This window comes from Mesorhizobium sp. WSM4983 (genome assembly GCF_029625765.1).
Taxonomy (GTDB): domain Bacteria; phylum Pseudomonadota; class Alphaproteobacteria; order Rhizobiales; family Rhizobiaceae; genus Mesorhizobium.
Genome location: NZ_JARTVM010000001.1, coordinates 420,816 through 532,900, shown reverse-complemented (window position 1 = coordinate 532,900; position 112,085 = coordinate 420,816). Strand labels below are relative to the sequence as shown.

Here is a 112,085-nt window from a genome sequence, read left to right as displayed (position 1 = left end):
GGTGCATGAGTTCGTCTCGGAAAAGACCCGTCAGGAGCGGATGGCGATCAACACCGCCGAGCTCGACGCGCTGGTGGACGACATCGTCGACGAGATGGTGGGTCTCGGCCCGCTGGAGCCGCTGCTCAAGGATCCGGAGATCAACGATATCCTGATCAACGGTCATCAGAACTGCTTCGTCGAAAAGCGAGGCAAGCTGCAGCAGGTCCATATCCCGTTCAAGGACGAGGCGCATCTGCTTCGGATCATTAATAAAATCGTCGCGGCCGTCGGCCGTCGCGTCGATGAATCGCAGCCGATGGTCGACGCCCGCATGCTCGACGGCTCGCGTTTCAACGCCGCGATCAGGCCGGTCGGCGTCGACGGGCCGCTGGTGTCGATCCGCAAATTCTCCAAGAACAAGCTCGGCCTGCACAAACTGGTAGAGTTCGGCGCAATCACCCAGAACATGGCCGAGGTGCTGGCGGCGGCCGTGCATGCGCGCAAGACGACGATCATCTCCGGCGGCACCGGAACCGGCAAGACGACGATGCTCAATGCCTTGTCGGCCTTCATTCCCGAGGACGAGCGCCTGATCACCATCGAGGACGCCGCCGAGTTGCAGCTGCAGCAGCCGCATGTCGCGCGCATGGAGACGCGCCCGGCAAACATCGAGGGTCATGGCGAGCTGAAGCAGCGCGATCTGGTCAAGAACGCGCTGCGCATGCGGCCCGACCGCGTCATCCTTGGCGAGTGCCGCGGCGAGGAGGCCTTCGACATGCTGCAGGCGATGAACACCGGCCATGAAGGGTCGATGGCGACCATCCACGCCAACACGCCGCGCGACGCCATATCGCGCCTCGAACAAATGCTCGGCATGACCGGAATGCCGATGACGGTGCAGTCGATCCGCAGCCAGATCGCGAGCGCCATCGACATCATCGTGCAGCTGACGCGCCTGTCCGACGGCAAGCGCAAGGTGACCAGCGTCGCCGAGGTGACGGGCATGGAAGGCGACGTCATCCAGATGCAGGAGATATTCCGCTTCGTGCGCACCGGCATGGAGGCGGACGGCAAGATCGTCGGCCATTTCGAGGCGACGGGCATCCGACCGCGCTTCCTCGAGGACCTGCGCAACATGGGCATCGAATTTCCGGGCAAGTATTTCGAACCCGGCCGGCCGCAGGAGTAGCCGGTGCTCGAGGGATTCAGCCCGATCTATGCCGTCTACGCGGCGGCGGCGCTCACCGGCATCATGATCGCCGAAGGCTGCTACCTGCTCTATGCCGGCCGCAGCGACAAGCGCACGGCGATCAATCGCCGCATGAAGCTGGCGGAGAACAAGATCAGCCAGGAGCAGGTGCTGATCCAGCTGCGCAAGGAGCGCGGCATGGAAGAGGGCACGCCCCTCCTTTCTTTCGATCGCTTTCGCGCCTTGCGCACGCAGTCCGGCATGATCATGCCGATGCCCAAATTCCTCACGATCACGTCGGGGACAGCGTTCACTCTGGCGCTTTCCGCCGTCTGGTACGGCCTGCCTTTGCTGTTCGGGCTGGTCCTGCTTCCTGTGCTGGTGCCGGTCTTGCCGGTTATGGCGATGCGTTTTCTGCGCAAGCGCCGGCTTAAGCGCTTCGGCATGCAATTGCCGGAAGCGCTGGAGCTGATCACGCGCGGCCTCAAGGCCGGCCACCCGGTGCCGGTGGCGATCGCGATGGTGGCGCGCGAGATGGCCGATCCGATCGGCACCGAGTTCGGCGTCGTGGCCGACGAAGTGACTTATGGCTCGGACCTGGTTTCAGCGCTCAACAACCTGTTCGATCGCGTCGGCCATGAGGACCTGCCGCTGTTCGTCACCGCAGTCTCGATCCAGAGCAGCTCCGGCGGCAATCTGCGCGAGATCCTCGACGGCCTGTCGTCGACCATCCGCGAGCGCGGCAAGCTGCGGCGCAAGGTGCGCGCCATTTCGACCGAAGGCCGCATGTCGGCCTATATCCTGACCGCCGTGCCGGTGCTTCTGTTCACCGCCATCATGGTGCTGATGCCGCAATTCTATCGCGAGGTGTGGGGGATACCGAAGACCTGGTACATGCTGGGCGGCTCGATCCTGTGGCTCCTGCTCGGCAATACCATCATGTTCAAGATGTCGAATTTCAGGTTCTGAAATGGACGAGGTCATCCGCTTCCTTGCCTCGCTAGCGCCGACATCGCTGATGCCGGTGGCTGTGCTGCTGCTGGTGATGGGCGGCGGCGCGGTGGCCTGGCCGCTGGTCGTCGCGCAGGGCGACCGCAACGAGGTCAAGCGCCGGCTGAAGGTCGAGGCGGCGCAGCCGATCGAGCAGCCCGAGCCGGCACCCAGGAAGAACGCGAACGCCGTGCGCGAGAAGGCGGTGAGGCGGGCGCAGGAATTCTATGCCAAGAGCGATCCGGAGAATGTCGCGCGACTGCGCATGAAGCTCATCCAGGCCGGTTACATGGAGCCGCGCGCCGTCGGTACGTTCTTCCTGATCCGTTTTGCCGCGCTGGTCGGAATGGCGCTTGGGGCGTTCCTGGTCAACCATTGGGCGGCCAGCGCCGAATCGACCGTGACCAGCCGCTGGACCTTCATCATCCTGTCGGGAGCGGCCGGCTATTTCCTGCCCGGCCTGGTGCTGACGCAGAAGGTGCGGGAAAAGATGCGCGAATACCGCAATGGCTTTCCCGACTTCATGGATTTGATGATCGTCTGCTCCGACGCGGGCATGAGCATGGAGGCCGGCATCGAGCGGGTCTCGAAGGAACTCGCCAGGACCTATCCGTCGCTCAGCCAAAACCTGCAGCTTGTGTCGCTGGAGCTGAGGGCCGGCCGCAGCCTCGACGATGCGCTGAAAGCGCTCGCCGATCGCCTCAGCCTCGACGAGGTGCGCTCCTTCGCGACGCTCCTGCAGCAGTCCAAGGAGCTCGGCACCAGCCTGTCGGGAGCGCTGCGTGTCTTTTCCGACGAAATGCGCCACAAGCGCATGTCGCTGGCCGAGGAAAAGGCACATGCCTTGCCGGCCAAGATGTCGGTGCCGGTGACGGTGTGCATCCTGCCGGTGGTGCTGATGGTCGCCATCATCCCGATCGTGGTAAGGCTGACGTCGCACTGAGGCCGGCGGTGCTGGTTAACGCATCCTTTGCAAGCAACTGAAATTTAGGCGCATTTCGGCACCGAAGCTTAATCGCTCTCCTGTATGGTCCTTGCTGAAGAACGACCCGGCAAATCGGGCGACGGGGCAGGGCATGCGTCACAGACTTTCCACGGCAGCGGCGGTATTGGCGGCCGTCTTGATGATCACCGGCTGTACTACGAACAGCAGCGTCGACACGACCAAGACCACCGCAATCCAGGCGACGGCCAAGGATATCAGCGCCGCCGACCTGACGGAGGGCAAGGCGCAATTCCGGGAGGCGAATTTCGGTCTTGCAGAACAGCATTTCCGCAAAGCGGTGGAGCTCAAGGCAGACAATGCCGAAGCCTGGATGGGGCTTGCCGCCTCCTATGACGAGCTCGGCCGCTTCGACTTCGCCGACCGCGCCTATACGCAATTGCTGAGGGTCGCCGGGCGCAAGCCGCAGATCGTCAACAATATGGGCTATTCGCAGCTCCTGCGCGGCAACAAGAAGAAGGCAAGGGCGCTGCTGCTCGAAGCCAAGGCCGGTCTCGCCGACCAGACCGTGGTCAACGCCAACCTAGCGCTGCTCGACAAGAGCTGATCCGCTTCCGGCTCGTCCCGCAGCGGAACCGGGCCGTAGTTTCAGCGGACATGTCGACGCTTTGTAAACCCTTTGTCGAGCGAGCAGCGGACACCGGCCGAAAAGGGTTTGCGCCACGCCTCTACAACCTACATTGAGGAAGCAACGAGTCTCCCCAACGGCAGATCTTCAGAGATGTTGGATTTCAGCTCGCTCCTGCTCGCGGCGGCGCTGTCGGGCACATGCCTCAGCGTCACGATGCTCGCGATCTGGCTCACCGCGCCGCAGGCGCGTTTCGTGCTTACGGTCGCCTGCGGCATACTCGTGCTCGTTGCCCATGTCGTCCTGTTCTGGCGCTATACCAAGGACGCCAACCCGTGGCTCTGCCAGATGGTGCTTGCCCTGCTCAGCCTGGGGTTCCTCGTCATCTGTTTGTCGGCGATGCAGTATCTCGGCATCCGCAGTTATCGCCGCGCCATCGTGCCGGCGCTGGCAGCGATGGCGGCCTGCGCCCTCGTCACCTATTTCGGCTTCGATGGCGTCGGCTTTCTGATCACCTATTCGACGGTGACGGCGCTGCTCGGCGCGATCGGAACGATGTTCTGGATGAAGGGCGATCACGACCGCCGGATACTGCTCGTCGTTTCGTTTCTCAGCGGCGCCTGCGGGATATCCTTCGCGCTGTGCGGCCTGGTGCTGCTGGTGCAAGGGCAATGGATCCTAGGCGCCGCGCCCGACAACTGGGCGGAGCGGTTGAACTCCGTCGTCGCGGTCGCCTGCATGACCGGCTTCGGCGCGCTGACGCTTTCGCTGCACCATCTGCAGGCGCAGATCGAGCTCAAGGCCGCGACGATGACCGATCCGCTGACCGGCCTGATGAACCGCAGGGCGCTCAACGAGCTTTACGGCGGTCGCAGCTTCGGTCCGTTCATGGCGATCGCGATGTTCGACCTCGACCATTTCAAGACCACAAACGATGTATTCGGCCATCCCGTCGGCGATCAGGTGCTTTGCCGCTTCGCGGCGGTGATCAAGAAATATGGCAGGGCCGGGGTCGATGCCTTCCGGCTAGGCGGTGAGGAGTTCGCGCTCGTCCTATCGCGCATGACGCAGGAAAAGGCGCACGATATGGCAAGCAGGATCGGGGTCGCTTTCGGCACCGAAATCGTTCCGACCCAACGTGGTCCGTTGCGCAGCAGCGTCAGCGGCGGCATGGGATTTGGCGCCGCCGATGGCCGGACCCTGGACGAGGTGCTGGCTGAGGCGGACGCCGCGCTCTACGCCGCAAAGCGCGCCGGGCGAAACCGCGTGATCGCCCAACGCCAGGAGGACCAGCCCGATAGCGGGCCAGCCCTGCGCTCGGCCTAACTTGCCCTGACCGTCTACTCTGCGGCGCCGAGATATTCCGACAGCGGCGGGCAGGAGCAGACCAGGTTGCGGTCGCCGGCGACATTGTCGATGCGCGAAACCGGCGGCCAGTATTTTGCTGCCAGATCGACGTCACCCGCTGGGTAGGCTGCTTCCATCCGCGAGTATGGATGCGGCCATGCGCCTGCCAATGCCTCGGCGGCAGTGTGCGGGGCGTTGAGCAGCGGGTTGTCGTCGAGCGGCCATTCGCCCTTCGCCACCTTCGCCGCCTCGCCGGCGATCGCAATCATCGCCTCGCAGAATCGGTCGAGTTCGCGCTTGGGTTCGGATTCCGTCGGCTCGACCATCAGCGTGCCGGCAACCGGGAACGACATGGTCGGGGCGTGGAAGCCGTAGTCAATGAGGCGCTTGGCGATATCGTCGACGCTGATGCCGGCGCTCTCCTTGAGCACGCGCGTGTCGAGAATGCACTCATGGGCGATGCGATCGCTCCTGCCCTTGTAGAGGAGGGGGAAATGCGGCGCGAGCCGCGTCGCCACATAGTTGGCCGAAACGATCGCCGTCTCGGTGGCCTGCTTCAGCCCGGAGCCGCCCATCATGCGGATATACATCCAGGTGATCGGCAGGATCGAAGCGCTGCCGAAGGGCGCGGCGGCGACGGCATGCGCCGAACCTTCCGTGACATGGCCCGGCAGATAGGGTTTCAGATGCGCCCTGACGCCGATCGGGCCGACGCCCGGGCCACCGCCGCCATGCGGGATGCAGAAGGTCTTGTGCAGGTTCATGTGGCAGACGTCGGCGCCGATATCGCCGGGGCGGGCGAGACCGACCAGGGCGTTGAGGTTGGCGCCGTCGAAATAGACCTGGCCGCCATGCTCGTGGATGAGGGCGCAGAGATGGCGCGCGCCTTCCTCGTAGACGCCATGCGTCGAGGGATAGGTGAACATCAGCGCCGCGAGGTTCTTGGAATGCTCGTTGGCCTTGGCCCGCATGTCATCCATGTCGATGCTGCCGTCCTCGGCGCAGCGCACGACGACGACGCTCATTCCCGCCATCGCCGCGCTCGCCGGATTGGTGCCATGCGCGGAGGACGGGATAAGGCACACGGTGCGGTGGCCTTCGCCGCGCGCGCGGTGATACGCGCGGATGGCGAGCAGGCCGGCATATTCGCCCTGGCTGCCGGCATTGGGCTGCAGGCTGACCGCGTCGAAACCAGTGATCTCCGACAGCCAGGCCTCCAGGTCGCCGACCATGGCCCGATAGCCGGCCGAATGGCTGGCCGGCGCGAAGGGATGCAGGTTGGCGACATTCACCCAACTCACGGGCATCATCTCGGCGGCGGCGTTGAGCTTCATGGTGCAGGATCCGAGCGGGATCATGGCGCGGTCCAGCGCGAGGTCCTTGTCGGCCAGCCGCCGCAGGAAGCGCATCATCTCGGTCTCGGAGTGGTTCTCGTGGAAAACCGGCTGGGTGAGGAACTCCTTGCCGCGCCGCTGACCGGGCATCGAGCCGGCTGCCACCGTGCCGGGCTTGGCGCCGAATAGCGCCGCGATCGCTTCGAGGTCGGCTTCGGTCGAGGTCTCGTCGAAGGCGATGCCGACGTGGTCGGCATCGATGACGCGCAGCAGCCGGCCAGTCTTCTCGGCGGCGGCGGCTATTGCCGCTGCCTTGCCCTTCACTTCCGCCGTCACAGTGTCGAAGCGATGTGCTCCGAGAACGGCCACGCCCGCTGTCTTCAGCCCCGCCGCAAGGCGGTTGGCGAGAGTGTGGACGCGCTCCGCGATCGCTTGCAAACCGGCGGGACCGTGCCAGATCGCATAGGCCGTCGCCATGTTGGCGAGCAGCGCCTGCGCGGTGCAGATATTGGAGGTCGCCTTGTCGCGGCGGATGTGCTGCTCGCGCGTCTGCAGCGCCAGGCGATAGCCTGGGCGGCCCTTGCTGTCGGTCGACTGGCCGACGAGGCGGCCGGGCATCAGACGGGTGAGCTTGTCGGAGACGGCGCAATAGGCTGCGTGCGGGCCGCCAAAGCCCATCGGCACGCCGAAGCGCTGCATCGGACCGACGGCGATGTCGGCACCGAGCTTGGCCGGCGCATCCGTCAACGTAAGCGCGAGCGGGTCGGCGATGAAGACGACCAGAGCGCCAGCGGCGCGGGCCTTCTCGATCGCCGCCTTGTGGTCGCCATAGACGCCGAAAGTGTCCGGCCAGGAGACGAGCAGGGCGGCGGTGTTGTCGTCGATGGTCTCGCCGTCGACCTCGGTGCCGAGCGGTTCGGCGCGGGTGCGCACGACATCGAGCGTCTGCGGATGCGGCGTGCCGGCAAGCGCCACCTTGGTGCGCTTGTCGCGGTGATGGCGCAGTGCGATGCCGACCGCTTCGGCAACGGCGGTGGCCTCGTCGAGCAGCGATGCCGACGCCACCGGCAGGCCGGTCAGCTCGGCAACCAGGGTCTGGAAATTGAACAGCATCTCCAGCCGGCCCTGACTGATCTCGGCTTGGTAAGGCGTGTAGGCCGTGTACCAGGCCGGGTTCTCGAACATGTTGCGCTGGATGACCGGCGGCACATGGACGCCGTGATAACCGGCGCCGATGAAGCTCTTCAGCACCGTGTTCTTCACCATCATCGCCGACAATTCGGCCAGTGCTTCGGCCTCGCTGGCCGGAGTGGGCAGGTTGAGCGGCAGGTCGAGGCGGATCGATCTCGGCACGGCCTGGCTGATCAGCGTTTCGACGGACGGAACGCCGATGGTGGCGAGCATGGCCCTGACATCGTTGACACTGGGGCCGATGTGACGGGCCGAGAAAGGAATGGGTGCTGCGGTCATTTCCAAGATCCTGGTATCAGCCGATATGGGCTTTGTAGGCGGCCTCGTCCATGAGGCTGTCGAGTTGGCTTGCGTTGGAAAGCTTCATCTTCCAGAGCCAGCCATCGCCGGTCGCCGCCGAATTGACCAATGAAGGGTCCGACGAGAGTGCTGTGTTGGCTTCGGTGATCTCGCCGTCGACCGGCGCATAGACGTCAGAGGCCGCCTTGACGGATTCGACGACTACGGCAGTGTCGCCCTTGGCGAGCTTGCGGCCGATTTCCGGCAGTTCGACGAAGACGAGATCGCCGAGCTGCTCCTGCGCATAGTCGGTGATGCCGACGGTGGCGACGCCGCCTTCGACGCGCAGCCATTCATGATCCTCAGTAAAATAGGTATTTGCCATCGGAATATCATCCTTTGCGGTAGCGATGTGGCGTGAAGGGCAGCGAAGTGACATCGATCGGGATCCTGGTCCCGCGGACGTCGGCGAACAGTCTGATGCCGGGCTTGGCCAGCGCATTGTCGACATAGCCCATGGCGACCGGGTGGCCCGTCGACGGGCCGAAGCCGCCCGAGGTCACGTGGCCGGCCGCATTGCCGTCGGCATCGACAAGCGCGGCGCCGGCGCGCACCGGCTGACGACCATCGGGCTTCAGGCCAACCCGCTTCTGAGACGGCCCGCGCTCGAGGATCGAGCGCAGCGCGTCGGCGCCGATGAAGTGACCGGAAGCGCGGAGCTCCTTAGGGATCGCCCACATCAAACCGCCGCTCGCCGGATCGATCTCGGGTGTCAGATCCTGGCCATGCAGGCAGAGCCCGGCCTCGAGCCGCAGGCTATCGCGGGCGGCAAGGCCGATCCATTGCACGCGCTCATCCTGCAGCAGCTTGCCGACGAGATCGCGGGCATCCGCTTCCGGCAGCCCGATCTCGAATCCATCCTCGCCGGTGTAGCCGGAGCGGCTCATGAACCAGTTTTGCCGGGGCTCGACACCATGCATGAACAGCAGCGAGCCCGTTTCGATACCGGCTCGCGAAAGGGCCGCCCAGGCATCCGGGCCCTGGATCGCCAGGAAGACGCGGTCGAGCGGCTCGACCTTGGCATCGAAATCCGCGGCCAACGCACGCAGATGCCTTTCATCCTCGGCCGCATTGCCGGCGTTGGCCACCACCATGAATCGGCCATCGTCAAGACGCGTGACGATCAAGTCGTCGATGACGCCGGCGGCCTCGTTCAGGAAGAAGGTATATTTGGATTGGGCAATTTCCATCGCGCCGGCGTCGAGCGGGCAGGCGCGGTTGAGTAGGGCGGCGGCGCCCGGGCCGCCGACCTCGAACAGCTTCATATGCGAGATGTCGAACAGGCCGGCATGCTCGCGCGTGTGGAGGTGCTCCTTCATCACGCCGGCCGGATAGGTCAGCGGCATCGACCAGCCGGCAAAAGCGCCGAAACGCGCGCCCGCGGCGCTATGCAAATCCTCGAGGGGTAGATGTTTGGTGTCTTCGCCGGTCATGTCTTCTCCAGAGTCGCACGCAATCGACCGCCATTAGCGGTCCAGTCCGTGCCCCTCTGTCTGAAGCCTGAGAGACTCGCGCCCCGTAACTCTGTCGGCAGCGCTTACACCTTCGGCGCGGGAAGATTCCCGACTTTCCAGAGTTGTCTTTCCCGTCCACGGTTCTTTTGCCTGAGAGATTTCGGGCGATTTCCCCTTCGGCGACAGCTTGCGCTGTTCTCTCCCGCAAACAGGTAGGACTCAGTCACCTGAGCCCTCGACGCGCCATCCATAGCCCGTCGGCGACACCTTGTCACCTCCCAGCGACATATCTCTCGGCAGCCGACGCCGATGACAACACCCGATCTGGTCTGAACGGCGGCCCAGCAAGGCGGCCTAGTCGCCGAGGCCATCGTCTTGCAAAGGATGATGTTGGAATGGCCGATTGTCGCCGTGAGGCTTTTCTCGATCGCGTTGAACTCGGCTGACGCAAGATCGTGCTCGGCCTGCAGGCGAAGCGCCATCAAATACCGGCATACCAGTCGTAGCCATTGTCTTCCCAATAGCCGCCGCGACCGCCGCCGACCTTGGCGAAGCCGTCGACCAGCTCGATCTTGTAGAGATATTTCGGCATCTTGTAGCCGAGCTGGCGCTCGACCCGCACCCGCAGCGGCGCGCCGTTCTCGACCGGCAGCGGCTTGCCGTTCAAGCCGTAGGCCAGGATCGTCTGTGGGTGGCGGGCATCTATCAGGTCGATGCTGCCGTAATATTTGATGTCGCCGGACAGGCTTTGCTCGATCGTGTCGAGGCAATGGAACATGACGTAGCGCGCCTGCGGCTTGACGATGGCCTGATCGAGCACCAGCGACAAAGGTGTGCCGGTCCATTTGGCGATGCAGCTCCAGCCTTCAACGCAGTCGTGGCGGGTGATCTGGGTGCGGCTCGGCATGTTCTGCAACTGCTCGCGGGTGAGCGACAGCGGTTTTTCGACGAGGCCGGTCACCTCCAGGCGCCAGTCGGCGAAATTATTGGCGAGAAGACCCTTATAGGTGTCGTCGTCAGGCGCGGTGACGCCGTTCGGCCGCTGCGGCTGGCGGATGTCGGCCTCGCTGAATTCCGGTGCCAGCGCGTCCCGGCCGGCGAGCAGGCGCTGTGCGCGGTATGTCAGCCCGTTGGCGTTTTCGAGGAAGCTGCGCAGCCCGCTGCCGACGCCCAGACCGCTGTCGAAGGCATCGCAGCCGGACAGCGCGATGCCTGACAGACCGAGGCTGGCGGAGGTCAAGAACTTCCGGCGGCTAATCTGGAATTTTGCCATGTCAGGCGCTCCTCTCGGTTGCCTGGTCGTGTTTTGCGGGCGGGTCGGTGCGGTACCAGCCGGTGATGATCGAGCGCAGCTCGTTGATCGGGCCGGCAGCCACGATCATCAGCATATGGACGACGAAGAAGAGCACGAGCAGCACCATGACAATGAAATGGATGGTGCGAGCCGTCTGCCGACCGCCCAGGATTTCATTGAGCCAGGGAAGTACCGAATTCATGCTCGGCGACATCGCAAGCCCGGTGATGATCATCAGCGGGAACAGCACGAAGAGCACGCCGCCATAGGCCATTTTCTGCAGCGTGTTGTATTCGCGCGCGTGGTGGAATTTCAGCCTCGCATGGTCGAGGATGTCGCGCGGCAGCTTGCGCAAGTCATCCAGGCGAGGGGCAAGATCGCGGCGGATATGGCCGTTGATCAGGCTCGCGACCAGCCAAATGAGCAGGGTTGCGCTCAGCACCCAGGCGAAGAAGAAATGCACGACGCGGGCCGTGCCGAGGTCGTAGTAGGACGGGATCGTCGCCCAGGACGGAAAGGCGCGCGGCGTTTCCTGTCCGGGAGGGCCGGACCAGCCGAGCACGCCGGTGGTGTCGAAGCGATGCCCGAAGATTTTGGTAAAGCCGCGCGGTCCGCCGTCTGTGTTTTCGGCGCCGATCTCGAGGATCGTATTGTTGTATTGGAAGCCCGATTCCTTGCCGATGTAGAGTTGCGGGCGCGCGTTGAAGATCTGCAGGCCCGAAAGCAGCATGAAGAACAGCGAGAACGCCCAGAGCCAATGGGTCAGGCGCGTCCAGCGCGATTGCCGGTAAATCAGCGTCGGGTCCTTCGGCGCGGATGCTTCCACCTCGGCGGAGGGTTCGCTTCTGGCGACGGTCTCCATATCTTGGTGTCCTCCCGGCTCGCTCGTCTGCGGCCTCTCAGAGCCTTGTTCTCCTCCCAATACGTCTCCGGCCCAAGCGTTGTTTCATCCGATCACGGATTTATTATGGACTGCCCAGGCTGACCGCGAGATTGACCGCGGCGGCGACGATCACCGTGTTGAAGAAAAAGCTCAGGATCGAATGGACGAGCACGACCTGGCGCATGCGCGAGGTCGTGATCCCAGTGTCGGCGGTTTGCGCAGTCATGCCGATGACGGTCGCGAAATACAGGAAATCCCAGCCTTCCGGGCGTTTGCCGCCGGGAAAATCGAGGCCGCCGACCGGATTCTTCTTCCTGGTTTTCTCGTCGATCTCGTCGCCGTCCATCCAGTAGACATGCGCATAATGCAGCGCCGCCATGGCATGGATTGTGAACCAGCCAAGCGGGATCGACAGCATCGCGAACAGAACCTCCAGCGGATGCGCGGCAGCCTTTTGGTTGATGAGTTGAAACAGCGAGCCGATGGCGAGGCCGACGACCAGGAGCGTGACCGCAAAAATCAGCAGCACCGGCAGGTCCGTGGCACGCGCGTTCTTGCTCAGGTAACGGACGGTGAGCCTCGGCATCGCGACCAGCACCAGAAGAGTGTAAGCGGCGAAGAAGAGGTTGGCGCCGATGGAGTAGGGCAGCGGCGCCCCCAGCATCAGGGCGAGAAGCAGCGCGACAATGCCGATGGCCGCAGCCAAAGCGAACTGCACGTGCCGGTGGATCGGCGTGTTGAGGGATATGTCGTCGCCCATGGCCGGTTCTCAAAGGGCTTCGGGTCAGCCGGGTGTGGCGGATTTGAGCGCCCGCCGCAAGATGCGGTCGAGCTCGCCGAGAAAGTTTGACCTGTCCTTCGCCGTGAAGGCGGCGTTCAAGCCGCGGCTTTCGCCGGTCTCGCGCAGATGCTGCTTCAAATCCCGCATCGCCACCGCCATGCCGATGGTCTCGGGCGTGAGGGGACGGCCCGTGGGTCCCAGCACATGCGCGCCGAGCGCCACCGTGCGCGCGGCAAGCGGGATATCGGCCGTCACCACGACATCGTTGGGTTTGGCGTTCTCGACGATCCAGTCGTCCGCGGCATCCGCGCCCTTGGAGACGACGACATTGCGGATCATCGGATCGCGCGACGGGCGCAGGCCGCCATTAGAAACATAGGTAACGGCAATGCCGTGACGTTCCGCGACCTTCTCGACCTCGGCTTTCACCGGGCAGGCATCGGCGTCGACGTAGATGATGGGTGCGGGCATCGTCTCTCCAAACGTGCAAAGGGCCGGCGTTGGCCGGCCCTTTACCAGAAATCCCGCAATCGTCAGGCCGCCAAGGCTCCCGACTTCTTCGCCGTCCAGGTGGCGATGTAGTCCATCAGGGCGGGGTTGAGGCAGTCATAGGGTTCGAGCCCGATCGACTTCAGCTGGCCGCGGATGCCGTCCATGCGGCTCGGGTCGACGCCGGCTTCGATGATGGAGGAGACAAAGGCGGCAAAGCCGGGCGGCGACCAGCCGTCCTCCTCGAAACGCTCGGGATGGATGAAGGACAGACCCTTGAAGGGATGGTCGCGCTCGACCGGGCCGTACATGTGCACGCCGCAGCTGGTGCAGGCATGGCGCTGGATCAGCGCTGCCGGGTCGACCACCTTCAGCTTGTCGCCATTCTCGGCCACAGTGACGTCGCCGGTGCCGGCAACGGCCACGACCGAGAACACCGCGCCTTCCGGCTTCCAGCATTTGGTGCAGCCGCAGGCATGGTTGTGGGCGATCTGGCCCTTGACCTTCACCTTCACCGGGTTGCTGGTGCAGAGACAGACCAGCGTGCCGCCGGAAAAGGCAGCACTTTCCTTCGGCAGCCCGTTGTCGATCTTCGGATGCAATTTTTCCGCCATTCGTCCTTCCTCCCATGTTGAGCCGCAAAGGTTGCGGGCTCCAGCCCACGACCGATGCGGCATTGCTTCAGTAAACCACGACGCTGCGGATCGACTTGCCCTCATGCATGAGGTCAAAACCCTTGTTGATGTCGTCGAGCGTCAGCGTATGGGTGATCATCGGATCGATCTGGATCTTTTTCTCCATGTACCAGTCGACGATCTTCGGCACGTCGGTGCGGCCGCGCGCGCCGCCGAAGGCGGTGCCCATCCAGGTCCGGCCGGTGACCAGTTGGAAGGGCCGCGTCGCAATCTCCTGGCCGGCGCCGGCAACGCCGATGATGACCGACTTGCCCCAGCCGCGATGCGAGGCTTCCAGCGCCTGGCGCATCACCTTGGTGTTGCCGGTGCAGTCGAAAGTGTAGTCGGCGCCGCCGATCTGGTCGGCGCCGCGCTTGGTCAGGTTGACCAGGTAAGGCACGATGTCGCCGTCGATCTCCTGCGGATTGACGAAATGCGTCATGCCGAACTTCTCGCCCCAGGCCTTCTTGTCGTTGTTCAAGTCGACGCCGATGATCATGTCGGCGCCGGCCAGGCGAAGGCCCTGGATGACGTTGAGGCCAATGCCGCCGAGGCCGAAGACGACGGCCGTAGCGCCCTGCTCGACCTTGGCGGTGTTGATGACAGCGCCGATGCCGGTGGTCACGCCGCAGCCGATATAGCAGATCTTGTCGAAGGGGGCGTCGGGATTGACCTTGGCGACCGCGATCTCCGGCAGCACGGTGAAGTTGGAGAAGGTCGAGCAGCCCATATAGTGGAACAGCTTCTCGCCGCCGACCGAAAAGCGCGAGGTGCCGTCGGGCATCAGGCCCTGTCCCTGCGTGGCGCGGATGGCGGTGCAGAGATTGGTCTTGCGCGACAGGCAGGACGGGCACTGCCGGCATTCGGGCGTGTAGAGCGGGATGACATGGTCGCCCTTCCTGACCGAGGTCACGCCCTTGCCGACATCGACGACGATGCCGGCGCCCTCATGGCCGAGGATCGCCGGAAAGATGCCTTCCGGATCGGCGCCCGAGAGCGTGAACTCGTCGGTGTGGCAGATGCCGGTCGCCTTGACCTCGACCAGCACCTCGCCCTCGCGCGGCCCCTCAAGATCCACCTCCATGATCTCCAGCGGCTTTCCGGCACCAACGGCAACTGCGGCACGCGTTTTCATGAGGCATTCCTCCCAAGGCAATCTTAAAAGTCTCAGCTTTATGGCAGGCCGTCGAGCCTGCCCGGCGAGGCGAATACCGCCTGCCATTTTCTTGCGCTCGCCACCACCTTACCGGGTTCGAAGGTGGCGGCCAACGTCTGTTGCGACGTTTTTCGACGCCGCTTCTGCAAAAGCATCGAGCGCCGAAGGGCAGGGGCTGCAGACACTTGAGGCGCGTCGGGATTGTCCATAGAACTAGACGGCTTCGCCGGAGGAACGACATCCGAATGTTCAAGAAGATCCTGATCGCCAATCGCGGCGAGATCGCCTGCCGCGTGATCAAGACGGCGCGCAAGATGGGGATCGCCACGGTCGCGGTTTATTCGGATGCCGACCGCGACGCCGTGCATGTCGAAATGGCCGACGAGGCCGTGCATATCGGCCCGTCGCCGGCGGCGCAGAGCTATCTAGTGCCTGAGAAGATCATCGCCGCCTGCAAGGAAACCGGCGCCAAAGCGGTGCACCCGGGTTATGGTTTCCTGTCTGAACGCGCCTCTTTCTGCGAAGCGCTGGAAAAGGAAGGCATCATCTTCATCGGACCGAAGCCCAAGGCGATCCGCGCAATGGGCGACAAGATCGAATCGAAGAAGTTCGCCAGCCAGGCCAAGGTTTCGACCGTGCCCGGCTGGCTGGGCGTCATCGAAAATGCCGACCACGCCGAAAGGATTGCCGGCGAGATCGGCTATCCGGTGATGATCAAGGCCTCGGCCGGCGGCGGCGGCAAGGGCATGCGCATCGCCCGGAGCAGTGCGGAAGTGCGCGACGGCTTCGAGCGCGCGCGTTCGGAAGCGAAAAGCTCCTTCGGCGATGACCGCGTCTTCATCGAGAAATTCGTCGTTGACCCGCGCCATATCGAGATCCAGGTGCTGGCCGACGCGCATGGCAATGCGCTCTATCTGGGTGAGCGCGAATGCTCGATCCAGCGCCGCAACCAGAAGGTGGTCGAGGAAGCGCCGTCGCCGTTCCTCGACGCCAAGACGCGCAAGGCCATGGGCGAGCAGGCTGTGGCGTTGGCGAAAGCCGTCGATTACCAGAGCGCCGGCACGGTCGAGTTCATCGTCGACAAGGACAGGAACTTCTATTTCCTTGAAATGAACACGCGATTACAGGTCGAGCATCCGGTGACGGAGCTCGTCACCGGCATCGATCTGGTCGAGCAGATGATCCGCATCGCCGCCGGCGAAAAGCTCGGCATCAGGCAAAACGAGGTGAAGCTGAACGGCTGGGCGGTGGAAAGCCGTCTCTATGCCGAGGACCCGTTCCGCAATTTCCTGCCCTCGATCGGCCGGCTGACGCGCTACCGGCCGCCGCAAGAGGGCATGTTCGGCGATGTGGTGATCCGCAACGACACCGGCGTTGCCGAAGGCGCCGAGATCTCGATGTTCTACGACCCGATGGTGGCAAAGCTCTGCACCTGGGCGCCGACGCGGCTCGAGGCTATCGATGCCATGTCCGAAGCACTGGACGGTTTTGTCGTCGACGGCATAGAGCACAACATTCCGTTCCTCGCTGCGTTGATGCAGCATCCGCGCTGGCGCGAGGGGCGGCTTTCCACCGGCTTCATCGCCGAGGAGTATCCGGACGGTTTCGCGCCGGTCGAACCGGACGGTGAGGAGAGGGCGGTATTCGCCGCGATCGCCACCGCGATTGAGCTGCTGCGGCGGGACCGGCTCGACCGGCTCAGCGGCCGGTTGGCACCGCATTCGGGCCATCTCAAGCGCGACTGGGTGGTGAAGATCGGCGCGGACTATCTTTGCGCCGGCATCCTCGACGGCATGGTCTCGATCCCGATGGAGATCGATCTCTCGATCAATGGCAGCGAGCCGCTGACGGTCGCTTCCGACTGGCGGCCGGGCGACCCGATTTGGCGCGGCAGGGTCGGCGGCAACCGGATCGCGGCGCAGGTCCGGCCGGTGCTGAACGGCCTTTGTATCGCCTGGAAGGGCATGTCGGTGACGGCTCAAGCCATGCTGCCGCGGACGGCGGAGCTGGAAAGGCTGATGCCGGAAAAGCTGCCGCCGGATACCTCGAAAATGCTGCTTTGCCCGATGCCAGGACTGGTGGTGTCGATCGCCGTCGCCGAGGGCCAAGACGTCAAGGCCGGCGAGACGCTGGCCGTGGTCGAGGCGATGAAGATGGAGAACGTGCTGCGCGCGGAGCGCGACCTCACCGTGGCGAAGCTTAACGCCAAACCGGGCGACAGCCTCGCGGTCGACGCTGTGATCATGGAGTTCGCCTGACCCAGGGCGACATAGGCCGCAAGCTTGTGGTTCGCGGTCGATTGTACTGGACTGGCATCGCGGCGTCCGGGACAATACATCTGCACGGATGAGTCCTTGAGATAGCGCGAAAAAACATGGCGGATGAACGACTTCCACGCGACCCTTTGCAGCGCGAAGCTGTCGTGAAGGCTACGCAGCCGGAGACGCCTGCGCGGAGGTTCATCCATCTGCGCGTGCATTCAGCCTATTCGCTGCTCGAGGGCGCCCTGCAGCTCGGCGCCATCGTCGGCCACGCGGTCAAGGATGAAGCGCCGGCGATCGCAGTGACCGACACCAACAATCTGTTCGGCGCGCTCGAATTCGCCCAGAAAGCGGTCAAGGACGGTATCCAGCCGATCATCGGCTGCCAGGTCGATCTGGTCTTTTCCGGCGAAACGAGCGACGCCCAACGCGACCGCCGCCGGCACGGTCCCGAGATGTCGCCGATCGTGCTGATCGCCGCCAGCGAGGCCGGCTATGCCAATCTGGTCCGGCTGATCAGCAAGGTTTATCTGGAAACGCCGCCCGGCGAGCCGGTGCACATGACCAGCGCCATGCTGGAGAGCCATCGCGATGGCCTGCTATGCCTGACCGGCGGCCCGCGCGGCCCCATCGGCAGCGCGCTGAAGGCGGACCGCCGCGACCTGGCCGAACAGCGGCTGCTGGTCCTCAAAGAGCTTTTCGGCGACCGTCTCTATGTCGAGCTGGAACGGGTCGCCGGCTATGACCGTATGGTCGAAAAGTCGACGCTCGACCTTGCCTATATTCACGAACTGCCGCTGGTCGCCACCAACGAGGCCTTCTTCTCCAAGCGTGAAGACTATGAGGCGCATGACGCGCTGATTGCGATCGCCGAAGGCTCGGTGGTGGCCGCCGACAATCGCCGGCGGCTTTCGCCCGACAATTTCCTGCGCGGCCAGGCCGAGATGGCACGGCTGTTCTCCGACCTGCCGGAAGCGATCGACAACACGGTCGAGATCGCCATGCGCTGCTCCTACTATCCGAAGAACCGCAGCCCGATCCTGCCGCGTTTCACCGGCGCCGACTCCGCCGACAAGGACGCCGCCGAGATGGCGGAAGCCGCCGAGCTCGCGCGCCAGGCGCGCGAGGGCCTGGAGGCGCGGCTTGCCGCGCACGGACCGACGCCCGGCTACACGGTCGAGCAATATCGCGAGCGGCTCGAATTCGAGCTCGGCATCATCGAGAAGATGAAGTTTCCCGGCTACTTCCTGATCGTTGCCGACTTCATCAAATGGGCGAAGGCGCAAGGCATCCCGGTCGGACCGGGGCGCGGTTCGGGCGCCGGCTCGCTTGTAGCCTATTCGACCACCATCACCGACATCGACCCACTGCGCTTCTCGCTGCTGTTCGAGCGCTTCCTCAACCCGGACCGCGTCTCGATGCCGGACTTCGACATCGACTTCTGCCAGGACCGGCGCGAGGAGGTCATCCGCTACGTCCAGCAGAAATACGGCCGCGACCAGGTCGGGCAGATCATCACCTTCGGAACGCTGCAGGCGCGTGCGGTGCTGCGCGACGTCGGCCGCGTCCTGCAGATGCCGTATGGCCAGGTCGACAAGCTCTCCAAGATGGTGCCGCAGAACCCGGCCAACCCGGTCAAGCTGGCGGACGCTATCGCCAACGAGCCGCGCTTCGCCGAGGAGGCGGAAAAGGAGCCGATCGTGCAGACGCTGCTCGACACCGCGCAGAAGCTCGAGGGCCTCTACCGCCATGCCTCGACGCATGCCGCCGGCATCGTCATCGGCGACCGGCCGTTGTCGGAATTGGTGCCGATGTACCGCGATCCGCGCTCGGACATGCCGGTCACCCAGTTCAACATGAAATATGTCGAGCAGGCCGGGCTGGTGAAATTCGACTTCCTCGGCCTGAAGACGCTGACGGTGCTGGAAACGGCGGTGAAGCTGATCCGGCGGCGCGGTGTGGATATCGATCTTGCCCGCATCCCGCTCGACGACCCCGAGACTTACGCCATGCTGTCGCGCGGCGAGGTGGTCGGCGTGTTCCAGGTTGAAAGCGCGGGCATGCGCAAGGCGCTGATCGGCATGCGGCCGGACTGCATCGAGGACATCATCGCGCTGGTCGCGCTCTATCGCCCAGGCCCGATGGAGAACATCCCGACCTACAATGCCAGAAAGCATGGCGAGGAGGAGATGGCCTCGATCCACCCCAAGATCGACCACCTTGTGAAGGAAACTCAAGGTGTCATCGTTTACCAGGAACAGGTGATGCAGATCGCGCAGGAGCTTGCCGGCTATTCGCTCGGCGAAGCCGATCTTCTACGCCGCGCCATGGGCAAGAAGATCCGCGCCGAGATGGACAAGCAGCGCGAGCGCTTCGTCACCGGCGCCGTCGAGCGCGGCGTCGGCAAGGCGCAGGCCGATTTCATCTTCGATCTGCTGGCGAAATTCGCCGACTACGGCTTCAACAAGTCGCACGCCGCGGCTTATGCGGTCGTTTCCTACCAGACCGCCTATCTCAAGGCGCACTACCCCGTCGAGTTCCTGGCGGCGTCGATGACGCTCGACATGAGCAACACCGACAAACTGGCCGATTTCCGCCAGGACGCGCTGCGCCTCGGCATCGAGGTGGTGGCGCCGTCGGTGATGACCAGCTTCCGACCCTTCGAGGTCGGCGAGAACAAGATCTTCTACTCGCTGGCTGCGCTCAAAGGCGTCGGCGACGCGGCGGTCGAGCACATTGTCGAGAAGCGTGGTGAGAGGCCGTTCAAGAGCCTTGCCGATTTCTGCGGGCGCGTGGATCCGAAGATCGTCGGCAAGCGCGTCTTCGAAAGCCTGATCATGGCGGGGGCCTTGGACTGCTTCGGGCACGACCGCGCCGTGATGATGGCCGGCGTGGAGCGGATGATGGGGCTCGCGTCGCTGGCGCAGCAGAATGCCATCTCGGGCCAGACGGATATTTTCGGCGCCTCGCTCGGCGCGCAATCGCAGGCGCTCAACCTGCCGGCGGCCGAGCCATGGCTTGCCGCCGACCGGCTGCACCGCGAGTTCCAGGTGGTCGGCTTCTATCTCTCTGCGCATCCGCTCGACGAATACAAGGCGGCGCTGCAGAAGATGCGGGTGCAGAACTGGGCGGAATTCTCCGCCGCGGTCAAACGCGGCGCTGCGGCCGGCCGGCTCGCCGGCACCGTCACCACGAAGCAGGAGCGCAAGACCCGCACCGGCAAAAAGATGGGCGTCGTGCAGTTTTCCGACACCACCGGCCAGTACGAGGCGGTGCTGTTCTCCGAAGGCCTGGCGCAGTATCGCGACATGCTGGAGCCTGGCCGTTCGGTGGTGATCACCGTCTCGGCCGAAGACCGGCCGGAGGGGATCAATCTGCGCATCCAGACGGTGCAGTCGCTGGAGGACGAAGCAAGCCGCATCCAAAAGGCGCTACGCATCTTCGTGCGTGATGCTCAGCCCATCAACATCCTTGCCAACCAGCTTGCCGTGAAGGGCGAGGGGCAGGTGAGCTTCGTGCTGATCAAGGAAGCCGGCCAGGGCGAGGTGGAGATCGAACTGCCCAACCGCTATCGCATCTCGCCGCAGGTCGCGTCGGCCATGCGCGCGGTGCCGGGTGTCGTCGAAGTGGAACTGGTGTAGCGTTCCAACTACTTGTTCTCGCGCAACTCCGAACAGAAACCGGGTAACGCTTTTCCTGGAATGCTTTGGCGCGAGGCGTGGCCACCAATTCAAGCCCCGCCGCCATCACCCGTACTGGCCAAACCACGTCATTCGCTCAACGACGTATGGTTCTGTATATCTTTGCCTAACTTGTTCTTGCTAATCTTGCAGCTGGGCTGCGGAAATGTTGGGGCCCAAGCTGTAAGCAAGGCTGACGATTGGGCAGGAGCGGGCACGATGGTCGACAAGTCGAATCTCGCGATCGTCGCAACTGATCTCGATGGGCAGCACGCCGATGACGCAGGGGCCCCTCTCGTGTCGGCCATTATCCCTTGCCTGAACGAAGAGCGCACGCTCGGCATCTGCATTCGCAAGGCGCTTGACGTTTTTTCGAAGCGGGGCATTAAGGGCGAGGTCGTCGTCGGGGACAATGGGTCGACCGATCGGTCGGTGGAGATTGCCGAGTCCCTCGGCGCGCGTGTCGTGCACCAGCGGGTCAAGGGATACGGCGCGGCGATCAGCGCGGCGGCTGAAGCTGCACGAGGCAAGTATCTCGTCATGGCGGATGCGGACGATTCCTACGACTGGAGCAGCCTAGGCGACTTCATCGACGCGCTGGAGGGTGGTGCCGAACTGGTCATGGGCGATCGCTTCGCCGGCGGTATCGAGCCCGGCGCCATGCCCGCTCTGCATCGGTATCTCGGCAATCCTGCGCTTTCAACGATTGCCCGCTGGCTTCACCATTCTCCGATACACGATTTTCATTGCGGCATGCGAGGATTCACCCGCGATGCGTTTCGCCGAATGGGCGCGCGCTCGGCTGGCATGGAGTTCGCCTCGGAGATGGTCATCAACGCGCATCGCGCAGGCCTGGTGATCCGCGAGGTGCCAATCAAGCTCTATCCGGACAAGCGCGGCCGCCCACCTCACCTGCGTTCGTTCCGCGACGGTTGGCGACATCTGCGGCTGATCGTGGCGCATGCACCCAACACCATGTATCTCATACCGGGAGCGACCTTGCTGGTGTCCGGTATTGCTGGTCTTGCGGTCCTCGCGGCGGGACCTGTCCGGATCGGAGGGTGGTATTTCGGAATTCACTTCGTCGCGCTCTCCGCGATGGCGACGCTGATTGGCCTTTCGGCCATCCTTTTCGGTATGCTGGCCAAGGTGGCGATCGCTATCTATCACCCGGGCCACGGCGGCCGGGTCGTGCCTTGGCTGATGCGCGGCCGCCCGCTGGAATGGCTGGTCTTTTCCGGCGGCATGCTCGCGGTGGCGGGCTTTGTCGCGGACGTATTGCTGGCACTGCATTGGATCTTCATAGGCGGCCCGATGGAGCAATCGGTGCACCTGACCTTCGTGATCACCACCGCCTGCGTGGCCGGGATGTCCATGGTGCTGTCCGGCTTCGTTCTCAAGTTGCTGCTTGATAATCTGGACGATAGGCGTGCGTTCTGAGCGCTTCGACATCGAGCGCCTGGCGCGACGGAAAAAAGATAGAATCGGCGCCAGCAGGTCGGTGGTGCATTGAAAGCTGGTGGGATGAGGGGAAGCAGGGCGGTTCCGCGGATTTGGGATACGGACTGGCTGGTCTTGCGCGGGCTAGCTCGGCTGTTGCGAAAAGAGGCGAGGGCGCATGTTAGGCCGGGCACACTAATGGTCGATCTCGGCTGTGGTGACATGCCCTATGCTGACATGATGTTCGAAATGAAGATCGACTATCGCGGCGCGGATATCGGCGAGGGCAGCTTCCTGAAAATTGACGAGCAGGGCCGCGTGCCACTAGCAGATGGCATCGCTGGAGCAGTGCTTTCAGTACAGGTCCTGGAGCACGTGCGCGACCTTGACTCGTACTGCGCCGAGATTCGGAGATTGCTGCGCGATGACGGTGTGCTGTTGTTGTCTACTCACGGCAGCTGGCTCTACCACCCTCACCCTGAGGACCATCGTCGTTGGACACGCACCGGACTTGTCGTAGATCTTGCCGATCGCGGCCTCGAAGTCGAAGAGGTGCATGCGATTGCCGGGCCCTTGGCAACCACGACGCTAATCCGCCTTACGGGCTTTGCTTTCTTCCTTCGCCGCCTACCGATCATAGGCGCAATTTTGGCGTCGCTCCTTGCCCTGTTGATGAACCTGCGCGCTCAATTGGAAGATCGTCTAACGCCCGCCCAGATACGCGACGACAATGCCTGCGTTTTCTTGGTCCGCGCTCGGAAGGCAGCGATATGAGCGTGCGCACGCCCTTCGCCTATATGGTGATCGCCGGCATCTGCATCGCGCTGCACAACGTGGTCATCATCTTGTCTGACAGGGTCGGGATACGTTTGTGGCTGGCCGTACTGTTGTCCTTCTGCGTCGTGGCGGGCACTGGCTATGTGCTTCATAGCGTATTCACCTTTCGGCGACCATTGGCTCCCATAACCTTCGCACGGTACGTCATTGCAATGATCGCCAACATACCATTGGCATTTGTCACCATATGGTTTTGGCATCAGCAGGCCGGCCTGCCGATGGTGTTCGCCTCGCCACTTGCCTCGGTCTGCATGCTGGCGCTGAACTTCCTGCTTGGTCGATGGGCTATCGCCACGCCAAACCGCTGGATGACGGGGGGACCATGACCTTGGCCACGGCAATGGGCCCGATCGATCCGAAGCTTCTGCAGGACATCCTGTCGCGTCACCTCGCCTTTTATCGAAACAAGGCGCCGACTTATCAGGCGGTTATGCTCGATAGTCTACGCGAGCTGTGGGACAAGCAGCATTGCAAATTGCTCGACGTCGGTGGTGGCACTGGGGTGATCGCTCAAGCCATAGCCGAACTCTTTCCGGTGGATGAGGTGCAGACAGTGGACATGGTTGACCGTTTCTGCCCTTCGCTGAGCGTGCTGACCAAGCAGTATGACGGCAAAACCCTGCCTTTCGCGGACCGTAGTTTTGATGCGGCGACACTCAACAATGTAGTACATCACGTTCCAGTCACAGCACGTACGGACTTGCTGCGTGAAATTCGGCGCGTGGTTGATGGTCCGCTTTACATAAAGGATCACGAAAGCTGCGGAAGGCTGGACGACCTGCGCCTCACCGCAATGGATGCGATAGGCAATATCCCATTTGGCGGAATGATCTGGGCGCGCTACTTGAAGCGGGCAGAATGGGGGAAGTTAGCAACCGAAAGTGGCTACCGCATTGCTCGTCGCGCTGCGCCGAAGCAATATCGAAAAAGCATCCATCAACTGCTGTTTCCCAATCGTCTCGAAGTGACAATGCGCTTCGAGCCCGCTTGATGGGTCGGTTCGATGCGCATTTTGACCGTCAGCCATTTCTATGAAGGTCACGGCGGCGGCATAGAGCGTGTGGCCGGGCATTTGTGCCGACAATTCACGCAACTGGGCGTTCAGGCTGTTTGGGCCGCCAGCGATGCCGATCAGCCGCCGGAAAGCGACGTTGAAGCGGTCCCTCTTGCCTGCGTCGACCCAATCGAGAAGGTCATTGGGCTGCCAATGCCGCTGGCGCGCGTCCGTGCGATTCGCGCGCTGGCCCGCGAAATGCACCGTAGCAATGCGGTCGTAGTGCACGATGCGCTGTACATGACATCGATCCTGGCATTGCTGATGTCGAAGGCTTTCCGCAAGCGCGTGGTGCTGATCCAGCATATCGCCGGCATCCCCTTTTCTTCGCGCATTCTCCGCTCCGTGATGGCACTAGCCAACATCGTCATCACGCGCCCGATGCTCCGAGCCGCTGACGCAGTTGTGTTCATCAGCGACACCGTGCGCCATGATCTTGTGGGCACGCCAGCGCGCATTCCCTTCCAACTGCTGTTCAACGGTGTTGACGGTGCGATTTTTCATCCCGCTTCAGGCCCGCTGCCTGTGCCGGAGGCCCCTGCGGCGATCTCGATCCCCCTGGGTACGCGTCGCATTCTTTTCGTTGGTCGCTACGTCGAGAAGAAAGGACTGTCGGTGCTGCGGGCTTTGGCTGCGTTCCGCCAGGATCTCGCATTTTTGATGGTCGGCAGCGGCCCGATCCACCCCGGCAAATGGGGACTTGCCAATGTTCACGACCTTGGTGTCCAGAGCCCTCAGGCCCTGGCGGACCTTTATCGGGGGGCTGACTTCCTGCTGTTGCCGAGCGTCGGAGAGGGCTTTCCGCTCGTTATTCAAGAGGCAATGGCCTGCGGGCTGCCTGTCGTCTGCGGCGAACCGAGCAACCGTGCCGACCCAGGCGCGGCCAAATGGCTGCGTGGCGTTGCCATCGACCTCACCGATCCCGACGGGTCGGCCAGGCGTTGCGCCGATGCCATCGACAGCCTTGCCCTCACCTCCGAGGAGCGAGCCGCCATGGCTCGTTACGCGTTGGCGCAGTACGACTGGCGCGCAACGGCGCTCGGCGTGCTGACCTTGGCAGGCGGAGGAGTGGCCAAACCTTGACCTACTTCGCCATGGTCGATGCGGTTTCGCGTCCGCATCTGGCCGAAGTTCAGGCGCTTTCGGCCCTGGCCTGTGCTTGAGGCCTTCCAGCAACGAACACCGAACAGGGTTCCAAACGTCTGGGCCGTGTGGCCTAGCCAATTTTCTTAATTAACGTCGCTTAAATCTGAGGTTCATTCCAGGGCGGGATTGAATGCGATCAGAAGCAGGTCTGACTGATTTATTCGGTGCAGGATCGCGCCGCTTAACGATCTTTCTACGCGCTTTGATCGTACTGAAGATCGCGTTGTTGTTCGCCTTGGCTTGGAATTGCCGATTCGTCATGGACGAATTTGGTCAGCTTGGATACGCGAAGCATTTGTTTAATGGGCTGTTCGCCACCGTGCAGCCAAGCAAGGCGGTCGGTTCCACCGCCTTTTACAAGCTGGCTCACCTGATCGGTTGGGATGCCACGTCCATTCTGCTTGTCGGTCGTATGCAGACCGCGTTGCTGGCATGCGCGACCATTGCTTTGGTCTACGCCTGCGCTCGCGCGCTTGGGGAGGATCGGGTTCGTGCCTTGGCCATTGTCCTCGTCCTCTTGTGCTTCTCGAATTTCATGGAGCGCATCTTTCGCACTATCGCCGAACCGCTGGCGGTGTTCTTCGCCGTAGGGGCGCTGCTGGTCGTGCTACGGGCCCGTGAATTGAGGGGATGGCAGCTTGTCGCTGCCGGCGCCTTGAGCGGCCTGTCGTTTCTCGCAACGCAGAAGTCAATCTACTTCAACCTTGCGCTAGGCCTTGGCCTGGTCGCCGACGCGGCTTTGATGAGACGCTACCTGGCAGGCATGGTCCGCGGGGCATGGCTCGTGCTGGGATGGACTCTGCCTATAATCGCATATTGCTTCATCTTCGGCGGCGCCGACCCTGTTCCCATCGCCAAGAGCTTGGTGTTCGGCCCTCTTGAGGTCGCAACGCGCGGCGGCGGTGACTACGGGGGGCTGAGGCGCTTCGTGGTTCAGACGCTCGCGCGCAATTATGTTCTTTACGTCTTCTGTTTCGCCGGCATGGCTCTGTCTCTGATACAGATCATGAAGCTCGACGAGCGGAGGCGAATTGCGCTGATCTTCTCTGTCGTCATCACGGTGCTGGTCTTCGCGCACGACCAGCCGTGGCCCTACGTGTTCATCATGGCGTTGCCGTTCATGTCGCTATGGTCGTTGACGATGCTCGACGGCCTCGCAGCCCGCGCGCGTTATCTGCGCCTGGCGTGGATAGCCTTGGTCACGGCGATGGCCATAAGCTTCGTTGCCAATATGCTTTACTTTCGCTTCGACAATACGGCCCAACTTGAGCTGGTGGCGCGTGCGGAGTCATTGCTTGCACCCGACGAGCGGTACTTCGACGGCATAGGAATGTTGCCCAATCGAATGGAGCCAACAACTTTGTGGCTCGACAAACACTACGTGCTCGCGACCTTGCGGGAAAGCGGGCGTTCCGAGGCTTACAATGTGCTTAGCAAGTCTCGCCCGAAGCTGATCCTGTGGTCCTACCGGATGGACTATATCTATCCGGTAGTCGCGCCCCTGATTTTGAACAGCTATGTCCGTGTGGCGCCAAACCTCAGGATCGCTGGTTTCCGCCTGCAACCCGGTGAGCGGAAGATCTTTGATGTTCCTATTGCTGGAACTTATGCGCTCTACAGCGCCGATGGAACGCCTTTGCGGGGCCGGGTCGAAATCGACGGCACCGTGCTTGATCCGCCATTTCACCTTGCGATCGGGCCAAAGACCGTAACATTACGCAACGGTGCGGGCGAAGCCCTGCTGCTGCCAGCGGGCTCTTACGCCGGACATTTCAAGGCCGGCGGCGACAATGATCTTCTATTTGATGGCGTCTACGATTGAGCGATGAGGCGAGTGATGACGGTCCCGCCGACGCCAGTTCGCAGGCAACCCAACCGGGCGTCTGACCTGGCAGCTAGGAGGTCGCGACTTCGGCAGGCTGAGGCGCCTTGCGCTGCAGGTTGAGCAGATTGCCGGTCAGGATCAGCAAGGCGCCCCCGGCGGTGAAGACATCGATCTGCTCGTTGTAAAGCAGCCATCCGATCAGCGCAGACAGCGGCACGCGCAGGAAGTCCATCGGCGAAATGACGGTCGCATCGGCGTGGCTGAGCGCGCGGGCCATGCAGAAATGGGAGGACATGCCGGTGAAGGCGACCACCAATATCGACGGCCACAGTTCGACTGCCGGGTTGCGCCAGACATAGAGCGCCGGGACGAGGCCGACCACGGACTGAATGATCAGCATCCAGAAGATGATGCGTACGACGCTGTCGGTTCGCGTCAGCGACTTGACCATGACCACCGAGACGCCGAAGCACATTGCGGCTCCCAGCACGACGAGATGCCCGGGATCGACCGAGCCGACGCCGGGACGCACGATTATCACCACGCCGATCAGCCCCAGCACGATTGCCGTCAGCCTGGCCCGCGACAGCCTTTCGCCGAGAAAGCTCACCGCCAGGATCGCCGTCCAGATCGGGGTCGTGAACTCGATCGAGATCAGCACGGCCAGCGGAATCAAGGTCAGCGCATAGAGCCAGGCGGCCTGGCCGGCATAATGGACCACGTTGCGGGCAATGTGGGCGAGCGGGCGCTGGGTGCGCATCGCCCTAAAGCCGCCGCCCATCAGCACCAGCGGCAGCAGGATGAAGAAGCCGATCACCGAGCGCAGCTCCAGCACCTGGAAGACATTGAGCGCGGCCGTCGCGGTACGGCCAGCGACCGACATCGCCAGGAACGAGGCGATCGACAGCGCCATCCAGAGCGCGGCCTTGGTGATCGAGGGAGCGGGTGCCATTGGCGCTATGTCGCAAGACCGTCGTTGTGCCGCAACCGGTAGTCGCGGCATTCGACTGGGCCAGACGGCCGCATTCCGGCTCAGCTTCCGGCGAGCGACAGTGCGCGGGCGCGCTCGCGCAGCAGCTCAAGCAACTGGTTGCGACGCGGCTCCGGCGTATCGACCGGCAGCACAAAGCAAAGCGTCGTGTTGATGGCGCCGTGGCTGTCGCGGATGGGAGCCGCCATGCACCAGGTGAAACGGTCGGCGAGCGCCGAGGTCTCGCTGAAGCCCTGCCGGCGAGCCAGGTCGACGTCGGCGAAGAATTCGTCGGGAGCAATGACCCGACCGTCGGGGAGTTCGTAGTCGGCGGCAGGAATGAAATCCTTGAGTTCCCTCTCCTGCATATGGCCGACCAGCAGCCGCCCCGACGCCGTCCAGGGGATCGGCACCTCGACGCCGACAGCGCTCGAGATGCGGAAAGGGCCAGGAGAATCCCGGCAATCGAGAACGACATATTTGTTGCCGCGCAGACCACAGAGCTGAACGGTCTCGCCGGTCTCGGCCGCCATCCTGTCCAGCGTTTCAAGGATGCGGCGATAGTGTGCGTTGTGATGCGAGTACGCCCATCCGAACAAGTGCATCGCCCGCCCGAAATAGACGTAGCCCTCGGACCCGACATTTTCGAGCATCTCGGCTCCGAGCAGGCTGTTGACGATCTCATAGGTCGTCGAACGGGGTGCGTTGATCATCTTTGCGATGTCGCCGATGCGCATCGGCGCGCGATGCTTCAGCAGGGCCTCGAGCAGCATGATGACGCGGTCGATGCCGCGGCGGCGCTCACCGGCCTGCGGTTGCACCCCGGCGCCTGCCTCGATCAAACCAGTTGCGCCTTCGCTCATGCCAGCCGCCCAAAAATCATTTTCGGCTCTCGTCTCAAGACGCTTGAAAGATGTCAAGGCTCAGTCTAGCATCCAGTTTGTCCGATATACAGACACGTTGTCTGGAATATCGGACAAACTAACGAGCCGGGCAGAAGAAGTCCAGACGACGAACAAGCGGTTTCCGCGACGCGGCGACCGCGGTGTTTCGCCGTCCCGACTCCGCGCGTCCGGACAAGAGCTACAGAAGGGGAACCGTCATGAAGAAGTCATCGTTTTTCGTATCCGCCAGCGCCTTTTGCCTCGGTCTCGTCCTGGCCGTGGGTGTCGGCTCGCAGGCCGATGCGGCCGCGAAGTGCATCAAGGGCGACCGCAAGGCGCCGTATACGATCGGCTGGGCCAACATCTATTCCGTGCCGACCTGGATGAAGCAGACCCAGGGCACGATCGAAGCCGAGGTCGAGGCGCTCAAGAAGCAGGGGCTGGTCGACAAGCTGGTCGTGACCGACGCCCAGGGCGACGCCAATGTGCAGATCCAGCAGATCCAGTCGATGATCGATTCCAATGTCGACGCCATCATCCTGATCGCCGGTTCCTCGACCGCTCCGGCGCGCGTGATCGCGGATGCCTGCGCCAAGGGTATCGCGATCATCAACTTCGACAGCCTGGTCGATACCGACCAGGTGACGGCCAAGGTCAACACGGATTCCTCGCAGTGGGGCGACCAGGCCGCGAAGTTCCTGATCGACGCCATCGGCGGCAAGGGCAAGATCCTTATCCTCAACGGCCCGGCCGGCGTTTCAGTCAGCGACGATCGCCGCAAGGGCGCCGATGCCGAGCTCAAGGCCCACCCCGACGTGAAAATCCTCGCCGAGACCAACACGCCGTACAATGTCGCGCCGGCCCAGGAAGCCGTCACCAGCTTGCTGTTCGCCAATCCCGAGATCGACGGCATCCTGTCGCTCGGCGGCGCGCTCTCGGCCGGTGCGGTGCTCGCGCTCGACAAGCAGGGCCGCGACCAGGTGCCGATCACCGGCGAGAATGCGCGCCAGTTCCTCGAGCTGTGGAAGGAAAAGGGCCTGAAGAGCTGGGCGACCATGCAGCCGAACTGGCTCGGCGCCTTTGCCACCTACACCGCGGTCCAGGCGCTGGAGGGTAAGGACGTGCCGGCCTTCGTCAAGATTCCGCTGCCGGTCATCGACAATTCCAACATCGATCAATACCTCGCCCGGGCGAAAGATTTCCCGGCTGACGGTTACATCTATTCGCCCTACGATGAGGAGCTGTTCAAGAAGCTGCTGGCGCAGAAGTAGGCCGGAAAGGTCGCAGCATTGACCATGGCTCCGCTCCTTGCCGCGCGGGGGGTGTCGAAGGCGTTCTTCGGCAACCCCGTCCTGCGCGACGTCTCCATCGCTCTCCAGCCGGGCCGCGTGCATGCGCTGCTCGGCGAGAACGGCGCCGGAAAGTCGACCTTGATCAACCTCCTGTCGGGCGCCTTGCGCCCGGACAGCGGGACCATCGAGCTCGATGGGCGTGCCGTGGCACGCATGACGCCAGCGCTCGCGCGGCGGGCCGGCATCGCCGTCGTGCAGCAAGAGCTCAGCCTGACGGCCAGCCTTTCTATAGCCGAGAACATCGGCATCGGCGCCTATCCCAAGCGCTTCGGGCTAGTCGATTACAAGGAGCTTGCCGCGCGGGCGAAGGCGGCATGCAAACTTGTCGGCCTCGACGAGCCGCTGTCGACACCAGTTGGGAATCTATCCCTCGGGCGACGGCAGATGGTGGAGATCGCCAAGGCTCTCTATCGCCGGCCGCGCGTGCTCATCCTCGACGAGCCGACCTCGTCGCTCTCGGCGACGGAAACGAAAATCCTCACCGCCCTGTTGGGACGGTTGCGTGGAGAAGGCGTCGCCATTCTCTACATCTCGCACCGGCTCAACGAGGTGATGGCGCTCTGCCAGCATGTGACCGTGCTGAAGGACGGCACCTGCACGGCCGACCGGTCGCTGGAGGGAACCGACGCGACTGGATTGGTGCGCCTGATGGTCGGCCGCGACCCCGGCGATCTCTTTCCGAAATGGCAGCCGTCGGTATCGCCCGGCGCCGCCATCTCGGTCCGCGGCTTCTCGGCCGGCCTGATGCAAGACGTCGACCTCGACATCGGGACCGGCGAGGTGCTGGGCATAGGCGGCCTGGTCGGTCAGGGGCAGGAGGATCTGCTGCTCGGTCTTTATGGGGCCATCCCGGCGAGGACGGTTTCGGCGACGGTAAACGGCGTGTCGGGCCTGCCGGGCAATGTGCCGAAAGCCAACGCGCTGGGGCTCGCCTATGTGCCAGCCGACCGTAAGCGCGAGGGCCTCCACCTTATTCATCCGATCATCACCAACATGATGTTGCCTTCCCTCGCGAGGCTTCCGTCGTTGAAGCTGCGCAGCCGCAAGGCTGAACGCCAGAAGGGAAGGGATCTCGCCGCCCAGCTTTCCATCAAGGGCGACCTGCAGCGTCCGGCGCAGGCCTTGTCGGGCGGCAATCAGCAGAAGGTCGCGCTGGCGAAGTGGATGCCGCACGATCCGCTGGTGCTGCTGCTCAACGATCCGACGCGTGGCGTCGACGTCGGGACCAAGCGCGAAATCTATCTGATGCTTCGCGCCTTCGCCGCCGCTGGCAAGGCGGTCGTGCTGCTCAGTTCCGATACGCCGGAACTGGTGCATCTATGCGACCGCGTCGCGGTGGTTCGTGAAGGCCGGGTCGCCAGGATGCTCGAGCGTGCCGCGCTGAGCGAGGAAGCCATCGTGTCGGCGGCGATGGGTGCAGAGAGGCGGAAGGTGGCGGCATGAGCATCATTCCATCCGCGAGAGCCGACGGCGCGCTCTACTGGCAGGTGCAGGCGCGCCGCAACATCGGCGTTCGCAGCCTCTTCCTGGTCGTGCTGGCGTTTCTCATCGCTTATGCCGTGCTTTTTCCGGGCCTGTTCACGGTCTCCGGCTTTGCCAAGTTCACCCAGAGCTGGTTCCCGCTGGCGCTGGTGGCGATGGCGCAGGCGATCCTCATGCTCACCGGCGGCATCAGCCTTGCGATCGGCGCGACCGTCAGCCTCGGCGCGGTCATTGCCGCGACCACCATGGGCGGACCGCTGGGCGTCGCCGGCGGCGCGGCCGCCGTGGCGCTTGCCGGGCTCGGCATCGGCGCCGCGACCGGCTTCATCGTGGTCAGGCTGCGCCTGCCGGCGATCGTGGTGACGCTCGCCGGCTCGTTCATCATCGGTGGCGCCGCACTGCTGATCCTGCCGAGGCCTGGCGGCTCCATCCCGGCTTGGCTGTCCGACCTGCTTGCCGGCGACACGCCAGCGGTGTTCGTGCTGCTGGTGGTGGTCGTCCTGCTGTGGAAGCTCTATCTCGCCACGCCGCTTGGATTGAGCCTCTATGCCGCCGGCGAGAATCCGGTCGGGGCTTACCGTTCCGGTGTGCCGGTCGACGCGGCGCGTGTGGCCGCCTATGCGATCAGCGGCCTCTTGTCGACCGGCGCCGGGCTGTTCGTCGCCGCGCAAACGGGCTCTGGCGATCCGGTCATCGGCACCGCCTTCACGCTCAATTCCATTGCCGCTGCCGTGCTTGGCGGCATTGGCTTTCTCGGCGGGCAGGGCACCATGCGAGGCGCGCTCGCCGGCAGCCTGCTGCTCAGCCTGATGATTAGCGTGATGTTCTTCCTCGGCTTCACCCCGGTAGCGCAGTATGTCGCGCAAGGGCTGATCATCATCGGCGCGGTCGCCATCCCGCAATTCCGCAAGGTGCAGCAATGACAGCCTGGACCGATAGCCCCGGCGGCAGACGCGCCAGGGCGATCCTCACCAGCCGACCGTCCCTTACCCTTGCCATCGTCGTCGCAGTCTGGATCGCGGCGAGCTTCGCATCGCGCGGCTTCGGCGCCTACGGACATCTGCGCTACCTGGTAGAACTTGGCGCGGTGATCGGCCTCGTGGCGGCCGGGCAGACCTTCGTGGTGATCGCCGGCGGCATCGATCTCTCGGTGGCAGCGATCGTCACCGTCAGCGCCATCAGCCTGCCGCTGCTGTCATGGCAGGCCGATCCGACCGGCCTTGCCTCCGTGCTCGCGGTGCTTGCGCTGACCACAGCTATCGGCGTGGTCAACGGGTTAGGCGTGGCGCTGCTGCGAGTCCATCCGATGATCATGACGCTTGCCATGGCGACATTCCTGCAGGGTCTGCTGATCATCATTGCCGGCGGCAGTGCCGTCACCGCCGAGAACCCGCTGGTTCATTGGCTTGGCAATGCGCGGCCGGCCGGCATCCCGGCTGGCATCCTGCTGTGGATCGCGGTTTCCGTGCTCGTGCTGACGCTGATGCATGCAACGCCTTTCGGCGCCCGCATCTTCGCCATGGGCGCCAATCCGCTTGCGGCTTCGCTATCGGGCGTGCCGATCATTTCCACGACATTGGCCGTCTACGGCATCAGCGGATTCACGGCGGGGCTCGCGGGCGTGCTGGTGCTCGGCATGAACGGGCAGGGCTATGTCGGGATCGGCGATCCTTATCTGCTCGCCTCGATCGCCGCAGTGGTGCTTGGCGGCACCTCGATCCTCGGCGGGCTCGGCACCTATGCCGGCACCATCCCGGGAGCCATCCTGCTGGTGACGATCACTGCGCTGATCACCGTGGTCAATGCATCGCCCGGCTGGCGCAGCATCCTGTTCGGTTCGCTCATCCTCGGGCTCCTGCTGCTCTCAGGCAGGGAGCAAGCCCGGCGATGACCCGGCGTCCAGGCGATAGATGCGAGCGGCGTTGCCAAAGAACAGCGCCGCCTGCTCGTCCCGGGAAAGATCGGCGGTGATCACCTTGAAGCTGTCATATACCTCATTGAACGAGGCGTGCAGGCCGGCGACCGGGAAGTCGGAGCCGAACATGGCGCGCTTCATGCCGAAGCAGTCGATGCAATGCAGAACGATCGGCCGCAGACTTTCGAGCGTCCAGTCATGATCGTAAGCGACCAGGTCGGATATCTTGATGGCGACGTTGTCGCGCTCGGCCAGCCGCCGCAGCCCGTCTCGCCATCTCTGCAAGCCTTCGGGATCACGGTCGATCGGGCTGCCGCAATGGTTGAGGACGAATTGCTGGTCGGGAAAGGCCGCGGCGAGGTGCGCTGCCTCGGCCAGTTGGCGTGGAAACACCATCAGGTCGAAGGAGAGCCCGTACCGGGCGAGCGAGCCAAGGCCGGCGCGCCAGGCGGGATCGTCCATTATGCCGTCGCGAGCGGCGAAGCGCCGGGCGGGATCAGGGTCCCAGCTCAGAATGTCGCGTATGCCGATGACGCGGTCGAACGCGGCCTGCGCCTCGATCAACTCCGCCGCGTTGTGGCTCGCCAACGGCACATGGACGACGTAGCGCGCCGCTACGCCGCACGACTTGTCGAGCGTCTCGAGCCAGCGGGTCTCGCCGACGCTGTCGTCGCTCGCCCAGCCGGCTTCGACATGGACGCTGGCGACGACATTGTGCCGGGCGGCGTCGCGCAGATAATCCTCAGGCAGATAGTTGCGGCGCAAGGCATCAAGCTCGCCGAGCCCGCCGCGTTCGCCGGCAGAGGCGGTCAGCCAGGGATGGCGGCCGAGGCTGAGATCCCAGAGATGGTGATGGGCGTCGATGATGGGTCCGGAGTAGGGATTTGGCACGCGGTTCCCTCAGGCCTTGGCCGGCAATCGGTTGAGCCATTGTTCGGCGACGGAAGGGTTAGCATCGGATGAGCGAGAACACACCGGCCCAATCGCTTGTCGTGCATGAAAATTTCATGCTCGACGATCGTATCCGTGGCGTGCCCCCCGGCACGTCCGGATTGGATTCCAGCCTGGCCGGACAGCAAGGCTGGCATCCGGCCGATGGCCGCATGTCGCTGCCGCTGCTCACCCTTGACGAAGCGGCCTTCGCCTCAAATCGCGACTTGTTCCTGCGTTATGCGCGCGAGCAGGGCGCTGCGGTCGCGCCGCATGCCAAGACGCCGATGGCGCCGGATCTCGCCCATTCGCTGGTCAAGGCCGGTGCCTGGGGCACGACGGTCGCCGATATAAGGCAGGCAACGGTGATGCTGAAGGCGGGTCTCTCGAGACTGATCATTGCCAACGAGGTCGGCGGCGCCGGTGGTGCAGGCCGGCTCGCGAAACTGACTGGCGCGTGGCCGGATGCCGAGCTCTATGTCTTCGCCGACTCGGTCGCGGCCGTGCGGGCACTGGCGGATGCGTGGCGGGCAGCTGCCGATCTCCCGCCGTTGCGTGTCCTGGTCGAGCTCGGCGCGGCGAGGGCCGGCGCACGAACCACGGCCGAGGCCGAAGCAATCGCCGATGCCGTCGCTGCGACCGGCGGACGGCTGCGCATTGCCGGCGTCGGCACCTATGAAGGTGCTGCCGCTCAGCCTGATTCGCTGCGCACCGATGAAGCGGTCTCTGCGCTGCTGGCATCGGTGGGCGACATGTTCCTCAGGCTCCGCGCTCGCCTCGGCGGCGAGGCTCCCCTGGTCGTGACGGCCGGCGGGTCGGTCTTCTTCGACAGGGTGGTGGCGGCGCTTTCGCCGCTGGTCGAACAGGACGGCAAGGCGACGCTGGTGCTGCGCAGCGGTGCCATCTTCTTTCACGACCACGGCGTCTATGACCGATCGCTTAGCGCGGTCGACAGCCGCAGCGGTTTCGAGCTCGGCGGCGCCACCGCCTCGGCGCGCAATTCTTTCCGTCCGGTCCTGCGTGTCTGGGCCGAAGTGCTTTCGCGGCCGGAACCTGATCTCGTCATTTGCGGCATGGGCATGCGCGACGTCTCCTTCGACCAGGGTTTTCCCAAGCCGCTCAGGGTGTATCGTTCGGGCGAGCCGCTGCCGGCTTCACCTGAGAAATCGCAGGTAGTCAAGCTCAACGATCAGCATGCCTTCCTGGCTCTCCAGCCTGGCGACGACATCGCGGTCGGCGACGTCATCGAATTCGGCATTTCGCATCCCTGCACCTGCTTCGACCGCTATCGCGTTATTTTCGGTGTGGATGAGACCGGTCGTGTGGCCCATGCCATTCCGACTTATTTCGGCTGACCAGGCCTCCAAAAAGAACTCGAAAGGATCCGAGATGATCAAATACTTCCAGTCCGGCTCTCGCATGTCGCAGGCGGTGGTGTATGGCGGCATGGTGCATATAGCCGGCCAGGTCGCCAACGACCGCAAGGGGGGCATCGAAGCGCAGACCAGCGATGTTCTGGCCAAAGTCGAGGCGCTGCTGCATGAGGCCGGCAGCAGCAAGTCGAAGCTCGTGGCGGTCAACATCTTCTTGCCGCAGATCGGCGATTTCGACGCGATGAACAAGATCTACGATGCCTGGGTGGATCCCGAGCGCCTGCCGGCACGCGCCTGCGTCGAAGCGCGTCTGGCCGACCCGGACCTGCGCATCGAAGTCACCGCCGTCGCGGCCGTCTGAGAGGACAGCATGCATACCGGCCTTGTCCACACGCTCGATTTCGACCGCGAAGGCAAAACGCACGGCTATCTCAGCATTCCGTTCTCGGTCGACCGCTCACCCTATTTCCAGGTCAAGGTACCGATCTGCACCATTCGCAACGGGAAGGGTCCCTCACTGCTGCTGATGGCTGGCAACCACGGCGACGAGTATGAGGGCGAGCTGTCGCTGGCCAAGCTGATCCGCCGGCTCGATCCGGCCGCAATCAGCGGTCGCATCACAATCCTGCCGATGGCGAATACGCAGGCGGTTATGGCCGCCAAGCGCTGCTCGCCGCTGGACGGCGGCAACCTCAACCGCGCGTTCCCGGGCGATCCGACGGGCACGCCGACCAGTCGGCTCGCCCATTTCCTGGAAACGGAACTGTTTCCCCGTCACGATGTCGTCTTCGACATCCATTCGGGCGGCACCTCGATGGAGCATCTGCCGACGGCGCTGGTCGAGCGCAATGCCGATGCCGCGCGCCATCGGCGGGGTGTCGAGCTAATGCGCGCGCTCGGGATGCCGTTCGGCTTCGTCGCAGACAACGGCCAGGCCTCGCCGACCTCGATGGGTGCCGCGCGCCGGGCTGGCGCCATCGGCGTCAGCGGCGAATTCGGCGGCGGCGGAACCGCTACCGTCGATTCGATGACGCTTACCGCTCGCGCGCTCGATCGCCTGATGGTCGAGCTGGGCGTGGTCGCGGCGCCGGTGCTCACATCGGACGCAGAGCCGGCGAAGCCGACGCGGTTGCTTTCGCTGTCGAGGCACAGCCAGGGCATCTACTCGACGCGGCGCGGCTGGTTCGAGCCTGCGGTCCGCCTCGGCGACAGCGTCAGTGCTGGCCAGCTGGCGGGATGGTATCACGATCTCGAACGGCTGGAGCTTGCCGAGGAGGCGATGCGTTTCTCCGAAAGCGGCATCGTGCTGTCGCGCCGGCTGCACACCATGTGCGAGGCGGGCGACTGCCTGATGCAAGTGGCCGAGCCGGTCGAAGGCTGACGCCGGCCCGGAAGGGACGAAGAACCGAGGATGAGCATGCAGCTTTCGATGTGGACCTATCCCTGGGACATTCAGGATCTCGGCCTGGAGACGGTCGAGCGCGATATTGTCCAGCGCGCCGGCCTCAACATGATCAGCCTGGCCACCTCCTATCATGCCGGTCGCTTCCTGCAGCCGCGTAGCCCGCGGCGAAAAGCCTATTTTCCAGAGGATGGCACCATCTATTTCAAGCCGTCAGCGGCGCGATGGGCCGACCTCGCCATCCAGCCCAAGGTCGCGGATGTGATCAGCGAAGGCGGCGACGTGCTTGGCCAACTCGTCCGCCGGCGGGAACAGGGCGGCCCCGGGGTCTCTTGCTGGACGGTGTGCCTGCACAACACCCGCCTCGGCATGCTTCATCCCGAGGCGGTCACTCGCAACGCCTTCGGCGATCCCAACTATTACAATCTCTGTCCCTCGCATCCCGACGCGCGCGCCTATGTCCGGGCGCTGGTTGCGGACATCTCGCACGGCTACAAACCGGACAGGATCGAACTCGAAAGCCCTTCCTTCATGGGATTTGCCCATGAGTACCATCACGAAAAGGACGGCGTCGGCCTGACGCCCGAGGAGGATTTCCTGCTGTCGCTGTGCTTCTGTCCCTCCTGTGTCGATCGCGCAGCCAAAGCCGGGGTCAACGCCGAACCGGCGCGAGCGCTCGTCCGGCAATGGATTGTCGAGACCTGCGAGCGCGCAGTGCCGGAGCGGCGCTTCCCCGGTTTTCCAGCGAGCGGACTCGAGGTTTTCGGGCCATGGCCGGAGCTACACGCCTATCTGGTCTGGCGCTTCGAGCCGGTGACCAGTCTGATCGCCGAGCTGCGCGAGGTGGCGCATCCGGTCACCAAGGTCCTCATCATCGACCTCAAGGAAGGCTGGCTGGGTGGCTGCGATCTGGCGGCTGTCGGCAAGGTCTGCGACGGGGCGATCTTCTGCGCCTATGACATGCAGGCCGAGGATGTCGCAAGCCTGGTGACGGACGGCCGCGCGCTCGGCGCCGGCAAATTTCTCGGCACCGGCTACCGGCTTTTTTACCCGGAAATGGCGGGTCCGCAGTTGCTAGCGGCGAAGGTCAGCCCGGCGCGGACAGCTGATGTCGATGGTCTCAACTTCTATAATTACGGGCTGGTGCCGGCAGCGCGGCTGGATTGGGTGAAGGCCGCGCTCTCGGCCTGAGCGCTGCCGGTCTTAAAATACCCTCACGCCAACCGGGTGATATCGGCAGGGGAACCTGCCAAGATCGCTTGCGTTCCTGAGTCTGTTTGCGCCTTCCGAGGCCAGGAGGCGCGTTTCGGCTCCAACGGGGGAGAATTTCGATGAGACCAGTGGTTCCGCTCGTTCTCGCCGGCTGCCTGATGACTGCCGCGAGCGCCTACGCCGACGATGCAGATTTCCTGCGCTCGTTCCAGGGCAGCTTCGCCGGCAACGGCACCTTCAAGGTGAGCGCGAATGCGCCGACGGTGAATATCTCCTGCGACTTCAAATCCGGCGCTACCTCGACCTCGCTGTCGCTCGACGGCAAATGCCGCGGGCTGATCTTGATGACGCGGGAGATCAGCGCGGATCTGAAGGCCACCGGCAGGGGCTATAGCGGCGTCTATATCGGCTCGCGTACCGGGCCGGCGCAATTGAACGGCAGCCGCTCGGGCAACGCGCTCAATCTCGGCATCCGTTGGGCAAAGGAGGTCAATGGCGACCGCAAAGCGCAGTTGACCGTCGAAAAGACCGGCAGCGACAGCATGCGGCTGACGGTGACCGACACGGATCCAGAAACTGGCAAGACCATGGTGACGAGCCGGATCGACCTGCAGCGCACCTGATCAAGCCGCCCATGAATGCCAGCCGGTCTCAGTCCTCGAGCGGCTCGGGCGGGTTGGCAGCACGGCCCTTGCCGAAGGTGTAACCGGTCTCGACGGCCTTCCTGCCGAATTTGTCGCGCAGCTCGTCGATCGCGGTTTCGGCCATCGCGCGCTTGCGCGACTGGACGTCGACCAGATCCGGCGGATCGGCCTTCCCGTCGTCGGAAAGATCGCTGACGCCGATGCCGAGCAGGCGGAATTTCGTGCCGTCGGTCTCGCGACGCAACAAATCGAGCCCGGTTTGGAAGATGCGATCGGCCAGCCGTGTCGGATCGCCAAGCTGGCGGTTGCGGGTGCGCAGCTTGAAATCCTGCGTCTTCAGCTTCAGCACCACGGTGCGCCCGGCAATGCCGGATTTCTTCAGCCGCGCCGAGACTTTTTCCGACAGGCCGCGCAGCACCGGCACCAATTCTGCCAGCGAGCCGATGTCGTTGTCGAAGGTGGTTTCGGCCGACACGCTCTTGGCATCGCCGTCGGGGTCGACGCGGCGGTCGTCCTCGCCGCGCGAAAGCCGGTAGAGCCGGTCGCCCATGACACCGTAGCGCCGCATCAGTTCGCCGCGCTCCATGCGCTGCAGCTGGGCAATGGTGCGGATGCCGTCGCGCTCGAGCGTCGCGGCCAAGGCCTTGCCGACGCCCCAGATCAGCGTGACCGGCTGCCCGGCAAGAAAGCTTGGCGCTTCCGCTTCGCCGATGACCGAAAAGCCGCGCGGCTTGCGGAAGTCCGACGCGATCTTGGCGAGGAACTTGCAGTAAGAGAGACCGGCGGAAACGGTGATGCCGAGTTCCTTCTCGACGGTCTGTGCGAAGCGGGCCAGCACAAGCGCCGGCGGCATGCCATGCAGCCGCTCGGTACCGGCGAGGTCGAGAAAAGCTTCGTCGATCGACAGCGGCTCGACCAGCGGCGTCAGCGCCTGCATCAGCGCGCGCACCTCGCGGCCGACGCGGACATATTTTTCCATGTTCGGCGGAATCACCACGGCCTCGGGACAGGCCTCGAGCGCCTTGAACATCGGCATCGCCGAGCGCACGCCCTGGATGCGGGCGATGTAGCAGGCAGTGGAGACGACGCCGCGCCTGCCGCCGCCGACGATCAGCGGCTTGTCCTTCAGCGCCGGATTGTCGCGCTTTTCGATGGCGGCATAGAAAGCGTCGCAGTCGATGTGAGCGATGTCCAGCCGGTAGAGTTCCGGATGACGGACAAGGCGCGGGCTGCCGCAGCGCTCGCAACGGCGCGTCTCGCTGCGCTGAGAAGCCAGGCAGTCGCGACAAAAGCCGTGTTCGGGATTGTTGACAGGAGCCGTCATCGCTGCGAACATAAAGAGAACAACCGCAATGGTACGACAGTGCAGGGCCGGCAACAAGCTTGGCCTGGGGAGAACGTATGAGCACGACCATAGTACCGCTGAGTCCTGAGCGTTGGACCGATTTCGAGGATCTCTTCGGCAAGCAGGGCGCCTGTTACGGCTGCTGGTGCACGCATTTCCGGCTGACCCCGGCGGAGCGGCGGGCGAGCGACCGCGAGCGCAACAAGGATCACATCAAGGCGCGCATCGAAGCCGGCCCGCCGCCCGGGCTTCTGGCTTTCGAGGACGGCAAGGCCGTCGGCTGGATGCAGGTCGGCCCGCGCGCCGACGTGCCCGAATGGAACAATCAAGGCCGGGGCTCGGCGCCTGTCGATCCCGCGGATGCCCAAGACCCGAACGTCTGGGCGATCTCCTGCTTTTTCATTCGCGCCAAGGCGCGGGGCAGGGGCATCACTCATCGACTTGTCGACGGCGGCATCGCCTTTGCCCGCGAAAATGGCGCCAGGCTGCTGGAAGCCTGCCCGATCGATCTGTCGCGCGATTCGCGTTCGATCGGGCTGTTCGTCGGCTCGTCGCGCGTGTTCGAGAAGGCCGGGTTCGAGAGGCTTCTGGAGCGCAAGCCCGGTAGGCCGCTGATGCGGCTGGTGCTTTAGCCGCTTGAGGATTTGGCTTACAGTCATCGTCTTGCGGCTGTAATGCTTCTTTTCTACGAGAAGACGAAACGATTTGCCTTCCGAGACCGACGGAGACTGACGTGAAGCGTGTTTTGCCACTTGTTTTCATTCTTGCTTTCAGCGCGCCGGCCGTTGCACAGACCGTCGACAGCCAGGGCGCCAAACAGCTTTCGGACAATCTGGCGCGCTATTTCGGCAAGCAGGCGTTCGAGAAGGGCGTGCTCAAGGTCTCGGTCGAAGGCGACGCCTACAAGATCGCAGTGGACGTCAAGGCCCTGGTCAGCGCCCTGCCGGAGCAGAAGCCGTTCAAGATCGACCTCGCGCCCTATGCCTTGTTGGTGAAGCCGCGCAGCGATGGATTCTGGGACGTCACCTCGGATTTTTCCCACACCATGTCCTTCGAATTCAACGGACCCGAAGGCCCGCAAAGCATGCAAGTTTCGGTCAAGGACGGCAAGGGCTCCGCCGTCTACGATCCGAACCTGGCGGCGTTCACCAGCGGCGCCAGCTCGATGGCCGGCATGACGTTGACGTCTCGGGAAGCCAAGCAGCAGGCGGACGTCACCGCCGGTGCCAGCACCGCGACGATTGCCGCCACCAAGTCGGTCAATGGCGGCGTCGACTTCAAGGCAACGCAAAAGGTCTCGAGCTTCGTCGAGACGATCAAGATCGACGATCCCAACAGCGGAATGAATTTTCCGGTCACCCTGAAAACGCCCGAACTTTCCGTTGATGCGAATGGCAAGGGCGTACGGACGAAGCCGTTGCTCGACCTTCTTGCCTTTGCCGTCGCCAACGAGGACGAAGCCAAGCTCAAGGCTAACCAGGCGGAGCTCAAATCGCTCCTGTTGGCCGCGCTGCCCGTCTGGGAAAGGATCGACGGCAACTACAGCTTTAAGGATTTCGAGGTGGAGAGCCCTGTCGGCAAATTCGCGGCGAAGCAGTTCAGCACCGCGTTCGCGATGGACGGAATCTCACCGAACGGTAGAGTCGATTACTCGATCAAGGCCTCCGGCCTGACGATCCCGCAGCAAGCGCTGCCCGCCTGGAGCGTCGCGTTGCTGCCGACGGATATCGACCTCAACTTCGGTGGCGCCAATATTGATCTCGATACCATGGCAAGGAAGACGATCGAAGCCTTTGATCTCAATAAGAATCCGTCGCTGCCGGATGCATTCGGCAAGGCTTTGGTCGAGGATTTCAAGGCCAAGAAGCCCAAGATCGTGTTCGGGCACTCGACAGTGAAGAATGGCGGTATCGAAGTCGCCATGGAAGGCGAGGTGTATTTCCCGGATAGCAAGAAAGCCGATGGGAGCGTGACCATCGACGTCGCCGGCTACGACAGGATCGTCGATGCCCTGAAGGAAGCGGCAAAGAGCGATGAGCAAATGGTGCAGGCCTTCCCGTTCGCGCTTGCCGTCAAGGGTTTTGGCAAGACACTGCCTGACGGTCGCCTGGAGTGGGTGATCAACACCAAGGCCGATGGGTCCATCGTCGTCAACGGCGCCATGCTGAAGGGCCCGGATAAAGTCCAGGACGACAGCGCGGGGCAGGACGACAATTCGAGCGGCGATGACGGCGCGAACGGAACGGACAATTCAACCGGCGGGGCCGATTCGGACGGCGGCGACAATGGCGGGGCTGGAGCGAAGCTGCAGCCCTGAGCGCCTGAATTATAGCCCGAGCGCGCCCGCAATCCTCGGCGCCGCCTCGCGCCAGTTATCGACCGAGATGATGTCGTCCGGCGTCGGCGGCAGGAAAGCGCGCAGCGAATTGTCGGCCATCAGGTGGAAGAGGTGCGCGTCGACGACAGAGCTGCGCGCCGACAGCAGGTTGGAGGGCTGGTCGTCGACGAAGGCGACGGGCCGGCCCTTGGCGCCGCGCAGCTTGGCGATGGCTGGGCCCTTTGCCATTTCCGTGGTCAGCAGCGGGTAGTTGAGGCCCAGCACGTCGAGATGCGCCCGGCGCACGGCGCGGTGCTTGTGCGGCATCGCGGTCAGGAGCACGATCTCGGCGCGCTGTCCGAGCGACGCCAGCGCCTCCGCGGCGCCGTCGGTGATGCTTTGCCAATCGGCCTGGGCATCGAAGAAATCGTCGAGAAGCGCCGTCACTTCCGCCTGCTCGATCAGCCGGCCGGACGCCATCTCGGCGATGTTGCCGGTGAGCCGGAAGGAGGCGAGAGTCAGCCCGAAGCCGCGCGACTTCAGGTAGCGCGGGAAGGGCCGGATGAATTCGAGCACGACATCATCGACATCGAGCACCAGCAGCGGCCGGTCGTCGGCCGCCAACTCCTCGATCTGGCGCGCGGTCTCGGGATCGTCGCTCATGTCGAGCGCTCATGATCGTCGTTGCCGAGCGGCAGCTCCCGCAAAGCCTTGCCGACGGCAGCCGGTGGCGTGCCCGTTTCCTCGGCAAAGCGCAAAAGCGTCGGCTCGTGGGCGAGGATGAACTGCAGCACGCCGGCAAGGAAGCCCGGCTCCGCGGCAGCGTGGCGGATCGACCGCGCCTCGATGCCGGTTATCGCCAGGAAGCGAGGCAACAGCTCCGGATCGCCGGCGACGAAGCCAAGCGCCCTGACGGCAAGGGTTTCCGCCTCCTCGCGCATTGACGCTGCGTTCGTCATCATTACCTTTTGCCGATGTGCATGTTGAGTCTTTCTTCCGCAGTAATGGTAAGCGTCGCTTGCGGCAAGTCTCAGCCGCTTCAGCCCTGCAGCCGCAAGTGGAATGGGTGTGCTTTTCCAACGGCAGGTTTGCGTTTCGTCAATCATATTGACGTAGGGTACAGGCGGGTTGGGTGCGATCCGGCAAGGACGCATGACGGCGGTCTTCGGCTCAGGGGACCGTCGGGACGGGAAATTGATGGCTAAGAAGGTCATGATCGTCGAGGACAATGAGCTCAACATGAAGCTCTTTCGGGACCTCATCGAAGCCAGCGGTTACGAAACGGTCCGCACGCGCAACGGCCTGGAGGCGCTGGATCTCGCGCGCCAGCACCGGCCGGACCTGATCCTGATGGACATCCAACTGCCCGAGGTTTCTGGCCTGGAAGTGACCAAGTGGCTGAAGGAAGACGACGAATTGCACTCGATCCCGGTCATCGCCGTCACCGCCTTCGCGATGAAGGGCGACGAGGAGCGCATCCGCCAGGGTGGCTGTGAGGCCTATATTTCCAAACCAATCTCGGTGCCGCGCTTCATCGAAACGATCAAATCCTATCTGGGCGATGCCTGAGCCGGAGCCTTTGAGATGACCGCGCGGATCCTCGTCGTCGATGACATCCCCGCCAATGTGCGGCTGCTGGAGGTTCGGCTGCTGGCCGAATATTTCGAGGTGCTGACGGCCGGCAACGGCCCGGATGCGATCGAGACCTGCGAAAACGGCAAGGTCGATGTCGTGCTGCTCGACGTGATGATGCCGGGCATGGACGGCTTCGAGGTCTGCAAGCGGCTGAAGAGCGACCCGGCGACCTCGCATATTCCGGTTGTCATGATCACCGCGCTCGACCAGGTATCGGACCGGGTGCGCGGCCTTGAGGCGGGCGCCGACGATTTCCTCACCAAGCCGGTCAATGATCTGCAACTGATGACGCGGGTGAAGAGCCTGGTCAGGCTGAAGTCGCTGACCGACGAATTGCGGCTGCGCGCCTCGACTACGCGCAACATCGGCATCGAAGAGCTGCTCAGCCGCAACTTCGCGACGGAAGACACCAAGCCCAAGGTGCTTCTGGTGGACGAGCGCAAGTCGTCTATCGAGCGTATCCAGAAGATGCTTCGCGGCAGCGCCGATCTCGACGTCGCCACCGATCCGAATGCCGGATTCTTCCAGGCCGCCGAGACCGCCTATGAATGCGTGCTGATCTCGACGGCCTTCGCCGATTTCGATGCGCTCCGGCTTTGCTCGCAACTGCGCTCGCTCGACCGCACCCGCTTCCTGCCGATCATGCTCTTGGCCGATGAGGGCGAGGAGGGCCGCATCATCCGCGGCCTCGAACTCGGCATCAACGACTATCTGACGCGGCCGATCGATCAGCACGAGCTGACGGCCCGGCTGCGCACGCAGGTGCGGCGCAAGCGCTATAACGATCAGCTGCGCGCCAGCGTCACCCAGACCATCGAGATGGCGGTGACCGACGCGCTGACCGGCCTGCACAACCGCCGCTACCTGGATAGCCATCTTGAGACGCTGTTCGACCGCGCCGTGGCGCGGCGGCGGCCGCTCTCGGTGATGATCACCGACCTCGACCGTTTCAAATCCATCAATGACGCCCATGGCCATGACGGCGGCGACGACGTTCTGCGTGAATTCGCCAGGCGGCTGCGCAAGAACGTGCGCGGCATCGATCTCGCCTGCCGCTTCGGCGGCGAGGAGTTCGTCGTGGTCATGCCGGATACCGACGGGCCAATCGCCGAGAAGGTGGCCGAGCGTATCCGCGCCGAGATCGCGCAGGCGCCCTTCGCAATCGGAAGCAGTGGCAAGACGATCGAGGTGACGGTCAGCGTCGGCGTGTCATCGGTGCTGAGGGGAGCCGATACGGTCGCGGCGTTGATGAAGCGAGCCGACCTTGCGCTCTACGAGGCCAAGAGCGGCGGCCGCAACCGGGTTGTCGCCAAGGCCGCCTAATCCATGCCACCCAATGGTGCGCAGCAGTTTTGCCGCATCGACATGGACAAGACCAGAAGACTTAAGCGCGTTGCCTGAAATCGTTGCGCCGTGAAGCGGTTACGCACGGAAGCCCCAATTCCGCGTCAACCCGATAGGGTTAGGAATTTACCTTAATCCAAGCGATTCGGGAGCCGTGGTTAAGAAATGGTTGATTTTCATACGTTCTTGCGCAAATCTGCTTGGCATAGACCGAGGACGAAGCCGGCACGAGGGTAGACTGCCCGGCTCGATCCAAAAAATACCCCATGATGCTCAGGTCCGCCGCATCTCCTGGGTCCGTGGGGTCGGCCGGCCGGCGCTGGCACATAGTGGCCTCCTCGTACCGCTGCCAACCGCCGACCGGCCCCCTTTTTCTCATGCATGATTCAGCGTCAGGCAGCCGCGGGCTTTCTTGCTCGAGCGTCCGCCCGCTGAAAACAAAAACGCCGCCCCAAGGGGCGGCGTTCGGCATTTCAGGATAAACCGGATCACTTGATCTTGGTTTCCTTGAACTCGACGTGCTTCTTGGCAATCGGGTCGTACTTACGGAACGACAGCTTGTCCGTCTTGGTGCGGCTGTTCTTGCTGGTCACGTAGAAGAAACCGGTGTCGGCGGTCGACAGAAGCTTGATCTTGATGTTTGCGGCTTTGGCCATGATGTTCGTCCGTTAATGTTCGTGGAGTTTTGGCCGCTGGAGCACGGGGAAAACACCCGGACGCGGGAAACTTGGCGCGACACATAAAGAACGCGCCCGGAAAGTCAAGTCCAAGCGCCTTCTTGCCCCGTTTTGACGCGGCGGAACTCGCCGCGTCAGGCGTTCTCCCTGACCTGCAGATCGGCCTTCTTCCAGTCGCCGGTGGTGTTCCACCAGCGGTTCGGATTGGTATGGTCGTCGAGTCCCTTGGAACGGCTGGTCAGCAGCGGCTGAATGCGGATCACAGGCTCCTGGTAGGAATGGGCCTGGAATATCGCTTCGGCGACACGGGCGGCGAGCGCCTGATCGTCGGGCAGTTCGAACGACACCTCGACCGTGCCCGGCCGCCTGCGCAACTCGATCTCGGCGCCCGCGGCAGCGCCTTCGAGCGTCCGGTAGCGCTCTATTCCTTGCGCCGACTGGTAGGCATTGCCGTCATACTTGCCCATGCGCAGGGGCGTGATCGCCACCACCGCCTCCATGATGCGCTCGACATCGGCCGCCGGCGCCTGGAAGGTGACGAGCAGAAGCAGTTCCATCCTGAGGGACTTGGTTTCAAAGCCGCTGTCGATCATCGCTATATCCTCGCTCTTCCTGGATCGGAGCGAGGGTATAGCAGGGGGCCTGCTGACACGGTGATGTCAGCATGCCCCGGTGCTGGGCGACATTTTCACTAGAGGATCTTTCGCACCAACCTGACGAGAACCAGGAGCATGTACGCGGCAAAGAACAGCGCCAGCGACCAGCCGAAGCCCGAAGGGCCGAAGGCGTCCATGCCGATGCCGATCGCCTGCGGGCCGATCACCATGCCGACCCCATAGCAGAGCACGAAGGCGGCGTTGGCAGAGGCGAGCTCATGGCCGGAAAGCTGAGAACCCAGATGCGCAAGGCCGATCGTGTACATGGCTGCGACCACACCGCCCCAGACGAACAGAAGCGCCGCCATCAGGTGCCAGTCCTTGGCGAAGAAAGGCATGAACACGGTTCCGATGAGGCCGACCGTGGCGCAGGCCAGAAGCAGGTAGCGGCGGTCCGAGACTCGGTCGCTGATCATGCCAATCGGTATCTGCAGCAGCACGTTGCCGAGCCCGATCATGGTCAGCAACAGCGCAGCGTCGGCCTCGGAGTAGCCGATGCGGCTGCCATAGACCGGGAACAGTGAAAAGCCGCCGGTCTCGACGGCGCCGAACACCAGCACGGCGAAGGTTGCTGTGGGCACCATCCAGATATAGCGCAGGAAATGGCTGGTTTCGCCGTCGGCGACGATCGCCGGGCTCTCGTTACGAGCCGCCAGCACCGGGATGGCAGCAAGCGTCACCAGCGCAATGGTGACGCCGAACGGCAGGAATCCACCGGAGCCGACATGGGCGAACAGCCACGGCCCGGCGGCGAAGCCCAGAGAAAGCACCGTGGCGTAGATGCCAAGCACAAGGCCGCGACGATGCGGGGGCGCCGAGGTGCTGATCCAGAATTCCGACAGAATGAAGAGCACTGTCAGCGAAATGTGCAGCGCGACGCGGAGCGGAAACCACATCCAGAAGGCCGGCGCGAAATGAAAGCCGACAAAAGCGAGCGCGCCAACGGCGATCATCAAAAGCATGGTCTGGGCGACGCCGAGGCGCATGGCCAGCGGCGTGGCGAGCGGCGCGCCGGCGATCGAGGCGAGCCCGGCGACCGCCGTGTTGAGGCCGATCATCGAGGCCGAGTGGCCGCGCGATTCGAGGATGACGCTGAGCAGCGGCATGCCGAGGCCGATGGCAATGCCAACCACGCTGATCGAGGAGATCGCCGCAGTCATCGGCAGCCAGTGTACGCGTTCGTCGCCCTGTTGCTGGGTATCGACCGTCATCGATGGGGATGCTCTGCTTCTAAAGGACTTCGCGAACGAAGCGGTTTCGGATGAGGCGGAAGAACGGCACTGCGCCGCCCGGACGCAGCAACGGATCGTGGGCGAGCCGCCTTTCCAGTTCTTCCAGGATCATGCGGGTGATGTCGGGTGTGTCGGCCTTGCGGGCGTCGCCAAGCGGCAGCCAGACGAGCTCCTCCAACTCGTTGGTTGGACCACCGTCGGGCAATTCGACGGCGACATCCTCACGCCAGGCGCTGAAGAAGCGGGTATCGAAGCGGCGCACGCGGTTGGGCGGCGTTATGGCGCGGGCAATGAAGCGCAGGGCGTCCAGCGACGGTGCGACGCTGTGTTCGACGAAACCCTGCCAATCGCGCTTGGCGGTCGCGAACGGGCCTTTACGACCGATCAGCAGGCCGGCTTCCTCGTAAGTCTCACGAATTGCCGACATGGCGATGGCGCGCGCCCGTGCGGCACTCGCGCGGCCGGGGCCGCTCACAAGCCTCGCCTCTTCCTCAGGATGCAGCGGGGCAGCCACCGGAACGCGGCTGTCGGCGGGATCGGTGCGGCCCCCGGGGAAGACGAATTTTCCCGGCATGAAGGCGTGGCCGGCATGGCGCCGGCCCATCAGCACCAGAACGTCGCTGGCTCTCCTGTCGAGCAGGATCAAGGTTGCGGCATCGCGCGGGCGAAGCGGCCGACCGCCGTGCACGGCCAAGCCTTTATCGAGCTTGTCGACATCCGCCTTGGTCATTCCTTCCATGCGCTCGACCTAGCGGAAACTTCTCGAACGCGAAAGTGGCTTACGTGTTCGGGCCTTTGCACCAGCCCGGACCAAACGTCGCTGCCGGAGCAATTCCAGGAAAAAACGCGCAGCGGTTCTCGATCTGGAATTCCACTGCTCGGAGATGGTCGTTGTTTGTATCAAGGACAGAACCGCTCCAGGCTTAGAGATGCGGCTCGAACTCGTCCTTCTCGCCGCCGAAGCCGTGCATATAGAGCGCCCATTGCAGGCCGATGACGGCGCCTTTGACCGGCTGCAACAGCGCGACGGCCAGAATAATGGTCAGCGGCACCCAGATCAGCGCGTGCTGCCAGGTCGAAAGCGTGGTGGCGGCCTCCACAGTCATGAAGGCGCCAACCACAATGTGGCCGACGATGACGATCACCAGATAGGCGGGAAGGTCGTCGGCGCGATGGTGATGAAGCTCCTCGCCGCAGACGCCGCATTTGTCGACGGGCTTTGTGAAGGCGCCGAACAGCTTGCCTTCGCCGCAATGCGGGCACCGGCCAAGCATGCCGCGCTTGATTGCCGTCCACAGCGGACGCGCGACGCGGCCCGAATGGTGCTCGCCGCCGAAAACCTGTTCTTCCATGCCCTTCGACATCATCTTCTCCTGCCGCGGGGACCCGTGCGCGACTGCGACGCGCGGGCGCGGCCCTTGGTCTTGTGGAACGACCGTCGCGAGCCTGGCAGCGGCTTCGGGTCGCTCAGCATTTCGAAACGCATCGCGCCCGCCATCGGCGCAACCTCGAGCAGCCGCACCTCGACGCGGTCGGCTAGCTGGTAGCCCTTGCCGGTGCGCTCTCCGAACAGCGATCGAGCGGTTTCATCGTAGATATAGTAATCGCCGTCCAAACTTGACACCGGGATGAAACCATCGGCGCCATACTGCGGCAATTGGACAAAGAGTCCCGCCTTGGCGACGCCGGAGATGCGAGCGTCGAAGGTGTCGTTGATGCGCTCGGCGAGATAGGCCGCGATCAGCCGGTCGACCGTGTCGCGTTCGGCCGCCATGGCGCGGCGTTCGGTGGCCGAGATCAGCGCGCCGACCTCTTCCAGGCGATCCGCTTCCTGCTGCGTCAGGCCGCCGGGACCGAGGCCGAGCGCGGCAATCAGTCCGCGATGCACGATGAGATCCGCATAGCGCCGGATCGGCGAGGTGAAATGTGCGTAGCGTCTCAGGTTGAGACCGAAATGGCCGATGTTCTTCGGCGAGTATTCGGCCTGGCTCTGCGAGCGCAGCACCACTTCATTGACCAGCGCCTCGTTGTCGGCGCCGCGCACCCGCTCCAGAATGCCGTTGAACTGCCCGGGCCGCATCTGCGCGCCGCGCGCCAGCGACAGGCCAAGCGTGTGCAGGAACTCGCGCAGCGATTCCTGTTTCGCCAGCGACGGCGCGTCGTGGATGCGGTAGACGAGCGGCTCTTTCTTGCCTTCAAGCGTCTCCGCGGCCGCGACATTGGCCTGGATCATGAACTCCTCGATCAGCTTGTGGGCGTCGAGGCGCTCCGGCACGACGACCCGGTCGACGGTGCCGTCGGGCTTGAGCAGGATCTTGCGTTCCGGCAGCTCCAGTTCGAGCGGCTGGCGGCTGTCGCGGCCGCGCTTGAGCACGGCATAGGCGTCCCAGAGGGGCTTCAGAACGCCTTCGAGGATCGGCCCCGTCTTGTCGTCGGGCACGCCATCGATCCCCGCCTGCGCCTGCGGATAGGCGAGCTTGGCCGCCGATTTCATCATGATGCGGTGGAACGAGTGCCTGAGCTTGCGGCCTTCCGCCGAAAAGGTCATGCGCACGGCGATCGCCGGGCGGTCCTCCGCTTCGCGCAGCGAGCAGAGGTCGTTGGAGATGCGCTCGGGCAGCATCGGCACGACGCGGTCCGGGAAATAGACCGAATTGCCACGCTTCAGCGCCTCGCGGTCGAGCGGCGTGCCGTAGCGGACATAGGCCGCGACATCGGCGATTGCCACGGTGACGATGACGCCGCCGGGATTCTTCTTATCCGTATCGGGCGTGGCGAACACCGCGTCGTCATGGTCCTTGGCGTCGGCCGGATCGATGGTGACCAGCGGCAGATCGCGCCAGTCCTCGCGCCCGGCAAGCGAAACCGGCTTCACGGCGTCGGCTTCGGCGATCACATGGGCCGGAAAGACGTGGGGTATGTCGTGGGCGTGGATGGCGATCATCGAGACCGCCTTCTCGCTAGTCAGCGAGCCCAGCACCGCCAGCACCTTGGCCCGCGGCAGGCCGTAGCGCGAAGCGCGCGCCGGCTCGACCTCGACCAGATCGCCATTTTTGGCGCCGTTCTGGAATTCCTTGTCGACGATCAGCTCGGGCTGGCGGCGTTCCACCGGCTCGATGCGAAAGGTGCCGTCCTTCAGCACGCGGAAGACGCCGAGCACGGCTTCGCTGCGCTTCTCGAAAATCTTCATGACCCGCCCGGTATAGGCGGGGCCTGAGGGATCGTCGGTCGGGAAGGTCTTGGCGAGGACGCGGGCGCCGATGCCCGGAACCGGGCCGCTGGCGCCGCGCGAAATGCGGATGGCGATCACAGGCGGCGAGCCCGGGCCGGTATATTCGCTCGGATGCGCCAGAAGCACACCATCGTTATCGCGGCCGAAAATGTCGAGCACGGCGACATGGGGCAGGGAGCCGGCGCGGGTGAGCCGCTTGCGGTTCCTGGTCAGCAGGCCCTCATCCTGCAGGTCGCGCAGCAGATCCTTGAGCCAGATGCGGTCGTCGCCGCGCAGCGCGAACGCCTTGGCGATGTCGCGTTTTCCGGAGCGGTCGGGGTTCTCAGCGATGTAGCGCAGGATTTCGTCGCGCGAGGGCCGGTAGTCATCCTTGACCACCTTCGCCCTGGTGTCGGCGCTGCGCGGATCGCCGTGACTTCTTCCGGAGATCCTGCGCGCCACGTCGTGCTATCCTTTCTTTGCCGCCCGGCGGAACGGCTTCTTGCCGCCTCCGCCCTTGGCTTCCTTCTCGGCAATCAGGGCGATTGCCTCGTCCATCGTCACCGATTGCGGATCCTTGCCCTTGGGCAGCGTCGCATTGACCTTGCCGTAATTGACGTAGGGTCCGTAGCGGCCGTCGCGCACGACGATCTTGCCGCCGCCGTCGGGATGCTCGCCCAGTTCCTTCAACGCAGCCGGCGTGCTCCCGTTGCGGCCGCCCTTGCCCTTCTGCTGCTTCTCGGCGATCACCGAAACGGCGCGGTTCAGGCCGATCGAGAACACGTCCTCGATGCTTTCGAGATTGGCGTAGGTGCCGTCGTGCAGCACGAAGGGTCCGTACCGCCCAAGACCGGCCGAGATCATCTTGCCGGTTTCCGGATGCTTACCGACATCGCGCGGCAATGCCAGCAGCGCCAGCGCCTTCTCATGGTCGATCGACTCGGCGGTCCAGCCCTTGGGCAGGCTCGAGCGCTTGGCGTCCTTGCCTTCGCCGCGCTGGATGTAGGGGCCGAAGCGGCCGCTCCTGAGGGTGATCTCCTCGGCGGTGTATGGATCCTTGCCGAGCAGCTTGACGCCGTCGTCGCCATTGCCGTTCTCGCCGTTGGGATTGGCGGCGTCGCCAAGCTGGCGGGTATAGGAGCATTCCGGATAATTCGAGCAGCCGACAAAGGCGCCGAACTTACCGAGCTTCAGCGACAGGTTGCCGGTGCCGCATTTCGGGCAGACGCGCGGGTTTGAGCCGTCCTCCCGCGCGGGGAACACCAGCGGCGCCAACTCGTCATTGAGGGCGTCAAGCACGTCGGAGACGCGCAGTTCCTTGATGTCGTCGACGGCGCCCGAAAAATCCTTCCAGAAGTCGCGCAGCACGTCCTTCCAGGCGAGCTTGCCGTCGGAGATCTCGTCGAGCTTTTCCTCGAGCGAGGCTGTGAAGTCATATTCGACATAGCGCTCGAAGAAGCTTTCGAGGAAGGCCGACAGCAGCCGGCCCTTGGCCTGCGGCACCAGCTTGCGCCGGTCGATGGCGACGTAGTCGCGGTCCTCGAGCGTCTTCAGAATCGCCGTGTAGGTCGACGGCCGGCCAATGCCGAGCTCTTCCAGCTTCTTGATCAGCGACGCCTCGGAATAGCGCGGCGGCGGCTCGGTCGTGTGCTGGGTGGCGTTGATCGCCTCACGGGCAAGCTGCTCGCCGGCGCGGATCTCGGGCAGGCGGCGGCTTTCCTCGTCCTCCGCGTCCTCGTCCTTCTGGTCGGTGTAGGCGGCGATGAAGCCGTCGAAGCGGATGACCGAGCCGACCGCGCGAAGCTCGGCGGTGCGGGCGCCGTTGACCGCCTCGATCTCGACCGTGGTGCGCTCGATCTCGGCCGGCTGCATCTGGCTGGCGATCGCGCGCTTCCAGATCAGCTCATAGAGGCGCGCCTGATCGGCATCGAGATATTGCCTGACCGATGCCGGCGTGCGCTTGAAATCGGTAGGGCGGATCGCCTCATGCGCTTCCTGGGCGTTCTTGGCCTTGACCGAATAATAGCGTGGGTTTTCGGGCAGGTATTTCGCGCCGAACTCGCTGGCGATGGCATCGCGCGCCGCGGTGATCGCCTCCGGCGCCATCTGCACGCCGTCGGTTCGCATATAGGTGATGAGGCCGGCGGTCTCGCCGCCGACATCCATGCCTTCGTAAAGCTTCTGCGCCACCTGCATGGTGCGGTTGGCCGAGAAGCCGAGCCGCGAGGAGGCGGCCTGCTGCAGCGTCGAGGTGGTGAAGGGCGGGCCCGGATTGCGCTTGGTGGGCTTGGCTTCGACCGACAGCGCCTTGAAGGTCGCACCTTCGAGCATCGCCTTGATGTCGTCGGCCTGGGCCTTGTTGGCGATGTCGAGCTTCTGCAGCTTCTTGCCGGCATAGGCGGTCAGCCGCGCCTCGAAACTGTCGTTGCGCGGCGTGTTGAGGATGGCGGCGATCTGCCAGTATTCCTCGCGGACGAAGCGCTCGATCTCGGATTCGCGGTCGCAGACCAGCCGCAGCGCCACCGACTGCACGCGCCCGGCGGAACGGGCGCCCGGCAGCTTGCGCCACAGCACCGGCGAGAGGGTGAAGCCGACGAGATAGTCGAGCGCGCGGCGCGCGAGATAGGCGTCCACCAGCGGCGCATCGATCTGGCGCGGATTGGCCATGGCCTCCATTACCGAGGTCTTTGTTATGGCGTTGAAGACGACGCGGCTGACCGGCTTGTCCTTCAGCGCGCGCTTCTGCCTCAGCACTTCCAGCACATGCCAGGAAATCGCCTCGCCCTCGCGATCCGGGTCGGTGGCGAGGATCAGCCCGTCGGCGTCCTTGACCGCCTTGGCGATGTCGGCGAGGCGCTTGCCGGAGGCGGTGTCTACCGACCAGGACATGGCGAAGTCCTCGTCCGGGCGCACCGAGCCGTCCTTGGCCGGCAGATCGCGGACATGGCCGAACGAGGCCAGGACCTTATAGTTCTTGCCCAGATATTTGTTGATTGTCTTCGCCTTGGCCGGCGATTCGACGACGACGACGTCCATGAGGTCTCTTATCAGCTGTGAGGCGGCGGAAGAGCTCCGCGGCGCGCGACGAAATCCCACTCTTTTCGTCGCTCACATGGCCGTGCTTTTGCAATCGGTCAAGGGGAGGGGCCCAATTTGCGAACTGGCCGACAGCGATACACTCTTAGAGTGTATGGCGGAGAACACATTTTTTGGCGAACTGACGGATCGTGTCCTGGATCGGTCTTTACCGAAGGAGTCGCCGACAGAACCAGCATCCGCCCGGACCGTACGCGGACGGGCACGCGGCAATCGCGCCGTCCAAGGAACGGGCAGCTGCCGCCGCTTCTTCCTCGGTAGCGACCACGCGCCACACAATGGTGATTGGCACGAAGGCGCCGGCATCGCTATATCGGCGCCAGCAAAACCGGGGCATCGTGAAATGGCATTGGACATCGGCTATGTCAGCGCGGTCGGGGCAGGGGCGATCTCGTTCCTTTCGCCTTGCGTGCTGCCGCTGGTGCCGCCTTATCTTTGCTACATGGCCGGCGTTTCGGTCGACGATTTCCGCGGCAACGCCGGCGCGACGGCGCGCGAAGGCGCACGCGGGGCGCTGCTTTATGCCTCTCTGGCCTTCGTGCTCGGCTTCTCGACCGTCTTCGTCGCGCTTGGCGCCGGCGCCTCTACGGTCGGCCGGCTGCTGCGCGTCTGGCAGGAACCGCTGGCAATGGTGGCCGGCGCGCTGATCATCATCATGGGCCTGAATTTCCTTGGCATCCTGCGCATCCCGTTGTTGTCGCGCGAGGCGCGCTTCCAGTCGCAGGGCAAGCCGGCCAGCATGATCGCCGCCTATGTCATGGGGCTGGCCTTTGCTTTCGGCTGGACGCCCTGCATCGGCCCGGTGCTGGGGCCGATCCTGACCTTAGCCGGCGGCCGCGAGACGGTGGGCGAGGGCGCGCTGCTGCTCGCCGCCTATTCGCTCGGGCTCGGCATCCCTTTCCTGATCGCGGCGCTGTTTTCCGGCGCCTTCATGCGCTTCCTGGGAAAATTTCGCGTCCATCTCGGTCGCGTGGAAAAAGCGATCGGCGCGCTGCTGGTCGTCGCCGGCGTGTTTTTTCTCACCGGTGGCGTGCAGAGCGCATCCTACTGGCTGCTGGAAAACTTCCCGGCGCTCGGGCGGCTCGGGTGATCTGCCACTTCGTGCACAGGATCGAATTGTGGACCCGCCGATCAAGAGTCCAGGTGATCCGCTGTCTCACCGGAATTTAACCGCATTGGTGCAGCATCACGCCGCTGCTAGCATGCGATGATTTGAATCCTTTCATACGGTTGCCCTATGAGCCAGAGATCCTGCCTGTCCGTCATCCTCGCCGCCGGCGAAGGTACGCGCATGAAGAGCGCGATGCCCAAGGTGCTGCACGCCATTGCCGGCCTGCCGATGGTGGCTCATGTGGTGAAGGCCGCTGAGGCCGCCGGGGCAACGGGTCTGGCGCTGGTGATCGGCCACGGCGCCGACGAGATGCGGAAGGCGGTGCAGAAATTCGCGCCGAAAGCCGAGACCTTCGTGCAGGAGAAGCGGCTCGGCACGGCCCATGCGGTGCTTGCCGCGCGCGAAGCGATAGCGAAGGGTTACGACGACATCCTCGTCATGTTCGGCGACACGCCGCTGATCGATGCGGCAGCGCTGGCTGCCGCGCGGCAGAAGCTGGCGGAGGGTGCTGCCGTTGCGGTGATCGGCTTCCGCCCGCCCAATCCGACGGGATACGGCCGGCTGATCGAGAAGGGCGGGCGTCTCGTCGCCATCAGGGAGGAGAAGGACTGCTCCGAGGCGGAAAAAAAGCTCGGCTTCTGCAATGCCGGGATGATGGCGGTGGCCGGCAACCAGGCGCTTCGGCTGCTCGACAAGGTCGGCAACAACAATGCCAAGGGCGAGTTCTATCTCACCGACATCGTCGAGCTCGCCGGCGCGGACGGGCTCGATGTGGTGGCCACGGAGGCGAGCTTCGAAAGCGCGCTCGGCATCAACAACCGGGCCGAGCTCGCCGAGGCGGAAGCTATCTGGCAGGCGCGCCAGCGGCGCGAGGCGATGCTTGCCGGCGTGACGCTGATCGCGCCTGAAACCGTCTACTTCTCGCACGACACCGAGATCGGTGCCGATACGATTGTCGAGCCGCATGTCTGGTTCGGCCCGGGCGTCAAGATCGCTTCAGGGGCAAAAATCCACGCCTTCAGCCATATCGAAGGCGCCACGATCGCTTCCAATTGCGATGTCGGGCCGTTCGCGCGGCTGCGGCCGGGCGCCGATCTGCGGCAAAAGGCCAAGGTCGGCAATTTCTGCGAGGTCAAGCAGGCAACGATCGAGGAAGGCGCCAAGGTCAACCACCTGACTTATATCGGCGACGCGCGGGTCGGTGCTGGGGCGAATATCGGCGCTGGCACCATCACCTGCAACTATGACGGCTTTTCCAAATTCTTCACCGATATCGGCGAGGGCGCGTTCGTCGGCTCCAACTCCGCGCTGGTGGCGCCGGTCACGATCGGCAAGGGTGGCTACATCGCTTCGGGCAGCGTGATCACCGAGAGCGTGCCCGACGATGCGCTGGCCTTCGGCCGCGCCCGACAGAAGACGCTGCCCGGAAAAGGCAAGGAGTTGCGCGAGCGCTTCGCCTCGGCGGCCGCGGCGAAGAGGAGAGCAGCGGAATGATCGTCAAAGGACGTTTGCTGGGCCGGCGCCGCTGGCGCCAACCATAAATGATCGAGCACCGCGCCGCGAAAAACCAACCATTTGCAGTAACCGGATTGCAAGCGCGGCGTGTCATGGTGCATCAGTCGCAAAACCGTTCCGGGTGACACCGAACGAAACGCAAAGTGACTTTCGCGGCAGGCCGGCCATCCGTAAATAGCGCTGGGTTTTCGCGGGGAATCGGGGGCAGCGTATGTGCGGTATCGTTGGAATTGTCGGCCATTCACAGGTCGCGCCGCTGATCGTCGATGCGCTGAAGCGGCTCGAATATCGCGGCTATGACTCGGCCGGCGTCGCCACCATCGAGAATGGCACGCTCGGCCGCCGCCGCGCCGAAGGCAAGCTCATCAATCTCGAACGCCGGCTGAAAGAAGATCCGTTGGAAGGCACGATCGGCATCGGCCATACCCGCTGGGCGACCCATGGCGTGCCGAACGAGACCAATGCGCATCCGCATTTTTCCGAAGGCGTCGCGATTGTCCACAACGGCATCATCGAGAACTTCGCCGAGCTGCGCGACGAGCTCTCCCGCGATGGCTACAAATTCGCCTCTCAGACCGATACCGAGGTCGTCGCGCATCTGGTCGCGCGGGAGCTCGCCAAGGGGCTGAAGCCGGTCCAGGCAGCGCACCAGGCGCTGAAGCGGCTCTCGGGCGCGTTTGCGCTGGCGATCATGTTCAAGGGCGACGAGGATCTGATCGTCGGCGCCCGCAACGGTCCGCCGCTTGCCGTCGGCCATGGCGACGGCGAGATGTTTTTGGGCTCGGACGCGATCGCGCTGGCGCCTTTCACCAACGCAGTCACCTATCTCGAAGATGGCGACTGGGCGGAAGTTCGTCGCAACAGCGTCACCATCTATGACGCCGACGGCAACAAGGTCGACCGCAAGCGCCAGCAGTCGCTCTCGACCAGCTTCATGGTCGACAAGGGCAACCGCCGCCATTTCATGGAAAAGGAAATCCATGAGCAGCCGGAGGTGATCTCGCACACGCTGGCGCATTATGTCGATTTCGTCTCCGGCGTGTCGAGGCCGCTCGATCTGCCCTTCGACTTTGCCAAGATCGGCCGGTTGGCGCTCTCGGCCTGCGGCACCGCCTATCTGGCCGGGCTGATCAGCAAATACTGGTTCGAGCGCTATGCGCGGCTGCCGGTCGACATCGACGTCGCCTCGGAATTCCGTTACCGCGAGATGCCGTTGTCCGGGAACGACGCGGCGTTCTTCATATCGCAGTCGGGCGAGACCGCCGACACGCTGGCTTCCCTGCGCTACTGCCGCCAGGCCGGCATGAAGATCGGCGCGGTCGTCAATGTGCGCGAATCGACCATGGCGCGCGAATCCGACGTCGTGCTGCCGACGCTTGCCGGGCCGGAGATCGGAGTCGCCTCGACGAAGGCTTTCACCTGCCAGCTCTCCGTGCTGGCCTCGCTCGCAGTGCGGGCCGGCGTGGCGCGCGGGACGATCTCGCGCGATGAGGAGAAGCGGCTGGTGCGCGAGCTTTCCGAGGCGCCGCGCTTTGCCACACAGGTGCTGAAGCTCGACGAGCAGATCGAACGCATCTCGCGTGAGCTGTCCCGCTACAAGGATGTGCTCTATCTCGGCCGCGACACCAATTTTCCACTAGCCATGGAAGGGGCGCTGAAGCTCAAGGAAATCTCCTACATCCACGCCGAAGGCTATGCCGGCGGCGAGCTGAAGCACGGACCGATCGCGCTGATCGACGAAAACATGCCGGTTATCGTGATCGCGCCGCATGACCGCATCTTCGAAAAGACGGTTTCCAACATGCAGGAAGTCGCGGCGCGCGGCGGCAAGATCATCCTGATCACCGACGCCAAGGGCGCGGCCCAGGCCGGCATCAAGTCGATGGAGACGATCATCCTGCCCGAAGTACCTGAGATCATCGCGCCGATCATCTACGCGCTGCCGATCCAGATGCTCGCCTATTTCACCGCAGTGTTCATGGGCACCGATGTCGACCAGCCGCGCAATCTGGCGAAATCGGTCACGGTGGAATAGCACTGTCACTGCTTCTTTTGGGCACCGTAGTTCGAAGTATGGCTTGCCGATGGCCCTTTCACTCCTCGAGGGGCGTCGCGGAATGGATCCTGGGTCTACGCCGCGTCGCTTCGCTCCTTGCTCCGCGCGTGGATGACGAAGGGAGGGGTGTTGCAGCCAGTCGCGAACGCAGGAGCTTCCATTTGGAACGCTGAAAGCCGCTTCATAGAGAGCGCTCTTTAAAAACTTCGCAGTTCCAAACCGAATTGCGGTTCACTAAAGTTCAACCGCAATCTGCGCCGCGGTGATCCTATGTCCGACGCCCTGAAGACCTCTGGCATGACCCGGCTCAGGAATTACTTCCTGACGGGCTTCATCGTCTGCGCGCCGCTGGCGATCACCGCCTATATCGCCTGGTCGCTCATCGGCTGGGTCGATTCCTGGGTGAAGCCCTACATTCCCGCCCGCTACAATCCGGACACCTATCTGCCGTTTCCGGTCCCCGGCTTCGGGCTGATCGTGGCGCTGGTGCTGATCACGTTCATCGGTTTCATGACGGCCAACATCGTCGGCCGCGCAATCGTCAATTTCGGCGAGCGGCTGCTTGGCCGCATGCCGCTGGTGCGCGGTATCTACCGCTCCCTGAAGCAGATTTTCGAGACGGTGCTGTCAAACAAGGGCGACATGTTCCGCCAGGTCGGGCTGGTCGAATATCCGCGCAAGGGAGTCTGGTCGCTGGTCTTCGTCGCCAGCGAGAAGGAAACCGAGATCAACCAGAAGCTCGACCAGGAAGGCGATCCGTTGATCGCGGTGTTCATGCCCTGCACGCCGAACCCGACCACAGGCTTCCTGATGTATGTTTATAAATCCGAGATCGTGCTGCTCGACATGACGATCGAGGACGGCGCCAAGCTGATCGTTTCGGCCGGCATGGTGGCGCCGGAGGTCAAGGCCAAGCTGGTGACGCTGAACGGCGAGCCGATCGAAGGGCCGCTTGCCAATCCGGCGCTGGGCGCGGCTCAGCCGGCGCGCAGCAGCCGCACCGCCTCGTCGCGCCCGAACAGGTAGAGCAACAGCCTAAGCGCCTCGCCGCGCCCAGACTGCAATTCGGGGTCGCGCGACAGGATCAGCCGTGCGTCGTCGCGGGCGGCTTCGAGCAGGTCGGCATGGAACTCGATGCGCGCGACCTGGAAACCTGGCGTGCCGGACTGACGGGTGCCCAGCAGTTCGCCTTCGCCGCGCAGCTTCAGATCCTCCTCGGCTATGCGGAAGCCGTCCTCCGTCTCGCGCATCACTGACAGCCGGCGCTTCGCCGTCTCACCGAGCGGATCCTTGTAGAGCAGCACGCAGGACGAGGGCTTGTCGCCGCGCCCGACCCGGCCGCGCAACTGGTGCAACTGGGCAAGGCCGAAGCGCTCGGCATGCTCGATGACGATGATCGTGGCGTCCGGCACGTCGACGCCGACCTCGATGACGGTGGTGGCGATCAATATGCGCGTTTCGCCCTGCTTGAAGGCGCGCATCGCATCGTCCTTCTCTGCCCCTTTCATGCGGCCATGGACGAGGCCGATCTGTTCGCCGAAGAGCGGCTTCAGCGAAGCGAAGCGGTCTTCCGCCGACATCAGCTTGATCTCTTCGGATTCCTCGACCAGCGGACAGATCCAGTAGATCTTCTGACCCTCGGCGACGGCGTCGACCATGCGCCCGACCAACTCGTCCAGCCGCTCCATTGGCAAAGTGACGGTGCGTATCGGCTGGCGGCCCGCCGGCTTTTCGGTGAGCTTCGAGACATCCATGTCGCCGAAGGCGGTCAGCACCAGCGTGCGCGGAATGGGCGTCGCCGTCATCACCAGCATATCGGGCGCGTCGCCTTTGGCGGTGATGGCGAGACGCTGGTGGACACCGAAGCGGTGCTGCTCGTCGACGACGGCAAGCACGAGGTCGTGGAAGGTCACCGTCTCCTGGAACAGCGCGTGCGTGCCGACGACGATGTCGATCGCACCGCTGGCGAGGCCTTCCAGTGTTTCGGCGCGTTCGCGGCCCTTCTCGCGGCCGGTAAGGACGGCGACGCTGAGGCCGGCTTTTTCCGCCAGCGGGGCGATGGTCGCCAGATGCTGCCGCGCCAGGATTTCGGTCGGTGCCATCAGCGCAGCCTGGCCGCCTGCCTCGACCGCGCGCCCCATGGCAAGCAGCGCGACCACCGTCTTGCCGGAGCCGACATCGCCCTGCAGCAGACGCAGCATGCGTTCGGGGTCGGCCAGGTCGGCGTTGATTTCGCCGAGCGCGAATTCCTGGCTGAGGGTGAGCTTGTAGGGCAGGGCAGCGCGCAGTTTCTCGACAACGCGCCCGTCGCCGACCAGCGGCCGGCCCGAAAGGCGGCGGATTCTGGCGCGCACCAGCGCCAGCGACACCTGCCCTGCCAGGAGCTCGTCATAGGCCAGGCGCCGCCAGGCCGCGCCCTCGACGGCAACGTCGATCGGGTCCTTGGGATAGTGGATGCGGGTCAGCGCATCGCCGAAGGACGGAAAGGTGTGGCGGCGCATGAAGGCGTCGTCCTGCCATTCCGGCAGTTCCGGCAAGCGGCCGAGCGCCTGTCCGATGGCGCGGCGCAGCACTTTTGCGGACAGGCCGGCGGTTAGCGGATAGACGGGCTCGACCAGCGGCAGGCCCTCGGCCTCGTCGAGCGGCGCGATATGGTCGGGATGAACCATGGTCGGGCGGCCGTTGAACCATTCCATGCGGCCGGAGATTACGACGCGCTCGCCCTCAGGCAGCATCTTCTGCAGATAGGCGGCATGGGCATGGAAGAAGGTCAAGGCGATCTCGCCGGTGTCGTCATGGGCGTAGATCCGGTAGGGCACGGACCTGTTGCCGCGCGGCGGCGGCTGGTGGCGGTCGACCCGCACCTCGAGTGTTACGATCTGGCCTTCGGCCGCTAGCGCGATGCCAGGCCGGTTGCGGCGGTCGATAACCGTGTTGGGCAGCACGAACAGAAGATCGGCGGCGCGCGCGGCGCGGTCGCCGAGATCGGCCGGCACGACACGTTCGATCATGGTCCCGACCTTCTGGCCGACGCCGGCGAGCGAGGTGATCGGGACGAACAGGGGATCGAGGATGGAAGGACGCATCTCGTCAGCTTATGTCGCGGAGGCCGCAGCGCAAAGGCTGACACCAATCGCTATCCACGCTATATGCGCCGCTTCGAACAGGGATGCAGCGCGATGACCGGAACACAGCGATCAAGCGAGGGACTGGACGTCCGCCGCCGCAAGCTGCTGTTCCGCTCCTGGCATCGCGGCATGCGCGAGATGGATCTCATCCTGGGATCCTTCGCCGATGCCGAGATCGGCGCCTTGACCGCCGACGAAATCGACCAATATGAAAAGCTCCTCGAAATCTCCGACACCGAATTCCTGCCGATGATCACCGGCGAGCGCCCGGTTCCGCCCGATATCGATTGCGCGGTGCTGCAGAAGATCCTGGCGTCGCGCCGGACCATGACATTTTGAAAGAAGCATGAGTCTCATTCCCTCCATTGGCCTGCCGAAGGGCCGCGCCGGCCAGTTCATCGTCGATGGCGTCGCCGACGGTTACGAAGCTTTCGCGCTGGCGCGGACGGCGCAGGAGATCGCGCCCGACAAGCCGGTGCTGTTCGTCGCGCGCGACGGCCAGCGGCTGCCGGCGATCATCGATGCGCTCGCCTTTGCCGCTCCCGGCCTGCCGGTTCTGGAACTGCCTGCCTGGGACTGCCTGCCTTACGATCGTGTCTCGCCGGGCGCGGATGCCGCCGCGCGGCGCCTCGACGCGCTCTCCGCAATCGTTGCGCTGGCGAAAAAGCCGCACCGCGCCGTTATCCTCACGACGGCCAATGCGCTCTTGCAGCGCATTCCGCCGGCCGAACTGATCGAGGCGCAGACCTTCCACGCCAAGCCCGGCAACCAGATCGACATGAACGTGCTGATCGCGCGGCTGGAGAATTCCGGTTTCGAGCGCGTGCCGACGGTGCGCGACGTCGGCGAGTTCGCGGTGCGCGGCGGCATTCTCGACCTCTTCGCGCCCGGCTGGAGCGAGGCGCTGAGGCTCGACTTCTTCGGCGACACGCTGGAATCGATCCGCGTCTTCGACGTGGCGACCCAGCGCACGACCGGCCAGCGCAAGTCGATGGCGCTGCAGGCGATGAGCGAGGTGGCGCTGACGCCGGAAACGATCAGCCGCTTCCGCCGCTCCTATATCGAAGCCTTCGGCGCGCCGTCGCGCGACGATGCGCTCTATGCAGCCGTCAGCGAAGGACGGCGCTTTGCCGGCATGGAGCACTGGCTGCCTTTCTTCTACGAGCAACTGGAGACGGTGTTCGACTATCTGCCGGACGCGCCTGTCATCTTCGATCATCTCGCGCATGAGGCGCTGGCCGAGCGCCATACGCTGATCCTCGATCACTATGAGGCGCGGCGGAAGCAGGCTGACGGCGCGCTGAAAGATGCCGTGCCCTACAAGCCGGTGGCGCCGGATCTGCTCTATCTCTCGCCGGAAAATCTCAAAGCCTCGCTCGGACCGCGCGAGGACATTGATTTCACCGTCTTCGACGCACCCGATGTCGGCGGCAAGAAGGTCTTCCATGCGGGCTCGCGGCAAGGCCGCAGCTTCGCCGAGGAGCGCGCCGACCCGAACAGCAATGTCTTCGACGTGGTGGTGAAGCATATTGCCGACGAGCGCGCCGCGCGCCGCCGCGTCATCGTCGCCGGCTGGACCGAGGGCTCGCTCGACCGCCTCGGCCAGATCCTCGCCGAGCATCATCTCGGCAACCTGAAACCGGTGGCGACTCTTTCCGAGGTCGAAAAGCTCGAGCCGGGGCAGGCCGGTCTTGCCGTGCTGCCGCTCGAATCCGGCTTCGAGACCGACGGGATGGTCGTCGTCGCCGAACAGGACATTCTAGGCGACAGGCTGATCCGCCGCTCCAAGCGCAAAAAGCGTGCCTCCGACTTCATTGCCGAAGCATCGTCGCTGTCATCCGGCGACATCGTCGTTCACGCGGACCACGGCATCGGCCGATTCATTGGTCTGCGCACCATCGAAGCGGTCGGCGCACCGCATGACTGTCTCGAAATCCACTATGCCGGCGACGACCGGCTGTTCCTGCCGGTCGAAAACATCGAGCTCCTCTCACGCTACGGATCGGATTCGGCGGAAGCGCCACTCGACAAGCTCGGCGGCGGCGCCTGGCAGGCGCGCAAAGCGCGGCTGAAGAAGCGGCTGCTCGACATGGCCGGGCAATTGATCCGCATCGCCGCCGAGCGGCAGATGCGCGCAGCACCCGCCATGATTCCGGCCGACGGCCTTTATGGCGAGTTCGCGGCGCGCTTTCCCTATGAAGAAACCGACGACCAGCAGACGGCAATCGATTCCGTCATGGACGATCTCGGCGCCGGCAAGCCGATGGATCGGCTGGTTTGCGGCGACGTCGGCTTCGGCAAGACGGAAGTGGCGCTGCGCGCCGCCTTCATCGCGGCGATGGAAGGGTTCCAGGTCGCCGTCGTGGTGCCGACGACGCTGCTGTCGCGGCAGCATTTCAAGACCTTCTCGCAACGCTTTTCCGGCCTGCCGATCCGCGTCGCGCAGGCATCGCGCCTGGTCGGCTCCAAGGAACTGGCCGAGACCAAGAAGGGCGTCGCCGACGGCACGGTCGACATCGTCGTCGGCACGCACGCGCTGCTCGGTAGCTCGATCTCCTTCAAAAATCTCGGCCTGCTGATCATCGACGAGGAGCAGCATTTCGGCGTCAAGCACAAGGAGCGGCTGAAGGAGCTCAAGAACGACGTGCATGTGCTGACACTTTCGGCGACGCCGATTCCGCGCACGCTGCAGTTGGCGCTGACCGGTGTTCGCGAGCTGTCGCTGATCGCCACCCCTCCGGTCGACCGCATGGCGGTGCGCACTTTCATCTCGCCCTTCGATCCGCTGGTCATCCGCGAGACGCTGCTGCGCGAGCGCTACCGCGGCGGCCATTCCTTCTATGTCGTGCCACGTATCAGCGATCTTGCCGAAATCCATGATTTCCTGAGAGAATCCGTGCCGGAGCTGAAAGTAGCGGTCGCCCACGGCCAGATGCCGGCCGGTGAACTCGACGACATCATGAATGCCTTCTATGACGGCCAGTACGACGTGCTTCTGTCGACGACCATCGTCGAATCCGGCCTCGACATTCCGACCGCCAACACGCTGATCATCCACCGAGCCGATATGTTCGGTCTGGCCCAACTCTATCAGTTGCGCGGCCGCGTCGGCCGCTCGAAGGTGCGAGCCTATGCGCTGTTCACGCTGCCGGCCAACCGCAAGCTCACCGATACGGCCGAGCGCAGGCTCAAGGTGCTGCAGTCGCTCGATACGCTCGGCGCTGGTTTCCAACTTGCCAGCCACGACCTCGATATCCGCGGCGCAGGCAATCTCCTCGGCGAGGAACAATCCGGCCACATCAAGGAGGTCGGTTTCGAGCTCTACCAGCAGATGCTGGAGGAAGCGGTGGCCGAAGTGAAGGATTCCGGCGAAGTGCTGGATGGCGGCTGGTCGCCGCAGATCGCGGTGGGCACCGCGGTGATGATCCCGGAGAGCTATGTGCCGGACCTGCAGCTCAGGATGGCGCTCTACCGCCGCCTTGGCGACTTGGAGACCACCGAGGAGATCGACGGCTTCGGCGCCGAGCTGATCGACCGCTTCGGGCCGCTGCCGGAAGAAGTGACGCATCTATTGAAGATTGTCTTCATCAAGGCGCTTTGCCGCAAGGCCAATGTCGAGAAGCTCGATGCCGGCCCCAAGGGCGTCGTCATCCACTTCCGCAAGCGCGAATTCCCCAATCCGGTCGGACTGGTCAAATTCATCGGCGAGCAGGGCTCGCTGGCCAAGATCAGGGCCGACCACAGCGTCGTCTTCATGCGTGATTGGCCGAATGCGGAGAAGCGGCTGGCCGGCTCGGCTGTTGTCATGACTCAATTGGCGCGGCTGGTCGACAAAGCTGCCTGACGGCTTCACACTGGCATCCGAGCAGTTCAAGGCATTCGCCGCTGCTGAAATTCCCGGCTAGAATAGAAAATCGGCTTCGTGTAAGGAGCCGCGACCTCTGATTGGGGCGGGAATGGCGGGCGAGACCGCTCGCCAGTTTGTTTTGACGCAATTCCGGACTGAACCGTTCACAGTTTTCCTGGAATTGCTCTGAAGAGTTTTGGGTGCAGCGATGACAAAATGGTCGCCGAATTCGTGGAGAGCAAAGCCGATCAAGCAGGTTCCGGCCTATCCGGACCTTGCGGCGCTGGAGGCCACGGAAGCCCGGCTCACCACCTATCCGCCGCTGGTGTTTGCCGGTGAAGCGCGCAAGCTGAAGAAGCAACTGGCGGCGGTCGCCGCCGGCGAGGCCTTCCTGCTCCAGGGCGGCGACTGCGCCGAGAGCTTTGCCGAGCATGGCGCCGACAACATCCGCGACTTCTTCCGCGTCTTCCTGCAGATGTCGGTGGTGCTCACCTTCGCCGGCGCGCAGCCGGTGGTGAAGGTCGGCCGCGTCGCCGGCCAGTTCGCCAAGCCGCGCTCCTCCGACAGCGAGACCAAGGCCGGCGTGACGCTGCCGAGCTATCGCGGCGACATCATCAACGGCATCGAGTTCGACGCCGCGTCGCGCATCCCGGATCCCGCAAGGCAGGAGATGGCGTATCGCCAGTCGGCGGCGACCCTCAATCTCCTGCGCGCCTTCGCGCAAGGCGGCTATGCCAGCCTGGAGAACGTGCATCGCTGGATGCTGGGCTTCGTTGCCGACAGCCCGCAGGGCGAGAAATACGAATCGCTCGCCAACCGCATCACCGAGACGATGGATTTCATGCGCGCGGTGGGCATCACGTCGGAAACCAATTTCGCGCTGCGCGAGACCGATTTCTACACCAGCCACGAGGCGCTGCTGCTCGGCTACGAGGAGGCGCTGACCCGCGTCGATTCGACTTCCGGCGATTGGTACGCGACTTCGGGCCATATGATCTGGATCGGCGACCGCACCCGCCAGCCCGACCATGCGCATGTCGAATATTGCCGCGGCATCGAGAATCCGCTCGGCCTGAAATGCGGTCCGTCGCTGACGCCGGACGGCCTGCTGGAGCTTATCGACCTGCTCAACCCCGAGAATGAGCCCGGACGGCTGACGCTCATCGCGCGGTTCGGCTCCGACAAGGTCGCCGAGCATCTGCCGAAGCTGGTGCGGGCGGTGAAGAAGGAGGGCCGCAACGTGGTGTGGTCTTCCGACCCGATGCATGGCAACACGATCGAGGCGGCCGGCTACAAGACGCGGCCGTTCGACCGTATCCTGAAGGAAGTGCAGACCTTCTTCGAGGTGCACCGCGCCGAAGGCACGCATCCGGGCGGCATCCATGTCGAGATGACCGGCAAGAACGTCACCGAGTGCACCGGCGGCGCCCGGGCCATCACGGCGGAAGACCTGCAGGACCGCTATCACACCCATTGCGATCCGCGCCTCAATGCCGACCAGGCGATCGAACTGGCCTTCCTGGTCTCGGATCTGCTCAAGAAAAGCCATACGATCCAGCACAAGCAAGCCGCCAACGCCTAAGCCGCTTGCCAGCGATCGAACCGGGGCGTCGGACAAAGTCCGACGCCCTTTTCGTTTGGGCCGATCCTGCGAGCCGCCGGCCGCCGAAACCTTACGAAAATTTATAGTTACGCGACCATCGCAAGACCAAGATTGAGGTGGAGATGTCGCCCGCGGTCGAAAACCGCGCACACGACACAGGTCCCCCATGCGCCACGAGCATGCCATCGTTCATCACCGCGCGATCGACTTCTGGTCGGCGCGGGCGGCGGTGCTTGTCGTCATCTGCCTGCAGCTTCTGGTCATCAACGACCTGTCCTTCGGTCCGCGCTGGCTCGCGCCCGCGATCGAGGCGGCGCTGCTCGTGCCTTTGTCGATCGCAACGGCCTGGACGCAAATGGCGACTCAGAAGGCCGTCGATCACGAGCATTGGTATGCGATCGGCCGGTTTCGCGTCTTCATCCGCCGTACCGCCTTGGTCATGACCGGCGTCATCAGCATCATGAATTGCGGCTCGCTGGTCTTTCTGGTCCAGAAGCTGCTGGCAGGCCATGCCGGCGCCGGCACGACGCTGCTTGTCGACGCGCTCAACATCTGGGTCACCAACGTCATCGTCTTCGCGCTGTGGTTCTGGAGCACCGACCGCGGCGGCCCGCCGACCTGCGGCCTGGTCAAGCGCGCGCATGCCGATTTCCTGTTCCCGCAGATGACGCTGTCCGATCGCGAGATCCGCGACTGGCTGCCCGGCTTTGTCGATTACGTGTTCCTGGCCTTCACCAATGCGACGGCGTTCTCGCCGACCGACACATTACCGCTCACTCAGCGCGCCAAGCTCCTGATGATGGCCGAGGCAATGATCTCGCTGCTGACGATCGCGCTGGTCGCCGCGCGTGCGGTCAACATTCTGGCTTAACTAGCGCCCGCGCTCCCAGCGCATATTCGCCAGCCTCGGATCGACAAAGCTCGTCCTTGAGAATTCCAGCCGCCTGTCTGGAAATTCGCAGATTGCCTGGACCCCGAACGAGCCGATGCGGATGCGCCAGGTATGAGGCTCCAGCGGCTTGGCCTTGGCAAAACCGCTGCACGTCAAGAGCGCGATGTTGGCGCCCTTCGGATCGCGCGCCGAGCGGTAGCGGATGGCCTGCATCCCCGCCTCGCGCGCCACGTCGGCGATGGCCTGGCAGGCGGCATAGTCAGTCGGATCCGTCCACGCCTTCTCGTCGCGGTCGAGCGGCGGCCGCGTGAGGTCGACGGCCTTCTCGCATCTGATGGCCGCGGCAAAGGCGGTATATTCGGCCGCGTCGTTCGGCCATTGCGTTTGCGGCGATTCCGCAAAGAACAGCAAGCGGTAGAAGGCCATTTCCGCCACTGCCGTCAGCACCGTCTCGGCGGCGTAGTAGACGCCCTTGGTCTTGCCGGCGCGGCGGAAGCGCGAGCCGTACGGATAAATCGAGCCGTAGCGGAAGGGCGTCGCCAGAAGATAGTGAAGATGGCGGCATTCCAGCGGGATCCGCGGCTTGCTTTCCTCGATGAGGTCTTCGAGCAGGCCCTGCTCGTCGAGCCTGTCGACGAGCTTCAGGGTCGAGACGCGATGCTGCGCCTCGACCATCCGCCAATATTTGCCTTCGAGCCTGACGGCCTCAGACGAGAGCGCGTCGGGAATCCAGGTAGGCAATGACATCGATAAGTCCGGCAATGGTCAGGATTTTTTCGAGCGGCGTGCCGTCGAGCGCCGTGTTCGGGTTCTTCAGCCATGCCCGGGCGACCGTCTCGTCGCCGCCGACGATGGCGTCGAGCGAGCGGAACAGCCGCACGAACAGCACCGCAAGCTCGAACGGCTTGGTGCCGCGCTCGAGCAGGAACTCCTGCTTGCGCATGCGCGAGACCGTCGCCTCAGAGACGCCGATGACCAGAGCAAGCGTTCGCGCCGTGATCTCGAGCAGGTCGGCCGCGCGCAGCGTGGCCTTGGTGATGACGGCATTTTCTGCCGCCGTCGCGGCAGCGACTGGACGTGGCATGAGCGCACCCTTTCATTTCCGTGGAAAATATAGTCCACAGAAATTCATTTGGAAAGGGTGTCCAATGTGCCCTCAGTCCTTCTTGTAGAGCAGCCAGCCCTTGCCGGCACGGCCGGCCATTGTGGAATGCCTGGTGACGCGGTTGCGGCCGCCGATCTTGGAGCGGTAGAGCGCGCGGTCGGCCTTGGTGTAGAGGTCTTCGGGGGTGTCGGCCTCGGAAGCCATGCAAATGCCCATCGAGACAGTCACCGTGCCATAGTTCATCCCGGTCTGGCTGCTTGTGAACGGCGTCTGTTCGATCAGCACGCGGATGCGCTCGGCGATTTCATAGGTGGTGTCCTCGCTGGCGCCTTCGACGATCAGCGCGAACTCCTCGCCGCCGGTGCGCGCCACGAACATGTCGGCGCGGATGCTGGACTGGAAGATGTCGGCGATGATCTGGATGATCCTGTCGCCGACCGGATGGCCGTAACAGTCGTTGATATCCTTGAAGCGATCGATGTCGGCAAGGATGAGCGCGTTGAAGAGGATACCGCGGTTGCTGTTGTAGATGCGCGTGATTTCCTTGTCGAAGGCGCGGCGATTCCAGATCTGCGTCAGCGGATCGGTATTGGCGAGCCGCTTGTATTCCTCCAACTTCGATTTGACGCTCTCGAGCTCGGCCGTCTTTTCGCTGAGCGTGCTCGCGATCTGGCGGTTGTGATCCAGCGTCGAGCTGGTGGCGGCAGACATCGCGCCGGCGATCTTTTGCAGCAGATCCTGGGAAAGCAGGCTGCGATTGCTCAGGCCGCTCGACGTCTCGGCGAGGATGCGGCCGTACTTTTCGATATGGCTGCGCCCGCTGCGCAGCAGCGCGGCGACGTCCTCAAGCTCCTTGGCGACCACCTCGCGGGCGTGTTCGACGATCGCAGGCCCGTGGTGCTGCGGGAAGAAGGTGCGTCCGATGCGATCGAGATCCTCTTGCGTCGGGCGGTTGCTCAACGAGACGACAGCGAGGCTGAGCTCGTGATTGCTGCCGCTCAGCGCTTCATAGAAGATTTCGTAGTTGCGCGGCAGGCCGAGCAGGCCGAGCTGGCGCATGGTCGCCACAACGGTGCTGGCGATGTCGCCATTTCTGTCGCTCGGGACGGCTGCCGGCTGCATAGTCTGTTCACTACCCCCTTCAGTGCGCGACCGGAGACCTGCCACCGCCGGGAGCCGCCAATGCGGGGATCGAATCAGAATTGCGATGCTAGGCCGCGTCCCCAACACGACCATCGCCTGCAGGAACCATAAATGCAGCTGCGCTAAAGTTTCCTTAATGGCGGGCGTTTCCAGACCCGTTTTTGCTGCTTCAGGTTGCACTGCAGTGCAGGCGCAGCTTTTGAAACGCGCCGCTTCGGTGTCGCATTTGCCTGCGCCGGAAGAGCGCAAAACTGGAATCTTGTGTGGCGCGATCGAGGCGTATGGCGTTGAAGGAGGCCGGGGATGGGCGAAAATCACACGGGATCGTGCCTGTGCGGAGCGGTGCGCTTCACGACGAGAGGAGCGTTGCGCGGGGTGGTCTATTGCCACTGCTCGCAGTGCCGCAAGCAAACAGGCCATTTCGTTGCAGCGACTTCTTCGAGGGACGCCGACATCGACATCGAGGGGGCCGACGCGCTTGCTTGGTACGGCGCGTCCGACATAGCGAAACGCGGTTTTTGCCGCAGCTGCGGCTCGGTGCTGTTCTGGAAGCACAACGAGCTCGACACGATCTCCATCATGGCCGGCTCGTTCGACAAGCCGACCGGGCTTTCGGCCGAAAGCCACATCTTCGTCGGCGACAAGGGCGACTATTATGCAATCGACGACGGCCTGCCGCAGTTCGACAAGTCGACGCCGTCGATAAAGGTCGCGGACGAGTGACTTTTGGGCCGCCTGCCTTATTCCCTTGACCCGGCTGTTGCGATATCCCCTCACGGTGATTCGAAACGGGGCTGGGCATGCAGCGGCTGATCGACGCTTTCATCAACTCGGTGCGGGCTTTCCGCAAGCTGGCTGCTCACGAAAAGGCGTTCCAGCAGGAGTTGATGCTGCTTGCGCTCGCTCTGCCGGCCGGCTGGTTCATCTCGGTATCCTGGCGCGGCTACGCGTTGCTGATCGGCGCGGTTCTGCTGATGATTCTGGTCGAGGTGCTCAACACAGGCATCGAGGCTGCGTGCGACGCGATCTCCCGCGAGTTCCACATCGACATCCAGCTCGCCAAGGACTGCGGCTCGCTGGCGGTGCTGATTTCGATCGTGATCGCGGGGGGCGTCTGGGGCATTGCCATCATCGAGCGCATCATCGGCGCGCCGATCTGACCGGGAGGCATCGGTCCGACAGCTTAGGATTCGGCCTGATCCTCTTTTGCGTCCTTTGCGCGCTCCCTTCCGGCAAAATGGCGGGCAACCAGTCCGGCCAGGACGGCCACAGCGATGCCGACGGCGAGGGCTACGAGCACGCGCTCATGGCGGGCAAATGCCTGGCCGACCATGCGCTCCGCTCCCAGCCCGAAGACATAGCCGACCGTGCCGAAGAGGGCTGCCCAGACTGCCGACGAGATGGCGTTCAGGATGACGAAGCGCGGCACCGACACGGTCGACAGCCCGGCGGCGATGCCGCCGACAAGCCGCATTCCGTAGATGTAGCGGTTCGTCAGCACGAAGATGTTGGGATGGGTGTTGAGCAGCCGGTAGGCGCGGCGAAAACCCGGCCGCCTGCGCAGCCTGACGACATAGGGATGATCGGCAAAGCTGCGGCCGAGGGTGAAGAAAGCCGTGTCGCCGGCGAAGGCGCCGAGAAACGCGGCCAGGAAAGCCTGCCAGAGCACGAATATGTGCTGATGGGCGAAGAAGCCGCCGAGGATGGCAGCGCTTTCGCCCTCGGCGACGCAGCCAAGGAAGACCGCGATCAGCCCGTATTGCTCGATGAGACGATGGATGGCCTCGGTCATCAGCCCGCCGACCGCGCCGACAGCTTCTCGTCGATCCGCCTGATCTGCTCGGCCATGCGCAGGATCTCGTCGCGCATGCCGATGAGCTCACTGTGGCGCAGTTCGTCGAGCTTCTCATGCAGCGCCATGATCTCGATCTCGGCCTTCAGGTTGACCTCATAGTCATGGGCGGCGTCGATGCGGTCACGCTCGGTCTGGCGGTTCTGCGACATCATGATCACCGGTGCTTGCAAGGCGGCGACCATCGAGAGCACGAGGTTGAGGAAGATGAAGGGATAGGGATCGAAGGCGTTCCGCGACAAGAGCCAGACATTGCCAAAGGTCCACAGCACCAGAAAGGCGATGAAGCCCAGAATGAAGGACCATGAGCCGCCGATACGGGCGATCGTGTCGGCAACGCGATCGCCATAGCTCTGATGAAAGGCGACTGCCTTGTTGGTGTCCCTGGTGATGGTGGTGCGTTCCAGCGTCGACTTCAGCACGCGGCTCTCGAGAGGAGAGAGACCGTCCGGCTTTCGCTTCAGCCAGCGGTTCGACAGATCCTCGACCGTCTTGTTCATCGTCCTCTCCGTCGTCAGGCCCGGGTTCCAAGAATCCGGATGGAAACCGCTGCGCACTTTTTCCTGAGATTGCTTACTTAGCTCACTCAATTCCGGACGGAAAACCGCTTCGCACTTTTCCTGGAATTGCGTATAGAGGTAGAGGCTACCGAGCCTGACGGGAAGTGATGGATTGGTCGGCACAGGCGAGGGCGGAAATGGCCGATTTCCAGCGAATTCGTGCCCGGGCGGCAAAACGCAAGGGCGGTGAAGAGGCGCTGGCGTCGCTGCTCGGACCTATGCCCGACAACGCTGCCGTGGCGAAAGTTCATGATGACCGCATCCTCTCCACGATGGCCGAGCGCATCTTTGCCGCCGGTTTCGTCTGGCGTGTGATCGAGCAGAAATGGCCTGGTTTCGAGGAGGCGTTCCTTGGCTTCGAGCCGAAGCGGCTCCTGTTCCAGCCGGACGACTTCTGGCACGAGCTGGCGTCCGACAAGCGCATCGTGCGCAACCCGCAAAAGATCAAATCCGTGCGCGACAACGCGGCTTTCGTCGACCGCGTCTCGAAGGAACATGGCGGCTTCGGCAAGTTCCTGGCCGACTGGCCGGCCGACGACCAGGTCGGGCTGACCGCCTATCTCGGCAAGCATGGCAGCCGGCTCGGCGGCAACACCGGCCAGTATTTTCTGCGCTGGCTGGAGTGGGACACCTTCATTGTTTCCGCCGACATGGCGGCGGCGCTGCGCGACGCCGGTCTCGACATCGCCGAAAGCCCGACTTCGAAGCGGGATCTCGACAAGATCCAGGCGCAGATCAACCGATGGTCCGCCGCGACCGGGCTGCCGCGCCGGCACATCTCGCGCATTCTGGCGATGTCGATCGGCGAGAACCATTCGCCGGAGACGCTGCGCGAATACATGGGCGAGCAGGCCTGATCGCCTCCGGCTGAGGCGGGACATGACCGGCATTCGCCGGCCAGTCCTGGGTGGCACAAGCAATCGCCATTGCCCGGCGATTGCCGCCACGCTAAATCCAATTCATGACCCAGACCGCTCCCGACCTACTGCGCATTGCCGTCGCCCAGCTCAACCCGACCGTCGGCGATGTCGCCGGCAATCTCGCCAAGGCGCGCGAGGCAAGGGCGGATGCGACCCGCCAGGGCGCCGATCTGGTGCTCTACACGGAGCTCTTCCTCGCCGGCTATCCGCCGGAAGACCTGGTGCTGAAGCCGGCCTTCCTGAAGGCTTGCGAAAAGGCGGCGCAGGATTTCGCCGCCGACACCGCCGATGGCGGTCCTGGCGTCATCATCGGCACGCCGCTGAAGCGCCGGACCGGCACGCATAACTCCATCGTCTTCGCCGATCGCGGCAAGATCATCGCCGAGCGCTACAAGCTCGACCTGCCGAACTATGGCGAGTTCGACGAGAAGCGCGTTTTCCAGGCCGGGCCGGAGCTGCAAGGGCCGGTGAATTTCCGCGGGGTGCGCATCGGTGTCCCGATCTGCGAGGACATCTGGGGCGACATCGCCGTCTGCGAGACGCTGGCCGAGAGCGGCGCCGAGATCCTGCTTGTGCCGAACGGCTCGCCCTACTACCGCGCCAAGATCGACGTCCGCCACCAGGTGGTGATCCGTCAGGTCGTCGAATGCGGATTGCCGATGATCTACGCCAATCAGCTTGGTGGCCAGGACGAACTCATCTTCGACGGCGCCTCCTTCGCCATCGGCGCGGACAAGACGCTTGCCTTCCAGATGAGCCAGTTCGAGGAAGCGGTCGACGTCACCACCTGGAAGCGAAGGGATGGCATCTGGGTCTGTTCCGAAGGCCCAATGTCGAAGATTCCGGAGCGGGAGGAGGCCGACTACCGGGCCTGCATGCTGGGCCTGCGCGACTACGTGAACAAGAACGGCTTCAAGAACGTGGTGCTCGGCCTCTCCGGCGGCATCGACTCCGCGATCTGCGCTGCACTGGCGGTCGACGCGCTTGGCGAGGAGCGGCTGCGCACCGTCATGATGCCCTATCGCTATACCTCGAAGGACTCGCTGAAGGACGCCGAGGATTGCGCCCGCGCGCTCGGCTGCCGTTACGACATCGTGCCGATCTCCGAGCCGGTCGAAGGTTTCCGACATGCGCTGACCCAGCTCTTCGAGGGCACTCAGGAAGGTATCACCGAGGAAAACCTGCAGAGCCGTGCGCGCGGCACGATCCTGATGGCGATCTCGAACAAGTTCGGTTCGATGGTCGTCACCACCGGCAACAAGAGTGAGATGTCGGTCGGCTACGCCACTCTCTATGGCGACATGAATGGCGGCTTCAACCCGATCAAGGACCTCTACAAGATGCAGGTCTATGCGCTGGCGCGCTGGCGCAACGCGCATGTGCCGCCGGGGGCGCTCGGCCCATCGGGCGAGGTCATTCCGAAGAACATCATCGATAAGGCGCCGTCGGCGGAGCTGCGCGAAAACCAGACCGACCAGGATTCGCTGCCGCCTTACCCGGTGCTGGACGACATTCTCGAATGCCTGGTCGAGCACGAGATGGGCGTCGACGACATCGTCGCGCGCGGCCACGACCGGGCGACGGTGACGCGCGTCGAGCATCTGCTCTACATTGCTGAGTACAAGCGCCGGCAGGCGGCCCCAGGCGTGAAGATCACGAAGAAGAATTTCGGCCGCGACCGCCGCTACCCAATCACCAATCGGTTCCGGGATCGCAGCTAGTCCGCTAAACGCAAAGCTGTTCGCCTGAACCGGCGCTGTTGGCAGCGCAACCCACCATTGTTGCAAAATCGTCTCAGTGGCCGGACAAGACGCCCTCCTGGCGCCGCCCTGCCTTGGCGAGATGGTGAGCCGCCTCTATAAGAGCGCTTCCGCGATTCCCTTTCGGGAGGACCGTATGGCAGGATTTGACATCGTTATGCGAGGCCGCGAAGCCTAGATCTGCACCGGCCGTCCGAACTCCGTTCGGAAGGCCATCCGCAGGCAGGCATCTGGCTCTGCCGGTCGCCACCGAGGGCGCGCGACCAGCCATACTGAACCTCCCCGTTCTAAGGGCGCCATAGGGCGCCGGCGCGGGTTTTCCAATTTGATTTTAGCGGGACCGGGCCTCTCTGCGCCCGGATGACATCATGGCTCGTTTCAGAATAGATCTGCGCGCCAGCGCCTTTCGCAGCGTGCTCGGCTTCACGCTTGGCCACTGGCGCCGCCAGCCGTGGCGCCTGTCGCTCATCATGGGCGCATTCCTGCTCTCGACGCTGGCCGACGTGCTGACGCCGCTCTATTCCGGCCGGCTGGTCGACGCGGTCGCCAGCAGCGCCGGCGCCGACGAGGTTGCGTGGCACGCCGCAATGACGGCGTTCTCCATCCTGATGGCGCTGGCGTTGGCGGCCGTGGTGCTGCGCAACGCCGCCTTCATGGGGATTGTCGAACTGACGTTGAAGATGATGTCGGACATCGCCGCCGACGCGTTCCACCGCGTCCAGCGCTTCTCGACGGACTGGCACGCCAACAGCTTCGCCGGCTCGACGGTGCGCAAGATAACGCGTGGCATGTGGGCGCTCGACCTGCTGAACGACACGATCCTGATCGCGCTGCTGCCGTCGTTCGTCATGCTGGTCGGCTCGACGCTGCTGCTCGGCTGGTTCTGGCCGATGATGGGGTTGGTGGTCGCGATCGGCTCGGTGCTGTTCATCGCCGTCACCGCCATGCTGTCGCTTGGCTACGTCGCGCCGGCGGCACGCCTCGCCAACAGCTGGGATACACGCCTCGGCGGCGCGCTGGCCGACGCGGTGAGCTGCAATGCCGTGGTCAAGGGTTTTGGCGCCGAGGCGCGCGAGGAAGCGCGGCTTGCCCGCGTGGTCGCCAAATGGCGTCTGCGCACGGGCCGTACCTGGGTGCGCGGCACGTTCAACGGCACCGCGCAAGGCACGATGCTGCTCTTGATGAGGGCGGCCGTGATCGGCCTTGCGCTCATGCTTTGGGCCTGGGGCGAGGCGAGTGCCGGCGACATCGCTTTTGTTTTGACGTCGTTCTTTGTCCTGCAGGGCTATCTGCGCGATATCGGCACGCATATCCGCAACCTGCAGCGCTCGATCAACGACATGGAGGAATTGGTCGACTTCCAGTCCGAACCGCTCGGCATCGAGGACCGGCCCGGTGCCGCTCCGATCCGGATCACCGACGGCAGCATTGCGTTCGACAAGGTGACGTTCCATTACGGCAATCACCGGCTGCCGCTCTATCGCGACTTCTCGGTCGAGATCGCCGCGGGTGAACGCGTCGGGCTGGTCGGGCATTCGGGATCGGGCAAGACAACTTTCGTCAAGCTGATCCAGCGCCTCTATGACGTGAACGGGGGCCGGATCCTGATCGACGGCCAGGACATCTCGAAGGTTGCGCAATCATCGTTGCGCAGCCAGATCGCCATCGTGCAGCAGGAGCCGATCCTGTTTCACCGGTCGCTGGCCGAGAACATCGCCTATGCCAGGCCGGGCGCAACGCAGGCCGAGATCGAGCATGCCGCGAAGCTCGCCAGCGCGCACGACTTCATTGCCGATCTGCCCAAGGGTTACGGAACCCTGGTCGGCGAGCGCGGCGTGAAACTGTCGGGCGGCGAGCGCCAGCGCGTGGCGATCGCGCGCGCCTTCCTGGCCGATGCGCGCATCCTGATCCTGGACGAGGCGACATCGAGCCTGGATTCCGAATCGGAGGTGCTCATCCAGAAGGCGATGGAGCGGCTGATGGTCGGGCGCACGACATTGGTCATCGCACACCGGCTTTCGACCGTGCGGGCACTCGACCGGCTGCTGGTTTTCGACCGCGGCCGCATCATCGAGGAAGGCTCGCATGACGAGCTTATCCGGCTGAACGGTGGTATCTACCGTCGGCTGTTCGAGCGCCAGGCGCTCGAACTCACCAAAGGCCTGGTCGCCTGAGGAAAGGCATCCGGCTTCGGCCGGGTGCCTTCCCGCCTTGCGGACCGACCGTCAGCCGTAGTGCAACTTGGGCTTGGCCTCGGTACCGGTGAACTTGACGCCCACGCGGTCGTTGCGGCGCCAGCGGACTTCCGCGCGATACGCCACGCCATCGAGCGGGACGTAGAGCAGGAAACGATCGGGAACGCGTGATTCCGGTGCGACTTTCAGCTCGGCGCCACCGGCATTCTGATTGCGCAACGTGCAACTGACCTCGGAATTCTGGATACCGGTGATGATCGTCCCGCCCTTGAGCACGCGCTGGCGGTGCTCGCGCCGGTGTTCGCCGGAGTTTTCTTCAAGTGGTTGCGCGGAGTTCGTCATCGATCGACGCCATTAGCCGAATCGGCACTGCATTAACCACACAAAGCACCGATGTTCGCGCACCGCAACGCGCGGCATGCTCGTCGGGTCACATATGCGTTATGTGAGCGATGACTCAGGCGAATTTTCGCGGATCGGCGCAGAAATAGGCAATGATCTGGCAAAGATCGGGCTCGTTGACCATGCGGGCGGCCTCGGCGGAGCCGACCCATTTGCGGGTGCGGGCGCGCTTTTCCTTCCAGCGGTCCGCGACCCGGTCGACCTTGAGCGGGAACACCAGGACCTCGCAAGGCACTTCCTCGCCGGATGCCAGGACCTTGCCGTAGAAATAGCGGCCGGCTTCGAGATGCGAGACCGTGCCGTGCAATCCCGCTTCCTCGCCCGCTTCGCGGGCGGCAGCTACACAAAGCGGCTCCCTGGCTTTCGGCCAGCCTTTCGGCAGCACCCAGCGCCCGGTATCGCGGCTGGTGATCAGCATGATCTCGACGCCGTTTTCGTTCTCGCGCCAAGGCAGGGCCGCAACCTGCAGGCGGCAGGGCACTGCGCCGAAGAGTCGTCGGACTCTTTCGGCAATCTGGTTGTGCGTCGTTGGCCTCGTCAACATCGTAGAAGCTGCCCCGAGCCTCTAGAATCATTTGCCATCAAACGAATCTTACGACGTATTGTGGACGATAAAAGTAAAAAACTTCACTCGGGTTGGTTAACCCGGCCAGGGACAGGCAATCGAGAAACATCGCCCCGTGAGCCCTTCTCCCCGAGAGCCTTTTCTATGCGGCAAACAGTGATTTGGGCGGGCGCTGGACGGAAACAGCAGCTTCCAACGATCAGCCGGCGTGATCGTCGGCAATCGGCTTCTGATAGGTGAAACCCATGTCCCACGGGAAGTAGATCCAAGTGTCCTGGCTGACCTCGGTGACGAATGTATCGACCAGAGGCCTGCCCTTCGGCTTGGCATAGACGGTGGCGAAATGCGCCTTCGGCATCATGGCGCGCACGATACCGGCCGTCTTGCCGGTATCGGTGAGGTCGTCGATGATGAGCACCCCCGCGCCGTCATCGGCAAGAAGCGAAGGCGAGATCTCCTTCAGCACCTGCAACTGACCCTGGCTGGTGTAGTCGTGATAGGAGGCGACGCAGACCGTTTCGATGACGCGGATGCCAAGCTCGCGCGAAATGATCGCGGCGGGCACCAGGCCTCCTCGGGTGATGCAGACGATCGCCTTCCACTGGCCTTTGTTGGTGCCGGAAAGCCGCCAGGCGAGCGCGCGGGCATCGCGGTGGAACTGGTCCCAGGAGACCGGAAAGGCTTTTTCGGGAAGGGACATGGTTCGTGCACTCCGCAAGCGCGCGCCGCAGCGCGCAGATACGATGGAATGCAGCCGGAATTAGCCGGAAAGCGGCGGCCTTGGCAAGGTGGCCGCCAGGGATGGCTGTGTACTTATACCGCGTCGCGCTGTTCAGGCGACGCGGTGCAAGTTCCTATTTGGTACATGTCCTTGTCCCCCGAACCCGATTCCCACTTCGCGGAGACAGGCTTATCTCGACAGGAAGGCTGCCACGTTTGCCGTGCGCAGCACGGTGCGGGTGACGCCGCCGAACAGGAGCTGTCGCAGCCATGAGTGGCTGTAGGCGCCGAGCACCAGCAGATCGGCGCCGGATTCGGCGATCCTCTCCTGGATGATGTCGTCGACCGAGCTTGCCCCCGATTTCTGCACGGAAACGCTGACATTGGCGCCGTGGCGTGACAAGGCAGCCGCGATCTCGGTGCCCGCCGCCTCGGGAGCCTCGTCGAGCGTTTCCGGTGGATCGATGACGAGAATGTCGGTCTTGTCCGCCTCGCTGATGAAGGGCAGGGCATCGAATGCTGCACGAGCCGCCTCCTTACTGCCGTTCCACGCTAGCAGCACACGCCTGAAGGTGGTGACGAGCGGCCCGGCATGCGGAACGACAAGCACCGGCCGGCCGGCATCGTAGACCAGCGTATCGACATCGGCGCCCGGATCGCCCCCGGTGTCGCGCTGCGCGGCGATAATCAGGTCAGCCGCCCGCACGCTCGAAATGCCGGTCAGCGCGCTGTCGCCGGAGAAGCTTTCGAGGCTCCGCCACTCGAAGGACAGGTCGGAATCCTCGACGCGCCTGAGAAAGACAGCCTGCAGCTTGTCGGCGCGCTCCTTGTTCATCTCGGCCGAGACTTGCAGGAATTCGGTGTCGGGGAAACCGGTTGCCGACGTATAGGGGACCGGAAGCGCTTCGGCGTGGATGCCGACGAGGTGGCTTTCGAACCGCTCGGCAAGCGGGATGGCGCAATCGAGCACGCGCTCGGCGTCCTGTTCGTTCTGCAGAATGGCGACGATCGTCTTGAAGCGCATGGCAGATCCCTCAAATTTATCGGCGCAAGATCGCCACCGGCATCAATGGCCGCAACGAAAGTGCCGTGCCAGAAACGTCGGCGCGCGCCTTCTGGTTCCGGGGTCAGCTCGCGACCGACAGGCCCGCCACCATGGCCGCAACATCCTTGCGCGCGGCCTCTAGCGCCGCTTCGTCGCGGGCGCGCACGACGAGCTCGGCCCAGAATTTGCCCTCGCCATATTTCGGGTAGGAGCCGATAATGGTGTCGGGATGCGCTTTTTGGATGTCGGCCAGCGGTCCGCCGATCAGGCCTTCGCCGAACGGGCAGTGCACGGTGGCCGACAGCATCCTGGTGCCGGTCTTCAGCGTCGGCACGACATTGTCGGGCATCGCCTGGAAGATCGACGGCACACCGGCCATCACGTGAACGTTGCCGATACGGAAGCCTGGCGCGATCGACACCGGATTATCGATGTGGTCGGCGCCGCGCGGCATGCGCGCCATGCGCTTGCGCGCCTCGGTGAATTCGATACCGCGCTCGGCATAGCTTGCCTCCAACATGGCGTAAGCCCTGGCATCGTATTCGCAAGGCACCCCGAAGGCCTTGGCTATCGAATCGGCGGTGATGTCGTCATGCGTGGGGCCGATGCCGCCGGTGGTGAAGACATAAGTGTAGCGGGCGCGCAGCGCGTTGGCGGCGGCAACAATCTCGTCCTCCTCGTCGGGGACGATGCGCACTTCCTTCAGGTCGATGCCGACCGCGGTCATGATATCGGCGAGATGGCCGATATTCTTGTCCTTGGTCCTGCCGGAGAGGATCTCGTCGCCGATGACGAGCATGGCGGCGGTGACGATTTCGGGCATGGCTCACTCCGGCTGCAGGTGGCCTGAAATAACGCGGCGGACAGCCGGCCGCAATGCGCACGCGAGGCGGGGCTCTTGTGGCAGACACGGTTGCGAGTAAGGTGCGTCGGTAGGGCTCGGGTGCAAGATGCTGATATCGATTTTGCCGTGGCTGATCGGTGGCCTGCTCGTTGCGGCCGCCGCGGTCGTGCTCGGCTTCATGCTCGCAACATGGTGGATTGCGACCAAGGCCGAGAGGCTGGTACCGGCGTGCGGCAAGTTCATCGAGATCGGCGGCAGCCGCATCCACTATGTCGAAGCAGGCGAGGGCAGGCCGATCGTGTTCCTGCACGGGCTCGGCGCGCAACTCCACCATTTCCGGCACACGCTGTTCGGCCGCTTCGGCGCCGGCTACCGGCTGATCGCTCTCGACCGGCCGGGCTCGGGATACTCGGTGCGGGCGGGCGGGGCGAGCGGCCGTCTGCCCGAACAGGCGGAAGTGGTGCGGCGCTTCATCGAGGAGCTTGGGCTCGAACGGCCTTTGATCGTCGGTCATTCGCTGGGCGGCGCCATCGCGCTTGCACTTGCGATCGAGCATCCGACGGCGATTTCCGGCATCGCGCTCATCGCGCCGCTGACGCACCTGGAGGCGAGGGTGCGCCAGAAATTCGACCTGCTCTATGTTCCCTCGCGCCTGAAGCGCTGGATCTTGGCCCATACTTTAGCGATACCGTACAGCCTCAAATATGCGGAGCCGACGATGAAGTTCATCTTTGCGCCGCAAGCCGTGCCGGGGGACTACATGATCGCCGGAGGTGGTTGGCTCGGGTTGCGGCCCGCCCATTTCCAGGCGACCTCCACCGATATCGTGGCGGTGGAAGAGGATCTCGGCCGCCTCGAACAGCGCTATGGCGAGATCCTGATGCCGGCCGGCATTCTGTTCGGCGCGGATGACCGGGTGATCGGCATCGCGGCTCATGGCGAACCGATGCCGGGCAGGATCAGAGAGCTCGATTTCGAACGCGTCCAAGGGCTCGGGCACATGCCGCAATTCGTGGAACCGGAACGCGTCGTAGCCTTTATCGAGCGCATCGCCGCGCGCGCATTCCCAGCGTGAGGATCCCGTTCGAGTCAAAGGCCGAGAGGGATCGCGTCCGTTCACGAACCGTCACACAAAAGTGTCGGACATTCCGCCTCACCTACACTTTAAACGGGAACTTCGGCTCCAACCCTCGGTTCTAATCCGTGTCGGGCTGGCGAATTTCCGGCCAGCAAGAATGCGGCAAATCACCAGATGGAGACCAATCATGCTTACGAAGATTTTTGCAGCCTCGGCGCTTGTCCTGGCCATGGGCACCTCGGCTATGGCACAATCGTCGGACGCTTGGTGGTGGTGGCATCGTGATCGCCCGGTCCATAGCAAGCAAGGGCCGGTTGATCCCTACACCACGGGCAGCATTTACTCCGATCGCGACGCCAGCGCGCTAAACAGCTTCGGCAACGGTGCCGTCGGCCCATGCGCCTCGGATACGGCCGGCCCCGACGCGAATGCCGGCCCGAACGTCAACGACCAGTATTGCGGCAAGTAGTCCGTTCGCCAGCGAGCGACCGACGTGAAGCTTTTACAGCGTCGGTCGCAGCAAGGTCGAGCGACGGAAATTAATCTGAGACTTCGGTCTGCGGCCGGTCGCGGCCATCGGCCAGTTCGTCATGCCAGACACCCTCGGAATCCTCATACTGGATGCCATCCGTGGTGCCGGCGACCTGCTGCTCGGCCGAAGCAATTTCAGCCGCGCGCAGCGCGTCCTGGCGGGTGGGAAAGGTTTCTGAAAAAGTCGAGCCGACCATGTAGGCCCAGCCGCCGTCATGCTCGACGATCTTGTAGGTCAGTTTCGCCATGGAATCCTCCGGTCGAGAAGCCCTTTGCCTGCTCAATGCAGCTTTCCGTCGGACAGCCTTTCTTCGGGAACCAGCACTTCAGATTCCTCGGCTGCCTCGATCAGCGCGCGGCGCGCGTCCGCCGTCGAACGATACCCCTCCAGCGCTTTCAGGCAAGTATCGAGAGCATCACGATGCCGCTGGCCGCGATTGAGCGGCCATACGGTCATCAGGCACTCGGCCGCTTCGCGGGTGCTGCTTATTTGGCGATATTTGCCGACATGGCCGAGTTCGACGACCACCGGCTTCTCAAATGGCTTGCTGTCTGTCATGGCCGCCAACGTAAAACGGCCAATTTGGTTGCAATGGTGGCGGATGGCTGCGCCCAAAGGTCTCAGCCGATCGTCACCTGTGCAAGCCGTTCAGCCGGCCGCTTTCATCCAGTGCTGCATCGTCGTGACCGAGCGCGCCAGCTGCGGCGCCGGACGGATTTCCTCGCCGAACGTCGCCGCCGCGCGCCAGCCCCAGCGCGGATCGGCAAGGAAGGCGCGCGCCAGAGCCACCATGTCGGCGCGGCCGTCGGCCACGATCGCCTCGGCCTGCTCTGGATCGTCGATCAGGCCGACGGCGCGCGTCGGAATGCCGGCGCCCTTGCGCACAGCTTCGGCCAGATGCACCTGGTAGCCGGGGCCGCTGGGCAGCTTCTGCAACGGCGAATTGCCGCCGCTGGAACAGCACAGATAGGCGACGCCTTCCGCCTTCAGCGCCTTGGCCACTTCGATTGCCTCCTCGATCTCGAAGCCGCCGTCGACCCATTCCTTCACCGAAAGGCGGGCCCCCAGCATCAGGCCCGGCGCTGCCTTCTTCACCGCTCTGGCGATCTCCACGGCGAAGCGCATGCGGTTTTCCAGCGGGCCACCCCAGCGGTCGGTGCGCTGGTTGGAAAGCGGCGACAGGAACTGGAAGATCAGATAGCCGTGAGCGGCGTGCAGCTCGATGAAGTCGAAGCCGGCGCGCTCGGCCCGCTTCGGCCGCATCGGCGAAATGTTGGATGACTTGCCGGATCTCTTCCTCGCCCAATGCGTGCGGTATATTCCACCCTATGTCATAGGCGATGGCCGAAGCCGAAACGGTCTGCCAGGGATCCTCGCCCGCTTGCAGGGGGCCGCCGCCTTCCCAAGGCCTTCTGTTGGATGCCTTGCGGCCGGCATGGGCGAGCTGGACGCCGAATTTGGTGCCGGGCGCAGCGACGCGCCTGGCCGCATCGAGCGTGCGCTTGGCCGCCGCCTCGTTGCCGTCGGAGTAGAGGCCAAGACAGCCATGCGAGATGCGGCCGCGCCGCTCGACGTCGGTCATCTCGACGGTCACCATGCCGGCGCCGGACATGGCCAGGTTCATCCAGTGGTGCAGATGCCAGTCGCTGGCGGAACCGTCCTCGGCCGAATACTGGCACATCGGCGCTACAGCAATACGGTTTGGAAAGGTCAGGCCGCCGAGGGTGATCGGCTGGAAAAGCGATGATGTCATGGAAACGGCTCCTGGGAGAGATATCGCTATCTAGGCAGCCGCGGCACTTCGCGCCAGACAACAGCCAGTGAAAGTCTCGCTGGACCAGTCGCTTTCCAGGATTGCGCCCGCGCCTGTTCGCCGATAACGCTTGCCGACAGCACGGAGCCAATCATGGAAGATCGCGTCCGAATCCAGTCTGAAGAAGTCCTATCCGACGATTGGGCGGTGCTCAAGAAGACGGTGCTCGACTATCGCCGCCGTGATGGGCGCTGGGAGACGCAGATCCGCCAAACCTACGATCGCGGCGACGGCGCGGTGATCCTGCCTTTCGATCCGCAGCGCTCGACGGTGCTGCTGGTGCGGCAGTTCCGCTATCCGGCCTATGTCACCGGTCATCGCGAGCCGCTGATCGAGGCCTGTGCCGGTCTGCTCGACGAAAACGATCCGGAAACCTGCATCCGCAAGGAAGCGGAAGAGGAGCTCGGCTATCATTTGAAGAACGTTGAGCGGCTGTTCGCGCCCTATATGAGCCCCGGGAGCGTGACTGAACGGCTCTGGTTCTTTACCGCGCGCTATTCGCCGGCCGACCGTATTTCCGACGGCGGCGGAGCTCCGGAAGAGGGCGAAGACATCGAGGTGCTGGAAATGCCGCTCGACGAGGCGCTGGCCGGCATCGCCGACGGCCGTATCGTCGACGCCAAGACCATCATTTTGATCCAGCACCTGAAGCTCAATCCGATCAAGGGTTGAGTGGCCTGCCACCCGAAGCGAGGAGCGAAGGGTGGTGCGGACGACGGGAATCGAACCCGTACGATCAGAGATCGAGGGATTTTAAGTCCCTTGCGTCTACCAATTCCGCCACGTCCGCGCGCCGCGATTTCAAGCACTTGGGCCGACACGAGTCCAGCCTTGTGGGCGGGATGGCACCGTATTGCCACCGAATATTGCTCTTCCGCATCGGTTCTCATCGCAACTGGACCGGCTATGGCTCGCCTTCCGGGCCGCAGAAGACCAGCGCAGGGCGCGCTGTTAACCCTTCTCCACGACGGTGAGAGCGTCAGTCTCGCTGTTCCCGTTCCACGGGAACGTCTGCTGTTCGATGACGGTCAGCCCTGCACGCGCGCTGACATGCTCGACAAATCCCTTTGGCATGAAATTCCGCCAATCGGGATTTTCCTTGAAGGATGCGGTTGGATTATCCGAGTAGTTCGAATGATGAAGGAGAGCTCGTCCCCCCGGTTTCAAGACGGAGGCGACTTCCATGATGTAGGACGCCACGGTCAGCGGTTCGAAATGAACCATCGAGTCGTAGCTGAAAACGGAGGAAAAGCGCCCTTTTCAAACGGTAGACTCTTGCCGTCCGGTGAAAGCGTCACGGTCACATGAGAAGCGCTTGAAAACCGTTTCCTAGCCAATGCAGTGGCATCGACCGAAGTATCGATCAACGTCAGTCGCCTGCAACGGCCGACGATCTGCGCCGAATGACGTCCGGCACCGCTGGCTATTTCGAGCACATCATCCAAGTTCAAATATCGCTCAAAAGCTTTGCGAAAGCGGCTCGCCGGTGCCCAAAACCAAGCCACCAACTCAGGGTTTTCGTATTTCTCAAAGTACTCATAATCAGAGGCGCCAAAACTACGCCACGTATCGACGATTGCTTCGTGCGCAGCGTCAGGCTCAGTCATAAGCCTTCCCCCCTCTTTCTTCTTGGCCGCACATTTTAGAGGGATTGGCCGTCAAAGGCAAAGGAGGCGCACGCAAGCTGGCTTGCCAAGGGGAGCAGCTATCCGCTTCATGGCTTCCGCAGTTCTCACCCCGGCACCGCCGCCGTACTCGGGAATGAAGTCGGCGCCGGCCGCTTCGAGAGCTGCTTATAGGGCGGACATCAAATAACCCGGTGGGTCGACTCTGTTTTGATCCCGCGGTCGCCGGCCACCTTCGTTCCGTGCTGCTCCGCAAATCAGAATTTGTAGCTGAAGCTTACGCCCAGGGTATGGAGCTTCAGGTCCTGATCACGATCGGAGAAGTCGTCCGGGACGTCGAAATGCTCCTTGCCGAAATCGTAGTAACGGTATTGGGCGCCGACGACGATGTTGCTGCTCAGCGCATAGTCGACCCCGGCGCCGATCGTCCAGCCGGTGCCGGTGCGTGTCTTGGCGAAGCCGCTGCCGCCGACGTCTTGCGAGGTCTCGATACCGGCGAAGGCGACGCCCCCGACGCCATAGATCAGCCAGCGATCGACCGCCAAGCCGGCTTCGGCATTGATCGATCCCAGCCATTTGACCTCGGTGCCGACGGCATTGCCAGGGTCGAGCAAGGCCGAAGCGTCGATCGAGGCATAGTTGAGCTCAGCGCGCGCGCCGATCACCGCCTGATTGAACTGCCAGAGGCCGGCGACATGGCCGCCGACGAAGCCGCCGTCGATATCGGGAGAAGCGGCGAACGGCTCGCCTTCCGTGCCGGAGATGTCAGATGAGCCCCAGCCATAGCCGGCCTGCAGGCCGGCATAATAGCCTGTCCAATCGAAGCCCGGCGCAGTCATGGGCAGGTCGGCGATCGCGTCCGCGGCCAAGGCCGGCCCGGACAGCAGGGCGAAAAAGCCGGCACTGGCAAGTGTCAGGCGACCCATCGAGCGCTCCGAAATGGCGGTTTCGAAAACTTCTCGGTGCAACCTAGCGTTATTCGCCCGAAAACGGAATTGTATTCCTGCAACAGTGGTTTACTTCGGCGGGTTGCGCACGCGATCCTCCAGGTCGCGCTGGTTCTCCTCGGGAGTGGCCAGCCGCGTGAAAGCATATTCGGCTAGTAACGAACCGGCGATGAAGATGGCGATCGGCGCGGCCCATGCCCAGAATGAATGCAAGGTGAAGAAGGCCAGGCCGGCGCTACATGCCGACAGCATGAAAATTGCGAACCGGATCGTTTTTGCCATCTCTTCTGCAACCCAAATAGCCGGAGATCCAGTCTAGGCGAGATTTCGCCCTGCTGCCGGAGAGATCTGTCGGGAACCGGTCCTGCCTTAAAAACAAAGCAGTTTTGCCAACTGGTCAAAACCGCGCCAGCTTGGCACAGTCGGGCAAACAGGAGTTTCTTCATGGCGAGCCGCACCAATCCGACGAAACCCAAGCCCTGGACCGAAGTGGCGACGCAACTGGTCGACGTCGCGATGGGGCGCCGGGCTGCCGATCTCGTGATCCGCAACGGGCGCTGGGTGAATGTCCATTCGGGCGAGATCATTCCGGGCACCGACATCGCCATCGCGGCCGGACGTTTCGCCTATTGCGGGCCGAATGCCGGCCACACGATCGGGCAGGGGACCAAGGTGGTCGATGCGGGCGGCCGCTATCTGGTGCCCGGCCTCTGCGATGCGCACATGCACGTCGAAAGCGGCATGGTCACGGTGACGGAATTCTGCCGCGCGGTGATCCCGCACGGCACCACCTCGATGTTCATCGATCCGCACGAGATCGCCAATGTTCTGGGCCTGCCGGGCGTTCGGCTGATGCATGACGAGGCGGTCGCGATGCCGATCAACGTCCATGTGCAAATGCCGTCCTGCGTGCCTTCGGCGCCCGGCCTGGAGCATGCCGGCGCGGAGCTTACGGTCGCAGACGTCGCCGAGGCGATGACCTGGGAGAATATCATCGGCCTTGGCGAAGTGATGAATTTCCCGGGAGTCGCCGCCAACGATCCGGTGATGTCGGGCGAGATCGCCGAGACGGTGAAGGCCGGGAAGACCGTCGGCGGCCACTATGCCTCGCGCGATCTCGGGTTGCCATTCCACGGCTATGCCGCCGGCGGCGCCGAGGATGACCATGAGGGCACGCGCGCCGAGGATGCGATCGCCCGCGTGCGCCAGGGCATGAAGGCGATGCTGAGGCTGGGGTCCGCCTGGTACGACGTCGCTGCGCAGATCAAGGCGGTCACCGAAGGCGGCATCGACCCGCGCAATTTCATCCTGTGCACCGACGACAGCCATTCCGGCACGCTGGTGCATGAGGGTCATATTGATCGGGTGGTGCGGCACGCCATCAGCCAGGGCCTGAAGCCGGTGACGGCGATCCAGATGGCGACGCTCAACACCGCCCAGCATTTCAGGCTGGAACGCGAGGTCGGTTCGATCGCGCCGGGGCGGCTGGCGGATCTTTTGATCGTCTCCGATCTTGCCCAGATGACGATAGACGAGGTCTATGGCCGCGGCGTCAGGCTGGCGAAAGCCGGCAAGCTCGAGATCGACATTCCGGCCTATGATTATCCCGGGACGGCGAAAAACACGGTCAAGCTCGGCAAAAGGCTCAAGGCGTCTGACTTTGACATCGCCGCGCCACAGGGTGCCAACGAGGTGCGGGCGCGGGTGATCGGCGTGATCGAGAACCAGGCGCCGACCAGAGCGCTCGAGGCCGACCTGCCCGTCGAGGACGGGCTGGTCGCCATGGATCGCCGCAACGACATTTGCCAGATCGCCCTGGTCGAACGCCACAGGGGCACGGGCGGCGTCACCAACGCCTTCGTGTCGGGCTTCGGCTATGTGGAAGACTGCGCGATGGCCTCGAGCGTGGCGCATGATGCGCACCACATCATCGCCGTCGGAACCAACAAGGAGGACATGGCTTTAGCCGTCAACCGGCTGAGCGAGGTCGGCGGCGGCGTCGTGCTTTACTCCAAGGGCAAGGAACTGGCGCTGGTGGAAATGCCGATCGCTGGGCTGATGTCGGACGAGCGCGCCGAGATCGTCGCGGCCAAAGCCGAGCAGTTGACGGAAGCGATGCGCAAGGTCGGCTGTTCGCTCAACAACGCCTACATGCAGCATTCGCTGCTGGCGCTGGTCGTCATCCCGGAACTCAGGATTTCCGATGTCGGCCTTGTCGACGTGACGTCGTTCCAGAAGGTCAATCTGTTCATCTAGCATGTGCCGATGTTCGGGTGAGGTCAGCCTGACCGAACCTCGACACGCCCTAACCGGTGCTCAGCCGCCGGTGGCGATCGTCAGCACCCTGAACGGCGTGGTGATGACCACCTCGGCGACCGAGCCGACCGCCTTGCCGAGACCCTGACCGATATTGTTGAGCTGCGTTGGATCCGGCTCGTCGGAGGCAAGACCGGCAGGCGTGCGCAGCCGATTGCCGAGCAACTGCACCAGGATCGGATTGTCGGCGAATTTGGCATGGTTCAACCGGTCTCCGCCCTTGGTTCGGGTCAGATCGACAACCGTCACGCCGTAGTTGGCGAGATCAGCCGCGTTGTCGTAATCGCCAACGCGCGGCTTTTCGCCGGAAATGAAGCTGGACAGCTTCAGCGCCCGGTCGTCGCCCGAGAGCAGGATGGCGAAAGGCTTGTCGGGCTTGCCATAGCGGATCATCTGCTTCTTGAAGACATCGACGTCGATGTCAGGCGAGGCGAGGATGACGTAGCCGAGCTTGCCGTTGAGATCGCGGTCGCCGGTGATGGCGAGCTGGCGCAAAGCTTCCATCGTCAGCCAGGTCCCCATCGAATGGGCAATGATGTCAATGCTTTTGGCGCGTGACTTGGCAAGCATCCTCAGTGTCGCTTCCAGGTCGTCGCGCGCGGCGGTGGAGCTGTCCTTGTCATAAATGTAGCCGGTTGTCTTGCCGCTCGACGCCCACGAGAACAGCACCGGTGTGCCCGGATAATTCGTGTCGTGCGCGATCTGCGTCAGGCGGTAAACGCCATCGTCGAAGCCGTTGTTGAAGCCGTGCACGAAGACCAGGGCGCGGTCGCCGCGTATGGCAATATCGGTGCCGACCGCCTTGGCGAATTGCGAGGCGTTCCCATAGTGGACGACATCGGTTGCGGTGAACTGCCTGGCCGGAATGCTGTCGGCCGAACCCTTGGCTCGCTCGATCGCGCCAACCTGGTGGATCTTTGGAACCGTGACATCGACGCGCGCGTAGCTGGTGGTCAGCGAACGGTCGCCGTCGAAAACCTGCCGCGGGTCCTTGGTCGCCTGCTGCCGGGTCGTGGCGACGAAGATCTCGTGCTTGGCCGCAATTTCGGATGCAGGCGCGGTAACGGCCTTCCGATTGAGCAGGTCATGCGCGTTCTGCCCGGCGCAGCCCGTCAGGGCGAGCGTGAAGGCAAGGCCAAGGACGATCTTCCAACGCACGATCACCCGGGATCCCCCAAGGGCGGCAAACCTCTCGGGCTCCTTCGATAAAGCCAGCGAGCGGTCTGGTCCAGTTCAAAGTCCGTGCAGGGCGGCAACCGCGTGAACACGGTTATTGAGTGGCGAGCTGGCTGATCCGGTCGGTGACGTCGCGGTCGCTGGCAAAGCCGTCGTCCTGGCGCAGCCGCTGGCCGATCATCTTCACCAGCATCGGGTTGTCGGCGAATTTGGTGTGGTTGAAGCTGTCGTTGCCCTTCACCTTGGAGAGGTCGACCACCGTGACGCCGTAGGAGGCGAGGTCGGCCGCGTCCCTGTAGTCGCCGACGCGCGGCCGTGCACCGGCAATCAGGCCGGAGAGCCGGAGAGCGCGGTCGTCGTCCGACAGGAGCAGGATGAACGGCTTGTCGGGCTTGCCGTAGCGGCGCATCTGGCTCTTGAAGACATCGACGTCGATGTCGGGCGAGGCCAGGAGAACATCGCCGAGCTTGCCGCCGAGGTCGCGGTCACCGGTGATGGCGAGCTGTCGCAGTGTTTCCATCGTCACCCACGTCCCCATCGAATGGGCGACGATGTCGATGCGGCGCGCACCGGTCTGCGCCAGCATTCTCAGCGTCACTTCCAACTGGTCGCGGGCGGCGGCGGCACTTTCCTTGTCATAGACATAGTCGGTGGTCTTGGCGCCCGAAGCCCATGAAAAAAGCACCGGCGTGCCGGGATAGCCGGAATCGTGAACGATCTGGGTCAGACGGTAGACGGCATCGTCGAAACCGGTGTTGTAGCCGTGGACGAAGACCATGACGCGGCCGCCGCGGGCGTCGATGTCGGCATTGAGCGCGCTGGAGAATTTCGGCTGCGTGTCGTAGCCGACGACCTCGGAAGCCATGAAATATTTGGTCGGATCGTTCGACGTCCCGCGCGAGCGGCGCTCGATCTGACCAGTCTCATGAACCGGCGGGACGGTGACGTTGACGCGGGCGTAATTGAGCGTCGCCGAGCGCTCGCCGTCGAAAACCTTGTTCGGGTCGTCGGAGCGCTTGCGGGTGGTGGCGATGAAGATCGAATGGTTGCCGGCGATCTCGGTCGCCGTCGTCGGCACCACGACGCTGCCCAGGATTTCCTGTGACGGTCGTCCCGCGCAGCCTGCAACCAGCAAGGCCAGGGCAATGATGCAAATCGTCTTCAAATGCACGTCGAAACTTCCATTCCGGCCGCAATTGGCCATCTGCCTCCGCGAAATCTCCCGGACAGGGGAAGTGCGGCGGAAGTAAGTCGTGTCCAGCGGAAATTTGATCGGCGGGTGCCAACCGCCTTGGCACTGTTGCGCGAAAACCAAAGTGGCGGCAGCAGGCCGGCGAGCGGCTGCATCGGTGGCCGCGAAAACCAAACTATGCAATAGGCTTGGGCTGCGAACCACATGGTCTCGGAGCCGGTTGCCTCATGAACAGTTTTTCTTCCCGCGTCGCAGCCGCCGCGGAGGCGATCCGCGGGATCTTTCCGGAAACGCCGCTGCAGGAGAACGACTATCTGTCGAAAAAGACCGGCGCCCGCATCCTTCTGAAGCGCGAGGACCTGACGCCGGTCCGCTCCTACAAGATCAGGGGCGCCTTCAACTTCTTCCGCAAGGCGCTCGCCGCCGGCAACAATGCCGAGCTGTTCGTCTGCGCCTCGGCCGGCAACCACGCGCAGGGCTTTGCCTTCGTCTGCCGCCATTTCGGCAAAAAGGGCGTGGTGTTCATGCCCGTGACGACGCCGCAGCAAAAGATCGACAAGACGCGCCTTTTCGGCGGCGATTTCGTCGAGATCAGGCTGGTCGGCGACTTCTTCGACGATTGCTATCGCGCCGCCTTCGAGTTCACCGAAGCCGCCGGCGCGCATATGGTGCCACCCTTCGACCACAAGGACATCATCGAGGGGCAGGCGACCGTCGCCTATGAGATCGCAGCCCAGATGCCGGGCGGGCGCATACCCGACATCGTCATGCTGCCTGTAGGCGGAGGCGGCCTGGCTGCAGGCGTCACCCACTATTTCGCAGACCAGCACCGTGAATTGCGCTTCGTGTTTTGCGAGCCGGCGGGCGCGCCTAGCCTTAGCGAGAGTCTCGCCGGCGGCAAGCGGGTCAGGCTCGCCAAGGTCGACAACTTCGTCGATGGCGCGGCGGTGGCTGAAATCGGCCGCGAGCCGCTCCGCCATCTCAAGGAATTCACCGCCGACGCGGTGCGCCTTGTCCCGGAAAACCGGCTTTGTGCGACGATGATCGAGATGCTCAATGTCGAGGGCGTGGTGCTGGAGCCAGCCGGCGCATTGGCAATCGATGCGCTCAAGGATTTTTCGCGCAAGGAGATGAGGGGCAAGACCATCGTCGCGATCGTCTCGGGCGGCAATTTCGATTTCGAGCGCCTGCCGGACGTCAAGGAACGAGCGCTGCGTTTCGAAGGGCTGAAGAAGTACTTCATCATCCGCTTCCCGCAGCGGCCGGGCGCATTGCGCGATTTCCTCGAAATGCTCGGCCCGGACGACGATATCACGCGCTTCGAGTATCTCAAGAAGTCGGCGCGCAATTTCGGCTCGGTGCTGATCGGCATCGAGACCAAGGACCGGCGCAATTTCGATCTGCTCAAGGCCAATTTCGACGCCGAGGGCGTGCAGTATCAGGACATCACCGACAACGAGACGCTCGCGGGGTTCATCATATGAGCGGGCCAAAAACGGCCGACAAAGGAACGGTGTTCGTAGCCCTGTTTTCCGGCATCAATGTCGGTGGCAACCGCATCGTCAAGATGGCGGAGCTGAGGTCGTTCTTCGAAGACCTCGGCTCCACAGACGTATCGACCTACGTGCAAAGCGGCAACGTCGTGTTTCGTGCCAACAACAGCGATGCTGCGGCGCTGACCAAAGCACTCGAAGCGGCCTTCGAGAAGAAATGGGGGTTCAATTCCCGCATCATGGTGCGCAATACCGGCTGGTTTGAGCGCCTGGTGAAGGACAATCCCTATCCGGAGGTTGCCGGCGAGCCGACCAAGCTGCATGCCTATGCGCTGGAGCGAGAGCCGACCGCGGAAGAGGCGAAGCGGCTGGCGGAAAAGTGTGCCGGCCCGGAGCGCTTCGAGATCAAAGGCGACGTGCTTTACCTGCATGCGCCGGAAGGGCTTGGCAAATCGGTGTTTGCCAATCTTATTGGGCGAACGCTCAAGGTGCCGGGCACGGCGCGCAACTGGCGCAGCGTGCTTGCGCTGCTCGAAATGGCCAGCAAGGCCGCCGGCTGACGCTCAATTCTTTCAGGCAGCCTTCTGCCAGTCGAAGGTCAGCTCCTCGCGGAAGGCGAAGCGCTTGATGTGGTCGGCGACCACGGTTTCCAGCCGCTCGAGCGAGGCGGCGTCGTCAGCGGCGACCGCGATGTGGAGAGCCTTGTCGTCTGCATCCATCACGGTGCGGCCGAGCGAGAGCTGGATGGCGCCGTGATGCGGGTCGAATTCGACCGGGAACTTGTGCGCCCAGTGCTTGCAGAGCTGCTGCAGATAGCGGCTGGCGTTTTCAGTGGCGACGTCGGCGCGGCTGGTCGGCATGAAATTCTCCCGGCGGATCAAGAAAAGCGCCAGCCTGATCTGGCTGGCGCCACAAGCGCTTAGATAGGCGCGATCCGGCAAAACGCCATAGACCGGCCGGTCAAATCCCCGGGAGGGGCAGGCGCCTACCAGCTTCCCGTATTCGACATCGAGGCCCATGGCTCCGCCTTTGCGTTGGCCGGGCCTTTCTGCAGCAGCTCGATGGAGATGCCGTCCGGCGAGCGGATGAAGGCCATGTTGCCGTCGCGCGGCGGCCGGTTGATGGTCACGCCATTGTCCATCAGCTTCTGGCAGGTGGCGTAGATGTCGTCGACCTCATAGGCGAGGTGGCCGAAGTTGCGGCCGCCTTTGTACTCCTCCGGATCCCAATTGTAGGTCAGCTCGACCAGCGGCGCCTTCTCGGCAATGCCGCTTTGCTCGTCATCGGGCGCGGCGAGGAAGATCAGCGTGTAGCGTCCCTGCTCGTTCTCGTAGCGACGCACTTCCTTGAGGCCGAGCTTATTGCAGTAGAAATCGAGAGATTGATCGATGTCGGCGACGCGGACCATTGTGTGAAGATAGCGCATATCGGATTCCTCGCGGCGTTACGTTTGCGGCGCACCATAGGAGCCGCTCCGCCAAAGGGCAATCGTCCGACAAAACCGATGGAGTGATCGATTTCAGCCGCGCCTTTGCGCTTCAGGCCGCACCGGTAAACAACAATTGAGGCTTTCCGGTGCTCAACGGTGAAAAAAGGCACGTCAGGTCTTGCACACCCCGGAAGCCGCAGTGTTAATCTGATGGCAAGAATCACTAGCGGTTGCAGTTGGAAAAGGGGGCGTTCTTATGGGGGAAAAAGCCTCTTTTACGAGGCGGGACGGAAGCCTTGACGACGCCTTGACGCGAGACAGTGGCGGCGACTCCGCCGGGCTTGTCGAAATCGCCGGCGCTATCAAATGGTTCGACGTGGCCAAGGGCTACGGCTTCATTCTTCCGGACGACGGCGTCTCGGGTGATATTCTCCTCCATGTGACATGTCTTCGAAGAGACGGCTTTCAGACCGCGCTGGAGGGCGCGCGCGTCGTCTGTCTCGTCAAGCAGGGCGAGCGTGGCCTGCAGGCTTTCCGGGTTCTTTCCATGGACGCCTCGACAGCGGTGCATCCGGCCGAGCAGGAGCAACGCACGCATGTCACCGTGACTGCCGAGAGCGGGCTCGAGCGGGCGCTGGTGAAGTGGTTCAACCGCACCAAAGGCTTCGGCTTCCTGACTCGGGGCGAGGGCACCGAGGACATCTTCGTCCATATGGAGACGCTGCGCCGCTACGGCATCACCGAGCTGAGGCCCGGCCAGGTCGTACTGGTTCGCTTCGGACGCGGCGACAAAGGCCTTATGGCCGCCGAAATACACCCCGATATGGGCACCTTGCCGGTCTCGCATTAAAGCGCGGCCCGACGCGCCTTAATTTTTTGCTTGATGCATGTCCGCCAAAACCGCTTCGCAGTTTTGGGCGACGTGCATAGGGCTCTCAGAATACGATCAGGATGCCCTGCCAGGTGCAAGGCCGTTCCTGTCCAAAAAAACCGGTTCCACTCGCTCGGATCCTGGTCTAGGACAGGGCCTGGACGAGGTATCACATGGCTCATCGCAACTGGCTGACCGCAGGAGCGCTTTGCGCCGCCATCGCTCTGGCCGCCATTTTCAGCGCCTTGAAACCGAGTTCGGCGGACGGTCAGGCGATGATGCTGCCTGCCGATCCGACGCCGCTTGTCGCGATCACCGGCTCCGGCAAGCATTCCTTCTCCATCGAGATCGCCGACAGCTCGGAAGAACGCGAGGCCGGGCTGATGTACCGCAAGGACATGGCCGACGATCACGGCATGCTGTTCGTGTTCGAGCGGCCCGCTGAGGTGAATTTCTGGATGAAGAATACACCGATGCCGCTCGACCTGGTCTTTATCGGCCAGGACGGCAGGATCAAGGCCGTCAAGCGTGGCGAACCGGAATCGGAGGCGATCATCTCGCCCGGACAGCCGGTAAGCTTCGTGCTTGAGCTGAAGGCGGGAACGGCCGCCAAGGACGGTCTGAAGGACGGCGATCTCCTGCGTCACCCAGCGATCGATAAGACCTCGGGCGCCGGCTCCAACTGACCGCGGCTGCACCAGATGCAATATTTTTCCCATGACGGCTTCGAACTCGCTTACCTCGACCGCCGACCGGCGTCCGGTCAGGGCGATCCGGTGCTGATGATCCACGGCTTCGCCTCCAGCCACTACGTCAATTGGGTCTCGCCGGGCTGGTTCAAGACGCTGAACGACGCGGGGTACCGCGCCATCGCCGTCGACAATCGCGGCCACGGTGCGTCGACGAAGAGCTACCAGGAGGCGGACTACACGCCGGCCAAGATGGCCTCGGACGCGGCCGCGCTGCTCGATCACCTCGGCATCGAGCACGCCCATGTCATGGGCTATTCGATGGGCGCGCGGGTATCCGCCTTCATGGCGTTGTCCAATCCGGACAAGGTGGCGACGCTGGTGTTCGGCGGCCTCGGCATCGGTCTTGTCGACGGCGTCGGCGACTGGGATCCAATCGCCGATGCGCTTCTGGCCGAGGATCCTGGTACGATCAGCCATGCGCGCGGCGGCTCGTTTCGCGCCTTCGCCGACCAGACGCGCAGCGACCGCCGGGCGCTGGCCGTCTGCATAGTCGGCTCACGCGCGTCAATGAGCGAGGACGATGTCGCGCGGATCGCCCAGCCGACCCTGATTGCCGTCGGGACCAAGGACGACATCGCCGGCTCGCCCGACGAGCTTGCCGCGCTGATGCCCCACGCAGAGGCTTTTCGCATCGAGGCCCGCGACCACATGCTCGCCGTCGGCGACAAGAGCTTCAAGCAGCGCGTGCTGGAGTTCTACGCCGAAAATCCGCTCTGACCCATACCGTCCGCTGCGGGCGACGACGCGTCTAAAGCAGGTTGCGCGAAACGCGACCTGCTTTTGACCTTTGCGATGTCCTTTTCCCGAAACTGGAAGCACTTCGGGGAGAATGCTTTAGACTAGCCGCGCGTTCTCCTGTCGGCGATGGATTTCGCCATGACGCAAAGCAGCTCGAACATCATGGTCGCGCCGGCAAGCGCCGTCATGCCGCCAATATCAAAAGGAGGCGCGACCTCGACGACGTCGGCTCCGGCGAAATTCAATCCGTCGAGCAATCGAACCAACTCCTGCACCTCGCGGGTGGTGAAGCCGCCGAGCTCCGGCGTGCCGGTGCCAGGGGCCATCGACGGATCGATGCAATCGATGTCGAAGGTCACGTAAGTGAGGCTGTCGCCGACAAGATCGCGTGCTTCCTGCATGACGGAAGCGGTGCCGCGTTTGACGAACTCTTCCATATATACGATGCGCACGCCCTGAGCGGTCGCCCAGTCGTGTTCGCCCGGCTCATAGATCGAGCCTCGAATTCCGATCTGAATAACCCGCTTCGGGTCGAGCAGCCCTTCCTCGATCGCGCGGCGAAAGGGCGTCCCGTGTGTATAGGGATTGTCGCCGAAGTAGCGGTCGTTGGTGTCGGAATGCGCGTCGAAGTGGATCATGCCGACGGGGCCCTTGCGGGCGATGGCGCGCAGCACCGGCAAGGTCGTCAGATGATCGCCGCCGGCGGCCAAAGGAAGAGCGCCGTCAGCAACGATGGCGGCAATGCCGTCCTCGATGCGCTTCAATCCGTCGAGCAAGTTGATGGGATTGACCGAGAGGTCTCCCACATCGGCGACATTGGCAATGCTGAACGGCTCGGTTCCCGACACGTGGTGGACGCGGCGCATCAGGCTCGACTGGTTCCTGATTTCGCGTGGACCGTGGCGGGCGCCGGCCCGATTGGTCGTGCCGCCATCCCAAGGAATCCCGACAAGGGCAATATCGAGCCCCTTCGCGTTCGGCACCGCCGGCAGCCGCATGAAGGTGGAAAGCCCGGCAAATCGCGGCACCTGGGCGGCGTCGATGGGTTGGAAGAAGTTGTTTTCCATGGTGTCGGTCATCCCAGAGGCGTTCACGTTTGGCGTGGCGATCAGGTCTGTTGAGACTGGTGTTGCAGGACCTGCAGCGATCGGACCAGATTTTCCCTGGCCCGCGCCTCGAACCGATCGCGAAACGGTTGTGTGTAGAAAATATGCGGACGGGCCAGGAAGCTCGTCAGGACAGCCGCGCGGCCGGCGCGCCACATCGGTTCCTCGACCCAGCCATATTCGCGCCGGACCGCCTTCTCGTAAGCGTCGAAGCGGTTCGGGTCGGCGCCGAGGATCGCGAGGTCCAAGTCGAGGAAAAGGGCGGCATCGCTCGCGGCACCCTCATCTTCGAGCGGCGGCAACTGGTGCGTGGTGGTGGCGCTGATCATGGCCAGAATCCGGGCAAGCCGGGCCGGGTCGGTGCGGCCGGAGAGTTTCCTTGCTGCGAGCACCGCGCTCTTTGCCTCGTTGTCCTTGGCGCGGCTGTCATAGACTGCGTCATGGAACCAGATCGCCGCTTCGACTCCTTCTGGATCATTAAGAAGGTGCCGGTGTTCGGCTGCCAACGCCAGCATCGCTTCGATGTGAGGCAAGCCGTGATAGTGGCGATCCGCTGCCTGATAGAGCGTTGTAAGCTCGCTTTTCAGCGCATCGTCGATCAAGGGTTCGTTTTCCATCGCCGCTTGAATCTCGGTGAACCAAGTTCATTTGACAAAGCACTAAGGAAAATTGAGTTCAACCGTGTTATGATCTGGCCTATATGTGCCGCCGGATGAATGAGCAGGCCGGAGACCGCCGATGAACAGCGTTACGATAGCCCGCCCCAGCATGGTGCAGCCGGTCGACCCGATCTGGCGCGCGATCAGGGATGAGGCGATGGAAGCGGTAAACCGCGATCCGTTGCTGGCTGCTTTCCTCTATTCCACCATCCTCAATCAGGAGAGCCTGGAAGAAGCGGTCATTCACCGCCTGGCCGAGCGCCTGGCGCATCAGGATATCGGCTCCGATCTCATCCGGCAGACCTTCAAGGCCATGCTTGCCGACGATCCGGAGTGGAGCACGACGGTCCGCGTCGACATCCAAGCCTATTACGATCGCGACCCTGCCTGCGACCGCTTCATCATGCCGGTGCTTTATTTCAAGGGCTTTCATGCCATCCAGACGCACCGTTTGGCGCATTGGCTGTGGAACCAGAGCCGCAGGGACTTCGCGCTCTACCTGCAGAGCCGCTCGTCCTCGGTGTTCCAGACCGATATCAACCCGGCCGCCCGCATCGGCAAGGGCATTTTTCTCGATCACGCCACCGGCCTGGTGGTCGGCCAGACCGCCGTCATTGAGGACGACGTCTCGATCCTGCACGGCGTGACGCTGGGCGGCACCGGCAAGGCCAGCGGCGACCGCCATCCGAAGATCCGCCGCGGTGTGCTGATCGGTGCCGGCGCCAAGATCCTCGGCAACATAGAGATCGGCCATTGCTCGAAGATCGCGGCCGGTTCGGTGGTGCTGTCGCCCGTGCCGCACAACAAGACGGTCGCCGGCGTGCCGGCGCGTGTCGTCGGAGAGACCGGCTGCGACCAGCCTTCGCGACAGATGGACCAGCTCCTGCCCTCGCAGACGATGGACCACGTCGTCAGCTTCGACATCTGATTCTGCGGTCATCGCCAGCGGCCGGAGTCCGGTCGCCACTCCAGGCGTCGGTTGTTATGCTGCCGGCTTGCCTTTACATCGCCATCGTCGGCGTGTCAGAAGCGCGTTCCAACGAACAGCCGCATTCGGAGAAGACCTTTGAAGCCAGACGAAATCAGAAAGCTGGACGCCTACTTCAAGCGCGTCTTCCAGAATCCCAAGCTTCAGGTGAAGGCGCGCCCGCGCAAGGAAGACTCTGCCGAGGTCTATGTCGGCGACGAATTCCTCGGCATCGTCTTCAAGGACGAGGACGACGGCGACTATAATTTCTCGATGGCGATCCTCGACGTCGACCTGGCCTAAGCCGGCATTCCGGCCGGGCTCGCCATGCCGCCCCGGTCGGAAACACCCCTGCGTGATTTTCCGGCTAGTCCACGCAATGCCGCGGGATATGCACCCGCCGCCAGTCGGTCGAGCCTTCCCGCACCACCACCCGCCGCGCCACCCTACGGTATGAGGGCGCGATTTCCGTGATGCGCCGCTCTCCTGGCCGCACCAGCACCTCGCGGGCGACGCCTTCGTATTCGGCCGGAAAGACGACGCGCCGGACGCGCTCCGGCTCGACGATGACCGTTGTGGCAACCCGCGCGTAGCGCGCCTTACGCCACACCTTGCACAGCACCTTGCGGCCGTGGATGACCCGCCATTCCCAGGCATAGCCGCCGTTATCCACCTTGACCGTGTCATAGACGGTGCGCGTCACGGCCGGTACGACTTCATAGCTGATGCGAGGCGTGGCGATCTGTTCGATGCTCTCGGTCGTGCCGTAGATCGGCGGGTCATAGTGGACGAGCTGGCCGCCGGGGCTCACCACCACGTCTTCATAGACCGTGTCGTAGATCGCCGGCCGATGCACCGGCTCGTAGCATTCGAGCGTGCGGCCGCCGGCCGCGGCCTGCGACACGGCCGCAAGCATTGCGAGGCTGGTCGAGGCGAGCGATGCGGCACCCTTGCGAAGGGAGCTCTTGCAAAAGGAACTCGTGCAAAAGGAACTCTGGCTAAACACGACGTTCACCCGTTGAAAAAAGGACGCCGGTTCAACGCGGGAGCGTATCGGAAGGTCCGCCATGGACGGGGATTTCACGGCTTGTCGTTAAGCAGCGCGGTTAAGAAACTGCTACCGTGGCGGCCGGGTAGCGCCCTCGCATTTCGGGCAAAGGGCCATCTCCGGCGCAACCCGCAGCATTTCCTTGGGCCGAGCCGCTTGCTTCGACTTAACCAGATGGCTAGGAGGGGCGGCCTTGCGCTAGGGTGAGCCGGCATCCTATTTAGGATTCAACGATCCAGAACCGATTCCGCCCGATTGCTCAGGTCTACGGCGCCGGAATCCATCCAACAAGGGTAGTCCATGAAGAACCCCGTCGAAACCTACATGAACCTCGTTCCGATGGTGGTCGAGCAGACCAATCGCGGCGAGCGTGCCTACGACATCTTCTCCCGCCTGTTGAAGGAACGCATCATCTTCATCACCGGCCCGGTCGAGGACGGGATGGCGACGCTGGTTTGTGCACAGCTTTTGTTCCTCGAGGCGGAGAACCCCAAGAAGGAAATCAACCTGTACATCAACTCGCCGGGCGGTGTGGTGACATCGGGCATGGCGATCTACGACACCATGCAGTTCATCAAGCCGGCGGTATCGACGCTCTGCATCGGCCAGGCAGCCTCGATGGGCTCGTTGCTGCTTTGCGCCGGCCACAAGGATATGCGGTTTGCCACGCCGAACGCCCGTGTCATGGTCCATCAGCCGTCCGGTGGCTTCCAGGGCCAGGCGTCGGACATCGAACGTCATGCGCAGGACATCATCAAGCTGAAGCGCCGCTTGAACGAGGTCTATGTCAAGCACACCGGCAAGAGCTATGACGAGATCGAGCGGACGCTCGACCGCGACCATTTCATGACCGCCGACGAGGCCAAGGAGTTTGGTCTGATCGACAAGGTCATCACGACGCGCGAACTTGGCGAAACCCCCGCCGCATAGGCTCTGATTGGGGGCTGAATGGCGGGATAACGCGCTTTTGGCGCGGCTTGCGGCATTTCGGCCACAATTGCCTGTTCCCTCAAGGTTCGGGATTGCCTACGTTAAGGCTATGTTGATTTTCGACGGCTTAGCTTTGCATGGGGTTGCTGCGAATCATTGTCGCGTTTTCTGATTGTGTTTCGGACGGAATGCGCTGTGTGAGCCGGGGCACTGGCGCCGGCGGATTCCTGCGATAGATTGGTGAGACGCCAATGCGACCAGACCATCGGCTGGCAGGGCGGTGAAAGGACAGAAAAATGAGCAAAGTTAGCAACAACGGCGGCGATTCAAAGAACACGCTCTATTGCTCGTTTTGCGGCAAAAGCCAGCACGAAGTGCGCAAGCTGATCGCCGGTCCGACCGTCTTCATCTGCGACGAGTGCGTCGAACTCTGCATGGACATCATCCGCGAGGAGAACAAGACCTCGATGGTGAAGTCGCGCGAGGGCGTGCCGACCCCGCAAGAGATCCTCAAGGTTCTCGACGACTATGTCATCGGCCAGCCCTACGCCAAGCGGGTGCTGTCGGTGGCGGTCCACAACCACTACAAGCGCCTCGCGCATGCCGGCAAGAACAACGACGTCGAATTGGCAAAGTCGAACATCCTGCTGATCGGGCCGACCGGCTGCGGCAAGACGCTGCTCGCCCAGACGCTCGCCCGCATCATCGACGTGCCTTTCACCATGGCCGACGCCACGACGCTGACCGAAGCCGGTTACGTCGGCGAGGACGTCGAGAACATCATCCTGAAGCTCTTGCAGTCGGCCGACTACAATGTCGAACGTGCGCAGCGCGGCATCGTCTATATCGATGAGATCGACAAGATCTCGCGCAAGTCGGACAACCCGTCGATCACCCGCGACGTCTCGGGCGAGGGCGTGCAGCAGGCGCTGTTGAAGATCATGGAAGGCACGGTGGCCTCCGTGCCGCCGCAGGGCGGCCGCAAGCACCCGCAGCAGGAATTCCTGCAGGTCGACACCGCCAACATCCTGTTCATCTGCGGCGGCGCCTTTGCCGGACTGGACAAGATCATCTCGGATCGCGGCCGCAAGACCTCGATCGGCTTCGGCGCAACCGTGGCGTCGCCCGAGGATCGCCGCACGGGCGACCTGTTCCGCCAGGTCGAGCCGGAGGATCTTTTGAAATTCGGCCTGATCCCGGAATTCGTCGGCCGTCTGCCGGTTCTGGCGACGCTCGAGGACCTCGACGAGCCGGCGCTGATCCAGATCCTGACGGAGCCGAAAAACGCGCTGGTCAAGCAGTATCAGCGGCTGTTCGAGATGGAGAATGTGGATCTCACCTTCCACGAGAACGCGCTGTCGGCGATCGCCAAGCGCGCCATCGAGCGCAAGACCGGCGCGCGCGGCCTGCGTTCCATCATGGAAGCGATCCTGCTCGACACGATGTTCGAGCTTCCGGCGCTGGAAGGCGTGCGCGAGGTGGTGATCTCGGAAGAGGTGGTCTCGGGTAACGCCCGGCCGCTTTACATCTATTCCGAGCAGAAGGAAAAGAAGGGCAATGTCAGCGCCTGAAATGGCACTGATCCGGCAAATTTTCATGGAACGGCGCCCGTGTGGCGCCGTTTTGCTGTGAGGGGCTTACCTGTAGGTGATGGAGTGGCTGATCAAAGCATGCTAACCCTTGATCTTTGCACCGCCCGCATCCACCTAACAGCGGAAGGCCGAGGGCCTGAATTCTGCGCTGTAAAATTCCCGTCACAAACGGTGGTAGGCGGAACGACGCTCGGTCGTTAATATAAGATTCGCGGTTGGCTCAATTAGCGGCCGCGACATGAAAGGTTGGACAATGGCCAAAATATCCAGGGCTTCCGGCGACGGCGTGTTTGCAGTCCTCCCACTGCGCGACATCGTCGTGTTCCCGCACATGATCGTCCCGCTCTTTGTCGGGCGTGAAAAGTCGATCAAGGCGCTGGAAGAAGTGATGGGTCAGGAAAAGCAGATCCTGCTTGCCACCCAGATGAACGCAGCCGACGATGATCCTGAACCCGATGCGATTTTCGACATCGGCACGCTCGCCAATGTGCTGCAGCTCCTAAAGCTTCCCGATGGCACTGTGAAGGTGCTGGTCGAGGGCGCCTCGCGCGCCAAGATCGTCTCGTTCACCGAACGTGCCGACTTCCACGAGGCCCGCGCGACCGCGTTGGTCGAGCCGGAGGAGGAAGAGGTCGAAATCGAGGCGCTGGCCCGCTCGGTCGTCACCGACTTCGAAAACTACGTCAAGCTGAACAAGAAGATTTCGCCCGAAGTGGTAGGTGCCGCCAGTCAGATCGACGACTATTCCAAGCTCGCCGACACCGTTGCCTCGCACCTGGCCATCAAGATCCCCGAGAAGCAGGAGATGCTCGCCACGCTCTCCGTCAAGGAGCGTCTCGAGAAGGCGATGGGCTTCATGGAAGCCGAGATTTCCGTGCTGCAAGTGGAGAAGCGCATCCGCAGCAGAGTCAAGCGCCAGATGGAGAAGACGCAGCGCGAGTACTACCTCAACGAGCAGATGAAGGCGATCCAGAAGGAGCTCGGCGAGGGCGAGGACGGCCGCGACGAGGCTGCCGAGATCGAGGCGCGCATCAAGAAGACCAAGCTTTCCAAGGAAGCCCGCGAGAAGGCGGAAGCCGAGTTGAAGAAGCTGCGGTCGATGTCGCCGATGTCGGCTGAATCGACGGTCGTGCGCAACTATCTCGACTGGCTGCTGTCGATCCCGTGGGGCAAGAACTCCAAGGTCAAGCAGGATCTCGGCTACGCCCAGGACGTGCTCGACGCCGATCACTTCGGCCTCGACAAGGTCAAGGAGCGCATCGTCGAGTATCTCGCCGTGCAGAGCCGTCAGAAGAAGATCAAGGGTCCGATCCTGTGCCTCGTCGGCCCGCCCGGCGTCGGCAAAACCTCGCTCGGCAAGTCGATTGCCAAGGCCACGGGGCGTGAGTTCATCCGAATGGCGCTCGGCGGCGTGCGCGACGAGGCCGAGATCCGCGGTCACAGGCGGACCTATATCGGCTCGATGCCCGGCAAGGTCATCCAGTCGATGAAGAAGGCCAAGAAGTCCAACCCCCTCTTCCTGCTCGACGAAATCGACAAGATGGGCCAGGACTTCCGCGGCGATCCGTCGTCAGCCCTGCTCGAGGTGCTCGATCCGGAGCAGAACTCGACGTTCATGGACCATTACCTCGAAGTCGAATACGACCTGTCGAGCGTGATGTTCGTGACGACGGCGAACACGCTGAACATCCCTGCGCCCCTGATGGACCGCATGGAGATCATCCGCATCGCCGGCTACACCGAGGACGAGAAGATCGAGATCGCCAAGCGGCACCTGATGCCGAAGGTGATCCGCGATCACGCGCTGCAGCCGAACGAGTTCTCGGTCGGCGAGGACGCGATCCGCGGCATCATCCAGACCTACACCCGTGAAGCGGGCGTCAGAAGCCTCGAGCGCGAGCTGATGAAGCTCGGGCGCAAGGCGGTGACCGAGATCCTGAAGACGAAGAAGAAGACGGTGAAGATCACGGCCGATAACCTCGCCGATTATCTCGGCGTGCCGCGCTTCCGCTTCGGTCAGGTCGAGGCCGACGATCAGGTCGGCGTCGTCACGGGTCTTGCCTGGACGGAAGTCGGCGGCGAGCTGCTGACGGTCGAGGGCGTCATGATGCCCGGCAAGGGACGCATGACGGTGACCGGCAACCTGCGCGACGTGATGAAGGAATCGATCTCTGCAGCGGCCTCTTACGTCCGCTCGCGGGCCATCGATTTCGGCATCGAGCCGCCGCTGTTCGACAAGCGCGACATCCACGTCCACGTGCCGGAGGGCGCGACCCCCAAGGACGGCCCGTCGGCGGGTGTGGCGATGGTGACGGCGATCGTGTCCGTGCTCACGGGCATTCCGGTCCGCGCCGATGTGGCAATGACCGGCGAGGTGACGCTGCGGGGCAGGGTGCTGCCGATCGGCGGCCTGAAGGAGAAGCTGCTTGCCGCGCTGCGCGGCGGCATCAAGAAGGTGCTGATCCCGGAAGACAATGCCAAGGACCTGGCGGAGATCCCGGACAACGTGAAGAACAACATGGAGATCATTCCGGTGTCGCGGGTCGGCGAGGTGCTGAGGCACGCGCTGGTCAGGATGCCGGAGCCGATCGAATGGGTCGAGCCGGTCAATCCGCCGGCCGGCGCGGACGCCGGCGACGACGCCGGCAAGTCGCTTGCGCATTAGTTTCTTCTAAGGTTGCAATGCACAAAGAGAGAGCCGGGCTTTCAGCCCGGCTTTTTCATGTGAAAAATCTCCGAAAAAGTGGAAAAAAGCCCGGAATTCTGCGGTTTTCGGCTTGGGTTCCGGAACGCTTCTTTCTAAAGTCCGTTTCCTGCCGGATGAGTCGTAGTTCCGGTTTTCTCATGGAAGGGAATTTTTATGAACAAGAACGAACTGGTGTCCGCCGTCGCCGACTCCGCAAGCATTTCGAAGGCTGATGCGCAGTCCGCCGTCGATGCGGTGTTCTCTGTGATCACTGGCGAACTGAAGAAGGGCGGCGATGTCCGGCTTGTCGGCTTCGGAAATTTCACCGTGTCAAAACGTGCTGCTTCGACCGGCCGCAACCCGCAGACCGGCGCGGAAGTGAAGATTCCGGCGCGCACCGTGCCGAAGTTCTCGGCCGGCAAGGGCCTCAAGGACGCGGTCAACTAAGACCTTTTCTTTTTAAGATCAGATGAGCCGGGCTTGCCCGGCTCTTCTTTTTGTGACCCGCGCCAGGGGCACATGTGTGGCATCAGCCGGTAGGCGCGTCGGCGCGCATCAGGCCTTCTTGCTTGAGATCCGCCCACAAAGCTGCCGGGATCTTCACGTCGAGCAGTGCACGGTTGCTTTCGACTTCGGCCGGCCGTTGGCCGCCGGGTATTACCGACATGACGGAAGGGTGCCGCAGCGGGAACTGCAACGCCGCCTCGATCAGCCGCACGCCATGGCGCTTGCAGACCGCCTCGATGCGTGCCACGCGATCGAGCACGTCTTTTGGCGCCTCTGTGTAGTTGTAGAAGGCGCCGGGCTTCGGCCCTGTCGCCAGGATGCCGGAATTGTAGGGCCCGCCAAGAACGATGCCGATGCCGCGCTTCTCGCAGAGCGGCAGGAAGCTCGCAAGCGCATCCTGCTCGAGCAGCGTGTAGCGGCCGGCGAGCAGAAAGAGGTCGAAATCGCCGCGCTCGGCGAGCGTCTGGCAAACCTGCCACTCGTTGATACCGCCTCCGAAGGCCTTGATCACGCCCTGGTCACGCAGCGCGAGCAGCGCGTAATAGCCCGAAGACATGAACTCCTCGATGCGCCGGTCGGAAGCCTCCTTACTGCCATGGGTGAAGATGTCGACATCGTGCACATAAAGGATGTCGATGCGGTCGACGCCGAGACGCTCCAGCGAGGCCTCGAAGGAACGCATCACGCCATCGTAACTGTAATCGTAAACTTCCCGGCGCGAGGGCGTGTCGAAGAACTTGCCGATGCCGGTTCGCTGGTCGGGCGCAGAGACGCGCATGAGGCGGCCGACCTTGCTCGACAGCACATAGTCGTCGCGTTTCTTGCCGCGCAGGAAGGGGTTGAGCCGGGTTTCGGAAAGGCCAAGGCCATAGAGCGGAGCGGTGTCGAAATAGCGGCAGCCGGTTTTCCATGCCGCCTCCAGCGTGGCATTGGCATCCTCGTCCGAGACGGCGCGGTAGAGATTGCCGAGCGGCGCGGTGCCGAAACCAAGCTCGGTGAAGGTGATGCCGCCATTGCCGATGCGGTCGAAATGCCGTGTCTTCATATCCGCACGATGTCCTGGATTGATTTGTCTGACATGACACTATCACGCCGGTGGCACAGCAAAAGCGTCGAGGCTCGTTGGACACGAATTTTCGCGGTGATAGCATGAACGAAAACAAGCGTTTCGCGCCGAACGCGACCGCAAAGCCGCATGCCTATCAAGACATCGGCAGACAGGATTAGGCAGCCATGACGCAAGCCGGATCGGAGTTGTTTGCGACAGCGCTGGGCGAGCTCGGCGCCGTGTTGGGGCGCATCGATGACGGTCGGGTTGACGCCGCCTGCGCAATGCTCGCCGGCGCTGGCAAGATCGTCGTCTATGGCTGCGGCCGCGAAGCGCTGCAGGTCAAGGGTTTCGCAATGCGGCTCTTCCATCTCGGCCTGCCGGTTTCGGTGGTCGGCGATATGACCACGCCGCCACTCGGCCAGGGCGATGTATTCCTGGCGAGTTCCGGACCGGGCGAGACCGCCACCGTTCTCACCTTGATGCGCGTGGCCAGGGCGGCCGGCACCAAGGTGGTGTTGCTCACGGCCGAACCGGCGGGCAGCGCGGCAAAGCTTTCGGACTTCACGCTGCTCGTTCCGGCCCAGACCATGGCGAGCGACCAAGGCGCCGCCAGAAGCTCGGTGCTGCCGATGGGCTCGCTGTTCGAGGCAGCGCTTTTCCTGTTGTTCGAGGTGATGGTGCTGAAACTCGAGGCGCTCACCGGCGCAACGCCGGAGACGATGCGCGCCCGGCACACCAACATGGAGTAGGGGCATGCGCTACGAACTGATGCTGCCGCACCAGATCCGCAAGGCGATCGAGGAGAACTGGCCGGTCGCGCTGCCGCTCGGCGTGCTCGAATACCATGGCGAGCACATGGCGGTCGGCATGGACACGCTGGCCGTCATCAAGACGCTCGAGCTTATCGAGAAGGAGCGGGACATCGTCATCCTGCCGCCCTTCTATTATGGCGCGGCGAGTTATGCCGTGGCGCCGCCGGAAGGCAGCGGCTCGGTGCAGGTCGGCGGTCCGGTGCTGGCGCCCTTTGCGGAGGAATTGTTCTACGGCCTGCTGCGCATCGGCTTCCGCAACATCCACGCCATCATCCATCACCAGACCGAGAATTTCGTTGCCGGCATGCCGACCGATCTCGCCTTCAAGACCGCCGGCCGGCAGGCAATTTTCCGCTTCCTGGAGAAGGAACGCGGCGAGGGCTGGTGGGGCTCGGACACGATGGTCGATTACTATGCCGGCCATGCCCAGGGCGAGAACGTCTTCAACTGGGTGCAGGTGCACCCGCTGATGCCGGCCACAATGACCGGCAAATATCCGTTCGACCATGCCGGCATCGGCGAGACATCGCTGATGCAGGCGCTATGTCCCGAAGCGGTGGATGCCGGTCATTTCGCGGACAATACCGGCTGGTACACAAAAGGCGCATCGGATGCGTCGGCCGAGCTGGGCCGGAAGGGTGTGGCGATGATCCTCGAGCATTTGCGGGCGATATTGCGGGTCTAGCTCAACTTCTCCCCACAAGAAGGGGGAAGGGCACGGCGCCTACTTCACCGAACCGGCCGTCATGCCCATGATCAGATAGCGTTCGAGCGCGATGCCGATGATCGCCAGCGGCGTGATGGCTGCCGTCGCCAGGGCTGCCATCGACCACCAGTTGATACCTTGCGAGCCGGTCTGGCTCGCCACCATCACGGGGATGGTCTTGGCATCCGTCGACGTCAGAAGGGCGGCGAAGAAATATTCGTTCCAGCAGAGCACCATCGCCAAGATGAAGGCGGCGACCATGCCGGGGAGCGCGATCGGCATGACAATGCGGAAGAAGGCGCCCCAGATCGACAGGCCGTCGACGAGTGCCGCCTCCTCGAGCTCGACGGGAATGGAGTTGAACTGGTCGCGCATGATCCAGATGACGATCGGCAGCACCATCAGCGTGTAGAGGAGCACAAGGCCGATGCGGGTGTCGAGCAGGGCCACTTCGCGGTAAAGCACCAGGAAGGGCAGCGCCAGCACCACGGGCGGCAGGATCAGCTGCGAGAGGAAGAAGAAGGAGATATCCTCGTTCTTGAACCAGGCGAACTTGTAGCGGTAACGCGTCAGGCCATAGGAGGCCAGGCTGCCGATAATGATGGCGAGGCTCGACGCGCCGACAGAGGTAATGACCGAGTTCATGAAGCGTTTCAGGAACTCGTCGCGCACCGTCGAGGTCTGGACGATCGAATCCGGCGACAGGCCGAGTGAGCGCCAGCCCTTCCAGTCTGGCTGGAAGTCGACGAAGGGGATGAGGTGCCCCTGCGTGACATCGACCGCCGACTTGAACGAAGTGGTGATCGTCCAATAGATCGGGAACAGGCAGACGAAGGACCAGAACACCAGGGCGCCATAAATGAAGACGCGGCTGGCGAGGAAGGCCGCCGGGGAGCGGATATCGGAAACGGTATATTCGGTGGTCTGGACGCTCATATGGACGCTCAGTTGACGTTGCGCACGAAGCGACTGGCGAGCTTCAGCAGCCAGGTGACAAACACGACGATGATGATCAGATAGACCATGGCGAGCATGGTGCCGTAGCCGACATTCGAACGGTCGCGATATTCGCGGTAGATGAAGCTCGAAACGGAATCGGTCGCGCCGCCGGGCCCGCCGGACGTCACCGTAATGATGATGTCGGCGAGCTTCAGCTTGAAGATGATGCGCAGGATCACCGCCGTCACGGACACGGGCAGCATCAGCGGGAAGGTAACCTGCCAGAAGGTCTGCCATGTCGTCGCGCCGTCGACGCGCGCCGCCTCGATCACCTCACGCGACATGGCCTGCAGGCCGGCGAGCAGCATGATCATCATGAACGGAATGAAGGTCCAGGCGTCGAGCACCATGATCGAGATGCGCGCGATGATCGGGTCGGAGAAGAAGGCGGGATTGTCCCAGCCGAGATGGCGCGCCAGCGTCGATGCCGGTCCGAACCGGTATTCCATCAGCGACTTGCCAACCATCCAGGAGACCGCCACCGGCGACAGCATGAGCGGCAGCAGGAAGACCACACGGAAGAATTTTCTGGCGCGGATCTGCGCGTTGAGCAGCAGCGCCAGTCCGAAGGCGATGACATATTCGACCAGCACCGCCAGCACATAGAGGACCATGTTGAAGAGCGCGTTGCGGTAGTAGGGGTCGGCCAGCATCTGCCAGAAATTGTCGAGACCGTTGAACCTGCGGCCAGCGAAGGAGCTGAGGTTCCAGTCGGTCAGCGCGATATAGAAGCCGAACAGCGTCGGGAAGATCACCATGGCGACGGTGAAGAGCAGCGCCGGCAGCAGGAACAGCGCGCGCTGGCCGTCCTCGCCGCGCGTCAGCACTTGCCAGGCGCCGAGCGCCACGCCCCACAGCACATAGGCGTAGACCACCGGACGCCAGGTATAGAAGCCGATCGTGTCGACCTCAGTCTTGTAAAGGATCTGCATGACGATCGTCGCCAGCAGCACGAGCGTCGCGGCGATCATCAGGGCCCAGCCGAGGCGCTTGCGGCCGGGAGGGATCAGATCGGCCGCTGCGGAGTTAGCCGGCCATGCATTGGCGGTTGAAGTCTGGTCAGCCACGCCTCTCGCCTCTACCTTGCTTTGATGCAATTCCGGAGGAAAACCGCTTCACGCTTTTCCTGGAATTGCTGGAAGTCCAAATGACCGGCCATTGCCGGTCAACATGCGGCCCGGCGACCAGGTCGCCGGGCCGCGA

The 112,085-nt window shown here is 63.5% G+C and carries 105 protein-coding genes, 1 tRNA gene, 1 pseudogene and 1 riboswitch (1 of these 108 only partly in view); of the genes and pseudogenes, 56 read left to right on the top strand and 51 right to left on the bottom strand.

Translation table 11 applies throughout. The features are described from left to right. The 5 genes from P9254_RS02750 to P9254_RS02730 form a co-directional block, all read left to right on the top strand. On the top strand, positions 1-1,171 hold the 3' portion of the coding sequence (locus P9254_RS02750; protein WP_067000192.1) for a CpaF family protein. It extends 251 nt beyond the left edge of the window; only the last 1,171 of its 1,422 coding nucleotides appear in the window; its start codon lies beyond the left edge, outside the window; its stop codon occupies positions 1,169-1,171. Between the two features lie 3 nt (positions 1,172-1,174). Then, entirely contained in the window at positions 1,175-2,140 is a 966-nt protein-coding gene (locus P9254_RS02745) for a type II secretion system F family protein (RefSeq protein WP_278053828.1), read from the top strand. Between the two features lies 1 nt (position 2,141). Then, the gene (locus P9254_RS02740) at positions 2,142-3,104 is read left to right on the top strand and encodes a type II secretion system F family protein (protein ID WP_095829898.1); all 963 of its coding nucleotides are present in this window, start codon (positions 2,142-2,144) and stop codon (positions 3,102-3,104) included. A 133-nt stretch (positions 3,105-3,237) separates the two neighbouring features. Then, entirely contained in the window at positions 3,238-3,711 is a 474-nt protein-coding gene (locus P9254_RS02735; protein ID WP_127216322.1) for a hypothetical protein, read from the top strand. A gap of 174 nt (positions 3,712-3,885) precedes the next feature. Further along, complete coding sequence (locus tag P9254_RS02730; protein WP_278053833.1) at positions 3,886-5,058, top strand: GGDEF domain-containing protein; 1,173 nt, start codon at positions 3,886-3,888, stop codon at positions 5,056-5,058. A gap of 14 nt (positions 5,059-5,072) precedes the next feature. Here the strand turns inward: P9254_RS02730 and gcvP are convergent, their stop codons facing one another. The 9 genes from gcvP to P9254_RS02685 form a co-directional block, all read right to left on the bottom strand. After that, a complete protein-coding gene (gene gcvP, locus P9254_RS02725; RefSeq protein WP_278053834.1) occupies positions 5,073-7,883 on the bottom strand; it encodes an aminomethyl-transferring glycine dehydrogenase in 2,811 nt (936 codons plus the stop codon). Positions 7,884-7,899: 16 nt separating this feature from the next. After that, complete coding sequence (gene gcvH / locus P9254_RS02720; RefSeq protein ID WP_067000208.1) at positions 7,900-8,268, bottom strand: glycine cleavage system protein GcvH; 369 nt, start codon at positions 8,266-8,268, stop codon at positions 7,900-7,902. Positions 8,269-8,275: 7 nt separating this feature from the next. Continuing rightward, a complete protein-coding gene (gene gcvT, locus P9254_RS02715; protein WP_067328080.1) occupies positions 8,276-9,376 on the bottom strand; it encodes a glycine cleavage system aminomethyltransferase GcvT in 1,101 nt (366 codons plus the stop codon). A 149-nt stretch (positions 9,377-9,525) separates the two neighbouring features. Then, positions 9,526-9,612, bottom strand: a riboswitch (glycine riboswitch). Between the two features lie 266 nt (positions 9,613-9,878). After that, complete coding sequence (locus P9254_RS02710) at positions 9,879-10,670, bottom strand: molybdopterin-binding protein (protein WP_278053837.1); 792 nt, start codon at positions 10,668-10,670, stop codon at positions 9,879-9,881. A 1-nt stretch (position 10,671) separates the two neighbouring features. Further along, positions 10,672-11,553 (bottom strand): cytochrome b/b6 domain-containing protein, encoded by an 882-nt coding sequence (locus P9254_RS02705; RefSeq protein ID WP_278053839.1) that lies wholly within the window; start codon positions 11,551-11,553, stop codon positions 10,672-10,674. Positions 11,554-11,656: 103 nt separating this feature from the next. Continuing rightward, positions 11,657-12,334, bottom strand: a complete 678-nt coding sequence (locus P9254_RS02700) for a DUF1345 domain-containing protein (protein ID WP_067000220.1) — start codon at positions 12,332-12,334, stop codon at positions 11,657-11,659. Positions 12,335-12,358: 24 nt separating this feature from the next. Then, entirely contained in the window at positions 12,359-12,826 is a 468-nt protein-coding gene (locus tag P9254_RS02695; protein WP_278053840.1) for a YaiI/YqxD family protein, read from the bottom strand. 62 nt (positions 12,827-12,888) lie between these two features. Then, the gene (gene gfa, locus P9254_RS02690) at positions 12,889-13,458 is read right to left on the bottom strand and encodes an S-(hydroxymethyl)glutathione synthase (RefSeq protein ID WP_067000227.1); all 570 of its coding nucleotides are present in this window, start codon (positions 13,456-13,458) and stop codon (positions 12,889-12,891) included. A 67-nt stretch (positions 13,459-13,525) separates the two neighbouring features. Then, positions 13,526-14,653: an S-(hydroxymethyl)glutathione dehydrogenase/class III alcohol dehydrogenase gene (locus P9254_RS02685; RefSeq protein ID WP_127324095.1), complete on the bottom strand. Its 1,128-nt coding sequence runs from the start codon at positions 14,651-14,653 to the stop codon at positions 13,526-13,528. Positions 14,654-14,919: 266 nt separating this feature from the next. On the opposite strand from P9254_RS02685, the gene P9254_RS02680 reads away from it, so the two are divergent. The 8 genes from P9254_RS02680 (at position 14,920) to P9254_RS02645 (ending at position 26,914) form a co-directional block, all read left to right on the top strand. Further along, positions 14,920-16,932 carry an acetyl-CoA carboxylase biotin carboxylase subunit gene (locus tag P9254_RS02680; RefSeq protein ID WP_127324096.1) on the top strand — a complete coding sequence of 671 codons (2,013 nt, stop codon included), beginning with the start codon at positions 14,920-14,922 and terminating at the stop codon, positions 16,930-16,932. A gap of 116 nt (positions 16,933-17,048) precedes the next feature. Then, positions 17,049-20,576, top strand: a complete 3,528-nt coding sequence (dnaE, locus tag P9254_RS02675) for a DNA polymerase III subunit alpha (protein WP_278053843.1) — start codon at positions 17,049-17,051, stop codon at positions 20,574-20,576. Positions 20,577-20,834: 258 nt separating this feature from the next. Further along, the gene (locus P9254_RS02670) at positions 20,835-22,055 is read left to right on the top strand and encodes a glycosyltransferase family 2 protein (protein ID WP_278053844.1); all 1,221 of its coding nucleotides are present in this window, start codon (positions 20,835-20,837) and stop codon (positions 22,053-22,055) included. 198 nt (positions 22,056-22,253) lie between these two features. Continuing rightward, entirely contained in the window at positions 22,254-22,829 is a 576-nt protein-coding gene (locus tag P9254_RS02665) for a class I SAM-dependent methyltransferase (protein WP_197504263.1), read from the top strand. Then, positions 22,826-23,218 carry a GtrA family protein gene (locus P9254_RS02660; RefSeq protein WP_095826101.1) on the top strand — a complete coding sequence of 131 codons (393 nt, stop codon included), beginning with the start codon at positions 22,826-22,828 and terminating at the stop codon, positions 23,216-23,218. Before P9254_RS02665 ends, P9254_RS02660 begins: the two co-directional genes overlap by 4 nt. Then, a complete protein-coding gene (locus P9254_RS02655) occupies positions 23,215-23,883 on the top strand; it encodes a class I SAM-dependent methyltransferase (protein WP_164748279.1) in 669 nt (222 codons plus the stop codon). Before P9254_RS02660 ends, P9254_RS02655 begins: the two co-directional genes overlap by 4 nt. 12 nt (positions 23,884-23,895) lie before the next feature. Next, positions 23,896-25,029, top strand: coding sequence for a glycosyltransferase family 4 protein (locus tag P9254_RS02650; RefSeq protein ID WP_127248452.1), 1,134 nt, complete (start codon positions 23,896-23,898; stop codon positions 25,027-25,029). Between the two features lie 193 nt (positions 25,030-25,222). Beyond that, on the top strand, positions 25,223-26,914 hold the full coding sequence (locus tag P9254_RS02645) for a DUF7055 domain-containing protein (RefSeq protein ID WP_278053861.1): 1,692 nt from the start codon (positions 25,223-25,225) through the stop codon (positions 26,912-26,914). A 73-nt stretch (positions 26,915-26,987) separates the two neighbouring features. On the opposite strand, the gene P9254_RS02640 is transcribed toward P9254_RS02645, so the two are convergent. Both P9254_RS02640 and P9254_RS02635 read right to left on the bottom strand, forming a co-directional pair. Further along, the gene (locus tag P9254_RS02640; RefSeq protein WP_127240814.1) at positions 26,988-27,869 is read right to left on the bottom strand and encodes a DMT family transporter; all 882 of its coding nucleotides are present in this window, start codon (positions 27,867-27,869) and stop codon (positions 26,988-26,990) included. A gap of 80 nt (positions 27,870-27,949) precedes the next feature. Continuing rightward, positions 27,950-28,750 carry an IclR family transcriptional regulator gene (locus P9254_RS02635; RefSeq protein WP_278053864.1) on the bottom strand — a complete coding sequence of 267 codons (801 nt, stop codon included), beginning with the start codon at positions 28,748-28,750 and terminating at the stop codon, positions 27,950-27,952. A 239-nt stretch (positions 28,751-28,989) separates the two neighbouring features. Between P9254_RS02635 and P9254_RS02630 the strand changes: the two genes are divergently transcribed. From P9254_RS02630 to P9254_RS02615, 4 genes are read left to right on the top strand one after another with little or no spacing between them, the layout of a single operon-like run. Next, entirely contained in the window at positions 28,990-30,042 is a 1,053-nt protein-coding gene (locus tag P9254_RS02630) for an ABC transporter substrate-binding protein (protein ID WP_127403560.1), read from the top strand. A 24-nt stretch (positions 30,043-30,066) separates the two neighbouring features. Continuing rightward, on the top strand, positions 30,067-31,566 hold the full coding sequence (locus P9254_RS02625; protein ID WP_278053867.1) for a sugar ABC transporter ATP-binding protein: 1,500 nt from the start codon (positions 30,067-30,069) through the stop codon (positions 31,564-31,566). After that, entirely contained in the window at positions 31,563-32,528 is a 966-nt protein-coding gene (locus P9254_RS02620; RefSeq protein WP_278053868.1) for an ABC transporter permease, read from the top strand. The genes P9254_RS02625 and P9254_RS02620 overlap by 4 nt, the downstream gene beginning before the upstream one ends. Beyond that, positions 32,525-33,496, top strand: coding sequence for an ABC transporter permease (locus tag P9254_RS02615; protein WP_127248446.1), 972 nt, complete (start codon positions 32,525-32,527; stop codon positions 33,494-33,496). The genes P9254_RS02620 and P9254_RS02615 overlap by 4 nt, the downstream gene beginning before the upstream one ends. Here the strand turns inward: P9254_RS02615 and P9254_RS02610 are convergent. Further along, positions 33,470-34,411 carry an amidohydrolase family protein gene (locus tag P9254_RS02610; RefSeq protein WP_278053872.1) on the bottom strand — a complete coding sequence of 314 codons (942 nt, stop codon included), beginning with the start codon at positions 34,409-34,411 and terminating at the stop codon, positions 33,470-33,472. The two genes, P9254_RS02615 and P9254_RS02610, sit on opposite strands and share 27 nt — an antisense overlap. A 68-nt stretch (positions 34,412-34,479) precedes the next feature. Here P9254_RS02610 and P9254_RS02605 point away from each other — a divergent pair, with 68 nt between their 5' ends. From P9254_RS02605 to P9254_RS02585, 5 genes are all read left to right on the top strand, one after another. Then, positions 34,480-35,805 carry an alanine racemase gene (locus tag P9254_RS02605; RefSeq protein WP_278053874.1) on the top strand — a complete coding sequence of 442 codons (1,326 nt, stop codon included), beginning with the start codon at positions 34,480-34,482 and terminating at the stop codon, positions 35,803-35,805. Positions 35,806-35,839: 34 nt separating this feature from the next. Continuing rightward, on the top strand, positions 35,840-36,184 hold the full coding sequence (locus P9254_RS02600; RefSeq protein WP_067000282.1) for a RidA family protein: 345 nt from the start codon (positions 35,840-35,842) through the stop codon (positions 36,182-36,184). A 9-nt stretch (positions 36,185-36,193) separates the two neighbouring features. Continuing rightward, positions 36,194-37,204 (top strand): succinylglutamate desuccinylase/aspartoacylase family protein, encoded by a 1,011-nt coding sequence (locus P9254_RS02595; protein WP_278053881.1) that lies wholly within the window; start codon positions 36,194-36,196, stop codon positions 37,202-37,204. 36 nt (positions 37,205-37,240) lie between these two features. Further along, complete coding sequence (locus P9254_RS02590; RefSeq protein ID WP_278054218.1) at positions 37,241-38,416, top strand: hypothetical protein; 1,176 nt, start codon at positions 37,241-37,243, stop codon at positions 38,414-38,416. Positions 38,417-38,556: 140 nt separating this feature from the next. Beyond that, positions 38,557-39,060 (top strand): hypothetical protein, encoded by a 504-nt coding sequence (locus P9254_RS02585; protein ID WP_127404286.1) that lies wholly within the window; start codon positions 38,557-38,559, stop codon positions 39,058-39,060. A 28-nt stretch (positions 39,061-39,088) separates the two neighbouring features. Here P9254_RS02585 and P9254_RS02580 read toward each other — a convergent pair whose 3' ends face one another. Then, the gene (locus tag P9254_RS02580; RefSeq protein ID WP_127404287.1) at positions 39,089-40,417 is read right to left on the bottom strand and encodes a DNA polymerase IV; all 1,329 of its coding nucleotides are present in this window, start codon (positions 40,415-40,417) and stop codon (positions 39,089-39,091) included. Positions 40,418-40,482: 65 nt separating this feature from the next. Here P9254_RS02580 and P9254_RS02575 point away from each other — a divergent pair, with 65 nt between their 5' ends. Together P9254_RS02575 and P9254_RS02570 are read left to right on the top strand one after the other, a co-directional pair. Further along, on the top strand, positions 40,483-41,058 hold the full coding sequence (locus P9254_RS02575) for a GNAT family N-acetyltransferase (protein WP_067328128.1): 576 nt from the start codon (positions 40,483-40,485) through the stop codon (positions 41,056-41,058). A 101-nt stretch (positions 41,059-41,159) separates the two neighbouring features. Next, a complete protein-coding gene (locus P9254_RS02570; RefSeq protein WP_278053885.1) occupies positions 41,160-42,743 on the top strand; it encodes a hypothetical protein in 1,584 nt (527 codons plus the stop codon). Positions 42,744-42,752: 9 nt separating this feature from the next. Here the strand turns inward: P9254_RS02570 and P9254_RS02565 are convergent, their stop codons facing one another. Continuing rightward, positions 42,753-43,406 (bottom strand): hypothetical protein, encoded by a 654-nt coding sequence (locus P9254_RS02565; protein WP_095802203.1) that lies wholly within the window; start codon positions 43,404-43,406, stop codon positions 42,753-42,755. Further along, a complete protein-coding gene (locus P9254_RS02560; RefSeq protein WP_095826132.1) occupies positions 43,403-43,702 on the bottom strand; it encodes a DUF3572 domain-containing protein in 300 nt (99 codons plus the stop codon). Before P9254_RS02560 ends, P9254_RS02565 begins: the two co-directional genes overlap by 4 nt. A gap of 238 nt (positions 43,703-43,940) precedes the next feature. On the opposite strand from P9254_RS02560, the gene P9254_RS02555 reads away from it, so the two are divergent. Continuing rightward, a complete protein-coding gene (locus P9254_RS02555; protein WP_027166515.1) occupies positions 43,941-44,312 on the top strand; it encodes a response regulator in 372 nt (123 codons plus the stop codon). Positions 44,313-44,327: 15 nt separating this feature from the next. Beyond that, positions 44,328-45,701, top strand: a complete 1,374-nt coding sequence (locus P9254_RS02550; RefSeq protein WP_278053893.1) for a PleD family two-component system response regulator — start codon at positions 44,328-44,330, stop codon at positions 45,699-45,701. A gap of 509 nt (positions 45,702-46,210) precedes the next feature. Here the strand turns inward: P9254_RS02550 and rpmG are convergent. From rpmG to topA, 7 genes are all read right to left on the bottom strand, one after another. Continuing rightward, positions 46,211-46,378: a 50S ribosomal protein L33 gene (rpmG, locus tag P9254_RS02545; RefSeq protein ID WP_040995604.1), complete on the bottom strand. Its 168-nt coding sequence runs from the start codon at positions 46,376-46,378 to the stop codon at positions 46,211-46,213. A 155-nt stretch (positions 46,379-46,533) separates the two neighbouring features. Next, positions 46,534-46,992, bottom strand: coding sequence for a hypothetical protein (locus P9254_RS02540; protein WP_067328140.1), 459 nt, complete (start codon positions 46,990-46,992; stop codon positions 46,534-46,536). A 98-nt stretch (positions 46,993-47,090) separates the two neighbouring features. Next, positions 47,091-48,266: an MFS transporter gene (locus tag P9254_RS02535; RefSeq protein ID WP_067328142.1), complete on the bottom strand. Its 1,176-nt coding sequence runs from the start codon at positions 48,264-48,266 to the stop codon at positions 47,091-47,093. Positions 48,267-48,285: 19 nt separating this feature from the next. After that, positions 48,286-49,026, bottom strand: a complete 741-nt coding sequence (locus tag P9254_RS02530; protein ID WP_278053895.1) for an NUDIX hydrolase — start codon at positions 49,024-49,026, stop codon at positions 48,286-48,288. 184 nt (positions 49,027-49,210) lie between these two features. Beyond that, entirely contained in the window at positions 49,211-49,651 is a 441-nt protein-coding gene (locus P9254_RS02525; RefSeq protein WP_095802261.1) for a DUF983 domain-containing protein, read from the bottom strand. Beyond that, entirely contained in the window at positions 49,651-51,960 is a 2,310-nt protein-coding gene (rnr, locus tag P9254_RS02520) for a ribonuclease R (RefSeq protein ID WP_278053897.1), read from the bottom strand. The genes P9254_RS02525 and rnr overlap by 1 nt, the downstream gene beginning before the upstream one ends. 6 nt (positions 51,961-51,966) lie before the next feature. Continuing rightward, positions 51,967-54,534 carry a type I DNA topoisomerase gene (gene topA / locus P9254_RS02515; RefSeq protein ID WP_067328149.1) on the bottom strand — a complete coding sequence of 856 codons (2,568 nt, stop codon included), beginning with the start codon at positions 54,532-54,534 and terminating at the stop codon, positions 51,967-51,969. A 403-nt stretch (positions 54,535-54,937) separates the two neighbouring features. On the opposite strand from topA, the gene P9254_RS02510 reads away from it, so the two are divergent. The 4 genes from P9254_RS02510 (at position 54,938) to P9254_RS02495 (ending at position 60,302) form a co-directional block, all read left to right on the top strand. Beyond that, on the top strand, positions 54,938-55,684 hold the full coding sequence (locus P9254_RS02510; RefSeq protein ID WP_278053899.1) for a cytochrome c biogenesis CcdA family protein: 747 nt from the start codon (positions 54,938-54,940) through the stop codon (positions 55,682-55,684). 147 nt (positions 55,685-55,831) lie between these two features. Further along, positions 55,832-57,199, top strand: coding sequence for a bifunctional UDP-N-acetylglucosamine diphosphorylase/glucosamine-1-phosphate N-acetyltransferase GlmU (glmU, locus tag P9254_RS02505; RefSeq protein ID WP_127847166.1), 1,368 nt, complete (start codon positions 55,832-55,834; stop codon positions 57,197-57,199). Positions 57,200-57,431: 232 nt separating this feature from the next. Then, positions 57,432-59,255 (top strand): glutamine--fructose-6-phosphate transaminase (isomerizing), encoded by a 1,824-nt coding sequence (gene glmS / locus P9254_RS02500; protein WP_067000325.1) that lies wholly within the window; start codon positions 57,432-57,434, stop codon positions 59,253-59,255. 291 nt (positions 59,256-59,546) lie between these two features. Next, complete coding sequence (locus P9254_RS02495) at positions 59,547-60,302, top strand: DUF502 domain-containing protein (protein WP_067000327.1); 756 nt, start codon at positions 59,547-59,549, stop codon at positions 60,300-60,302. Here the strand turns inward: P9254_RS02495 and recG are convergent. Then, entirely contained in the window at positions 60,254-62,362 is a 2,109-nt protein-coding gene (gene recG / locus P9254_RS02490) for an ATP-dependent DNA helicase RecG (protein ID WP_067328157.1), read from the bottom strand. The two genes, P9254_RS02495 and recG, sit on opposite strands and share 49 nt — an antisense overlap. Positions 62,363-62,455: 93 nt before the next feature. Here recG and P9254_RS02485 point away from each other — a divergent pair, with 93 nt between their 5' ends. The 4 genes from P9254_RS02485 to P9254_RS02470 all read left to right on the top strand — a co-directional run bounded on the left by P9254_RS02485 (position 62,456) and on the right by P9254_RS02470 (position 68,725). After that, on the top strand, positions 62,456-62,743 hold the full coding sequence (locus P9254_RS02485; protein ID WP_067328436.1) for an FAD assembly factor SdhE: 288 nt from the start codon (positions 62,456-62,458) through the stop codon (positions 62,741-62,743). A gap of 7 nt (positions 62,744-62,750) precedes the next feature. Then, positions 62,751-66,248 carry a transcription-repair coupling factor gene (mfd, locus tag P9254_RS02480; protein WP_067328159.1) on the top strand — a complete coding sequence of 1,166 codons (3,498 nt, stop codon included), beginning with the start codon at positions 62,751-62,753 and terminating at the stop codon, positions 66,246-66,248. Positions 66,249-66,459: 211 nt separating this feature from the next. Beyond that, entirely contained in the window at positions 66,460-67,833 is a 1,374-nt protein-coding gene (locus P9254_RS02475) for a class II 3-deoxy-7-phosphoheptulonate synthase (RefSeq protein WP_067328161.1), read from the top strand. 187 nt (positions 67,834-68,020) lie between these two features. Beyond that, positions 68,021-68,725 (top strand): hypothetical protein, encoded by a 705-nt coding sequence (locus P9254_RS02470; protein ID WP_067000338.1) that lies wholly within the window; start codon positions 68,021-68,023, stop codon positions 68,723-68,725. Here P9254_RS02470 and P9254_RS02465 read toward each other — a convergent pair whose 3' ends face one another. From P9254_RS02465 to P9254_RS02455, 3 genes are all read right to left on the bottom strand, one after another. Then, a complete protein-coding gene (locus P9254_RS02465) occupies positions 68,726-69,493 on the bottom strand; it encodes an RES family NAD+ phosphorylase (protein WP_066998946.1) in 768 nt (255 codons plus the stop codon). Then, positions 69,453-69,830 carry an antitoxin Xre/MbcA/ParS toxin-binding domain-containing protein gene (locus P9254_RS02460; protein ID WP_095829934.1) on the bottom strand — a complete coding sequence of 126 codons (378 nt, stop codon included), beginning with the start codon at positions 69,828-69,830 and terminating at the stop codon, positions 69,453-69,455. The genes P9254_RS02465 and P9254_RS02460 overlap by 41 nt, the downstream gene beginning before the upstream one ends. 72 nt (positions 69,831-69,902) lie before the next feature. Further along, a complete protein-coding gene (locus tag P9254_RS02455) occupies positions 69,903-70,973 on the bottom strand; it encodes a GGDEF domain-containing protein (RefSeq protein ID WP_278053907.1) in 1,071 nt (356 codons plus the stop codon). Positions 70,974-71,297: 324 nt separating this feature from the next. On the opposite strand from P9254_RS02455, the gene P9254_RS02450 reads away from it, so the two are divergent. Beyond that, positions 71,298-71,717, top strand: coding sequence for a GFA family protein (locus P9254_RS02450; protein WP_067328168.1), 420 nt, complete (start codon positions 71,298-71,300; stop codon positions 71,715-71,717). Between the two features lie 77 nt (positions 71,718-71,794). Further along, entirely contained in the window at positions 71,795-72,154 is a 360-nt protein-coding gene (locus P9254_RS02445) for a diacylglycerol kinase (RefSeq protein WP_067328170.1), read from the top strand. A 23-nt stretch (positions 72,155-72,177) separates the two neighbouring features. Here P9254_RS02445 and P9254_RS02440 read toward each other — a convergent pair whose 3' ends face one another. Together P9254_RS02440 and P9254_RS02435 are read right to left on the bottom strand one after the other, a co-directional pair. Next, positions 72,178-72,786 carry a DedA family protein gene (locus tag P9254_RS02440; RefSeq protein ID WP_067328172.1) on the bottom strand — a complete coding sequence of 203 codons (609 nt, stop codon included), beginning with the start codon at positions 72,784-72,786 and terminating at the stop codon, positions 72,178-72,180. Next, on the bottom strand, positions 72,786-73,346 hold the full coding sequence (locus P9254_RS02435; RefSeq protein WP_066998934.1) for a DUF1003 domain-containing protein: 561 nt from the start codon (positions 73,344-73,346) through the stop codon (positions 72,786-72,788). The genes P9254_RS02440 and P9254_RS02435 overlap by 1 nt, the downstream gene beginning before the upstream one ends. Positions 73,347-73,543: 197 nt before the next feature. Between P9254_RS02435 and P9254_RS02430 the strand changes: the two genes are divergently transcribed. The 3 genes from P9254_RS02430 to P9254_RS02420 all read left to right on the top strand — a co-directional run bounded on the left by P9254_RS02430 (position 73,544) and on the right by P9254_RS02420 (position 78,260). Further along, positions 73,544-74,263: a DNA-3-methyladenine glycosylase I gene (locus P9254_RS02430; RefSeq protein ID WP_067328175.1), complete on the top strand. Its 720-nt coding sequence runs from the start codon at positions 73,544-73,546 to the stop codon at positions 74,261-74,263. 104 nt (positions 74,264-74,367) lie between these two features. After that, positions 74,368-76,047: an NAD+ synthase gene (locus P9254_RS02425; protein ID WP_278053909.1), complete on the top strand. Its 1,680-nt coding sequence runs from the start codon at positions 74,368-74,370 to the stop codon at positions 76,045-76,047. A 407-nt stretch (positions 76,048-76,454) separates the two neighbouring features. Beyond that, positions 76,455-78,260 (top strand): ABC transporter ATP-binding protein, encoded by a 1,806-nt coding sequence (locus P9254_RS02420; protein WP_067328181.1) that lies wholly within the window; start codon positions 76,455-76,457, stop codon positions 78,258-78,260. A gap of 51 nt (positions 78,261-78,311) precedes the next feature. Here P9254_RS02420 and P9254_RS02415 read toward each other — a convergent pair whose 3' ends face one another. The 5 genes from P9254_RS02415 to P9254_RS02395 all read right to left on the bottom strand — a co-directional run bounded on the left by P9254_RS02415 (position 78,312) and on the right by P9254_RS02395 (position 81,836). Then, positions 78,312-78,623, bottom strand: a complete 312-nt coding sequence (locus tag P9254_RS02415; RefSeq protein ID WP_066998925.1) for a PilZ domain-containing protein — start codon at positions 78,621-78,623, stop codon at positions 78,312-78,314. Between the two features lie 115 nt (positions 78,624-78,738). After that, positions 78,739-79,227 carry an NUDIX hydrolase gene (locus P9254_RS02410; protein ID WP_278053912.1) on the bottom strand — a complete coding sequence of 163 codons (489 nt, stop codon included), beginning with the start codon at positions 79,225-79,227 and terminating at the stop codon, positions 78,739-78,741. 220 nt (positions 79,228-79,447) lie between these two features. After that, positions 79,448-79,948, bottom strand: a complete 501-nt coding sequence (gene gpt / locus P9254_RS02405) for a xanthine phosphoribosyltransferase (RefSeq protein WP_066998919.1) — start codon at positions 79,946-79,948, stop codon at positions 79,448-79,450. 210 nt (positions 79,949-80,158) lie between these two features. Next, positions 80,159-80,992, bottom strand: coding sequence for a universal stress protein (locus P9254_RS02400; protein WP_278053914.1), 834 nt, complete (start codon positions 80,990-80,992; stop codon positions 80,159-80,161). A 103-nt stretch (positions 80,993-81,095) separates the two neighbouring features. After that, positions 81,096-81,836, bottom strand: a complete 741-nt coding sequence (locus P9254_RS02395) for a competence/damage-inducible protein A (protein WP_278053915.1) — start codon at positions 81,834-81,836, stop codon at positions 81,096-81,098. 127 nt (positions 81,837-81,963) lie between these two features. On the opposite strand from P9254_RS02395, the gene P9254_RS02390 reads away from it, so the two are divergent. Beyond that, the gene (locus P9254_RS02390; protein WP_066998909.1) at positions 81,964-82,932 is read left to right on the top strand and encodes an alpha/beta fold hydrolase; all 969 of its coding nucleotides are present in this window, start codon (positions 81,964-81,966) and stop codon (positions 82,930-82,932) included. A gap of 190 nt (positions 82,933-83,122) precedes the next feature. Further along, positions 83,123-83,404 carry a hypothetical protein gene (locus tag P9254_RS02385; protein ID WP_278053916.1) on the top strand — a complete coding sequence of 94 codons (282 nt, stop codon included), beginning with the start codon at positions 83,123-83,125 and terminating at the stop codon, positions 83,402-83,404. A 70-nt stretch (positions 83,405-83,474) separates the two neighbouring features. Here the strand turns inward: P9254_RS02385 and P9254_RS02380 are convergent, their stop codons facing one another. From P9254_RS02380 to P9254_RS28965, 3 genes and pseudogenes are all read right to left on the bottom strand, one after another. After that, positions 83,475-83,714, bottom strand: a complete 240-nt coding sequence (locus P9254_RS02380) for a DUF2188 domain-containing protein (protein WP_067328195.1) — start codon at positions 83,712-83,714, stop codon at positions 83,475-83,477. A 32-nt stretch (positions 83,715-83,746) separates the two neighbouring features. Next, the gene (locus tag P9254_RS02375; protein WP_066998903.1) at positions 83,747-84,025 is read right to left on the bottom strand and encodes a DUF982 domain-containing protein; all 279 of its coding nucleotides are present in this window, start codon (positions 84,023-84,025) and stop codon (positions 83,747-83,749) included. A 90-nt stretch (positions 84,026-84,115) separates the two neighbouring features. Further along, positions 84,116-85,220: pseudogene (locus tag P9254_RS28965) on the bottom strand (NADH:flavin oxidoreductase/NADH oxidase). A 153-nt stretch (positions 85,221-85,373) separates the two neighbouring features. On the opposite strand from P9254_RS28965, the gene P9254_RS02360 reads away from it, so the two are divergent. Beyond that, on the top strand, positions 85,374-85,952 hold the full coding sequence (locus P9254_RS02360; protein WP_095802227.1) for an NUDIX domain-containing protein: 579 nt from the start codon (positions 85,374-85,376) through the stop codon (positions 85,950-85,952). A gap of 32 nt (positions 85,953-85,984) precedes the next feature. On the opposite strand, the gene P9254_RS02355 is transcribed toward P9254_RS02360, so the two are convergent. The 5 genes from P9254_RS02355 to P9254_RS02335 form a co-directional block, all read right to left on the bottom strand. Further along, positions 85,985-86,070, bottom strand: a tRNA-Leu gene (locus P9254_RS02355). Between the two features lie 161 nt (positions 86,071-86,231). Then, complete coding sequence (locus P9254_RS02350) at positions 86,232-86,354, bottom strand: hypothetical protein (RefSeq protein ID WP_278053922.1); 123 nt, start codon at positions 86,352-86,354, stop codon at positions 86,232-86,234. A gap of 128 nt (positions 86,355-86,482) precedes the next feature. Next, complete coding sequence (locus P9254_RS02345; RefSeq protein WP_278053923.1) at positions 86,483-86,887, bottom strand: class I SAM-dependent methyltransferase; 405 nt, start codon at positions 86,885-86,887, stop codon at positions 86,483-86,485. 275 nt (positions 86,888-87,162) lie between these two features. Further along, a complete protein-coding gene (locus P9254_RS02340; protein WP_278053926.1) occupies positions 87,163-87,831 on the bottom strand; it encodes an outer membrane protein in 669 nt (222 codons plus the stop codon). A 90-nt stretch (positions 87,832-87,921) separates the two neighbouring features. Next, positions 87,922-88,134: a hypothetical protein gene (locus tag P9254_RS02335; protein ID WP_067328203.1), complete on the bottom strand. Its 213-nt coding sequence runs from the start codon at positions 88,132-88,134 to the stop codon at positions 87,922-87,924. Positions 88,135-88,296: 162 nt separating this feature from the next. On the opposite strand from P9254_RS02335, the gene ade reads away from it, so the two are divergent. Further along, positions 88,297-90,108, top strand: a complete 1,812-nt coding sequence (gene ade, locus P9254_RS02330) for an adenine deaminase (protein WP_278053929.1) — start codon at positions 88,297-88,299, stop codon at positions 90,106-90,108. Between the two features lie 60 nt (positions 90,109-90,168). Here the strand turns inward: ade and P9254_RS02325 are convergent, their stop codons facing one another. Continuing rightward, positions 90,169-91,332, bottom strand: coding sequence for an alpha/beta hydrolase (locus P9254_RS02325; RefSeq protein WP_095825232.1), 1,164 nt, complete (start codon positions 91,330-91,332; stop codon positions 90,169-90,171). 106 nt (positions 91,333-91,438) lie between these two features. Continuing rightward, positions 91,439-92,548, bottom strand: a complete 1,110-nt coding sequence (locus tag P9254_RS02320; RefSeq protein WP_179294602.1) for an alpha/beta hydrolase — start codon at positions 92,546-92,548, stop codon at positions 91,439-91,441. A gap of 215 nt (positions 92,549-92,763) precedes the next feature. Here P9254_RS02320 and ilvA point away from each other — a divergent pair, with 215 nt between their 5' ends. Next, positions 92,764-94,020 carry a threonine ammonia-lyase IlvA gene (ilvA, locus tag P9254_RS02315; RefSeq protein ID WP_278053931.1) on the top strand — a complete coding sequence of 419 codons (1,257 nt, stop codon included), beginning with the start codon at positions 92,764-92,766 and terminating at the stop codon, positions 94,018-94,020. Beyond that, positions 94,017-94,589 (top strand): DUF1697 domain-containing protein, encoded by a 573-nt coding sequence (locus P9254_RS02310; RefSeq protein WP_278053934.1) that lies wholly within the window; start codon positions 94,017-94,019, stop codon positions 94,587-94,589. The genes ilvA and P9254_RS02310 overlap by 4 nt, the downstream gene beginning before the upstream one ends. A 12-nt stretch (positions 94,590-94,601) precedes the next feature. Here P9254_RS02310 and P9254_RS02305 read toward each other — a convergent pair whose 3' ends face one another. Both P9254_RS02305 and gloA read right to left on the bottom strand, forming a co-directional pair. Continuing rightward, complete coding sequence (locus P9254_RS02305; protein ID WP_067328442.1) at positions 94,602-94,889, bottom strand: DUF2218 domain-containing protein; 288 nt, start codon at positions 94,887-94,889, stop codon at positions 94,602-94,604. Between the two features lie 125 nt (positions 94,890-95,014). Next, a complete protein-coding gene (gene gloA, locus P9254_RS02300; RefSeq protein ID WP_278053935.1) occupies positions 95,015-95,455 on the bottom strand; it encodes a lactoylglutathione lyase in 441 nt (146 codons plus the stop codon). 259 nt (positions 95,456-95,714) lie between these two features. Between gloA and P9254_RS02295 the strand changes: the two genes are divergently transcribed. From P9254_RS02295 to P9254_RS02285, 3 genes are all read left to right on the top strand, one after another. Further along, a complete protein-coding gene (locus P9254_RS02295) occupies positions 95,715-96,308 on the top strand; it encodes a cold-shock protein (RefSeq protein ID WP_066998870.1) in 594 nt (197 codons plus the stop codon). 194 nt (positions 96,309-96,502) lie between these two features. Next, a complete protein-coding gene (locus P9254_RS02290) occupies positions 96,503-97,015 on the top strand; it encodes a DUF192 domain-containing protein (protein ID WP_278053937.1) in 513 nt (170 codons plus the stop codon). 15 nt (positions 97,016-97,030) lie between these two features. Next, complete coding sequence (locus P9254_RS02285; protein WP_067328218.1) at positions 97,031-97,798, top strand: alpha/beta fold hydrolase; 768 nt, start codon at positions 97,031-97,033, stop codon at positions 97,796-97,798. 122 nt (positions 97,799-97,920) lie between these two features. Here P9254_RS02285 and speB read toward each other — a convergent pair whose 3' ends face one another. Beyond that, complete coding sequence (speB, locus tag P9254_RS02280; protein WP_278054221.1) at positions 97,921-98,886, bottom strand: agmatinase; 966 nt, start codon at positions 98,884-98,886, stop codon at positions 97,921-97,923. 41 nt (positions 98,887-98,927) lie between these two features. Beyond that, complete coding sequence (locus P9254_RS02275; protein ID WP_278053939.1) at positions 98,928-99,542, bottom strand: HD domain-containing protein; 615 nt, start codon at positions 99,540-99,542, stop codon at positions 98,928-98,930. A gap of 121 nt (positions 99,543-99,663) precedes the next feature. Here P9254_RS02275 and cysE point away from each other — a divergent pair, with 121 nt between their 5' ends. Further along, positions 99,664-100,512: a serine O-acetyltransferase gene (cysE, locus tag P9254_RS02270; RefSeq protein WP_127248415.1), complete on the top strand. Its 849-nt coding sequence runs from the start codon at positions 99,664-99,666 to the stop codon at positions 100,510-100,512. Positions 100,513-100,650: 138 nt separating this feature from the next. Further along, positions 100,651-100,854, top strand: coding sequence for a DUF3126 family protein (locus P9254_RS02265; RefSeq protein ID WP_040969488.1), 204 nt, complete (start codon positions 100,651-100,653; stop codon positions 100,852-100,854). A gap of 64 nt (positions 100,855-100,918) precedes the next feature. Here the strand turns inward: P9254_RS02265 and P9254_RS02260 are convergent, their stop codons facing one another. Beyond that, positions 100,919-101,467, bottom strand: coding sequence for a hypothetical protein (locus P9254_RS02260; protein ID WP_278053941.1), 549 nt, complete (start codon positions 101,465-101,467; stop codon positions 100,919-100,921). 432 nt (positions 101,468-101,899) lie between these two features. On the opposite strand from P9254_RS02260, the gene clpP reads away from it, so the two are divergent. The 4 genes from clpP to hupB all read left to right on the top strand — a co-directional run bounded on the left by clpP (position 101,900) and on the right by hupB (position 107,254). After that, positions 101,900-102,529 carry an ATP-dependent Clp endopeptidase proteolytic subunit ClpP gene (gene clpP, locus P9254_RS02255; protein WP_066998854.1) on the top strand — a complete coding sequence of 210 codons (630 nt, stop codon included), beginning with the start codon at positions 101,900-101,902 and terminating at the stop codon, positions 102,527-102,529. A 296-nt stretch (positions 102,530-102,825) separates the two neighbouring features. Continuing rightward, positions 102,826-104,100: an ATP-dependent Clp protease ATP-binding subunit ClpX gene (clpX, locus tag P9254_RS02250; protein WP_059185169.1), complete on the top strand. Its 1,275-nt coding sequence runs from the start codon at positions 102,826-102,828 to the stop codon at positions 104,098-104,100. A gap of 274 nt (positions 104,101-104,374) precedes the next feature. Further along, positions 104,375-106,786 carry an endopeptidase La gene (gene lon, locus P9254_RS02245; RefSeq protein ID WP_067328448.1) on the top strand — a complete coding sequence of 804 codons (2,412 nt, stop codon included), beginning with the start codon at positions 104,375-104,377 and terminating at the stop codon, positions 106,784-106,786. A 195-nt stretch (positions 106,787-106,981) separates the two neighbouring features. Next, a complete protein-coding gene (hupB, locus tag P9254_RS02240; protein WP_027166452.1) occupies positions 106,982-107,254 on the top strand; it encodes a DNA-binding protein HupB in 273 nt (90 codons plus the stop codon). Positions 107,255-107,336: 82 nt separating this feature from the next. On the opposite strand, the gene P9254_RS02235 is transcribed toward hupB, so the two are convergent. Continuing rightward, positions 107,337-108,359: an aldo/keto reductase gene (locus P9254_RS02235; RefSeq protein WP_127215145.1), complete on the bottom strand. Its 1,023-nt coding sequence runs from the start codon at positions 108,357-108,359 to the stop codon at positions 107,337-107,339. A gap of 188 nt (positions 108,360-108,547) precedes the next feature. Between P9254_RS02235 and P9254_RS02230 the strand changes: the two genes are divergently transcribed. Next, positions 108,548-109,114: an SIS domain-containing protein gene (locus P9254_RS02230; protein ID WP_067328228.1), complete on the top strand. Its 567-nt coding sequence runs from the start codon at positions 108,548-108,550 to the stop codon at positions 109,112-109,114. 4 nt (positions 109,115-109,118) lie between these two features. Beyond that, entirely contained in the window at positions 109,119-109,862 is a 744-nt protein-coding gene (locus P9254_RS02225; RefSeq protein ID WP_067328230.1) for a creatininase family protein, read from the top strand. 39 nt (positions 109,863-109,901) lie between these two features. Here the strand turns inward: P9254_RS02225 and P9254_RS02220 are convergent, their stop codons facing one another. Together P9254_RS02220 and P9254_RS02215 are read right to left on the bottom strand one after the other, a co-directional pair. Continuing rightward, positions 109,902-110,819 carry a carbohydrate ABC transporter permease gene (locus P9254_RS02220; RefSeq protein WP_278053951.1) on the bottom strand — a complete coding sequence of 306 codons (918 nt, stop codon included), beginning with the start codon at positions 110,817-110,819 and terminating at the stop codon, positions 109,902-109,904. 8 nt (positions 110,820-110,827) lie between these two features. Continuing rightward, positions 110,828-111,949, bottom strand: coding sequence for a carbohydrate ABC transporter permease (locus tag P9254_RS02215; RefSeq protein WP_278053953.1), 1,122 nt, complete (start codon positions 111,947-111,949; stop codon positions 110,828-110,830). Positions 111,950-112,085 lie beyond the last annotated feature (136 nt).

Excerpts from the sequence above, each read along its gene's own strand:
- dnaE (WP_278053843.1), top strand. The coding sequence starts at position 17,049 with ATGGCGGATGAACGACTTCCACGCGACCCTTTGCAGCGCGAAGCTGTC.
- P9254_RS02625 (WP_278053867.1), top strand. The coding sequence starts at position 30,067 with ATGGCTCCGCTCCTTGCCGCGCGGGGGGTGTCGAAGGCGTTCTTCGGC.
- P9254_RS02465 (WP_066998946.1), bottom strand. The coding sequence starts at position 69,493 with ATGTCATTGCCTACCTGGATTCCCGACGCGCTCTCGTCTGAGGCCGTC.
- P9254_RS02425 (WP_278053909.1), top strand. The coding sequence starts at position 74,368 with ATGACCCAGACCGCTCCCGACCTACTGCGCATTGCCGTCGCCCAGCTC.
- P9254_RS02225 (WP_067328230.1), top strand. The coding sequence starts at position 109,119 with ATGCGCTACGAACTGATGCTGCCGCACCAGATCCGCAAGGCGATCGAG.
- P9254_RS02695 (WP_278053840.1), bottom strand. The coding sequence starts at position 12,826 with ATGCCCGCACCCATCATCTACGTCGACGCCGATGCCTGCCCGGTGAAA.
- P9254_RS02390 (WP_066998909.1), top strand. The coding sequence starts at position 81,964 with ATGCTGATATCGATTTTGCCGTGGCTGATCGGTGGCCTGCTCGTTGCG.
- P9254_RS02305 (WP_067328442.1), bottom strand. The coding sequence starts at position 94,889 with ATGCCGACCAGCCGCGCCGACGTCGCCACTGAAAACGCCAGCCGCTAT.
- P9254_RS02710 (WP_278053837.1), bottom strand. The coding sequence starts at position 10,670 with ATGGCAAAATTCCAGATTAGCCGCCGGAAGTTCTTGACCTCCGCCAGC.
- P9254_RS02260 (WP_278053941.1), bottom strand. The coding sequence starts at position 101,467 with ATGCTTGCGGCCGTGTCGCAGGCCGCGGCCGGCGGCCGCACGCTCGAA.
- P9254_RS02350 (WP_278053922.1), bottom strand. The coding sequence starts at position 86,354 with ATGCCAAAGGGATTTGTCGAGCATGTCAGCGCGCGTGCAGGGCTGACC.
- P9254_RS02435 (WP_066998934.1), bottom strand. The coding sequence starts at position 73,346 with ATGAACAAGACGGTCGAGGATCTGTCGAACCGCTGGCTGAAGCGAAAG.
- P9254_RS02360 (WP_095802227.1), top strand. The coding sequence starts at position 85,374 with ATGGAAGATCGCGTCCGAATCCAGTCTGAAGAAGTCCTATCCGACGAT.
- P9254_RS02285 (WP_067328218.1), top strand. The coding sequence starts at position 97,031 with ATGCAATATTTTTCCCATGACGGCTTCGAACTCGCTTACCTCGACCGC.
- ilvA (WP_278053931.1), top strand. The coding sequence starts at position 92,764 with ATGAACAGTTTTTCTTCCCGCGTCGCAGCCGCCGCGGAGGCGATCCGC.
- P9254_RS02575 (WP_067328128.1), top strand. The coding sequence starts at position 40,483 with ATGAGCACGACCATAGTACCGCTGAGTCCTGAGCGTTGGACCGATTTC.
- gloA (WP_278053935.1), bottom strand. The coding sequence starts at position 95,455 with ATGCGCTATCTTCACACAATGGTCCGCGTCGCCGACATCGATCAATCT.
- hupB (WP_027166452.1), top strand. The coding sequence starts at position 106,982 with ATGAACAAGAACGAACTGGTGTCCGCCGTCGCCGACTCCGCAAGCATT.
- P9254_RS02665 (WP_197504263.1), top strand. The coding sequence starts at position 22,254 with ATGGTCGATCTCGGCTGTGGTGACATGCCCTATGCTGACATGATGTTC.
- P9254_RS02525 (WP_095802261.1), bottom strand. The coding sequence starts at position 49,651 with ATGTCGAAGGGCATGGAAGAACAGGTTTTCGGCGGCGAGCACCATTCG.
- P9254_RS02495 (WP_067000327.1), top strand. The coding sequence starts at position 59,547 with ATGTCCGACGCCCTGAAGACCTCTGGCATGACCCGGCTCAGGAATTAC.
- P9254_RS02550 (WP_278053893.1), top strand. The coding sequence starts at position 44,328 with ATGACCGCGCGGATCCTCGTCGTCGATGACATCCCCGCCAATGTGCGG.
- P9254_RS02535 (WP_067328142.1), bottom strand. The coding sequence starts at position 48,266 with ATGACGGTCGATACCCAGCAACAGGGCGACGAACGCGTACACTGGCTG.
- P9254_RS02475 (WP_067328161.1), top strand. The coding sequence starts at position 66,460 with ATGACAAAATGGTCGCCGAATTCGTGGAGAGCAAAGCCGATCAAGCAG.
- gpt (WP_066998919.1), bottom strand. The coding sequence starts at position 79,948 with ATGTCCCTTCCCGAAAAAGCCTTTCCGGTCTCCTGGGACCAGTTCCAC.
- P9254_RS02630 (WP_127403560.1), top strand. The coding sequence starts at position 28,990 with ATGAAGAAGTCATCGTTTTTCGTATCCGCCAGCGCCTTTTGCCTCGGT.
- clpP (WP_066998854.1), top strand. The coding sequence starts at position 101,900 with ATGAAGAACCCCGTCGAAACCTACATGAACCTCGTTCCGATGGTGGTC.
- P9254_RS02310 (WP_278053934.1), top strand. The coding sequence starts at position 94,017 with ATGAGCGGGCCAAAAACGGCCGACAAAGGAACGGTGTTCGTAGCCCTG.
- P9254_RS02700 (WP_067000220.1), bottom strand. The coding sequence starts at position 12,334 with ATGGGCGACGACATATCCCTCAACACGCCGATCCACCGGCACGTGCAG.
- glmS (WP_067000325.1), top strand. The coding sequence starts at position 57,432 with ATGTGCGGTATCGTTGGAATTGTCGGCCATTCACAGGTCGCGCCGCTG.
- P9254_RS02340 (WP_278053926.1), bottom strand. The coding sequence starts at position 87,831 with ATGGGTCGCCTGACACTTGCCAGTGCCGGCTTTTTCGCCCTGCTGTCC.
- P9254_RS02335 (WP_067328203.1), bottom strand. The coding sequence starts at position 88,134 with ATGGCAAAAACGATCCGGTTCGCAATTTTCATGCTGTCGGCATGTAGC.
- P9254_RS02460 (WP_095829934.1), bottom strand. The coding sequence starts at position 69,830 with ATGCCACGTCCAGTCGCTGCCGCGACGGCGGCAGAAAATGCCGTCATC.
- mfd (WP_067328159.1), top strand. The coding sequence starts at position 62,751 with ATGAGTCTCATTCCCTCCATTGGCCTGCCGAAGGGCCGCGCCGGCCAG.
- P9254_RS02220 (WP_278053951.1), bottom strand. The coding sequence starts at position 110,819 with ATGAGCGTCCAGACCACCGAATATACCGTTTCCGATATCCGCTCCCCG.
- P9254_RS02455 (WP_278053907.1), bottom strand. The coding sequence starts at position 70,973 with ATGCAGCCGGCAGCCGTCCCGAGCGACAGAAATGGCGACATCGCCAGC.
- gcvP (WP_278053834.1), bottom strand. The coding sequence starts at position 7,883 with ATGACCGCAGCACCCATTCCTTTCTCGGCCCGTCACATCGGCCCCAGT.
- P9254_RS02740 (WP_095829898.1), top strand. The coding sequence starts at position 2,142 with ATGGACGAGGTCATCCGCTTCCTTGCCTCGCTAGCGCCGACATCGCTG.
- P9254_RS02660 (WP_095826101.1), top strand. The coding sequence starts at position 22,826 with ATGAGCGTGCGCACGCCCTTCGCCTATATGGTGATCGCCGGCATCTGC.
- P9254_RS02605 (WP_278053874.1), top strand. The coding sequence starts at position 34,480 with ATGAGCGAGAACACACCGGCCCAATCGCTTGTCGTGCATGAAAATTTC.
- P9254_RS02385 (WP_278053916.1), top strand. The coding sequence starts at position 83,123 with ATGCTTACGAAGATTTTTGCAGCCTCGGCGCTTGTCCTGGCCATGGGC.
- P9254_RS02380 (WP_067328195.1), bottom strand. The coding sequence starts at position 83,714 with ATGGCGAAACTGACCTACAAGATCGTCGAGCATGACGGCGGCTGGGCC.
- P9254_RS02615 (WP_127248446.1), top strand. The coding sequence starts at position 32,525 with ATGACAGCCTGGACCGATAGCCCCGGCGGCAGACGCGCCAGGGCGATC.
- P9254_RS02580 (WP_127404287.1), bottom strand. The coding sequence starts at position 40,417 with ATGTTCGCAGCGATGACGGCTCCTGTCAACAATCCCGAACACGGCTTT.
- P9254_RS02565 (WP_095802203.1), bottom strand. The coding sequence starts at position 43,406 with ATGAGCGACGATCCCGAGACCGCGCGCCAGATCGAGGAGTTGGCGGCC.
- P9254_RS02235 (WP_127215145.1), bottom strand. The coding sequence starts at position 108,359 with ATGAAGACACGGCATTTCGACCGCATCGGCAATGGCGGCATCACCTTC.
- P9254_RS02590 (WP_278054218.1), top strand. The coding sequence starts at position 37,241 with ATGCAGCTTTCGATGTGGACCTATCCCTGGGACATTCAGGATCTCGGC.
- P9254_RS02375 (WP_066998903.1), bottom strand. The coding sequence starts at position 84,025 with ATGACAGACAGCAAGCCATTTGAGAAGCCGGTGGTCGTCGAACTCGGC.
- P9254_RS02585 (WP_127404286.1), top strand. The coding sequence starts at position 38,557 with ATGAGACCAGTGGTTCCGCTCGTTCTCGCCGGCTGCCTGATGACTGCC.
- P9254_RS02650 (WP_127248452.1), top strand. The coding sequence starts at position 23,896 with ATGCGCATTTTGACCGTCAGCCATTTCTATGAAGGTCACGGCGGCGGC.
- P9254_RS02395 (WP_278053915.1), bottom strand. The coding sequence starts at position 81,836 with ATGCCCGAAATCGTCACCGCCGCCATGCTCGTCATCGGCGACGAGATC.
- P9254_RS02440 (WP_067328172.1), bottom strand. The coding sequence starts at position 72,786 with ATGACCGAGGCCATCCATCGTCTCATCGAGCAATACGGGCTGATCGCG.
- P9254_RS02705 (WP_278053839.1), bottom strand. The coding sequence starts at position 11,553 with ATGGAGACCGTCGCCAGAAGCGAACCCTCCGCCGAGGTGGAAGCATCC.
- P9254_RS02635 (WP_278053864.1), bottom strand. The coding sequence starts at position 28,750 with ATGAGCGAAGGCGCAACTGGTTTGATCGAGGCAGGCGCCGGGGTGCAA.
- P9254_RS02510 (WP_278053899.1), top strand. The coding sequence starts at position 54,938 with ATGGCATTGGACATCGGCTATGTCAGCGCGGTCGGGGCAGGGGCGATC.
- lon (WP_067328448.1), top strand. The coding sequence starts at position 104,375 with ATGGCCAAAATATCCAGGGCTTCCGGCGACGGCGTGTTTGCAGTCCTC.
- P9254_RS02485 (WP_067328436.1), top strand. The coding sequence starts at position 62,456 with ATGACCGGAACACAGCGATCAAGCGAGGGACTGGACGTCCGCCGCCGC.
- topA (WP_067328149.1), bottom strand. The coding sequence starts at position 54,534 with ATGGACGTCGTCGTCGTCGAATCGCCGGCCAAGGCGAAGACAATCAAC.
- P9254_RS02275 (WP_278053939.1), bottom strand. The coding sequence starts at position 99,542 with ATGGAAAACGAACCCTTGATCGACGATGCGCTGAAAAGCGAGCTTACA.
- P9254_RS02600 (WP_067000282.1), top strand. The coding sequence starts at position 35,840 with ATGATCAAATACTTCCAGTCCGGCTCTCGCATGTCGCAGGCGGTGGTG.
- ade (WP_278053929.1), top strand. The coding sequence starts at position 88,297 with ATGGCGAGCCGCACCAATCCGACGAAACCCAAGCCCTGGACCGAAGTG.
- P9254_RS02670 (WP_278053844.1), top strand. The coding sequence starts at position 20,835 with ATGGTCGACAAGTCGAATCTCGCGATCGTCGCAACTGATCTCGATGGG.
- gfa (WP_067000227.1), bottom strand. The coding sequence starts at position 13,458 with ATGGCGGAAAAATTGCATCCGAAGATCGACAACGGGCTGCCGAAGGAA.
- gcvT (WP_067328080.1), bottom strand. The coding sequence starts at position 9,376 with ATGACCGGCGAAGACACCAAACATCTACCCCTCGAGGATTTGCATAGC.
- P9254_RS02445 (WP_067328170.1), top strand. The coding sequence starts at position 71,795 with ATGCAGCGGCTGATCGACGCTTTCATCAACTCGGTGCGGGCTTTCCGC.
- P9254_RS02645 (WP_278053861.1), top strand. The coding sequence starts at position 25,223 with ATGCGATCAGAAGCAGGTCTGACTGATTTATTCGGTGCAGGATCGCGC.
- P9254_RS02290 (WP_278053937.1), top strand. The coding sequence starts at position 96,503 with ATGGCTCATCGCAACTGGCTGACCGCAGGAGCGCTTTGCGCCGCCATC.
- speB (WP_278054221.1), bottom strand. The coding sequence starts at position 98,886 with ATGGAAAACAACTTCTTCCAACCCATCGACGCCGCCCAGGTGCCGCGA.
- P9254_RS02470 (WP_067000338.1), top strand. The coding sequence starts at position 68,021 with ATGCGCCACGAGCATGCCATCGTTCATCACCGCGCGATCGACTTCTGG.
- recG (WP_067328157.1), bottom strand. The coding sequence starts at position 62,362 with ATGCGTCCTTCCATCCTCGATCCCCTGTTCGTCCCGATCACCTCGCTC.
- P9254_RS02320 (WP_179294602.1), bottom strand. The coding sequence starts at position 92,548 with ATGGCCAATTGCGGCCGGAATGGAAGTTTCGACGTGCATTTGAAGACG.
- P9254_RS02640 (WP_127240814.1), bottom strand. The coding sequence starts at position 27,869 with ATGGCACCCGCTCCCTCGATCACCAAGGCCGCGCTCTGGATGGCGCTG.
- P9254_RS02680 (WP_127324096.1), top strand. The coding sequence starts at position 14,920 with ATGTTCAAGAAGATCCTGATCGCCAATCGCGGCGAGATCGCCTGCCGC.
- P9254_RS02595 (WP_278053881.1), top strand. The coding sequence starts at position 36,194 with ATGCATACCGGCCTTGTCCACACGCTCGATTTCGACCGCGAAGGCAAA.
- P9254_RS02685 (WP_127324095.1), bottom strand. The coding sequence starts at position 14,653 with ATGAAAACGCGTGCCGCAGTTGCCGTTGGTGCCGGAAAGCCGCTGGAG.
- P9254_RS02450 (WP_067328168.1), top strand. The coding sequence starts at position 71,298 with ATGGGCGAAAATCACACGGGATCGTGCCTGTGCGGAGCGGTGCGCTTC.
- P9254_RS02430 (WP_067328175.1), top strand. The coding sequence starts at position 73,544 with ATGGCCGATTTCCAGCGAATTCGTGCCCGGGCGGCAAAACGCAAGGGC.
- gcvH (WP_067000208.1), bottom strand. The coding sequence starts at position 8,268 with ATGGCAAATACCTATTTTACTGAGGATCATGAATGGCTGCGCGTCGAA.
- P9254_RS02620 (WP_278053868.1), top strand. The coding sequence starts at position 31,563 with ATGAGCATCATTCCATCCGCGAGAGCCGACGGCGCGCTCTACTGGCAG.
- P9254_RS02230 (WP_067328228.1), top strand. The coding sequence starts at position 108,548 with ATGACGCAAGCCGGATCGGAGTTGTTTGCGACAGCGCTGGGCGAGCTC.
- rpmG (WP_040995604.1), bottom strand. The coding sequence starts at position 46,378 with ATGGCCAAAGCCGCAAACATCAAGATCAAGCTTCTGTCGACCGCCGAC.
- P9254_RS02735 (WP_127216322.1), top strand. The coding sequence starts at position 3,238 with ATGCGTCACAGACTTTCCACGGCAGCGGCGGTATTGGCGGCCGTCTTG.
- P9254_RS02410 (WP_278053912.1), bottom strand. The coding sequence starts at position 79,227 with ATGTTGACGAGGCCAACGACGCACAACCAGATTGCCGAAAGAGTCCGA.
- P9254_RS02655 (WP_164748279.1), top strand. The coding sequence starts at position 23,215 with ATGACCTTGGCCACGGCAATGGGCCCGATCGATCCGAAGCTTCTGCAG.
- cysE (WP_127248415.1), top strand. The coding sequence starts at position 99,664 with ATGAACAGCGTTACGATAGCCCGCCCCAGCATGGTGCAGCCGGTCGAC.
- P9254_RS02415 (WP_066998925.1), bottom strand. The coding sequence starts at position 78,623 with ATGACGAACTCCGCGCAACCACTTGAAGAAAACTCCGGCGAACACCGG.
- P9254_RS02295 (WP_066998870.1), top strand. The coding sequence starts at position 95,715 with ATGGGGGAAAAAGCCTCTTTTACGAGGCGGGACGGAAGCCTTGACGAC.
- glmU (WP_127847166.1), top strand. The coding sequence starts at position 55,832 with ATGAGCCAGAGATCCTGCCTGTCCGTCATCCTCGCCGCCGGCGAAGGT.
- clpX (WP_059185169.1), top strand. The coding sequence starts at position 102,826 with ATGAGCAAAGTTAGCAACAACGGCGGCGATTCAAAGAACACGCTCTAT.
- P9254_RS02730 (WP_278053833.1), top strand. The coding sequence starts at position 3,886 with ATGTTGGATTTCAGCTCGCTCCTGCTCGCGGCGGCGCTGTCGGGCACA.
- P9254_RS02530 (WP_278053895.1), bottom strand. The coding sequence starts at position 49,026 with ATGGAAGGAATGACCAAGGCGGATGTCGACAAGCTCGATAAAGGCTTG.
- P9254_RS02420 (WP_067328181.1), top strand. The coding sequence starts at position 76,455 with ATGGCTCGTTTCAGAATAGATCTGCGCGCCAGCGCCTTTCGCAGCGTG.
- P9254_RS02555 (WP_027166515.1), top strand. The coding sequence starts at position 43,941 with ATGGCTAAGAAGGTCATGATCGTCGAGGACAATGAGCTCAACATGAAG.
- P9254_RS02400 (WP_278053914.1), bottom strand. The coding sequence starts at position 80,992 with ATGCGCTTCAAGACGATCGTCGCCATTCTGCAGAACGAACAGGACGCC.
- P9254_RS02560 (WP_095826132.1), bottom strand. The coding sequence starts at position 43,702 with ATGACGAACGCAGCGTCAATGCGCGAGGAGGCGGAAACCCTTGCCGTC.
- P9254_RS02540 (WP_067328140.1), bottom strand. The coding sequence starts at position 46,992 with ATGATCGACAGCGGCTTTGAAACCAAGTCCCTCAGGATGGAACTGCTT.
- P9254_RS02345 (WP_278053923.1), bottom strand. The coding sequence starts at position 86,887 with ATGACTGAGCCTGACGCTGCGCACGAAGCAATCGTCGATACGTGGCGT.